Source organism: Brevundimonas sp. GW821-FHT02A10 (assembly GCF_059422025.1).
In genome coordinates this window covers 1-108,544 of the sequence record NZ_JBWKWC010000002.1, presented here as the reverse complement: position 1 = coordinate 108,544, position 108,544 = coordinate 1, and the positions used below count along the sequence as shown (strand labels likewise).

General features: G+C 67.7%; 113 protein-coding genes, 2 tRNA genes and 1 other RNA gene. 52 read left to right on the top strand and 64 right to left on the bottom strand.

From position 1 onward, the window contains the following. The first annotated feature begins 42 nt into the window (after window positions 1-42). Together AC07U0_RS06910 and AC07U0_RS06905 are read left to right on the top strand one after the other, a co-directional pair. The gene (locus AC07U0_RS06910) at window positions 43-1,380 is read left to right on the top strand and encodes a S41 family peptidase (RefSeq protein WP_494719299.1); all 1,338 of its coding nucleotides are present in this window, start codon (window positions 43-45) and stop codon (window positions 1,378-1,380) included. A 9-nt stretch (window positions 1,381-1,389) separates the two neighbouring features. Beyond that, window positions 1,390-2,676: a S41 family peptidase gene (locus AC07U0_RS06905; RefSeq protein ID WP_494719298.1), complete on the top strand. Its 1,287-nt coding sequence runs from the start codon at window positions 1,390-1,392 to the stop codon at window positions 2,674-2,676. Here the strand turns inward: AC07U0_RS06905 and purT are convergent. Genes purT through tkt form a run of 4 tightly spaced genes read right to left on the bottom strand, consistent with a single transcriptional unit; the run spans window position 2,657 to window position 7,103 of the window. Continuing rightward, window positions 2,657-3,853 carry a formate-dependent phosphoribosylglycinamide formyltransferase gene (gene purT, locus AC07U0_RS06900; protein WP_494719297.1) on the bottom strand — a complete coding sequence of 399 codons (1,197 nt, stop codon included), beginning with the start codon at window positions 3,851-3,853 and terminating at the stop codon, window positions 2,657-2,659. The two genes, AC07U0_RS06905 and purT, sit on opposite strands and share 20 nt — an antisense overlap. A 3-nt stretch (window positions 3,854-3,856) precedes the next feature. Beyond that, the gene (locus tag AC07U0_RS06895; RefSeq protein WP_494719296.1) at window positions 3,857-4,249 is read right to left on the bottom strand and encodes a VOC family protein; all 393 of its coding nucleotides are present in this window, start codon (window positions 4,247-4,249) and stop codon (window positions 3,857-3,859) included. After that, window positions 4,246-5,112, bottom strand: a complete 867-nt coding sequence (locus tag AC07U0_RS06890) for an alpha/beta hydrolase (RefSeq protein WP_494719295.1) — start codon at window positions 5,110-5,112, stop codon at window positions 4,246-4,248. Before AC07U0_RS06890 ends, AC07U0_RS06895 begins: the two co-directional genes overlap by 4 nt. Beyond that, the gene (gene tkt / locus AC07U0_RS06885; RefSeq protein WP_494719294.1) at window positions 5,109-7,103 is read right to left on the bottom strand and encodes a transketolase; all 1,995 of its coding nucleotides are present in this window, start codon (window positions 7,101-7,103) and stop codon (window positions 5,109-5,111) included. The genes AC07U0_RS06890 and tkt overlap by 4 nt, the downstream gene beginning before the upstream one ends. Before the next feature lie 110 nt (window positions 7,104-7,213). Between tkt and AC07U0_RS06880 the strand changes: the two genes are divergently transcribed. From AC07U0_RS06880 to AC07U0_RS06835, 10 genes are all read left to right on the top strand, one after another. Further along, a complete protein-coding gene (locus AC07U0_RS06880; RefSeq protein ID WP_494719293.1) occupies window positions 7,214-7,495 on the top strand; it encodes a hypothetical protein in 282 nt (93 codons plus the stop codon). Continuing rightward, window positions 7,495-7,815, top strand: coding sequence for a cell division protein ZapA (gene zapA / locus AC07U0_RS06875; protein WP_494719292.1), 321 nt, complete (start codon window positions 7,495-7,497; stop codon window positions 7,813-7,815). Before AC07U0_RS06880 ends, zapA begins: the two co-directional genes overlap by 1 nt. A 63-nt stretch (window positions 7,816-7,878) precedes the next feature. Then, window positions 7,879-8,041: non-coding RNA, 6S RNA (gene ssrS / locus AC07U0_RS06870), on the top strand. Between the two features lie 64 nt (window positions 8,042-8,105). Then, on the top strand, window positions 8,106-8,663 hold the full coding sequence (locus AC07U0_RS06865; protein ID WP_494719291.1) for a 5-formyltetrahydrofolate cyclo-ligase: 558 nt from the start codon (window positions 8,106-8,108) through the stop codon (window positions 8,661-8,663). Between the two features lie 3 nt (window positions 8,664-8,666). Further along, window positions 8,667-9,488 carry a TIGR00282 family metallophosphoesterase gene (locus tag AC07U0_RS06860; RefSeq protein WP_207870804.1) on the top strand — a complete coding sequence of 274 codons (822 nt, stop codon included), beginning with the start codon at window positions 8,667-8,669 and terminating at the stop codon, window positions 9,486-9,488. Between the two features lie 71 nt (window positions 9,489-9,559). Next, window positions 9,560-10,327 (top strand): SDR family NAD(P)-dependent oxidoreductase, encoded by a 768-nt coding sequence (locus tag AC07U0_RS06855; protein WP_494719290.1) that lies wholly within the window; start codon window positions 9,560-9,562, stop codon window positions 10,325-10,327. Window positions 10,328-10,409: 82 nt separating this feature from the next. Continuing rightward, complete coding sequence (locus AC07U0_RS06850) at window positions 10,410-10,871, top strand: hypothetical protein (protein WP_494719289.1); 462 nt, start codon at window positions 10,410-10,412, stop codon at window positions 10,869-10,871. A gap of 46 nt (window positions 10,872-10,917) precedes the next feature. Continuing rightward, window positions 10,918-11,313, top strand: a complete 396-nt coding sequence (locus AC07U0_RS06845) for a MotA/TolQ/ExbB proton channel family protein (protein ID WP_494719288.1) — start codon at window positions 10,918-10,920, stop codon at window positions 11,311-11,313. After that, complete coding sequence (locus AC07U0_RS06840; protein ID WP_494719287.1) at window positions 11,313-11,624, top strand: BlaI/MecI/CopY family transcriptional regulator; 312 nt, start codon at window positions 11,313-11,315, stop codon at window positions 11,622-11,624. Before AC07U0_RS06845 ends, AC07U0_RS06840 begins: the two co-directional genes overlap by 1 nt. A gap of 65 nt (window positions 11,625-11,689) precedes the next feature. Next, window positions 11,690-12,526, top strand: a complete 837-nt coding sequence (locus tag AC07U0_RS06835) for a DUF5694 domain-containing protein (protein WP_494719286.1) — start codon at window positions 11,690-11,692, stop codon at window positions 12,524-12,526. A 4-nt stretch (window positions 12,527-12,530) separates the two neighbouring features. Here AC07U0_RS06835 and AC07U0_RS06830 read toward each other — a convergent pair whose 3' ends face one another. From AC07U0_RS06830 to AC07U0_RS06795, 8 genes are all read right to left on the bottom strand, one after another. Beyond that, window positions 12,531-12,884 carry a DUF1428 domain-containing protein gene (locus AC07U0_RS06830; protein ID WP_494719285.1) on the bottom strand — a complete coding sequence of 118 codons (354 nt, stop codon included), beginning with the start codon at window positions 12,882-12,884 and terminating at the stop codon, window positions 12,531-12,533. A gap of 116 nt (window positions 12,885-13,000) precedes the next feature. After that, on the bottom strand, window positions 13,001-14,566 hold the full coding sequence (locus tag AC07U0_RS06825) for an alkaline phosphatase D family protein (RefSeq protein ID WP_494719284.1): 1,566 nt from the start codon (window positions 14,564-14,566) through the stop codon (window positions 13,001-13,003). Between the two features lie 70 nt (window positions 14,567-14,636). Continuing rightward, on the bottom strand, window positions 14,637-16,040 hold the full coding sequence (locus AC07U0_RS06820; protein ID WP_494719283.1) for a cytochrome P450: 1,404 nt from the start codon (window positions 16,038-16,040) through the stop codon (window positions 14,637-14,639). A gap of 42 nt (window positions 16,041-16,082) precedes the next feature. Next, window positions 16,083-17,177, bottom strand: coding sequence for a glycosyltransferase family 4 protein (locus AC07U0_RS06815; RefSeq protein ID WP_494719282.1), 1,095 nt, complete (start codon window positions 17,175-17,177; stop codon window positions 16,083-16,085). Window positions 17,178-17,214: 37 nt separating this feature from the next. Next, window positions 17,215-17,694, bottom strand: coding sequence for a hypothetical protein (locus AC07U0_RS06810; RefSeq protein ID WP_494719281.1), 480 nt, complete (start codon window positions 17,692-17,694; stop codon window positions 17,215-17,217). A gap of 8 nt (window positions 17,695-17,702) precedes the next feature. Beyond that, window positions 17,703-19,892 (bottom strand): phosphoribosylformylglycinamidine synthase subunit PurL, encoded by a 2,190-nt coding sequence (gene purL / locus AC07U0_RS06805; protein ID WP_494719280.1) that lies wholly within the window; start codon window positions 19,890-19,892, stop codon window positions 17,703-17,705. Between the two features lie 50 nt (window positions 19,893-19,942). Then, on the bottom strand, window positions 19,943-20,356 hold the full coding sequence (locus AC07U0_RS06800) for a DUF1801 domain-containing protein (protein ID WP_494719279.1): 414 nt from the start codon (window positions 20,354-20,356) through the stop codon (window positions 19,943-19,945). A gap of 36 nt (window positions 20,357-20,392) precedes the next feature. Then, window positions 20,393-21,187, bottom strand: coding sequence for a TspO-related membrane protein (locus tag AC07U0_RS06795; RefSeq protein WP_494719278.1), 795 nt, complete (start codon window positions 21,185-21,187; stop codon window positions 20,393-20,395). Between the two features lie 118 nt (window positions 21,188-21,305). Here AC07U0_RS06795 and AC07U0_RS06790 point away from each other — a divergent pair, with 118 nt between their 5' ends. Beyond that, window positions 21,306-21,497, top strand: coding sequence for a hypothetical protein (locus AC07U0_RS06790; RefSeq protein ID WP_494719277.1), 192 nt, complete (start codon window positions 21,306-21,308; stop codon window positions 21,495-21,497). Window positions 21,498-21,508: 11 nt separating this feature from the next. Here AC07U0_RS06790 and AC07U0_RS06785 read toward each other — a convergent pair whose 3' ends face one another. The 5 genes from AC07U0_RS06785 to AC07U0_RS06765 form a co-directional block, all read right to left on the bottom strand. Continuing rightward, window positions 21,509-22,192 carry a hypothetical protein gene (locus tag AC07U0_RS06785; protein WP_494719276.1) on the bottom strand — a complete coding sequence of 228 codons (684 nt, stop codon included), beginning with the start codon at window positions 22,190-22,192 and terminating at the stop codon, window positions 21,509-21,511. An 11-nt stretch (window positions 22,193-22,203) separates the two neighbouring features. Continuing rightward, complete coding sequence (locus AC07U0_RS06780; protein WP_494719275.1) at window positions 22,204-22,914, bottom strand: hypothetical protein; 711 nt, start codon at window positions 22,912-22,914, stop codon at window positions 22,204-22,206. 97 nt (window positions 22,915-23,011) lie between these two features. Then, the gene (gene purQ / locus AC07U0_RS06775; RefSeq protein WP_494719274.1) at window positions 23,012-23,674 is read right to left on the bottom strand and encodes a phosphoribosylformylglycinamidine synthase subunit PurQ; all 663 of its coding nucleotides are present in this window, start codon (window positions 23,672-23,674) and stop codon (window positions 23,012-23,014) included. 33 nt (window positions 23,675-23,707) lie between these two features. Beyond that, on the bottom strand, window positions 23,708-24,937 hold the full coding sequence (locus AC07U0_RS06770) for an MFS transporter (protein ID WP_494719273.1): 1,230 nt from the start codon (window positions 24,935-24,937) through the stop codon (window positions 23,708-23,710). A 95-nt stretch (window positions 24,938-25,032) separates the two neighbouring features. After that, window positions 25,033-26,838, bottom strand: a complete 1,806-nt coding sequence (locus AC07U0_RS06765) for a methyl-accepting chemotaxis protein (protein ID WP_494719272.1) — start codon at window positions 26,836-26,838, stop codon at window positions 25,033-25,035. A 345-nt stretch (window positions 26,839-27,183) separates the two neighbouring features. Between AC07U0_RS06765 and AC07U0_RS06760 the strand changes: the two genes are divergently transcribed. Then, window positions 27,184-28,227 carry a carbohydrate porin gene (locus tag AC07U0_RS06760; RefSeq protein ID WP_494719271.1) on the top strand — a complete coding sequence of 348 codons (1,044 nt, stop codon included), beginning with the start codon at window positions 27,184-27,186 and terminating at the stop codon, window positions 28,225-28,227. 3 nt (window positions 28,228-28,230) lie between these two features. Here the strand turns inward: AC07U0_RS06760 and AC07U0_RS06755 are convergent, their stop codons facing one another. The 4 genes from AC07U0_RS06755 to purC form a co-directional block, all read right to left on the bottom strand. Further along, window positions 28,231-28,695 carry a YbhB/YbcL family Raf kinase inhibitor-like protein gene (locus tag AC07U0_RS06755; RefSeq protein WP_494719270.1) on the bottom strand — a complete coding sequence of 155 codons (465 nt, stop codon included), beginning with the start codon at window positions 28,693-28,695 and terminating at the stop codon, window positions 28,231-28,233. Between the two features lie 73 nt (window positions 28,696-28,768). Beyond that, the gene (locus AC07U0_RS06750) at window positions 28,769-30,055 is read right to left on the bottom strand and encodes a hypothetical protein (RefSeq protein WP_494719269.1); all 1,287 of its coding nucleotides are present in this window, start codon (window positions 30,053-30,055) and stop codon (window positions 28,769-28,771) included. A 189-nt stretch (window positions 30,056-30,244) separates the two neighbouring features. Further along, complete coding sequence (gene purS, locus AC07U0_RS06745) at window positions 30,245-30,481, bottom strand: phosphoribosylformylglycinamidine synthase subunit PurS (RefSeq protein WP_207870822.1); 237 nt, start codon at window positions 30,479-30,481, stop codon at window positions 30,245-30,247. Beyond that, a complete protein-coding gene (gene purC / locus AC07U0_RS06740; protein WP_492033719.1) occupies window positions 30,481-31,239 on the bottom strand; it encodes a phosphoribosylaminoimidazolesuccinocarboxamide synthase in 759 nt (252 codons plus the stop codon). The genes purS and purC overlap by 1 nt, the downstream gene beginning before the upstream one ends. 297 nt (window positions 31,240-31,536) lie before the next feature. On the opposite strand from purC, the gene AC07U0_RS06735 reads away from it, so the two are divergent. Continuing rightward, the gene (locus AC07U0_RS06735) at window positions 31,537-31,860 is read left to right on the top strand and encodes a DUF1476 domain-containing protein (RefSeq protein WP_494719268.1); all 324 of its coding nucleotides are present in this window, start codon (window positions 31,537-31,539) and stop codon (window positions 31,858-31,860) included. 266 nt (window positions 31,861-32,126) lie between these two features. Here AC07U0_RS06735 and AC07U0_RS06730 read toward each other — a convergent pair whose 3' ends face one another. The 4 genes from AC07U0_RS06730 to purB form a co-directional block, all read right to left on the bottom strand. Then, window positions 32,127-32,747 (bottom strand): fasciclin domain-containing protein, encoded by a 621-nt coding sequence (locus tag AC07U0_RS06730; protein ID WP_494719267.1) that lies wholly within the window; start codon window positions 32,745-32,747, stop codon window positions 32,127-32,129. A gap of 100 nt (window positions 32,748-32,847) precedes the next feature. Next, on the bottom strand, window positions 32,848-33,360 hold the full coding sequence (locus AC07U0_RS06725; RefSeq protein WP_494719266.1) for a DNA-deoxyinosine glycosylase: 513 nt from the start codon (window positions 33,358-33,360) through the stop codon (window positions 32,848-32,850). Then, on the bottom strand, window positions 33,347-34,078 hold the full coding sequence (locus tag AC07U0_RS06720; protein ID WP_494719265.1) for a 2OG-Fe(II) oxygenase family protein: 732 nt from the start codon (window positions 34,076-34,078) through the stop codon (window positions 33,347-33,349). The genes AC07U0_RS06725 and AC07U0_RS06720 overlap by 14 nt, the downstream gene beginning before the upstream one ends. Beyond that, window positions 34,078-35,379 (bottom strand): adenylosuccinate lyase, encoded by a 1,302-nt coding sequence (gene purB, locus AC07U0_RS06715; protein WP_494719264.1) that lies wholly within the window; start codon window positions 35,377-35,379, stop codon window positions 34,078-34,080. The genes AC07U0_RS06720 and purB overlap by 1 nt, the downstream gene beginning before the upstream one ends. Window positions 35,380-35,515: 136 nt before the next feature. On the opposite strand from purB, the gene AC07U0_RS06710 reads away from it, so the two are divergent. Together AC07U0_RS06710 and AC07U0_RS06705 are read left to right on the top strand one after the other, a co-directional pair. After that, a complete protein-coding gene (locus AC07U0_RS06710) occupies window positions 35,516-36,157 on the top strand; it encodes a glutathione S-transferase (protein ID WP_494719263.1) in 642 nt (213 codons plus the stop codon). A 130-nt stretch (window positions 36,158-36,287) separates the two neighbouring features. Next, complete coding sequence (locus AC07U0_RS06705) at window positions 36,288-36,413, top strand: hypothetical protein (RefSeq protein WP_494719262.1); 126 nt, start codon at window positions 36,288-36,290, stop codon at window positions 36,411-36,413. 4 nt (window positions 36,414-36,417) lie between these two features. Here AC07U0_RS06705 and AC07U0_RS06700 read toward each other — a convergent pair whose 3' ends face one another. Together AC07U0_RS06700 and AC07U0_RS06695 are read right to left on the bottom strand one after the other, a co-directional pair. Next, entirely contained in the window at window positions 36,418-38,133 is a 1,716-nt protein-coding gene (locus tag AC07U0_RS06700; RefSeq protein WP_494719261.1) for a lytic transglycosylase domain-containing protein, read from the bottom strand. A gap of 184 nt (window positions 38,134-38,317) precedes the next feature. Next, a complete protein-coding gene (locus tag AC07U0_RS06695; protein WP_494719260.1) occupies window positions 38,318-39,118 on the bottom strand; it encodes a uracil-DNA glycosylase in 801 nt (266 codons plus the stop codon). A 194-nt stretch (window positions 39,119-39,312) separates the two neighbouring features. On the opposite strand from AC07U0_RS06695, the gene AC07U0_RS06690 reads away from it, so the two are divergent. From AC07U0_RS06690 to glyS, 6 genes are all read left to right on the top strand, one after another. Beyond that, complete coding sequence (locus AC07U0_RS06690; protein WP_494719776.1) at window positions 39,313-40,962, top strand: electron transfer flavoprotein-ubiquinone oxidoreductase; 1,650 nt, start codon at window positions 39,313-39,315, stop codon at window positions 40,960-40,962. A 57-nt stretch (window positions 40,963-41,019) separates the two neighbouring features. Further along, entirely contained in the window at window positions 41,020-42,990 is a 1,971-nt protein-coding gene (locus AC07U0_RS06685; RefSeq protein WP_494719259.1) for a tetratricopeptide repeat protein, read from the top strand. A gap of 1 nt (window position 42,991) precedes the next feature. Beyond that, complete coding sequence (locus tag AC07U0_RS06680; RefSeq protein WP_494719258.1) at window positions 42,992-43,858, top strand: 4-(cytidine 5'-diphospho)-2-C-methyl-D-erythritol kinase; 867 nt, start codon at window positions 42,992-42,994, stop codon at window positions 43,856-43,858. Between the two features lie 123 nt (window positions 43,859-43,981). Next, window positions 43,982-44,794, top strand: a complete 813-nt coding sequence (locus AC07U0_RS06675) for a fasciclin domain-containing protein (protein ID WP_494719257.1) — start codon at window positions 43,982-43,984, stop codon at window positions 44,792-44,794. Window positions 44,795-44,876: 82 nt separating this feature from the next. Continuing rightward, on the top strand, window positions 44,877-45,773 hold the full coding sequence (locus AC07U0_RS06670) for a glycine--tRNA ligase subunit alpha (protein WP_494719256.1): 897 nt from the start codon (window positions 44,877-44,879) through the stop codon (window positions 45,771-45,773). Beyond that, window positions 45,773-47,833: a glycine--tRNA ligase subunit beta gene (gene glyS / locus AC07U0_RS06665; RefSeq protein ID WP_494719255.1), complete on the top strand. Its 2,061-nt coding sequence runs from the start codon at window positions 45,773-45,775 to the stop codon at window positions 47,831-47,833. The genes AC07U0_RS06670 and glyS overlap by 1 nt, the downstream gene beginning before the upstream one ends. 190 nt (window positions 47,834-48,023) lie before the next feature. Here the strand turns inward: glyS and queA are convergent, their stop codons facing one another. Then, window positions 48,024-49,088, bottom strand: a complete 1,065-nt coding sequence (gene queA, locus AC07U0_RS06660) for a tRNA preQ1(34) S-adenosylmethionine ribosyltransferase-isomerase QueA (RefSeq protein ID WP_494719254.1) — start codon at window positions 49,086-49,088, stop codon at window positions 48,024-48,026. An 83-nt stretch (window positions 49,089-49,171) separates the two neighbouring features. Here queA and AC07U0_RS06655 point away from each other — a divergent pair, with 83 nt between their 5' ends. The 5 genes from AC07U0_RS06655 to AC07U0_RS06635 all read left to right on the top strand — a co-directional run bounded on the left by AC07U0_RS06655 (window position 49,172) and on the right by AC07U0_RS06635 (window position 53,892). Further along, the gene (locus AC07U0_RS06655; protein ID WP_494719253.1) at window positions 49,172-49,639 is read left to right on the top strand and encodes a hypothetical protein; all 468 of its coding nucleotides are present in this window, start codon (window positions 49,172-49,174) and stop codon (window positions 49,637-49,639) included. Window positions 49,640-49,696: 57 nt separating this feature from the next. Beyond that, window positions 49,697-51,136: a response regulator gene (locus AC07U0_RS06650; RefSeq protein WP_494719252.1), complete on the top strand. Its 1,440-nt coding sequence runs from the start codon at window positions 49,697-49,699 to the stop codon at window positions 51,134-51,136. A 74-nt stretch (window positions 51,137-51,210) separates the two neighbouring features. Further along, on the top strand, window positions 51,211-52,887 hold the full coding sequence (locus AC07U0_RS06645; RefSeq protein WP_494719251.1) for a lysine--tRNA ligase: 1,677 nt from the start codon (window positions 51,211-51,213) through the stop codon (window positions 52,885-52,887). Window positions 52,888-52,967: 80 nt separating this feature from the next. Beyond that, a complete protein-coding gene (locus AC07U0_RS06640; RefSeq protein WP_494719250.1) occupies window positions 52,968-53,348 on the top strand; it encodes a hypothetical protein in 381 nt (126 codons plus the stop codon). A 79-nt stretch (window positions 53,349-53,427) separates the two neighbouring features. Then, window positions 53,428-53,892 carry an SH3 domain-containing protein gene (locus tag AC07U0_RS06635; RefSeq protein WP_492949014.1) on the top strand — a complete coding sequence of 155 codons (465 nt, stop codon included), beginning with the start codon at window positions 53,428-53,430 and terminating at the stop codon, window positions 53,890-53,892. Window positions 53,893-54,047: 155 nt separating this feature from the next. Here the strand turns inward: AC07U0_RS06635 and AC07U0_RS06630 are convergent, their stop codons facing one another. The 6 genes from AC07U0_RS06630 to AC07U0_RS06605 form a co-directional block, all read right to left on the bottom strand. After that, window positions 54,048-54,692 carry a S24 family peptidase gene (locus AC07U0_RS06630; RefSeq protein ID WP_494719249.1) on the bottom strand — a complete coding sequence of 215 codons (645 nt, stop codon included), beginning with the start codon at window positions 54,690-54,692 and terminating at the stop codon, window positions 54,048-54,050. A 70-nt stretch (window positions 54,693-54,762) separates the two neighbouring features. Then, window positions 54,763-55,191, bottom strand: a complete 429-nt coding sequence (locus AC07U0_RS06625) for a hypothetical protein (RefSeq protein WP_494719248.1) — start codon at window positions 55,189-55,191, stop codon at window positions 54,763-54,765. Between the two features lie 89 nt (window positions 55,192-55,280). After that, window positions 55,281-55,652, bottom strand: a complete 372-nt coding sequence (locus tag AC07U0_RS06620; protein ID WP_494719247.1) for a hypothetical protein — start codon at window positions 55,650-55,652, stop codon at window positions 55,281-55,283. Between the two features lie 107 nt (window positions 55,653-55,759). Beyond that, window positions 55,760-56,086, bottom strand: coding sequence for a hypothetical protein (locus tag AC07U0_RS06615; protein WP_494719246.1), 327 nt, complete (start codon window positions 56,084-56,086; stop codon window positions 55,760-55,762). Between the two features lie 63 nt (window positions 56,087-56,149). Next, complete coding sequence (locus AC07U0_RS06610) at window positions 56,150-56,548, bottom strand: PaaI family thioesterase (protein WP_494719245.1); 399 nt, start codon at window positions 56,546-56,548, stop codon at window positions 56,150-56,152. Continuing rightward, window positions 56,545-57,036 (bottom strand): PaaI family thioesterase, encoded by a 492-nt coding sequence (locus AC07U0_RS06605; protein ID WP_494719244.1) that lies wholly within the window; start codon window positions 57,034-57,036, stop codon window positions 56,545-56,547. Before AC07U0_RS06605 ends, AC07U0_RS06610 begins: the two co-directional genes overlap by 4 nt. A gap of 60 nt (window positions 57,037-57,096) precedes the next feature. On the opposite strand from AC07U0_RS06605, the gene AC07U0_RS06600 reads away from it, so the two are divergent. Next, a complete protein-coding gene (locus AC07U0_RS06600; RefSeq protein ID WP_494719243.1) occupies window positions 57,097-58,137 on the top strand; it encodes a ligase-associated DNA damage response exonuclease in 1,041 nt (346 codons plus the stop codon). On the opposite strand, the gene AC07U0_RS06595 is transcribed toward AC07U0_RS06600, so the two are convergent. Then, a complete protein-coding gene (locus AC07U0_RS06595; RefSeq protein ID WP_494719242.1) occupies window positions 58,134-59,756 on the bottom strand; it encodes a response regulator in 1,623 nt (540 codons plus the stop codon). The two genes, AC07U0_RS06600 and AC07U0_RS06595, sit on opposite strands and share 4 nt — an antisense overlap. A gap of 234 nt (window positions 59,757-59,990) precedes the next feature. On the opposite strand from AC07U0_RS06595, the gene queC reads away from it, so the two are divergent. Genes queC through AC07U0_RS06580 form a run of 3 tightly spaced genes read left to right on the top strand, consistent with a single transcriptional unit; the run spans window position 59,991 to window position 61,727 of the window. Then, entirely contained in the window at window positions 59,991-60,722 is a 732-nt protein-coding gene (gene queC / locus AC07U0_RS06590) for a 7-cyano-7-deazaguanine synthase QueC (RefSeq protein WP_494719241.1), read from the top strand. Beyond that, window positions 60,719-61,354 carry a 7-carboxy-7-deazaguanine synthase gene (queE, locus tag AC07U0_RS06585; RefSeq protein ID WP_494719240.1) on the top strand — a complete coding sequence of 212 codons (636 nt, stop codon included), beginning with the start codon at window positions 60,719-60,721 and terminating at the stop codon, window positions 61,352-61,354. The genes queC and queE overlap by 4 nt, the downstream gene beginning before the upstream one ends. A 4-nt stretch (window positions 61,355-61,358) precedes the next feature. Further along, window positions 61,359-61,727 carry a 6-pyruvoyl trahydropterin synthase family protein gene (locus AC07U0_RS06580; RefSeq protein ID WP_494719239.1) on the top strand — a complete coding sequence of 123 codons (369 nt, stop codon included), beginning with the start codon at window positions 61,359-61,361 and terminating at the stop codon, window positions 61,725-61,727. A 46-nt stretch (window positions 61,728-61,773) separates the two neighbouring features. Here AC07U0_RS06580 and AC07U0_RS06575 read toward each other — a convergent pair whose 3' ends face one another. Both AC07U0_RS06575 and AC07U0_RS06570 read right to left on the bottom strand, forming a co-directional pair. Next, window positions 61,774-62,472, bottom strand: coding sequence for a hypothetical protein (locus AC07U0_RS06575; protein ID WP_494719238.1), 699 nt, complete (start codon window positions 62,470-62,472; stop codon window positions 61,774-61,776). A gap of 91 nt (window positions 62,473-62,563) precedes the next feature. After that, window positions 62,564-63,814, bottom strand: coding sequence for a S8 family serine peptidase (locus tag AC07U0_RS06570; RefSeq protein WP_494719237.1), 1,251 nt, complete (start codon window positions 63,812-63,814; stop codon window positions 62,564-62,566). 211 nt (window positions 63,815-64,025) lie between these two features. Here AC07U0_RS06570 and AC07U0_RS06565 point away from each other — a divergent pair, with 211 nt between their 5' ends. Next, window positions 64,026-64,505, top strand: coding sequence for an RNA polymerase sigma factor (locus tag AC07U0_RS06565; RefSeq protein ID WP_494719236.1), 480 nt, complete (start codon window positions 64,026-64,028; stop codon window positions 64,503-64,505). Then, window positions 64,502-65,227, top strand: coding sequence for an anti-sigma factor family protein (locus AC07U0_RS06560; protein WP_494719235.1), 726 nt, complete (start codon window positions 64,502-64,504; stop codon window positions 65,225-65,227). The genes AC07U0_RS06565 and AC07U0_RS06560 overlap by 4 nt, the downstream gene beginning before the upstream one ends. 9 nt (window positions 65,228-65,236) lie before the next feature. Here AC07U0_RS06560 and AC07U0_RS06555 read toward each other — a convergent pair whose 3' ends face one another. The 6 genes from AC07U0_RS06555 to AC07U0_RS06530 all read right to left on the bottom strand — a co-directional run bounded on the left by AC07U0_RS06555 (window position 65,237) and on the right by AC07U0_RS06530 (window position 72,803). Beyond that, the gene (locus tag AC07U0_RS06555; RefSeq protein WP_494719234.1) at window positions 65,237-65,929 is read right to left on the bottom strand and encodes an alpha/beta fold hydrolase; all 693 of its coding nucleotides are present in this window, start codon (window positions 65,927-65,929) and stop codon (window positions 65,237-65,239) included. A 58-nt stretch (window positions 65,930-65,987) separates the two neighbouring features. Next, window positions 65,988-68,294, bottom strand: a complete 2,307-nt coding sequence (locus tag AC07U0_RS06550; RefSeq protein ID WP_494719233.1) for an arylsulfatase — start codon at window positions 68,292-68,294, stop codon at window positions 65,988-65,990. 124 nt (window positions 68,295-68,418) lie between these two features. Further along, complete coding sequence (locus tag AC07U0_RS06545; RefSeq protein ID WP_494719232.1) at window positions 68,419-69,522, bottom strand: M48 family metallopeptidase; 1,104 nt, start codon at window positions 69,520-69,522, stop codon at window positions 68,419-68,421. A gap of 4 nt (window positions 69,523-69,526) precedes the next feature. Then, a complete protein-coding gene (locus AC07U0_RS06540; RefSeq protein ID WP_494719231.1) occupies window positions 69,527-70,711 on the bottom strand; it encodes a YjgN family protein in 1,185 nt (394 codons plus the stop codon). 107 nt (window positions 70,712-70,818) lie between these two features. Then, window positions 70,819-71,103 (bottom strand): hypothetical protein, encoded by a 285-nt coding sequence (locus AC07U0_RS06535; protein WP_494719230.1) that lies wholly within the window; start codon window positions 71,101-71,103, stop codon window positions 70,819-70,821. Window positions 71,104-71,165: 62 nt separating this feature from the next. After that, window positions 71,166-72,803, bottom strand: a complete 1,638-nt coding sequence (locus AC07U0_RS06530) for a long-chain-fatty-acid--CoA ligase (RefSeq protein WP_494719229.1) — start codon at window positions 72,801-72,803, stop codon at window positions 71,166-71,168. A 166-nt stretch (window positions 72,804-72,969) separates the two neighbouring features. Between AC07U0_RS06530 and AC07U0_RS06525 the strand changes: the two genes are divergently transcribed. Genes AC07U0_RS06525 through AC07U0_RS06515 form a run of 3 tightly spaced genes read left to right on the top strand, consistent with a single transcriptional unit; the run spans window position 72,970 to window position 74,736 of the window. Continuing rightward, the gene (locus AC07U0_RS06525; RefSeq protein WP_494719228.1) at window positions 72,970-73,350 is read left to right on the top strand and encodes a hypothetical protein; all 381 of its coding nucleotides are present in this window, start codon (window positions 72,970-72,972) and stop codon (window positions 73,348-73,350) included. Between the two features lie 33 nt (window positions 73,351-73,383). Further along, the gene (gene udk / locus AC07U0_RS06520; protein ID WP_494719227.1) at window positions 73,384-74,046 is read left to right on the top strand and encodes a uridine kinase; all 663 of its coding nucleotides are present in this window, start codon (window positions 73,384-73,386) and stop codon (window positions 74,044-74,046) included. A 57-nt stretch (window positions 74,047-74,103) separates the two neighbouring features. After that, on the top strand, window positions 74,104-74,736 hold the full coding sequence (locus tag AC07U0_RS06515; protein WP_494719226.1) for a TetR/AcrR family transcriptional regulator C-terminal domain-containing protein: 633 nt from the start codon (window positions 74,104-74,106) through the stop codon (window positions 74,734-74,736). 9 nt (window positions 74,737-74,745) lie between these two features. On the opposite strand, the gene pdxH is transcribed toward AC07U0_RS06515, so the two are convergent. Next, a complete protein-coding gene (gene pdxH, locus AC07U0_RS06510) occupies window positions 74,746-75,420 on the bottom strand; it encodes a pyridoxamine 5'-phosphate oxidase (protein WP_494719225.1) in 675 nt (224 codons plus the stop codon). Window positions 75,421-75,527: 107 nt separating this feature from the next. Between pdxH and AC07U0_RS06505 the strand changes: the two genes are divergently transcribed. The 3 genes from AC07U0_RS06505 to AC07U0_RS06495 all read left to right on the top strand — a co-directional run bounded on the left by AC07U0_RS06505 (window position 75,528) and on the right by AC07U0_RS06495 (window position 78,122). Beyond that, entirely contained in the window at window positions 75,528-76,247 is a 720-nt protein-coding gene (locus AC07U0_RS06505; protein ID WP_494719224.1) for a DnaJ C-terminal domain-containing protein, read from the top strand. A 9-nt stretch (window positions 76,248-76,256) separates the two neighbouring features. Beyond that, window positions 76,257-77,345 (top strand): chorismate synthase, encoded by a 1,089-nt coding sequence (gene aroC / locus AC07U0_RS06500; protein ID WP_494719223.1) that lies wholly within the window; start codon window positions 76,257-76,259, stop codon window positions 77,343-77,345. A gap of 63 nt (window positions 77,346-77,408) precedes the next feature. After that, window positions 77,409-78,122 (top strand): hypothetical protein, encoded by a 714-nt coding sequence (locus tag AC07U0_RS06495; protein WP_494719222.1) that lies wholly within the window; start codon window positions 77,409-77,411, stop codon window positions 78,120-78,122. Here AC07U0_RS06495 and AC07U0_RS06490 read toward each other — a convergent pair. Together AC07U0_RS06490 and AC07U0_RS06485 are read right to left on the bottom strand one after the other, a co-directional pair. Further along, window positions 78,119-79,024, bottom strand: a complete 906-nt coding sequence (locus tag AC07U0_RS06490; RefSeq protein ID WP_494719221.1) for an MBL fold metallo-hydrolase — start codon at window positions 79,022-79,024, stop codon at window positions 78,119-78,121. The genes AC07U0_RS06495 and AC07U0_RS06490 overlap by 4 nt on opposite strands. Window positions 79,025-79,096: 72 nt before the next feature. After that, entirely contained in the window at window positions 79,097-80,047 is a 951-nt protein-coding gene (locus tag AC07U0_RS06485; protein ID WP_494719220.1) for a hypothetical protein, read from the bottom strand. Window positions 80,048-80,208: 161 nt separating this feature from the next. Here AC07U0_RS06485 and AC07U0_RS06480 point away from each other — a divergent pair, with 161 nt between their 5' ends. Then, a complete protein-coding gene (locus AC07U0_RS06480) occupies window positions 80,209-80,355 on the top strand; it encodes a hypothetical protein (protein ID WP_494719219.1) in 147 nt (48 codons plus the stop codon). A gap of 9 nt (window positions 80,356-80,364) precedes the next feature. Here AC07U0_RS06480 and AC07U0_RS06475 read toward each other — a convergent pair whose 3' ends face one another. Together AC07U0_RS06475 and AC07U0_RS06470 are read right to left on the bottom strand one after the other, a co-directional pair. Then, a complete protein-coding gene (locus tag AC07U0_RS06475) occupies window positions 80,365-80,769 on the bottom strand; it encodes a protein tyrosine phosphatase family protein (protein WP_494719218.1) in 405 nt (134 codons plus the stop codon). Between the two features lie 9 nt (window positions 80,770-80,778). After that, complete coding sequence (locus tag AC07U0_RS06470) at window positions 80,779-81,330, bottom strand: hypothetical protein (RefSeq protein WP_494719217.1); 552 nt, start codon at window positions 81,328-81,330, stop codon at window positions 80,779-80,781. Window positions 81,331-81,614: 284 nt separating this feature from the next. On the opposite strand from AC07U0_RS06470, the gene AC07U0_RS06465 reads away from it, so the two are divergent. Both AC07U0_RS06465 and AC07U0_RS06460 read left to right on the top strand, forming a co-directional pair. Then, window positions 81,615-84,449, top strand: a complete 2,835-nt coding sequence (locus tag AC07U0_RS06465; RefSeq protein ID WP_494719216.1) for a TonB-dependent receptor plug domain-containing protein — start codon at window positions 81,615-81,617, stop codon at window positions 84,447-84,449. A gap of 153 nt (window positions 84,450-84,602) precedes the next feature. Continuing rightward, complete coding sequence (locus tag AC07U0_RS06460) at window positions 84,603-85,184, top strand: hypothetical protein (RefSeq protein WP_494719215.1); 582 nt, start codon at window positions 84,603-84,605, stop codon at window positions 85,182-85,184. A gap of 107 nt (window positions 85,185-85,291) precedes the next feature. Here the strand turns inward: AC07U0_RS06460 and AC07U0_RS06455 are convergent, their stop codons facing one another. From AC07U0_RS06455 to AC07U0_RS06435, 5 genes are all read right to left on the bottom strand, one after another. After that, window positions 85,292-85,546: a DUF6289 family protein gene (locus tag AC07U0_RS06455; protein ID WP_494719214.1), complete on the bottom strand. Its 255-nt coding sequence runs from the start codon at window positions 85,544-85,546 to the stop codon at window positions 85,292-85,294. A 126-nt stretch (window positions 85,547-85,672) separates the two neighbouring features. Continuing rightward, on the bottom strand, window positions 85,673-88,339 hold the full coding sequence (gene metH, locus AC07U0_RS06450; RefSeq protein ID WP_494719213.1) for a methionine synthase: 2,667 nt from the start codon (window positions 88,337-88,339) through the stop codon (window positions 85,673-85,675). Continuing rightward, window positions 88,339-89,433 (bottom strand): homocysteine S-methyltransferase family protein, encoded by a 1,095-nt coding sequence (locus AC07U0_RS06445; protein WP_494719212.1) that lies wholly within the window; start codon window positions 89,431-89,433, stop codon window positions 88,339-88,341. The genes metH and AC07U0_RS06445 overlap by 1 nt, the downstream gene beginning before the upstream one ends. Window position 89,434: 1 nt before the next feature. Next, entirely contained in the window at window positions 89,435-90,421 is a 987-nt protein-coding gene (gene metF, locus AC07U0_RS06440) for a methylenetetrahydrofolate reductase [NAD(P)H] (RefSeq protein WP_494719211.1), read from the bottom strand. Continuing rightward, window positions 90,421-91,386, bottom strand: coding sequence for an ArsR/SmtB family transcription factor (locus AC07U0_RS06435; protein ID WP_494719210.1), 966 nt, complete (start codon window positions 91,384-91,386; stop codon window positions 90,421-90,423). The genes metF and AC07U0_RS06435 overlap by 1 nt, the downstream gene beginning before the upstream one ends. A 140-nt stretch (window positions 91,387-91,526) precedes the next feature. Between AC07U0_RS06435 and AC07U0_RS06430 the strand changes: the two genes are divergently transcribed. Beyond that, complete coding sequence (locus AC07U0_RS06430; RefSeq protein ID WP_494719209.1) at window positions 91,527-92,015, top strand: EF-hand domain-containing protein; 489 nt, start codon at window positions 91,527-91,529, stop codon at window positions 92,013-92,015. 3 nt (window positions 92,016-92,018) lie between these two features. Here the strand turns inward: AC07U0_RS06430 and AC07U0_RS06425 are convergent, their stop codons facing one another. From AC07U0_RS06425 to AC07U0_RS06410, 4 genes are all read right to left on the bottom strand, one after another. Beyond that, on the bottom strand, window positions 92,019-92,948 hold the full coding sequence (locus AC07U0_RS06425; RefSeq protein ID WP_494719208.1) for a 2-hydroxyacid dehydrogenase: 930 nt from the start codon (window positions 92,946-92,948) through the stop codon (window positions 92,019-92,021). 91 nt (window positions 92,949-93,039) lie between these two features. Further along, a complete protein-coding gene (gene ettA / locus AC07U0_RS06420; RefSeq protein ID WP_207870882.1) occupies window positions 93,040-94,707 on the bottom strand; it encodes an energy-dependent translational throttle protein EttA in 1,668 nt (555 codons plus the stop codon). A 119-nt stretch (window positions 94,708-94,826) separates the two neighbouring features. After that, window positions 94,827-96,587, bottom strand: coding sequence for a cellulase family glycosylhydrolase (locus AC07U0_RS06415; RefSeq protein ID WP_494719207.1), 1,761 nt, complete (start codon window positions 96,585-96,587; stop codon window positions 94,827-94,829). 117 nt (window positions 96,588-96,704) lie between these two features. Continuing rightward, window positions 96,705-97,457 carry a 3-oxoacyl-ACP reductase family protein gene (locus tag AC07U0_RS06410; protein ID WP_494719206.1) on the bottom strand — a complete coding sequence of 251 codons (753 nt, stop codon included), beginning with the start codon at window positions 97,455-97,457 and terminating at the stop codon, window positions 96,705-96,707. A 199-nt stretch (window positions 97,458-97,656) separates the two neighbouring features. On the opposite strand from AC07U0_RS06410, the gene AC07U0_RS06405 reads away from it, so the two are divergent. Beyond that, on the top strand, window positions 97,657-98,199 hold the full coding sequence (locus AC07U0_RS06405) for a TetR/AcrR family transcriptional regulator (protein ID WP_494719205.1): 543 nt from the start codon (window positions 97,657-97,659) through the stop codon (window positions 98,197-98,199). Between the two features lie 19 nt (window positions 98,200-98,218). On the opposite strand, the gene AC07U0_RS06400 is transcribed toward AC07U0_RS06405, so the two are convergent. After that, the gene (locus AC07U0_RS06400) at window positions 98,219-98,854 is read right to left on the bottom strand and encodes an NrsF family protein (RefSeq protein ID WP_494719204.1); all 636 of its coding nucleotides are present in this window, start codon (window positions 98,852-98,854) and stop codon (window positions 98,219-98,221) included. Then, entirely contained in the window at window positions 98,844-99,371 is a 528-nt protein-coding gene (locus AC07U0_RS06395) for a sigma-70 family RNA polymerase sigma factor (protein WP_494719203.1), read from the bottom strand. Before AC07U0_RS06395 ends, AC07U0_RS06400 begins: the two co-directional genes overlap by 11 nt. 12 nt (window positions 99,372-99,383) lie before the next feature. Between AC07U0_RS06395 and AC07U0_RS06390 the strand changes: the two genes are divergently transcribed. Beyond that, a complete protein-coding gene (locus tag AC07U0_RS06390) occupies window positions 99,384-100,442 on the top strand; it encodes a hypothetical protein (RefSeq protein ID WP_494719202.1) in 1,059 nt (352 codons plus the stop codon). Between the two features lie 3 nt (window positions 100,443-100,445). Here the strand turns inward: AC07U0_RS06390 and AC07U0_RS06385 are convergent, their stop codons facing one another. Beyond that, on the bottom strand, window positions 100,446-101,057 hold the full coding sequence (locus AC07U0_RS06385; protein ID WP_494719201.1) for a TIGR02466 family protein: 612 nt from the start codon (window positions 101,055-101,057) through the stop codon (window positions 100,446-100,448). An 88-nt stretch (window positions 101,058-101,145) separates the two neighbouring features. Here AC07U0_RS06385 and AC07U0_RS06380 point away from each other — a divergent pair, with 88 nt between their 5' ends. Then, window positions 101,146-102,504 carry an MATE family efflux transporter gene (locus AC07U0_RS06380; protein WP_494719200.1) on the top strand — a complete coding sequence of 453 codons (1,359 nt, stop codon included), beginning with the start codon at window positions 101,146-101,148 and terminating at the stop codon, window positions 102,502-102,504. Here AC07U0_RS06380 and AC07U0_RS06375 read toward each other — a convergent pair. Further along, the gene (locus AC07U0_RS06375) at window positions 102,477-103,235 is read right to left on the bottom strand and encodes a hypothetical protein (protein ID WP_494719199.1); all 759 of its coding nucleotides are present in this window, start codon (window positions 103,233-103,235) and stop codon (window positions 102,477-102,479) included. The two genes, AC07U0_RS06380 and AC07U0_RS06375, sit on opposite strands and share 28 nt — an antisense overlap. A gap of 74 nt (window positions 103,236-103,309) precedes the next feature. Continuing rightward, on the bottom strand, window positions 103,310-103,645 hold the full coding sequence (locus AC07U0_RS06370) for a VOC family protein (RefSeq protein ID WP_494719198.1): 336 nt from the start codon (window positions 103,643-103,645) through the stop codon (window positions 103,310-103,312). A 115-nt stretch (window positions 103,646-103,760) separates the two neighbouring features. Between AC07U0_RS06370 and metG the strand changes: the two genes are divergently transcribed. Both metG and AC07U0_RS06360 read left to right on the top strand, forming a co-directional pair. Beyond that, window positions 103,761-105,461, top strand: a complete 1,701-nt coding sequence (gene metG, locus AC07U0_RS06365; RefSeq protein WP_494719197.1) for a methionine--tRNA ligase — start codon at window positions 103,761-103,763, stop codon at window positions 105,459-105,461. Further along, window positions 105,458-106,198 (top strand): 2OG-Fe(II) oxygenase, encoded by a 741-nt coding sequence (locus AC07U0_RS06360; RefSeq protein ID WP_494719196.1) that lies wholly within the window; start codon window positions 105,458-105,460, stop codon window positions 106,196-106,198. Before metG ends, AC07U0_RS06360 begins: the two co-directional genes overlap by 4 nt. Window positions 106,199-106,221: 23 nt before the next feature. On the opposite strand, the gene AC07U0_RS06355 is transcribed toward AC07U0_RS06360, so the two are convergent. After that, complete coding sequence (locus AC07U0_RS06355; protein ID WP_494719195.1) at window positions 106,222-107,016, bottom strand: TerC family protein; 795 nt, start codon at window positions 107,014-107,016, stop codon at window positions 106,222-106,224. Between the two features lie 48 nt (window positions 107,017-107,064). After that, the gene (gene rlmB, locus AC07U0_RS06350; RefSeq protein WP_494719194.1) at window positions 107,065-107,955 is read right to left on the bottom strand and encodes a 23S rRNA (guanosine(2251)-2'-O)-methyltransferase RlmB; all 891 of its coding nucleotides are present in this window, start codon (window positions 107,953-107,955) and stop codon (window positions 107,065-107,067) included. Window positions 107,956-108,102: 147 nt separating this feature from the next. On the opposite strand from rlmB, the gene AC07U0_RS06345 reads away from it, so the two are divergent. The 3 genes from AC07U0_RS06345 to AC07U0_RS06335 all read left to right on the top strand — a co-directional run. Next, window positions 108,103-108,186, top strand: a tRNA-Tyr gene (locus tag AC07U0_RS06345). 88 nt (window positions 108,187-108,274) lie between these two features. Beyond that, a tRNA-Gly gene (locus AC07U0_RS06340) sits at window positions 108,275-108,348 on the top strand. A 52-nt stretch (window positions 108,349-108,400) separates the two neighbouring features. Beyond that, on the top strand, window positions 108,401-108,544 hold a 144-nt coding region (locus tag AC07U0_RS06335), incomplete at its 3' end, for a GTP-binding protein (protein ID WP_227624837.1).

Here is a 108,544-nt window from a genome sequence, read left to right as displayed (position 1 = left end):
CACGCTTGAGAAGAGCCGCAATCGCGGCATAGGGTGGCGGGGATGATCTCCGCCACCCTTTCTCATGTCCGGGCGCTGTCCAGCAAAGCTTTGTATCGGCGGCTGATTCCGGCGGTGGCGGCGCTCAGCCTGCTGACGGTTGGTCCGGTGCGCGCGGGAGAGGTCGCGATCCCGGCCGCCTTTCCCGCCCCGGCCTCAGTTCCGGCGACGACGCCGGACCGCGACCGGGCACGGATGAACCGGCTCGTCTTTGATCAGGTCTGGGGCGAGGTCCAGCGCGACTACTACGACCCCTCGATCCACGGCCTGGACTGGCGCGCGGTGCGCGTGACCTATCGGCCTCAGGCCTTGGCCGCGACGAGCGACGGCGCCTTGTATCGCGTCCTCGACCGGATGCTGGATCTGCTCAACGATGACCACGCGGGCGTCGCCCCGCCTGCCGCCGTCCGCCGTCAGGACCTGCTGCGCGAACGCCATCCGGTCATGGGCGTGACCCTCTATCCCGAGAACGACGGCGTCTATCGGATCGAGCGCGTCCGGTCCGGCTCTCCGGCCGAGGAGGCGGGCGTTCGCGTCGGCTGGCGGCTGCGTCCGGACGACAACGTCTGGAGCCCCGACCTCGACGTCGTCGACGGTCAGGCCATCGCCCTGCGGTTCATCGACGACGTCGGCGCCCTCCACGACGTCACCGTCATGCCGCGCGAGATGGATGGTTTGCCGGCCTTCGTCGCCGACCGGTCGCGTCCCGGCGTGCTGGTGCTGCGGGTCGAGGGTTTCGAACCTGGCCTCGGTGACTGGATGGGCGATCAACTGGCCGACCTGCCCGCCGATACCGATGTGGTTCTCGACCTGCGAGCCAACCCGGGCGGTCTGCTGATGGAAGCCGATGCGGTCCTGTCCTGCTTCCTGCCCGATCGACAGGTCTGGGCCACGCGCACCTCGCGCAACGGCCGCGCTTTCACCTTACGGGTCCAGCCGGGCTGCGGAACCCTCGACGCCCCGGCGTCGAACGCCTTGGCCGTGCTGGTCGACCGCTCCAGCCGCAGCGCCGCCGAACTGACCCCCGCCGCTCTGCAGGAGGCCGGTCGGGCGGTCATCGTCGGCGAGAAGACCGCCGGAGCCGTCCTGATTTCACAGGACAGCCGCCTGCCGGACGGCGGACGTCTGACCCTCAGCCGCTCGGACTTCGTCACCCGGGGTGGGGTGCGGCTCGAGAAGCGTGGCGTCGCGCCTGACATTACCGTCGGTGACGCGGACGAACCGGTTTCCGCCACTGCCCCGGACCCGGCTCTGGACGCCGCTGTCACGACTCTCAGGCAGAGTAACGTCGCCGTGGGCGGGGGCGCTCAGGCCTTGTCGGTACAGGCGTCGCCGTTCTAGCCTGAGCCCATGCACGGGCGGCTTTCCTCCATTTCGAAGCGACTGGCCGCGCCCCTCGGCATAGCCCTGGTCCTGCTCGGGGCCTGCGCGACCTTGCCCGGCGCCAATGAGCGGCGCGTGCCCGAGGTCGCCGCCGTCGCCGACGCCTCGCCCGAGCGGCTGGCGCTCAATGCAAAAGTCTATGATCTTGTGGTCAAGGCGGTGTCAGAGCAGCACTATCAGCGTGAGACGCTCGGGGGCCACTGGCTTGAACAGGCGACGGAAAAGCGCGCCGAGGTCGTGGCCAGTCCCGACGAGGTCGGCTTCTACCGGGGCCTGAACGGGGTGCTGGCCGAGCTCGGCGACAAGCACACCAACGCCATCCGGCCCTACGCCAATCGCCTGACCCGTCAGCGTCGCTTGGGCGAGGGGCTGGAGTTCGGCTTCTCTCTGGCCCGAGCCGGTGAGGGCTTCGTCGTGGACCGGGTGCGGCCCGACGGTCCGGCGGCCGAGGCAGGTCTTCAGCCGGGCTGGCGCGTCGATACGGTCGATGGCGAGCCTTTCGTCCTCACTGGCTCCTATCTGGAGGGCGAGCATCGGTGGGGCTTCACGGACGCGCAGGATCAGCCGCACTTCGCGACCTTCGCCGCCTCGCCCCTGCCGCGCGAGGTGGGCTATGTCGAACGCACGCCCGAAGGCGTGCTGGTGATCACCTTCAACAGCTTCGACGGCCCCAGCCGCGAATGGGTGCAGACCCAGCTGGCCGCTGCCCAGGCCGATCCACCGCCCGGCATCATCATCGATCTTCGGGGCAATGGCGGCGGCGACGCCTGGGAGCTGCGGCGCATCCTGTCGCCCTTCTTCGCCGCGCCGACCGCCTACGGCATTATCGATTCCGGCCCGATCTTCGGTGGCGTGCGCAAGACCGGCCGCTGGCGCACGCCCTGGACCGGACCGCTGGCCGTCGTGATCTCGGGACGCACCGCCAGCGCGGCCGAACTCTTCGCCGCCGCCATTCAGGAGAGCCGGCGCGGTCCGGTGGTCGGTTCGAAGTCGGCCGGGGCGGTGGTCGCCTCACGCCATTTCGACCTGCCGGACGGCGGCATGCTCAGCATCGGCATTCGCAGCTTCCGCACCGCCGCCGGGGTCACGCTGGAGCATAGCGGCGTGACGCCGGACGTGGTCACGGCGCCGACGCTGGAAGAACTGAGGCAGGGCCGAGATCCCACGCTGGAAGCCGCCGTCGCCGTGCTCCTGGCGCCGAAGCCGGCTCCGGAGCCTGCCGCCGCAGAGACGCCTAGCCTCGAACCGGCCTGACCTTGCCGGCGGCTTCGCGAGCCCGGTCGCGCGCTTCGTCGGTGGTCGCGCCGCGCGCTGTGGCCACGCCCATCCGCCGCCGCTCGAAGGCTTCGGGCTTGCCGAACAGACGCAGGTCGGCGGTCGGCACTGACAGGGCTTCGGCGACGCCCTCGAAGGCGATCCCGACCGCTTCCATCCCGCCATATATCACGGCGCTGGCTCCGATCTCGCGCTGGCTGACATCAACCGGCAGGCCGAGGATGGCGCGGGCGTGCAGGGCGAACTCGGACTGGGTCTGGGTGGCCAGGGTCACCAGACCCGTATCGTGGGGCCGCGGCGACACCTCCGAGAACCAGACCTGATCCCCTTTCACGAACAGCTCCACCCCGAAGACGCCGAGCCCGCCCAGAGCCGCCGTCACCTTGCCGGCGATGTCCTGCGAGGCGGCGAGGGCCGCGTCGCTCATCGCCTGCGGCTGCCAGCTCTCGACGTAGTCGCCCTTGACCTGGCGATGGCCGATCGGGGCGCAGAAGTCGGTGCGGACCTGACCGTCGGTGCCCAGCGAGCGCACGGTCAGCAGGGTGATCTCGAAGTCGAAATCGATCCGGCCCTCGACGATGACCCGCGCCGTGTCCACGCGCCCGGCCGACTGGGCATAGGCCCAGGCGTCGGCGATCTCATCGGCGTTCTCGACGAAGGACTGGCCCTTGCCGGACGAGGACATCACAGGCTTGACGAAGCAGGGGTAGCCCACGGTCTCGGCGCCCGCCGCCAGCTCCTCGGCCGATCCGGCGAATGCGAAGGGGCTGGTCGCAAGACCCAGCTCCTCGGCCGCCAGCCTGCGGATACCCTCGCGGTTCATGGTCAGCTGCACCGCCCGGGCCGTCGGGATGACCACGGCCATGCCCGCCGCTTCGATATGGGCCAGGACGTCGGTGGCGATGGCCTCGATCTCGGGCACGATGATGTGCGGGGCCTCGGCCATGATAACACCGTTCAGCACCTGCGGGTCGGTCATCGGGATGACGTGGCTACGGTGCGCCACCTGCATGGCCGGGGCGTTGGGATAGCGGTCGACCGCGATCACCTCGGCGCCCAGTCGCTGCAGCTCGATGGCCACTTCCTTGCCAAGCTCGCCCGAGCCCAGCAGCATGACGCGGATCGCGCTATCCGACAGAGGGGTGCCGAGTTTCATGGATCAGGCTCCTTTGGCCGGTTCGATCAGGTCCCAGGCGTTGCCGTACAGGTCTTCGAAGACCGCCACCACGCCATAGGGTTCGTGCCGCGGCGTCTCGCGGAAGGTTACGCCCGCCGCCGTCCAGGCCGCATGGTCGCGCGCGAAGTCGTCGGTTTCCAGGAACAGCCAGACCCGGTCGCCGGCCTGTTTGCCGACGGCGGCGATCTGCGCTTCGCTGGTCGCCTTCGCCAGCAGCAGGGAGGCGCCCCCGCCCTTCGGTGTCACCCGCACCCAGCGCTTGCCGCCGCCCATGTCAGTGTCCTCGCTGAGGTCGAACCCGAGCGCGCCGACATAGAAGGCGATGGCCTCGTCATAGTCGCGGACCAGCAGGCTGACGGCGCCCAGACGGCTCATGGCGCGGGAACCGCATAGAGCTTCCGGAACGCGTCCAGCGCCGCGCCATGATAGATGGTGGCGTGGCTTTCGCTCGGGCGCGGCGTGAAGCTCCAGCTCACGCCGGGCAGGGCGTGGTCACGCAGGTTGGCGGTCAGGACATCCATCGGCGCCTGCATCTCCTCGCCCTCGTCGCCGAGGGTGAGGATGAGGGTGTGGGGGGCGTTGGACTGGTCGCGCAGACGTGCGCCCGACTGACGGGCCAACTCTCCGCCGTCCCACCACAGGCTCGGGCTGACGGCGACATAGGCGCCGAACATCTGCGGTTCCTTGAGGAAGGTCTCCACGACGAATAGCCCGGCCAAGGATTCGCCCATCAGGGCCGTCTCGCCGTTGGTGCGGAAACGCGTCGCGATGAAGGGCTGGACCTCCTCGCCGAGAAAGCGGCGGAAGCGCTCGGATTGTCCCTGCGTCGGATAGCGGGCGATCAACTCCGGATTGGTCGTCGGCAGGGCCAGCTCATTGCGGCGATCTACCGAGGCGACCCCGACCACGATCACGTCGCGCGTCGTACCGACGATGGTTCCCAGCTGGGCGATGCCCGAGATGTGGTGGAAGTCCTGATCCTGCCCGCCGTCCAGCACATAGAGGACGGGATAGGCCTTGCCGCTGTCGGCATAGCCGGGCGGCAGCCAGACGTTGATCTCGCGGGTCGCTCCCATCACTGCCGAGGGCAGGGCGAAGGAGCGGCCGATGATGATCGGCGTTTCGGCGACCTGAGGCGCGGACGCCGTTTGGTCCGCCGCCTGGGCGGGGACGGCCGGCGCGAGGATCAGCCCCGCGACCAGACCGAACGCCGCCGCCAGACGGCGACCGTGGATCACAGCCGGGCCTTGGCCGCGGCGACGATGGCTTCGGCCGTGATGCCGAACTTCTCGTACAGAATCTCGGCCGGGGCCGAGGCGCCGAAGGACGACATGCCGATAAAGGCGCCGTCCTCGCCGATGAACCGCTCCCAGCCCTGTTTGATCGCCGCCTCTACGGCGACGCGGACCGTGCCGCGGCCGATGACCGAGGCCTGATAGGCGGCGTCCTGCTGCTCGAACAGTTCGAAGCAGGGGACCGAGACGACGCGGGTCGCCACGCCTTCGGCTTCCAGCGTTTCCGCCGCCTTCAGGGCCAGGGCCAATTCCGTGCCGGTGCCGAACAGGGTGACCTTGGCCTCGCCGTTGGCGGCCTTGATCTCATAGGCGCCCTTGGCCGTCAGATTCCCGGCCGAGGCGACGGTGCGGACCGCGGGGGTCTTCTGACGCGACAGGCACATGGCCGAGGGCGTGGTCTTCGTTTCCAGCGCGATCTTCCAGGCTTCCATGGCCTCGACCGTATCGGCCGGGCGGAAGACGTACAGGTTCGGAATGGCGCGCAGGGCCGCCAGATGCTCGACCGGCTGGTGCGTCGGGCCGTCTTCGCCCAGACCGATCGAGTCGTGGGTCAGGACGTGGATGGCGCGCACGCCCATCAGGGCGCCCAGACGGATCGCCGGGCGGCTGTAGTCCGAGAACACCATGAAGGTGCCGCCGTAGGGGATGATTCCGCCGTGCAGGGCCAGGCCGTTCAGGGCCGCGGCCATGCCGAACTCGCGAATGCCCCAGTTCACATAGCGCCCCTCATAGGTCGGGGCGTCGAAGATCGGGGTGTCCTTTACGAAGGTGTTGTTCGACCCGGTCAGGTCGGCCGAGCCGCCGATCAGTTCGGGGATGGCCGCGAAGACTTCGTCGAGCGCGGCGCCCGACGACTGACGCGTGGCTTGGGCCGGCTTCGTCTCGATCAGTTCGGCGATCTTGGCGTCCAGCTTGGCGAAGGCGGTCTCCGGCAGGTCGCCCTTCATGGCGCGGGTGAAGTCCGCGGCCTGTTTCGAGGCGGCGAGGCGCGCTTCCCAGGCCTTGCGGTGCTTGGCGCCCTGACGGCCGACTTTCAGCCAGGCCTTCTGGATGCTTTCCGGCAGTTCGAACGGATCGTGGTCCCAGCCCAGACCCAGACGGGTGGCGGCGACCTCGGCGGCGCCCAGGGCCGCGCCGTGGGTCTTGTGGCTGCCTTCCATGGTGGCGGCACCCTTGCCGATCTTGGTCTTGCAGGCCAGCAGGGTCGGCTTGTCCTGCCTCGTCGCCCACTTCAGCGCGGCCTTGATGGCGTCGACATCATGACCGTCCACGGCCTTCACGGCCCAGCCGGCGGCCTTGAAACGGGCCTTCTGATCGGTGGCGTCCGACAGCGAAACCTTGCCGTCGATGGTGATCTCATTGTCGTCCCACAGGACGGTCAGCTTGTTCAGCTTGTAGCGGCCGGCCAGGGCGATGGCTTCCTGCGACACGCCTTCCATCAGGCAGCCGTCGCCGGCGACCACCCAGGTGCGGTGGTCGACCAGATCGTCGCCGTACTTGGCCGCCAGATGCCGCTCGGCCATGGCGAAGCCGACCGAGGTGGCCAGACCCTGACCCAGCGGACCGGTGGTGACCTCGACGCCAGCCATATGGCCATACTCGGGGTGACCCGCGGTCTTCGATCCCCACTGGCGGAAGTTGGACAATTCCTGCTTGGTCGCGGCCTTGTAGCCCGTCAGGTGCAGCAGGGCGTAGATCAGCATCGAGCCGTGGCCCGCCGACAGGATGAAGCGATCGCGGTCGGCCCAATCCGGGCGGCTCGCGTCGAACTTCAGGAATTTCGAGAACAGCACCGTCGCCACATCGGCCATACCCATCGGCATGCCCGGGTGACCGCTCTTCGCCTTTTCGACGCCGTCCATGGCCAGAACACGAATGGCGTTGGCCATCTGCTTCTGGGTCGGTTTCACGGAATCGGCTTTGGCGTCGGTCATTCGGACGACCTTTCGGCGAGAGGTTTGGGGCGGGGAGGCCCTAAAATTGGTTGCGCCGCTTTACCCCGAGCCGTCCGCAGGTTCTATAAGAAATCTGGAGGATGCGACTGATGGCCGACGCCACGACCGCCGCCAGGGAACGGGTCGACCGGGCTCTGGCCGCACTGGAACGCAAGGTGCTGGAACTGAAGGCGAGACCCGCCTCGGCGCCGGCGATCGCCGACGACGATCTGTTCGCGTCCGCGCCGTCCGATTCGGCGTCACCCGACCCGGTCGATCGCGCCAGGATCGCCGCGCTGGAAGCCGCTGGCCGCGACGCTTCCGCCGCCCTCGCGCGCGCCGCTGATCAGCTTCGCGGTCTGTTGTCGGTCGATCAGGAGCCGGAGGACTGATGGCCACGGTCACCGTCGATATCAATGGACGCCCCTACGCCGTCGGTTGCGCCGACGGTCAGGAGGAGCGGGTCCGCATCCTGGCCAAACAGTTCGACAGCCATGTGCGTTCGGTGGCGGGCGACGTGGGCCACGTCGGCGACCTGCGCCTGTTCCTGATGGCCGCCCTGCTGCTGGCGGATGAGCTGCATGAAGCCCGGCTGACCCTGCAGCACGGCGCTCCGGCCGCGACGCCGACGCCCGGCGTCGCCTCCGACGGCGTCGCCGAGGCCCTCAACGCCGTCGCCGCCCGTCTCGAGAAACTGGTCCAGACGATCTGATCACGGTCTTTCGGCGGCCGCCTTGTGACGGCCCCGTTCAGAGCCTATCTTGATCGACGGCGGGTCCTGCTGGGTCTCACGTCGAAGGCAACATATCCTCGCGGCCTTAATTCACTCGAAGGGAGCTGTCCCTGTCTGGGTCCGTGGACCCGGGTATATGGCGCCCACCTGGCTACCCAGGCTCGAGAGGATTCAAACCGTCCTTCACGGCTATTCCGGCGCCGCCAACCTCTTCCCTTCTGGGCGCTACCGCTCGCGACGCGGTCGCTCGCTGCTTGAGCGCGGTTGCGATGATCTCGGACAAGCCCGCTCTTCGCGCCTCGATGCGCGCGCTCCGCAAACGCCTGGCCGAAGCGGATCCGCTCGCCGCGCAACGCGCCGCCGATCATGCGGAGACCCTCCCTGCAGGCGAGGTTGTCGCCCTTTACCGCGCCATCGGCTCGGAACTCGACACCGACGCCCTGGCCCAGGCCCTGCGCTCTGCGGGGCGGACGCTTTGCCTCCCGGTGGTGCTCGAGCGCGACGCGGCCATGATCTTTCGCCTCTGGATTCCAGGCGAACCCCTGGAGCTGGACGCCGCCGGTTGTCCTGCGCCCCTGCCGCTGGCCGCGACCGTCGTTCCCGACCTGATCCTGACGCCGCTGCTGGCCTTCGACGACTTCGGCGGGCGGCTGGGCCAGGGGGGCGGCTTCTACGACCGCACCTTCGCGGTCCTGCCCGAGGCCGTGCGCATAGGCTTCGCCTATGCCGGCCAGCGCCTCGACGCCGTGCCGATGCAGGCCCACGATCAAGGTCTGCATGGCGTTCTGACCGAGGTGGGCTATACCCCGGCGCGAAAGGTCCCCTAACCCATGCGTCTTGCCTTCTTCGGCGACGTGATCGGCAAGTCCGGTCGCGACGGCATCAGCGATCATCTCCCCGGCCTCAAGCGCGACCTGAAGCTCGACTTCGTGGTCGTGAACGCCGAGAACGCGGCGGGCGGCTTCGGCATCACCGAGAACACCGCGCGCGAGCTGTTCATGGCCGGCGCCGACTGCCTGACGCTCGGCAACCACAGCTGGGACCAGCGCGAGGCCCTGACCTATATCGTGCGCGAGCCGCGCCTGATCCGTCCAGCCAACTACCCCCGGCTGATGGATGCGCCGGGCGCCGGCGCCAACCTGTTCGAGACGCACAGCGGCCGCACCGTCCTGGTCATGAACGTCCTCGGCCGCATCCATATGGACCCGATGGACGATCCGTTCAGCGCCGTGGACCGCGAGCTGAACGCCGCACCGCTAGGCGCCGTCGCCGATGCCGTCATCGTCGACATGCACGCCGAGGCCACTTCCGAGAAGATGGCCATGGGCCATTTCTGCGACGGCCGCGCCTCCCTCGTCGTCGGCACCCACACCCACGTCCCGACCGCCGATTGCCAGATATTGCCGGCCGGCACCGCCTATCAGACCGACGCTGGCGGCTGCTGCGACTACGACAGCGTCATCGGCAATGAGAAGGAAGAGCCGCTGCGGCGCTTCACCACCCGCATCTCGCAGGGCCGCTATTCCCCGGCCCACGGCCCGGCGACCATCTGCGGCGTCTTCGTCGAGACCGACGACCGCACGGGACTGGCCACGCGCGTCGAGCCCATCCGTGTCGGCGGCCGTCTCAGCCAGGCGATCCCGGTGGTCTGACGCACGGCGTTCCCGGTCTTGATCGGGAGCGACTTCTCTCCGAGGTTGGCGCGGCCTTTCAGGAGACCGCCATGCCTCTGATTCCCGCCCTTCCCAACTTCAGCCTGTCCGGCAAGCGCGCCCTCGTGACCGGGGGAGGGCGCGGCATCGGCGCGGCGGGCGCGGCGATCTTCGCCCAGGCCGGCGCCCACGTGACCCTGTGCGCCCGCACCGCCTCCGACGTGAATGATCGCGTCGCCGAAATCCGCGAGGCCGGGTTCCAGGCTGAGGGCTTCACCCTCGACGTCAACGACATCGCCGCCGTGGAGCGGGAGATCGCCGCGCGCGGTCCCTTCGACATCCTGCTGAACAACGCCGGCGCCAACCGCATCCGCTCGATCCTCGAGGTGACCGAAGAGGACTATGACGCCGTCCTCGACCTCAATCTCAAGGCCGCCCTGTTCGTCGGAAAGGCGGTGGCCAAGGGGCTGGTCGAGGCCGGACGATCCGGCTCGATCATCAATGTCTCGTCCCAGATGGGCCATGTCGGCGGCGCCGGCCGCTCCCTCTACAGCGCTTCGAAATGGGGCCTTGAAGGCCTGACCCGCTGCATGGCCATTGATCTGGCGCCGCATGGCGTGCGGGTGAACACGATCTGCCCCACCTTCATCGAGACCGCCCTGACCCGGCCGATCCTCGACACCCCGGGCACGCGCGACTTCGTGCTGAGTCGCATCAAGTTCGGCCGTCTGGGTCAGATGGAGGAGCTCACCGGTCCCCTTCTGCTTCTCGCCTCCGACGCCTCCAGCCTGATGACGGGCAGCTCTGTCATGGTCGATGGCGGCTGGACAGCGGGCTGACCGGCCGATCTGAGGAACAGCGCTTGACTCGACTACGGCTGTAATCCACAAAGATTACGAATGTAATCTACAAGAGGGTTCGATGTCTCGCTCCGCCGCCGTCCTCGCGACCGCTTCCGTCCTGCTCCTGTCCACAGCCGCCCAGGCCCAGAACGCCGTCCATCCCGGCGGAACCGGTCAGAAGGTGCCCTCGGTCATTCTGGACGCCGGCCCCATCGCCAGGGCGTGCCTGCTGCTCATGATCATCGCGGCGATCACGGCCCTGGTCCTTGGGGGTGTCTCGCGCCTTCGTCGGCAAGCGGCGCCGAGGGGCCAGTCCTTCGTGTCCAGCCTGCGCCTCGGCGGGCCCCTGTTCGCCGCGGCCGTGGCCATCTATCTCGGCGCCAATATTCTGGTGCGGATCAACTATGACGGCGGACTGCCGCCCTTCCACATCATCTCGCCGGGTCTGGCCGAGATCGCGGTGGTGATTCTGGCGGGACTTCTGGCCTCGGTCGCGGCGGTCTTCGCCCACGACTGGATGTCGCACCGGCAGCCCACCTGAATTTCACAGACGCCTCCAAACAGAACAGATATCCCGGAAACGCCCCATGTCCGCTCCAGACCCCATCACCCCGCTCACCGTCTTCCTCAACGCCGCCCCGCCGGCGAAGGTCATCGTGCTGGCCCTCGTCATCGCCCTCATCGCCGCCGTCGTGGTGACCGTGCGCAAGGTGATGTCCGGCCCGCATCTGAACGGCGGCTCGACCTTCCTGTCGGCGCTGCGTCTCGGCGCGCCGCTGCTGGGCTTGCTCGGCGCGGCCTACAACTTGCTGATGATCTTCATCGGAGTGTCGAACATGGGGCCCCAGCCCTTCAATGTTCTGGCTCCGGGCTTCGCCGAGGTGGCCTTCCTTCTGATGCTCGGCCTGATCGTCGGTGTCGTCGCGGTGATCTGCCACTGGATCATCGAAGCTCGCGTCGACCGTCTGGTGCTCAAGGCCTGATGGCTCGCATCCCCGTCACAGAGGCCGAGAGCGAGGTTCTGGCCGCCCTCTGGCGCAAGGGGCCGCTCTCCTTCGCCTCGCTCATTGATGAGGTGAAGGCAGTCCAGCCCTGGGGCGACGCCACCATCAAGACCCTGCTCAACCGGCTGATGCACAAGGGGGCCGTCCGTTCGGTGCGCGAGGACGGTCGCCAGCGCTATCACGCCGCCATCGACCGCTCGGCCTATGTGGAGGGCGAGATCCAGGCCCTGGCCGACCGCCTGTTCGCGGGTGATCGCGCCGCCCTGATCCGCGACCTGTCGGAAACTTAATGCCGTCCGGCGCATCCGTCGGGCTACAGCCGGGCCTCTGAACAGAAACCCTGTCGGAGACCTCCATGCTGAAGATCCTCGCCGCCGTCGCCACCCTGGCGCTGCCGTCCGCCGCTCTCGCCCAGACCGCGCCGAAGCCAGAGCCTGTCCAGGTGATGATCGTCGGGACCTTCCACTTCGACAATCCGGGTCAGGACATCAACAACGTCGTCGCCGACCCGGTGACCACCCCGACCAAACAGGCTGAACTGGCCGCGGTCGCAGAGGGTCTGCGCCGCTTCCACCCGACCGCCGTCGCCGTCGAGCGGATCGCGGCGGACAATGCGACCCTTCTGGACCAGCGCTACCCCGCCTTCACCCCGGCCGACCTTCTGACCGATGCGGATGAGCGGGTTCAGATCGGCTATCGGCTGGCCAACCTCGAGGGTCTGACACGGGTCTACGCCATCGACGAACAGCCCGACGACGGCGAGCGCGACTATTTCCCCTTCGACAAGCTGATGGCCTGGGTCACGGCCCATCACAAGGAGGCTGAGCTGGAGGCGCTCAACGCCCCGGTCGCCGCCTATGTCGCCGACCTGTCCGCGCGCCAGCGCACCGAGACCCTCGGCGCCTTGCTGGCCGATAACAACCGCCGCAACCATCCGGTCAACGGCAATCTGAACCTCTATTACGGCCTGCTTCAGTTCGGCGACGCCGTCGAACAGCCGGGCGCCGAACTGAACTCGGGCTGGTACGAACGCAACGCCAAGATCTTTTCGAAACTCATGCTGACGGCGAAGCCCGGCGACCGGATCGTGATCGTCTACGGCGCCGGCCATGCCTACTGGCTCAGGCATTTCGTCGAGAACACGCCCGGCTATGTGCTGATCGACAGCGTCCCCTACCTCGCTGGGACCTGAGCTCTCAGGCGGAGACGATCTGCTTGAAGCCGCCGAAGATCATGCGTTTGCCGTCGACCGGCATCTCGTTCATCGCGGCGGCCATCTTCTCGTTTTCCATCATCCGCTTGTTCGCCTCGTCGCGGACCTCGCGTGACGGATAGGTGATCCAGGAGAAGACGACGATCTCGTCCTCTTCCGCCATCACCGCGCGGGGGAAGGAGGTCAGCTTGCCGTACGGGACGTCGTCCGCCACGCACTCGACCACGCTCAGGGCGCCCAGCTCCTTGAAGATGGCGGCGCTCTCGGTCGCGATCCGCTTGTAGTCCTCGATCCTGTCCTTCTTCACCGCGATGATGAAGCCATCGACATAGTCCATGCGCGTCTCTCCCTTGGGGTCTTCGCCCCGAGCTTGCTGTTCGGACACTGGCTCAAGAGCCGGCGTTCGAACAGGTTCCCTTCAGGCGGCGAACGGTCGCGGGACCGGGGTCGAGGTCAGGCCTCCACCACCCCCGGCTTGCCGGCCTCGATCGCGTACTTCGCTCGCGTGGTCAGGACGCCATTGCGGTCGTGGATCTGGTCCAGCACCTTGAACTCGGTCTGCCAGCGCTCGGGAGTCACGTCGCAGACGGCATAGCCGCGTTGGCTGTTCAGGAACTTCAGCTGCGGATTGGCGGCCATGAAGGCGGCCCATTCCGGCTTCTGGTCCACCCCGTCGCCGCCCGAGCTGATCGAGGTGCCGACGAACTCGCTGGCGATCGGATCGCCTTCGGGGTGACGGCCGTCGAGGAACAGGTTGCCCGCGAAATTCTGGTGCTCGTCGCCGGTCAGGACCACGGCGTTCGACACCCGGCGGTCCTGCATATGCTTGAGCAACCGGCGACGCGGCGTCGAATAGCCGGCCCAGCTGTCCGGGTTGACGCTCCAGCCCTCGCCGGAGGTGCGGTTCAGGTCCATCATCATCACCTGCTGGGCCAGCACCTTCCAGGTCGCGGTCGAGCGGTCGAGAGTGTTGAACAGCCAGGCCTCCTGCGCCTGACCCAGGATCTGGGCCTCCGGCGCATCGATGGCCGCGCAGTTGGCGCCGAACCGGTCGCCGCACGGCTGGTCCGAACGGAACTGGCGGGTGTCGAGGAAGCTCAGGTCCATCAGGTTCCCGTACTGGGCCCGGCGATAGAGCTGCATCGACGAGCCGCGCGGGAAGGCCGACTTCCGCATCGGCATGAACTCATAGAAGGCCTGCATAGCCGCCGCCCGGCGCAGCAGGAAGACCTCGGACGGGGTGCCGTCCTGATCGATCTCGCCCACCCAGTTGTTATCGACCTCATGGTCGTCATAGACGGCGAACCAGGCCGCCGAAGCGCGCGAGGCCTGCAGGTCCAGGTCCATCGTGTATTGCGAATACCGGCGACGATAGTCGTCCAGGCTGTAGATCTCGCCGCCCTGATGGACGCGGGCGTTGTCCTGCGGGCCCGTGGCGGTCTGGGAGACCGGATTTCCGCGGCCTTCGTAGATGTAGTCGCCGTAGCAGAAGATGAAATCCAGATCCTCGGCCGCGATCTTGCGATGGGCGGTGTAGAAGCCGTTCTCATAATGCTGACAGCCGACGATGCCGAACTTCGCCCGGTCCATGGCGGCGCCGACGGCCGGCGTGGTCTTGGCCCGGCCCACGCCGCTGCGCTCGGTCCCCACTGTAAAGCGATAGAAATAGGCGCGGGCGGGCTCCAGCCCCTCGACCTCGACGTGGACCGAATGGCCCAGTTCGGGCCGGGCGATGGCCTCGCCCGAGCGGACGACGGTGCGGAAGCCGCGATCGGCCGCCACCTCCCACTGCACCGCCATCGGCTGGTTGGGCATGCCCGAGCCGTAGGCGAGGGGATCGGGGGCCAGACGCGTCCAGATCACGAAGCCGTCGGGCTGGGGGTCGCCGGCGGTGACGCCCAGCCGGAAGGGGTTCGTCTCGAACACTGCCTGGGCCAGGGCCGGGCCGGTCTGGGTCAGGGCCAGGCCGCCGCCGAACGCGGTCAGAAGCCCCCGGCGGGACAGGTCGAAACGGGTCATAGGGCGGCCTCTGAACAGCTGAGGTTTCCGCCCTACGCCGGGTTTGCGACAGTAGCGCTTCAGCTCTGCGTCAGGTCGCCGCAGCGTCAGGCGAGGCCCGGCGCGGCCTCAATCGCAGGTGTATCGGCAGGCGGCTGCGCAGGGTCACCTGATGCATCGGATGCGGCTCGACCGTGGTGATCGCCTCGATCTCGGCCGCCTTCAGCAGGGTCGTCAGGGCGATCATCGCCTCCTGCATGGCGAAGGCCGCGCCGATGCAAACGCGGGGCCCGGCGCTGAAGGGGATGTAGGCATAGCGGTCGATCGACTTGCGGTTCCCGGGCAGGAAGCGCTCGGGGCGGAAGGCGTCCGGTTCGTCCCACAGGAGCTCGTGCCGGTGCAGGATCCACGGCGAGATCAACACCGCACAGCCTTCGCCGATGGCCTCGCCGCCGACCACATCCGGTCCCATGGATCGCCGCGCCAGGGTCGGAGCGGGCGGAAACAGCCGCATCGCCTCCTCGATCACCGCCCGCGTCCACGGCAAGCTCTCGGCCCATTTGGGATCAACGATGTCGAAAGCATCGGCCTCTGCCTTCAGCGTCTCCGCCACCGCTGGGCTGCGCGAAATCAGATGCAGGGCCCAGCCCAGCGTCCGCGCCGTCGTCTCATGCCCGGCCAGGATGAAGGTCAGGATATTGGCCGCGACCTCACGGTCATCGAGCCCCTTTCCGTCCTCGGCCTCGTCGCGCGCGGTGAGGAGGGCGGTCAGCAGGTCGTCGGGCGCAGCCTCGCCGGCCTCGATCCGTGCGCGACGCCGCGTCACCAGCGCTCCGACCCTCTGCTCGAAATAGCGCGCCGAACGATAGCTGGCGGTCTTGCCCAGTCGCGGGATCCAGCTAGGGGCATTGAACACATCCAGCGGATCGATCCGCGCCCCGACGGCCAGATAGGTGTTCAGCGCGGTCTCGAACCCCCGGGCGTCTCCATCCAGCTCGTCCGAGAACAGGGTCGCCGACAGGATATCGAAGGTCAGGCCCGACATCTCGGAATCGATGTTCAGTACCCGCGCCCCGTGCTCCAGATGCAGGGCCTCGACCCGGGCGCGGCAGACCTCGTCCATCCGCGCCGCCATCTTCAGCGTCCGCGCCGGGGTGAACAAGGGCGCAAGGATGCGCCGCGCCCGGCGCCAGACGTCGCCCTCTGTCAGCAACAGGCCGTCGGCCAGCATCGGACCCAGCACCCGACGCTGCAGCGCTCCCTTCTCATAGTTGGCGGCATTCTCGGTCAGGACGTGCCGCACGCCCTCGGGATGGCTGACGACCAGAACCTCTCCCAGCGCCCCACGGCCATGCAACTGGGGTTCCTGGAAGTGACGGTCGGACCACATGAGCAGCGGGTTGCGCCAGCTGATCCACAGAAACGGGATCAGCCCCAGCGGCTTCGGCGGCCGGGGTGGCGTCCAGGGGCGGAAGGTCTGTGATCCATCGGCCATGACCCTGACGCTACGCCCGGATCATGACGGACGGAAGGCAGGTCAGCGACGGACGGGGCCCGCGTCCCGGAACCGGCGGCGCGTCTCGTCCAGATCGCGCGTGCGGTCGTGGGCGTCGTGTTCCCTGAGGGCATAGGCTTGCCCTGCGGCGGCCATGGCTTCCCGCTCGACGGGATCGTCGATCAGCGTCAACAGCGCCTGGCCCAGCCGCGCCGGGAAGTCCGCATCGGGCGTCACCACGAGGGCGTGATCGCCGCTGGCTTCCGCCAGTCCGCCCATGCCCGAACTGATCACCGCGCTTCCGGCGGCATGAGCCTCGATCGCCACAAGTCCGAAGGGCTCGCGCCAGAGCGAGGGAATAACGACAACGGCGGCCCGCTGGAAAAGAGCGCGAACGACGTCACGAGGGGCGTCGTGCTGCACGGTGACGCGGTCCCCAAACCTCGCCAGCGGGGCCAGTTGCGCCTCGCTCCAGGTCTGGTGCCGGTCCCAGTCGCCGAGCGCCAGATCGACGCGCCAGTCTGGCCGCGCATCCAGAACGGAGACCAGAGCCTCGCACAGGGGCGCCAGACCCTTCTCCGGCGCCGCCCGGCCCGCGAAGGCTATCAGGGGCGCACGACCGGCGACGGGCGCGGACCACAGGGCTGTATCGATGGCGTTGGGCATGGCGACGGCCCGGCCGGTCAGATGCGGATAGCGATCGATGAACTGTCGCCGACCGACTTCGCTGACAAACAGGTTGCCGTCGAACAGGCCGGCGCGCAGCCGGTGGCGCAGGCGCTTCAGCGGGTTTCCGGCGCGCGGCAGAAGGTTGTGGCGATACAGGATGACCGGCAGGGTCCGCAGTCGGTTGGCCAGCGCCGCCGCACTCGGCATATGCTGATGGACCTCGACGATGTCCGGCTGCAGCCGCGCGATATGGTCGGCGATCACCCTGGCCCGTTTGCCCGGCGACCGTTCCGGCGCGATGGCCAGGGTTGTCAGGGCGTCGCCCCGCTCCGCGCCCTCGTCGCAGATGACGGTGAGCGTGTCGCGATCACGGCTGTGCTCACCCAGCGACCGGACCACGGTCTCGATGGAGGTCGGCCGGTTGACGTCAAAACGCGATCCCGGAGGCAGGACGATTACGACCCGCATTGGAGCGTCGGGCGTGTTCAAGAGCGGTCGGGGGATGTCATTGGGCGGTCGGATAGACCGTGGCGCGGCTGCGTCCGTCGCGATGCCGGACCGTCGTCGGCGCCCGGGTGCTGGTCGAGGGCAGCTGGGCCGCGAGGGTCCCGTACAGACGATTGGCGGCGGCCTCGTCCTTCGCGACCAGGCACAGGGTGGTTTCGCCTTCACGACCCCAAGGCTTCATCTCCGAGGCAGTCACGCCGGGATCGGCCTTAATAAGGGCCACGATGCTATCCCGCAGCGCCACGTCCGGTCCCGCGCCGAAGCTGCCGAAGCTCACCTCGACGTCGCATTCGGCCGTAGCAGGGGCGGCCGCCGGAGCGGGCGTCGTGTCAGCCTTGGCGGCGGCCTCGGCTTCAGCCGCTGCAGCGGCGGCATGGTTCGCGGTCGAGACGTCACGGATGACGCTGTCCACCGGATCCTCGCCGTCGCAGGCGGCCAGGCTGATCAAAAGCAGGGCAGGGAGGATCAGCCGGTGCATGACGGGCGTCAGGCCGCTTCGATCCAGCCCGGCATCCAGCCTTCATGGATCTCACGCAGGTCGGCCATCGGGATCGAGAACAGGCCCTCGGCGGCGAAGGCCGCACCGCCCGCCTTGCCGACCAGCGAGACCGGCAGGCCGGCCTCGCGCGCGGCGGCGATGATGTCGTCCGGGTTCGGGGCGGCGATCAGATAGCGGGCCTGATCCTCACCGAACAGCTGGCCGTGGTCGGCCGCGTTCAGGGTCAGGCCGATATCCGAGGCCAGGGCCAGGTCGGCTGCGGCGCCGATCAGGCCGCCGTCCGACAGGTCGTGAACCACCGTCAACTGGCCGGTCTCGATCTGGCTGCGGATGAAGTCGCCCGTGCGGCGCTCCAGCTTCAGGTCGACCGGCGGCGGGGCGCCGTCCTCGCGGCCCAGAACTTCGCGCAGATAGATCGACGCGCCCAGTTCGCCTTCGGTCGCGCCGATCAGGATCAGGGCGTCGCCCTCAGCCATCGTCGAGAAGCCCGTGACCACGTCATAGTTTTTGAGCAGGCCGACGCCGCCCACGGTCGGGGTCGGCGGGATCGCCGCGCCGTTGGTCTCATTGTAGAGGCTGACGTTGCCGCTCACGACCGGGAAGTCCAGTTCGCGGCACGCCTCGGCCATGCCGTCGATTGCGCGGACGATCTGGCCCATAATCTCGGGTCGCTGCGGGTTGCCGAAGTTCAGGTTGTCGGTGATGGCGATGGGCAGGGAGCCCACGGCCGTCAGGTTGCGCCAGGCCTCGGCGACGCACTGTTTGCCGCCCTCATAGGGATCGTTCTGGACATAGCGGGGGGTGCAGTCCGAGGTGACGGCCAGACCCTTGTCGGTGCCATGCACCCGCACCACGCCGGCGTCGGCGCCGGTGGCCGAGTCCTGCAGGGTGTCGGCCATGACGTGACGATCGTACTGCTCCCAAATCCAGCGCTTGGACGCCATGTCGGGGCAGGCGATGACCTTGAGCACGGCGTCGTTCCAGCTCTCAGGCGCGGCGACGTCGGCGGCGGTCAGGCGGGCATGCAACTCGGGCTGGACCCACGGACGGTCGTACAGGGGCGCGTCGTCGAACAGCGGGGCCAGCGGCACGTCGCAGACGACCTCGCCGTGGTGGTTCAGGATCAGGCGGCCGGTGTCGGTGGTGCGGCCGATGACGGCGGCGTCCAGACCCCACTTTTTGAAGATGCGATAGCCGTCTTCCTCGCGGCCCGGCTTCAGCACGGCCAGCATCCGCTCCTGGCTTTCCGACAGCATCATCTCATAGGCCGACATGCCGGTTTCGCGCTGCGGGACATTGTCCATGTCCAGCTCGATGCCGACGCCGCCCTTGCCGGCCATCTCGACCGAGGAGGAGGTCAGGCCCGCCGCGCCCATGTCCTGGATGGCGGCCACGGCGCCGGAGGCCATCAGCTCCAGCGTCGCCTCGATCAGCAGCTTCTCGGCGAAGGGATCGCCGACCTGGACCGTGGGGCGCTTCTCGTCGGAATCCTCGTCGAACTCGGCCGACGCCATGGTCGCGCCGTGGATGCCGTCGCGGCCGGTCTTGGATCCGAAATAGACCACCGACATCCCCGCGCCCGGCGCGGCCGAATAGAAGATGGCGTCCGACTTCGCCAGCCCCACGCACATGGCGTTGACCAGGATGTTGCCGTTGTAGCCGGCGTGGAAATTGGTTTCGCCCGCCACCGTCGGCACGCCGACGCAGTTGCCGTAACCGCCGATGCCCGAGACCACGCCCTTCACGAGGCGTTTGGTCTTCTCATGGCCGACGTCGCCGAAGCGCAGGGCGTTGAGCAGGGCCACCGGGCGCGCGCCCATGGTGAAGACGTCGCGCATGATGCCGCCCACGCCCGTCGCCGCGCCCTGATAGGGCTCGATGAAGGACGGGTGGTTGTGGCTTTCCATCTTGAAGATGCAGGCGTCGCCGTCGTCGATGTCGATGACACCGGCGTTCTCGCCCGGACCGCAGATGACGCGCGGTCCCTTGGTCGGGAATTTGCCGAGATGGATCTTCGACGACTTGTACGAGCAGTGCTCGGACCACATCACTGAAAAGACGCCCAATTCCAGCTGGTTGGGCTCGCGGCCCAGACGGTCCAGGACGACCTGGTATTCAGCGGGGCTCAGGCCGTATTCGGCGGCGAGTTCGGCGATGGTCTTTTGGGGGGCGCTCATGGCGGGGCTTCTAGCGATGTTCGACGCCGGAGTCAGCCCGGGGAAGGCCCTTAAAGCCCGTCCTTCTCCGCCGCCAGCCGCGCCCGGATGTTGGCATGGGCCGCCGTAATCAGTCCGGCCAGCGCCGCCTCGTCCACCGGCCTGCCCCAGCGCAGCTTCACATGCCGCATCCGCTTGCCAGTCCCCTCAAGCAGTCCGGCCGGGTCGGGCAGGGCAGCGCCGCGGAAGAAGCCGACATTCACATGGGCCTTGAAGGCGTCGACATAGCCAAAGGCGGCGTCCTCGACACAGGCCATCGGATGGCCGTCGCCCAGGGTCTCGCGCACGTCCTTGCCGCAGTCGCGCATCCGCTGGAACCAAACCCCGGCCAGCTGCCGCAGCGGATCGTCCGAGGACAGCCATTGCTCCACGCCCGGATCGCGCCGGGCCGTGCCGTTCAGCCTGAAAAGCGCCCCGTCATCCATGGGGCCACGCTAGCAGCGCGTTGCAGCCTGTCTATCTCAGGCAACCCGCTCCACCCGCCGCCGCTGCGCCAGAACGATCACCACATCGGCGACCAGAACCGCAACGGCGGCGATCAGGGCGGCGAAGGCCAGCGGTTCATTGCGCGCCTGCTCGGCCGCGAACACGCCCGCCAGACCCCAGGACACCGGCAGGCCGAAGGCGATGGTCCGGATGCGCCAGGTCATGGCCACCGCGCCCAGCGCCACTACCGCCACGGCCAGCCCGGCCCACAGCGTCGGTGACAGAACAGCGGGCAGGTCGCCGTTGCCGGTCGCCACCGTGATCAGATTCACCGGCGCCGCGATGCTCAACCATCCGGCCAGCAGGCTCAGGGGCCAGACCGTCATCCAGCGATCCCGGTCGGACAGCTTCAGATTCCGGATTTGACGCGCGTGCGTCAGCAACGGGATCAGCAGCACCGTCAGCGATCCGAAGATCAGCACGATGGTCGCGACCTCCCAGTCGAAGGCCGCCGCCACGATCCACAGCCCGATCCCGGCGAAGGCCAGAACCGACGGCCAGCCGAACGCGTGGATCAGATCGCTCTCGCCTGTCTGCGGAAGGGCCTGACGCACCGCATAGACCAGCAGTCCCAGATAGATCAGGCCCCAGATGGCGAAGGCCCAGCCGGCGACCTTCAGGGTCGCATCGCTGTCGGCGGCGAAAGCGGCCGCGCTCTGGCCCCAGCCGAGCCCTATCTGCGCCTGGGCGATCACCACGGCGAAGACGGCGGCGCCCAGAACGATCCAGCGGCGGGTCTTCTGGGCGGCGGTCGGGCGGACGATGGACATGCGGGCTCCTGCAAGGTCTCAGCCCGCCCATACGCGTGTGCGCGGCGAAGGTTCACCGGAACCGCAACGGTCGCCCGGCGGTTCAGCCTGCATCATCTCTCATGCAAGGAGGCCCGCCATGGCCGATCCCGAGGATAAACCCCACTTCGAAACCGACGACGTCGAGGCCAATCTGGCCATCGAACAGGGTCTGGGCGTCGGCGCGCGCGAACTGGCCGCCCAGCGCGACCCGGGCGGTGTCGTCACCCCTGACGAGGACGAAGACGCCGTCGATGAAGACGAACAGCTGTCGCGCACCAGCGACGCCTGAACCCTCGAACCTCAGGTCGCGGGGGCGGCCGCCTCTTCCTTGGTGTCGCTGTCGTGGACGATCACCTGGGCCGCGCCTTCCCATGAGAAGGTCCGCGACAGGCCGACGTCGGTCCCGCTGACCATGTTGCCGCCGCCGATCAGACCGGCGGCGAGCGCCGAAGGCATGGGCGTGGCGGTGGTGGTGGTCGTGGTCCCGATCACGATCGAATCGTATTTCTGGCCCACGCGGGTTTCTTCGGTGGTGACCAGAACGTAGCGCTCGCCGGGTCGAGGCCGGAACAGAACCGAATAGTTCGGGCCACGATACATGAACTCGTCCGATCGGAAGCTGCGCGAGGTCTCGCCGTGGCCATCCAGAACCTCGACGCGCGGCGAGAAGATACGCAAAGGCTCCAGATAGCCGCCGACCGTCAGGGTCTTGTCCTCGGCGTCGGCCGGGATGGCGTAGACCACATAGGCGGTCTCACGGCCGTCGCGACGGATGCAGGGCGTCGCCGACCCCACTTGGGTGGTCACCGTATAGAGGGCGCGCTCCTTTTCCGGCGTCAGGCTCTGGGCCTGGGTCAGGTCGGGGGTGGCGTCGCAATGGCTGCCGGCGAAGGCGAGAATGGCCGACGGCGGCGGTGGAGGCGTGGCGCAGCTGGCCAGAACCGCCGCGACGGCGGCTCCGGCAAGGGCGATCTGGGCGCGCATCGGCTTGGCTCCTAGCGCAGCAGCTGGGCGGCGGTGTCGGCGATCTGGTTCAGGGCGTCCTCGATGCCCGCCGCCATCTTCGCCGGATCGGCCAGAAGCTCCTCGCGGTTCTTGAACTCGTATTCGGGGTTCGGCGTCAGGGTGATAACGCCCGCGTCGGCGGTGGTCATGCCGTTGTAGACGATGCGGTTGTCCATCAGGATCTTCGTCGGATCCGAGGCGCTGACCAGTCGAACCTGGGCCGCTGCCGAAGGGCGGAACGGCTGGAAGGCGCCGGCCGACAGATAGCCGTGGTGGGCCACCACGATATCCAGATAGGCGTCGGCCGTGCCGTCGGCGGCCGGATAGGCCACGACGAAGGCCCGCTTGCCGCGCGGGGCGTTCTCGCGCACCGCCACCTGATAGCCTTCGGCCGTCAGACGCGACGCCAGGCGGCGTTCGAACACGGTCTCGCCGTCGAAGCTCACGCTGCCAAGGGCCTTGTTCACCGCCGACTGGCGCTCGGCCTGGATTCCGGCGTCGACCAGAGCGCCGATCAGACCGAAGTTGCGGCCCATTGAGGCGACCTCATAGGCGATGGCGTTGTCTTCAGCCGAGTCGTCCAGGACTGTGATGGTGTGGACGTTGGTCGAGGCCCGCTCATAAGGCGTGGCCACATAAGGCGACGCGCAGGCGGCGACGGACATGGCCGCGACGGCGGCCACGAGAACTTTCTTGAACACTGGATACTCCCCCCAAGCTTAGCACTAGGCATGCCTTGCGGGTTGTGACGGTGTCAATCGCGCGGAGAGCGCGAATGGGGCGGAAATGTGTGCGGCGTTACGCCGCAGCCATCACGCTGCGGAACAGGATCGCGCCGTCGGCGGAGCCCAGCTCGGCTTCGAAGGCCCGGTCGGGGTGGGGCATCATGCCCAGCACATTGCCGCGCGCGTTCTGGATGCCCGCGATGTTGGCGACCGAGCCGTTCGGATTGTCGACATAGCGGAAGACCACCTGACCCTCGCCCTCGAGCCGGGCCAGGGTCTCGGCGTCGGCGAAATAGTTTCCGTCGCCGTTGCCCTGGGTCATGACCACCTCGCGCTGGCCCTGATAGCCGGCGGTGAAGCGGGTCTGGCCGTTGGTCACTTCCAGCGCGATCGGCTTGCAGACGTATTTCAGCCCGGCGTTGCGCAGCAGGGCGCCCGGCAGCATCCCGGCCTCGCACAGGATCTGGAAGCCGTTGCAGATGCCGACCACGGCGACGCCGTCATCGGCGGCCTTCTTGACCGCCTGCATGATCGGCGCCTGGGCCGCCATGGCGCCGCAGCGCAGATAGTCGCCGTAGGAGAAGCCGCCCGGCAGGACGATCAGGTCCAGGTCGTCAGGCAGGTCCGTGTCCTGATGCCAGACCATTTCCACCCGCTCTCCGGTGGAGCGTTCGATGGCGACTTTACAGTCCCGGTCGCAGTTGGATCCGGGGAAGACGATGACGGCTGCGCTCATGGGCGGGGCCTCTAGCAGGATTCCGTGGAGGTGTCAGGCGGTCGGCGTGCGTTTTGCGTCCCACATCGCCCAGGCCCAGATGATCAGCCCGCCGAAGGCCAGGGCGGACCCCACCAGACCGGTCGAGGCCCAGCCGAAACCGGCCGCGATGGCCAGGCCGCCGAGGAAGGGGCCGAGCGCATTGGCGGTGTTGAAAGCCGAGTGATTCAGGGCCGCGGCAAGGGTCTGGGCGTCGCCCGCCACATCCATCAGCCGGGTCTGCAGCAGCGATCCCAGCCCCATGCCGGCGCCGATCAGGACGATGACGATGAGCACAGCCCACAGGTGCGGCGCGGCAAAGAAATAGAGGATCAGGGAGAAGACGCTCCAGATCAGCATCCCGGCGCCCGCCTTCATCCCGAACCGGTCCGAGGTCCAGCCGCCAATCAGATTGCCGGCCAGCATGCCGCCGCCGAACACAGCGAACACCCACGGGATCATCCCGGGCCCGACGCCGGTCACCGCCGTCAGGGTCGAGGCCAGATAGGCATAGACGCAGAACATCCCGCCGAAGCCGATGGCCCCGATGCCTAGGGTCAGCCAGACCTGCCGCCGCTTCAGGGCGCCGAGCTCACGCAGGGGGCTGGCGTCGGGATGGGGCGGATCGCGCGGTGCGAACAGGGCGACGAGGGTCATGGTGATCGCGGCCAGCACCGAGACGGCGGCGAAGGTCCAGCGCCAGCCGAAGGCGTGGCTGACGCTTGTCGCCACCGGCACCCCGATCACGGTCGCGATGGTCAGGCCCAGCAGGATCGTCGAGACGGCTCGCGTCCGATAGGCCAGCGGCACCACCGAGGCCGCGACCAGGGCCGCGACGCCAAAATAGGCCCCGTGCGGCAGGCCGCTCAGGAAGCGGAAGGCCAGCAGCCAGCCGAAGGTCGGCGACATCGCGCTGAGCGCATTGCCGACGGCGAACAGGGCCATGAAGCCGATCAGCAGTTTCCAGCGCGCGATGCGCGCGCCCATCACGGCCAGCAGGGGCGCCCCGACGACGACGCCCAGGGCATAGGCGCTGATGGCGTGACCGGCGGTGGGGGCGTCGACGCCCAGATCGCTGGCGAAGTCGGGCAAGACGCTCATCGCCGAGAACTCGGTGGTCCCGATTGCGAACCCGCCCATGCCAAGCGCGGTCAGGACCAGCGCCACCGCCTTGGCATTGACGCCCTGCGGCTCAATGGCGGTCGAATGCGCGGCGTCAAGCTCCGGCGTGATGTCCGTGGCCATGGGTATCCTGCAGGCAGAGAGAATTGCTGCACTGCAAAATAGGGAGGCGGGCTGCGGGATCAACCGCAACTCGTTCCGATACCGATCACACCTTGTTAGGCGGCGTAGCGCATCCGCGATCCGCCGGAGGCTGCCGTCCCGCCCGAGATGCGGAAGCGGCCGACCGACTGGCTCAGCAGTTCCGTCTCCTGGGCCAGGGCGTGGCTGGCTGCGGTGGTCTCCTCGACCATGGCGGCGTTCTGCTGGGTCACCTGATCCATATGGCTGACGGCGGTGTTGATCTCGGTCAGGGCGGTGGCCTGCTCCTGGCTGGCGGCGGCCATTTCGGTGATCAGGGACCCGACGCGCTGCACGCGGTCGGCGATGCGGTCCAGGTTGGCGCCGGTCTGGCGCACCAGGTCCACGCCCAGCGAAACCTGACGGCCGGAGTTCGAAATCAGGGCGTTGATCTCCTTGGCCGCTTCCGCCGAACGCTGGGCCAGGGCCCGGACTTCGGACGCCACCACCGCGAAGCCGCGGCCCGCGTCGCCCGCCCGCGCCGCCTCGACGCCCGCGTTCAGGGCCAGAAGGTTGGTCTGGAAGGCGATCTCGTCGATGACGCTGATGATCTGGCCCATCTCGTTGGACGAGGCATGGATGGCGTCCATGGCGGCGACGGCCTCGCCAACCACCCGGCCGCTGGACTCGGCCTCGTCACGGGCCTCGCCGACGACGTTGGAGGCCTGACGGGCGCCGTCGGCCGAGCGGTTCACAGTGGCGGTGATCTGTTCGAGGGCGGCGGCAGTCTCTTCCAGGCTCGCGGCCTGCTGTTCGGTGCGGCGTGACAGGTCGTCGGTCGCCTGGGTCATTTCATGGGCGCCCCCGCGAATGGTCGCGGCATTGCCGTTGACCGAGACCAGGGTCTCTTCCAGCTGGACCATGGCGGCGTTGAAGTCGGCCTGCAGCTTCTCATAGCCTTCGGGGAATTCGCCGACGATGCGGTGGGTCAGGTCGCCCTGCATCAGATGATCCATGCCCTCGGCCATGGCGGACACGACCTGTGCCTGTTTCTCGGCGGCAGCCAGCTGGGCCTTTTCGGCCTGGCTGCGCTGAGCGGCCTGGGCGGCGGCCTCGGCTCGGGCGCGTTCGACGATCAGGGCCTGGAGGGCCACGACCGAACGCCCGACGGCGCCCAGCTCGTCCTTGCGGCCGGCGCTGGTCAGGTCGACGTCGGTGCGGCCTTCCGCCAGCGCCGCCATCTCGTCGTTCAGTACGCCGATCGGGGCCACCACCTCCCGCATCGATCGGCGGATCAGCAGCAGGCTCAGGCCCACGCTCAGCAGGATGGCGATGATCATCGTCACGATCCCGGCGACGGCCATGAACTCAGCACGCGCCTTGGTGGCGGCCAGGGTAGATTCGATCTGTTCGGAAATCGCCTCCATCCGGCTTTCCAGCTCGCTGAAGCTGGTTCTGAAGGCGGGCAGGGCAGCCTCCGCGGCGGCGGGGTTGCTGCCAGCCAGGTTCACCATCCGCTGGGCGGAGGCGATGTATTGCTGCAGCGGGGCGTCGGCTTGTTCCAGGGCGCCGATCGTCTCGGCATTGGTCGCCTTCTTGTGGTTCTCGTCGATCGCGGCGCGGAAATTGGCGGAGTGCTCTTCCAGATCGGCACGGATGCCGGTCATCGCCGCGGCGTCCCCCGTCCGGGCGGCCAACAGGGCGGCCAGGACGTCAGCGCGCAGGGCGTCGTGCATCATGTCAGCTTGCATGTGGTTGCGCAGGACATCAGCGATACGCGCCGAATCCGACATTGATCCGTTCAGCGACGCCGCGATCAGCAGGCCCGAACCGGACCCCAATGCACACAGGATGGCCATCGCCAGACCGGCGAACTTTACCTTGGATCGGATCGTGGAAAGCATCGGGTCCCCCGCTTTTGCGGCCAGCCTAAGCCAACAGGGTTAACGACGTTATTCCGTACGGTACGGAACACTACCTAGCCAAAACGCCGTTCGAATTGAGAAATTTTTGAAGGGTTTGTCCGATGATGCAGTCAACAGGGCGGCCCAAAAAGGGTGAGGCCTCATCTTCCAGAATGGATGAGAAACAATATGGCGTTGGTACGGGGCGTATTCGCGTCGGTTGCTTTGGGTGTTCTTCTGTCGGCGACTTCATCTTTCGCAAAGACAGCTGATACGGATTCGCAATCGCCTTCTGATCAGCCGATTTGGGAATGGCATTCGGCCTATACCGCTGACGTGATCGGCGTGGTCGACGGCGCCGATGTGCGCGCGGGCCGCTATCTCGATAACCTCGACGTCTCCCTCGACGGCGATCTTGAGCGTCAGTTCGGCTGGCGCGGCGCCCGCGCCCATATCAGCCTTCTGGCCAATGGCGGCGGTCAGCCCAACGCCATCGCCGAGACCCTGCAAGGTTATGACAATATCGAGGTCGGCTCCCACGGCGTCCGCCTGTTCGAGGCCTGGATCGAGCAGGATCTGGCTGACGGCCGCGCCTCGGTTCTGGCGGGCCTCTATGACGTCAACAGCGAATTCTATTCGACCGAGGCCTCGGACCTTCTGATCTCGCCGCCGTTCGGCATCGGCTCGGAGTTGGCGGCGACGGGGCCGAACGGTCCCTCCATCTTCCCCTCGACGTCTCCGGCGGTGCGGGTCCAGCTCGGATCCAGCGATAGCCTCCACGCCCGGTTCGCGGCGGTGAACGCCAAGGCCAGCGCTATCGGCGACGACGGCGGCATCGACACCACCCTCGACGACGGCGCCCTTTATCTGGCCGAGATCGGCTGGTCCGGCCCGGTGCGCGTCGCCGTCGGCGGCTGGCGCTACGGCGAGGCCCAAGACGATATCCGCGACCTCGACCCGTTCGGCGATCCGGCCCTGACTGACGCCCAGGGCGCCTATCTGGTCGCCGAGGGCACCCTGTTCGAGGCCGAGGAGAAACCCACGGTCCGCGCCTTCATGCGTCTCGGCGCCTCCGACGGCGACACCACCGACTTCAAGGGCGGCTGGCAGGCCGGCATCCGCGTCGACTCCGTCTTCCAGAGCCGCCCCGACAGCGCCTTCTCCATCGGCTTCGATCAGGGCCTCCTGTCGGACAAGGCCCGCGCCAACGCGCTCGACGCCGGGACCCGGTTCGGCGACGCGGAGAGCGGCGTCGAGATCACCTATGCCGACACCTTTGGGCCGTTCACGATCCAGCCGGACCTGCAGTGGATCCACAATCCCGGCGGGGACCGCGATCGCGATGCGATCGTCACTGCCGGGCTGCGGGTGATCCTGACCCTGAAGTAGCCGCTACGCCTTGTTCTCGTAGGTCGCGGTGATCGTGGCCCTGGCCAGGGTGTGGAAGTGCAGGTTGAAGCCGAAGACGGCGCCCGAGTTGTCGGGCGTCACGTCCAGCCTGTCCGTGTCCACGGCGAAGACGGTGAAGATATAGCGGTGTGGGCCGTGACCCGGGGGCGGGGCGGCCCCGCCGAAGCCGGGCGCGCCATAGTCGGTGCGGCCCTCGACCGCCTCTGACGGAACGGGCCCTCCGGCCGGCAGTTCGCTCACATCCGCCGGGATATTGGCCACCGTCCAATGCCAGAAGCCCGAGCCGGTCGGCGCATCCGGATCATAGACGGTGATCGCATAGCTCTTCGTACCCTCCGGCGCACCGGACCAGCTCAGTTGGGGCGAGCTGTTGCCCTTGGCCGCGACCTGGGCGTCGGGCAGGACGCCGCCGTCCGTGATGTCGGTGGAGGTCAGGGTGAAGGTCATGGGCGCTCCTGTGTTCCAGCCGTGAACGCCTCCCGGGGCGGGAGGGTTCGGACGGCTCGTCGTATCAGGGGCCTCAGCCGGGCAGAAGCGTCTTCACGATCGAAAGATTGCGGATCTGGTCGGGCAGGGCGCGCGCCTGTTCCGGCAGGGCCCTGGCCTGGGCCAGCAGGGTCGGCCCGTCCATGCGGCCCGTGGCCAGGCCCACGCCGATGATGATCGCTCCGGCCACGATGGCGAGGATCAGCAGGCGCAGCAGTGCGCCGAAGAAGCCCGTCTTTTTGCGTTTGCTCCGCGCTCCGGCGGCGGCGACCGCCGTGATCGGCCCCAGCGGATCAGGCTCCACGGCCTTCTCGGCCGCGACGGGCTCGGGAAGCAGAGGCTCCGCAACCTCGGCGGTGGCGGCGAGGGGTTCGACGGCGATCGGCTCGACAGTGACAGACTCCACAGCCGCAGCCGGCTCCACCGCGACCGGTTCGACTTCGGCGGGCTCAAGGACAGTCGGTTCCGCTGGCTCCGGGGCCTGCACCGTCTCTGTGGCGTCCGCCGTTTCGACGACATGAGGAGCGGCCGCCGGCGGCTCGTCCACGGTGGAAGGCGAGTGGGAGGCGACGAGGGCCAGGCTGCCGCCGGCGCCCGTGTCGCCGTCGTCCGGCCGGGTGTGAGGCGTAGGTTCCAGTTCGGCCAAGGCGAGGGCCAGCGCTCCCGATGACGCCGCCGCCGGACCCAGCTCGGCCAGAGCCAGGGCCATGGCGCCTGAAGCCGCGACGCGCGGGCGTTCCATCATGACGGCCTCGGCGCTCTGCGGCTCGGTCGGCGACTCCGGCCGGGCCGGGGCCTGGGCTACATCGGGGCGGATGGGCACCACATTGGAGGGACGTTCCTCGTCGTCATCGGCCGCCTCGGCCGCGTCGGTTCCGGCTTCCGCGGCAACGCTTTCGGGTGCGTCCGCCAGATCGGGTTCCGAGTGGGCGACGACCGGCCAGGGCTCCAGGCTTTCCAGCGGCTCGCCTTCCGCCGGCGCGGCGGCCAGAGGAGCGGCCACGGGCGCTTCCGTCTCCTCGCCCGGATGCAGGGCCGGTTGGCCGTGCAGGGTGGCGTCGTCCGGATACTGGGCCAGCTGGGCCTGCAGCTGGGCCAGGGTGAAGGGGGCGTCGGATTCGAAGCGCGAGGGGATGATGGGCCCCAGCTGGCGCAGCGCCCAGTACTGGGCCTTCGCCGCCGCCGGGCTGGGCGCATAGAAGATCTGCTTCAGCGTGCCGCCGCGAAGGGGCGCGCCGGTGTCATCGGTGTCGCTCCGGCTGGCCAGGCGATAGCCCAGGCCGTCGGTGTATTCCCACAGTTCATGGCGCAGCCAGATCATCGTCGAACCGCCGTATCAAGGAGGCGTGGACCCGGCTTTCGGGCTCACACGACCGGTAAGGAAAACGCAGGCGTTAACCTTATCCGACAGAACGGCATTAGGCCACAGGTCTCACGGCCAAGCTTTACTGTTGCGCCGCCCCTGTGGGCTCGGCGCATCGGTGGGCCGGGCGGCGCGAGTTTCAGGGCCTCAGGCGGCCTCGATGCGGTAGGATTCGATGACCGTATTGGCGAGCAGCGTCTCGCACATTTTCTTGGCTTCCGCGGCCGGATCCTCGGCGCCGTCGAGGTCGAACTCGATCAGCTTGCCGACGCGCGCATTGGCGACGCCGGCCCAGCCCAGACCCTGCAGGGCGCCTTCGACGGCCTTGCCCTGAACGTCCAGCACGCCGGGCTTCAGGAAGACGTGAACCTTGACCTTGGCCATCAGTGCAGTCCCCCCTGAATCACGGTCGGCATATCCTTCATGATGCCGAGGCGGCGGGCCACCTCCGCATAGCTCTCGATGACATTGCCCAGGTCGCGGCGGAACCGGTCCTTGTCCAGCTTCTCGCCGGTGGTTGCGTCCCACAGGCGGCAGCTGTCCGGGCTGATCTCGTCGGCCAGGATGACGCGGGCGAAGTCGTTCTCCCAGATCCGCCCGAACTCGATCTTGAAGTCCACCAGGGTGATGCCGACCGCGCCGAACATGCCCGACAGATAGTCGTTCACGCGCACGGTGGTGGCCAGGATGTCGTCGATCTCCTGCGTCGAAGCCCAGTTGAACGCCGTGATGTGCTCTTCGGTCACCATCGGGTCGTTCAGCTCGTCCTTCTTGTAGTAGAATTCGATGATCGAGCGGGGCAGGGGCGTGCCCTCTTCCTGGCCCAGACGCGTGGCCAGCGAGCCGGCGACGATGTTGCGGCACACGACTTCCAGCGGGATGATCTCGACTTCGCGGATCAACTGCTCACGCAGGTTCAGGCGCTTGATGAAGTGGTTGGTGACGCCGATCCCGTTCAGGCGGCTCATCACGAACTCGCTGATACGGTTGTTGATCACGCCCTTGCCCTCGAGCTGGGCCTTCTTCTCGCCGTTGAAGGCAGTGGCGTCGTCCTTGAAATACTGGATCAGGGTGCCGGGCTCGGGTCCTTCGTACAGGATCTTGGCCTTGCCCTCGTAGAGCTTCTTGCGCTTGGTGTTCATCGTCGGTCCCGGGCGGGAAAAGGTAAGGGCTTCGCCGGAAACGGAAAACGCGCGGCCAGAGACAAGGTCTGGGCTACGCGTTCAGGAATCAGGCTGGGCGGGAAATCTGTCTGGCCCTTCCTTTAGCGGAAGGGCGTCGGCGATACAAACCAGCGGCGCCCTTCCGGAACAAGACGGCGTTACATGAAGTCGCCGCCTGTCGGCTCGGACGTGATCCCGGTTGCGTTGGACGGCGGGGCGGCTATAGACGCGTCTGCGGCGCCCGGATTGGCCCGCGTGCGGAGCGAATGACGGCTGATGACGACCTTCGATGATCGGGAAAAGGGCTTCGAGTCCAAGTTCGCGCTCGATCAGGAGCAGGAATTCAAGGCCATGGCCCGCCGCAACAAGCTGCTGGGTCTGTGGGCTGCCGAGAAAATGGGCCTGTCGCCTGAGTCTGGCGAGGACTACGCCAAGGCCGTCGTGCGCGCTGATTTCGAACAGCCGGGCGATGAGGACGTGTTCCGCAAGGTCGCCGGCGACTTCAAGGGCTCGGGCCTGACCGTCTCCGACAGCGAAATCCGCTCAAAGATGGACGAACTGGCCTCCGTCGCCCGCGACCAGATCCGCGCCGGCGAGTAAGAAAAAGGCCGCTCATCCCCGCGAAAGCGGGGACCCAGACCTTTGGGCGACCGGTCTTTCCCGAGATTTCTGAAATCGATCCCGTTCGCAGCGCTTTCACGAGCGCTGGGTCCCCGCCTGCGCGGGGATGCGCGGCGCATACGAAAAGGGCCGCACTCGGGGGAAAGTGCGGCCCTTCGTTTCGGGGGCTGGGGGAAGCCTCACCCGAAATCTTGCGTCTTGCGCCCCTCTAGAATGCCTCGGCGCGAAAACGGTTCACGAGAAAATCACTTCGGCATGACGACCGTGTCGATGACGTGGACCACGCCGTTCGACTGCATCACATCGGCCTGGGTGACCTTCGAGGTCCCGCCCTTGGCGTCGGTCAGGGTGACAGAGCCATCGGGATTGACGTTGGCCGTCAGGGTCTCGCCCTCGACGGTGGTCAACTCGACCTTGCCCCCGTTGGCCTGGGCCTGGGCCGCCAGATCGGCTGCGGTCAGACGGCCGGGCACCACATGATAGGTCAGGACCTTGGTCAGGGCGGCCTTGCCGGCCGGCGCCATCAGTCCTTCACGCGTGGCTGCCGGAATCTTCTCGAAGGCGGCGTTGTCGGGGGCGAAGACGGTGAAGGGGCCGGTGGCGCTGAGGGTGTCGGCCAAGCCCGCGGCCTGAACCGCGCTGACCAGGGTGGTCAGATTGGCGGCCTTGGAGGCGTTGGCGACGATGGTGGCGTTGGGGCTCATCGGCGCGCCTCCGACCATCGGGTCGGTGGTCGCGGGCGCCGTCGCCGGAGCCATGGGCTCGGCCGGGGCCGGCGCGGCCTCTTCCTTCTTGTTGCAGGCGGCGACCGCCAGCAGGGCGGCGACGGAAACGGTGGCGAGAGCTGTGAAGCGGGGGGCGGACATGGGGTTTTCTCCTGAGGCCGCACTCGCGGCGGCTATTCAGCAGGTACTGTCCAGCGCTCGAAAGGATGCATACGGCCCAGCATGGGAATGGCTCGGGGACTCAGGCCGTCAGGAAATCCCCAAGGCGGCTCCACGCCTCCGCCTTCTCCGCCAAGGGTCGCGTATGGGCCGGGCTGGAGGAGGGCAGGTCGATCAGGGACAGGCCTTCCAGTCCCGCCAGAACCCGCCGTCCGCTCTTTGCCGCCGTCGCCCCGTTGAAGGCCACGGCCCTCAGCTGGGGCAGGCTCGCCACCAGATCACGCAGGTCGGCGGCTTCCGGCGAGCGGATCGCGGCGTCCAGACTGCCCGGGCGCTCGGCCGATGCGATCACATCCCAAAGTCCGACGCCCGCGGTCTTGAGGGCTTCCAGCCGCTCGCCATAGGGCAGGGTCGCCAGATCGCGCCCGATCACGCCCCCGATCAGCCGCCAGAAGCCGTTCTGCGGATGCGCGTAATATTGGGCGGCTTTCAGGGAAGCGTCGCCGGGCAGGCTGCCGAGGATCAGAAGCCGGGTCGCGCCGTCCGTCACCGGGTCGAAGGCGCGTTTGCGCGGGCCCGGCTCAGATCCCGGCATTTCTCAACCAGCCCACTACGGACAGTCGCGGCGCCCGGGCGTAAGCCGAGACCGGCGCCACGGAATGATCCTGCGGCACGGTGAACAGTGTCAGCGTGTTCCAGCGTGGCGCATGGCCGTGAATCACGTCGCCGGCCTGGTCGTGGAAGAGCAGCTGTCCGCCCCAGTCGGGGCGCCAGCGCCGCGTCAGCCCGAATGTATAGGCGACCAGCCGGTCGCTCTTTTCAGAGCCGATATCGTTGTGGAGGCCGATGAAGTCGCCGGGCCGATAGAAGGTGAGCTGGCCGTCCGCCTTGGCGATGTCCGTCCGCCCGGTCACGCGCCGGCCCAGTTCGGTGAAGTCGGCGTTCAGGAATTCGGTAAGGGCATGGATCGGATGCCCCGGATCGCGCCCCGCCAGATAGGCTGAGATCAGCGGGTAGGCGAGGTAGACGAAGCCGTAGCCCTCGCCCGCCTTCTGCATCATGGCGCCCAGCCGTCGGCGCAGTTCGTCCTCGCCCAGCGCCTCGACTTCCCGACGGTTCAGAACCGCCGGTCGGCCGTCCTCGCCCTGGAAGGCCATGTCCCAGTCGATCGAGGTTTCCGCCAGCCGCAACAGGTGTTCCGCGCTCTCCGGCGCCAGAACATCGGCAATCTGCACCATGCCGTCCCGCCGGAAGATCCGGGCGGCGGCGTCGAGATCGATGGCGGGATTGAACCGGAGCGGCGGTGGATTCATCAGTTCGCGCCGAACACCCGCTGGAACACCGTGTCCACGTGCTTGGTGTGATAGCCCAGATCGAACAGCGCCTCGAGCTCGGCGTCGGGGACGATGACCTCCGGGTCCTCCTTCAGGAAGTCGAGGAAATTGCCCTCGCCGCGCCACACCTTCATGGCGTTGCGCTGGACGGCGGCATAGCTGTCCTCACGCGACTGGCCGAGTTGCGTCAGGGCCAGCAGGACGCGCTGCGAGTGGACAAGGCCACCCAGCTTGTCGAGGTTCTTCTGCATGTTCTCCGGATAGACCAGCAGACGCTCCATCACTCCGGCCAGACGGTTCAGGGCGAAGTCCAGATGGATGGTGGCGTCCGGGCCGATGCCGCGCTCGACCGATGAGTGGCTGATGTCCCGCTCGTGCCACAGGGCGACGTTTTCCATCGCGGGCGTCACGGCCGAACGGACCAGACGGGCCAGACCGGTCAGGTTTTCGGTCAGGATGGGGTTGCGCTTGTGCGGCATGGCCGACGAGCCTTTCTGCCCCTTGTCGAAGAACTCCTCGGCCTCGAGGACTTCCGTGCGCTGCAGGTGGCGGATCTCGATGGCCAGACGCTCGATCGAGGAGGCGACGACGCCCAGGGCCGCGAAGAAGGCGGCGTGGCGGTCGCGCGGGATCACCTGGGTCGAGACCGGCTCGACCTGCAGGCCCATCTGGTCGGCGACATATTGTTCGACCTGCGGGTCGACGTTGGCGAAGGTGCCCACGGCGCCCGAGATGGCGCAGGTGGCGATCTCTTCCTTGGCGACGACCAGACGGCGCTTCGCCCGCTGGAACTCGGCGTGATAGCCCGCCAGCTTCAGGCCGAAGGTCACCGGCTCGGCGTGGATGCCGTGCGAGCGGCCCACGGTCGGGGTGTATTTGTGCTCCTTCGCCCGGGCCTCCAGCGCCGCCAGCACCCGGTCGACGCCGGTGATCAGCAGGTCAGACGACCGCGCCAACTGCACGGCGAAACAGGTGTCCAGCACGTCCGAGGAGGTCATGCCCTGGTGCAGGAAACGGGCTTCCTCGCCGACCGTCTCCGACACGTGGGTCAGGAAGGCGATGACGTCGTGCTTGGTCGTGCGCTCGATCTCGTCGATGCGGTCGCTGTCCCAGGCCGCATCCTTGCCCTTGGCCCAGATGGCCTCGGCGGCTTCGGTCGGGATGACGCCCAACTCGGCCATCTTGGTGGCGGCATGGGCCTCGATCTCGAACCAGATCTTGTACTTGGTCTCGGAGGACCAGATGGCGACGGCTTCGGGGCGGGAATAGCGCGTGATCATGGGCGCGGGGTGTCGTTGCAACCCCCTCCTGAGTCAAGCGGCGCTTGTGTCTGACCCGCTTAAACTTGCGTGAGCGGCTGTGGTGAAAAGGCCCGAGTCGGCGCATGAGACCGCCACATCACAGGGAGAGGGCCAAATGGAACTGATCATCGGACCGCGCCGGTTCTCGACCTGGTCGCTGCGCCCTTGGCTGGTGCTCAAGCGCTGCACCGACGACTTCGCGGTGCGCGAGCTCGACTTCAATACCCCCGAAGGCCACGCCGAGATGTTGTCGGTCTCCCCGACCGGCCTCGTGCCCGTGCTCAAGGTCGACGGCGAGACCATCTGGGACTCCATGGCCATCTCGGTCTTCTGCGCCGAGCGCTTCCCCGAGGCGAAGCTCTGGCCCGCCGACGCCCACGCTCGCTGGCTGGCCCGTTCGGCGGCCTGCGAGATGCATGGCGGCTTCTCGGCCCTGCGCACCCACTGCACCATGAACCCGGACCATCCGATGGTCGGGCCCGAGCGCTCGCCGGCGCCGCAGAATGACGCGGTCGCCGCCGACATCCGCCGTCTGGTGACTCTGTTCCGCGGTCTGCGCGAGCGCTTCGGCGCCGGCGGTGACTTCCTGTTTGGCGCGTGGTCGGTGCCCGACGCCTTCTTCACACCGGTCGCCACCCGCATCCGCCACTACCAGATCGATCTGGCCCGCTATGGGGACGAGGATGGCGTCGCGAGCACATATGTCGCGGCCTTATTGCAACAGCCCGATTTTCTCGAATGGGAAGCCCTGGCCTGACCGGAACCTCGCCTCATTTGGGGCCTTTGAGGGACAGTGTTCCATTAAGCACGCCTGCTGACCGGCGCTTAAGGCAACGCTGTTATCTTTCTCACATCCGGGGGCTGCCCCGACACAGGATTTTCAGACCATGACCGCTCCGGTCGAACCGCGCCCCGCCGTCGTCACCTCGCGTCAGCCGACGCTGGGCAGTGTCGCGCTCGCGCTTCTGGTCGGCTGTTGCCTGTGCGCCTCGCTGGTCGCCAGCATCTTCTAGGGCGTCAGAGGCCGCCGTTCGAGCCCGGCGCCGCGGCCATTTCCACCGGCCCGGCCGGCGCGGGCGGAACATAGTCCAGACCGATCGATACGAGCCCTGCGCCCGAGGCCACCGCGTCCAGGGTGTTCAGCGGCTTGCCGAACATGCGCTGGTAGACCCAGTAGGCCGCCACGACTTTTTCGACATAGTCGCGGGCCTGGGGCACGTCGATCGTCTCGATCAGCAGCAGCGGGTCGGGGTTCGGCCCCAGCTTGCGCAGCGCCGCCAGCATCGGACCCGGCCCGGCGTTGTAGGAGGCCACGGCGCGCAGGATGTCGCCCTGGAACTCTGGCCGCGACAGCATCTGGTTCACATAGACCTGCCCCAGCCGCATGTTGACCGCCGGGTCGAACAGCTGCTGCGGCTTCGACACGAAGGTGCGGTCGCCCGTCATTTCGGCGGCGGTGCCGGGCATGACCTGCATCATGCCATAGGCGCCGGCGGCCGAGCGGGCGTCCGGGTTGAAGTCGGTTTCCTTGCGCGCCAGGGCATAGACCAGGGCCGGCTCGACCGTGAAGCCGCCCTCGGGCGTCAGCACCGGGGTCGCATAGCGGGTCGCATCGACCCGGGTCACATCGGGGCCCGAACCGCCCATGCGCGGGCCCAGGGCGTCGGCCAGACCCGTCCACATGCGCCGGGCGGTGTCGCTGACGGCGGTGCGCAGGCCGGCGCGCAGTTCGTCCTGGGCGTCGGAGCGGCGACCGACCTCGAGATAGGCCACGGTGCGGCGGGCGCGGTCGTCGGACTGGATGAAGGCGTTCAGGTCGCGCGCATCGACGGCGTCGGCGGAGCGGGCGGGCCGATAGGCGACGCGCTGAACCCCGGCAGGCTGATAGGGACGCGGCCCCAGACCCTCGATGGCGATGTCGCGGCCCAGCTGGCGCAGCGCCACCTGGCCATAGAAGGTCGCGGGCCACTGGGCGGCCAGGTTCAGGAAGCCGGTGATCCGGTCCTGACGGCCCGATTGGGCGGCGGCCTTGGCGGCCCAGACCCCGGCCCCTGCGCGAACCCAGGGGTCCTCGGTCGGATCCGAGGCGACCCGTTCGAAGGCCTGCATGGAATCGTTGAACTGACCCAGCCGCCAGGCGGCCAGGCCGGTGGTCCACCAGTCGCCGATCTGCATCCCCAGCGCATAGGCGGTCGACAGGTCGTCATGGTTGTAGGCGACCCGCGCGGCCTTGGCGGGGTCGTCCTCGGTCGAGCCGCCGCCGGCCTCGACCACGCTGGACCAGGTGCGGCCGCTGACCCCGGCGGGGCGTTTCGGCTCGGCCGCGCCGTCAGGGCGGCGTTTCAGGGCCAGGGCATAGGCGCGCGGGGCGCATGGCAGGTCGGAATAGTCGTCCAGCCAGGCCGACAGTTCCTCATAGGTGGCGACATAGTCGGGGTGGAACAGCCGCTCGAACTCGACCTGACCCAGCAGGACGTGATCGCGGGCCTCGCGCGCAGCGGCGCGGGCGAGGTCGAGGTCCCCGCGGCGCAGCGCGTCGAAGGCGGTGGTGTAGCTCAGGCGGTCGGCGGAGCTGAGTGCGGTCGGCCCGCCTTCATTGGCGGCCGCGTAGGCAACGCCCTCGGCGGAGTCGGTCGCAGCCGTGGCGGCAGACTCGGCCGAGGGCGCTTCCCTGGCCATCGCGACACCGGCGTTCAGGCCGGTCAGCGTCAAGGCGAGTGCGGAGGCGAGCATCGGCGCGAGGAGCGCCCGGCGGTAAGCATACATAGGCGGCGGCCCCCTCGTGCAACGCGTCTCCCGTCTCGATCAGGATCGGCGCGTGTGTCTGCGATCGGTCGTCAATCCGTAACCATGCCCGAAAAACGGGCTTTCCTCAATCACATGACTGTCAGACGAGGTATCGCCCTCGTTCGAGGCCTTAGTGGGGCGCGCCCGATTCGAGCGCTTCCAGCCGCGCCGCCAGCGCCAGAATGTCGGCCCAGGCCTGCTTTTTCGCCTGCGGCTGACGCAGCAGGAAGGCCGGGTGCAGGGTCGGCAGGGCGGGGGCCGAGACGTCGCCTTCGGCCAGCCGCCATTCGCGCCACTGGCCGCGCATCTTCAGGATGCCCTCGTCGGTCGACAGCACCGACTTGGCCGAGGCCGCGCCGAGCAGCAGCACGGCCTTGGGCTTCAGGATGGCGAAGGCCCGCTCGACAAACGGGGCGCAGACGGCCTGTTCCTGCGGCGTCGGCGTGCGGTTGCCGGGCGGCCGCCAGAAGACGGTGTTGGTGATGAAGACCTTGCCGGTCAGGCCCGCCGCATCGAGCATCTTGTCCAGCAACTGGCCCGCCTTGCCGACGAACGGAAGGCCCTGCGCATCCTCGTCCGCGCCCGGACCTTCGCCGATGATCAGGATCGGGGCGTCGGTCGCGCCGCGTCCGAACACCGATTGGCGCGCGCCCATGCCGCGCAGGTCGCAGGCCTCGCAGATCGACACGGCCGCGGCCAGCGCCTCCAGCGTATCCGCCCCCGCCGCCAGCCGCCGCGCCTCGGAAATCGCATCGTGGGCGTCGTTCTGGACCACGACCGAAGCCGTCGCCTTGGCCACCGCCTTCAGGGCCGGCGCCGGGACATAGGTACGGTCTACCGCCGCGTCCTCGTAGCAGGCGTCGACCCCCGCATCGCGCCAGAAGGCGAGCAGGCTTTCGGTTGCGGCGATATCCGAAGGAGAAGCGTTCATGTCAGTCGGTACAGGGATAAGCCTTGACCGCCGCAACGTCACGTTCTGATAAGCACATAACCACACCGACAACCGGGATTCACGACACCATGGCCGAGGAAGCGATCGAGGGCGGCGCCACGAACAAGGCGCAGGAGGCCATTCTCGACAACCTGCCGCCCATCGAGGCGCTGCAAGGCGTCGAGCGCGAGGTCATGGAATATGACGTCGTCATCGTCGGCGGCGGCCCCGCCGGCCTGTCCGCCGCCATCCGTCTGAAGCAACGCGCGGAAGCCGAAGGCAAGGAAATCAACGTCGCGGTTCTGGAGAAGGCGGCCGAGGTTGGCGGTCACATCCTGTCCGGCGCCGTGATCGACCCCAAGGCCCTGAACGAGCTCTTCCCCGACTGGAAGGAACGCGGCGCCCCGCTGGAGACCCCGGTGGTCAAGGACAAGTTCCTGGTCCTCGGCCCGATGGGCGAGGTCTCCATCCCCATGCCGCTGCTGCCGCCGATGATGCACAACGACGGCTGCTACATCGCCTCTCTGGGCAACCTCACCCGCTGGCTGGGCGAACAGGCCGAGGCGCTGGGCGTCGAGGTTTATCCCGGCATGGCCGCCAGCCATGTCGTCTGGGATGAGCCCACCGGCCGGGTGAAGGGCGTCGTCGCCGGCGTCTTCGGCATCGACAAGCACGGCCAGCCGACCGGCGACTTCCAGCCGGGCATCGAGCTGCACGGCAAATACGTCTTCATCGCCGAGGGCGTGCGCGGCTCGCTGGCCAAGACCATCATCGCCCGCCACCAGCTGGCCAGGGATTCCAGCCCGCAGAAGTTCGGCATCGGCCTCAAGGAGCTGTGGCAGGTCCCGGCAGACAAGCACCAGCCGGGTCTGGTCCAGCACTCGACCGGCTGGCCGCTGGACGAGTTCACCGGCGGCGGCAGCTTCCTCTACCACTTCGGCGACAACTACATCGCGCTCGGCTACGTGGTTCACCTGAACTACAAGGACCCCTTCCTGTCCCCGTTCGACGAGTTCCAGCGGTTCAAGCACCACCCCTCGGTCGCCCAGCACCTCGAAGGCGGCACGCGCATTTCCTACGGCGCGCGCGCGATCACCGAGGGCGGCTTCCAGTCGGTGCCGAAGCTGTCGTTCCCCGGCGGTGTCCTGATCGGCTGTTCGGCGGGCTTCGTGAACGTGCCCCGCATCAAGGGCAGCCATAACGCCATGAAGACCGGCATGCTGGCCGCCGACGCCGCCTATGACGCCGTCATGGCCGGGCGCGAGGGCGATGAACTGGTCGAATACCAGGCCGCCTACGAAAAGAGCTGGGTCTACAGGGAGCTCAAGGGCGTCCGGAACGCCAAGCCCTATCTGACGAAGTTCGGCACGACGCTCGGCGGCGCGCTCGGCGTCGCCGAGATGTGGCTCTTCGCCCTGACCGGCCTGACCACGCCCTGGACGATGAAGCACAAGAAGACCGACGCGGCCTCGACCGAGCCGGCCTCCAAGCACAAGCCGCGCGTCTATCCCAAGCCGGACGGCAAGCTGTCGTTCGACAAGCTCTCGTCGGTGTTCATCTCCAACACCAACCACGCCGAGGAACAGCCGGCTCACCTGAAGCTGATCGATCCGTCGATCCCGATCCGGGTGAACCTGCCGAAGTACGGCGAGCCGGCGCGCCTCTACTGCCCGGCGGGGGTCTACGAGGTCCTCTACGCCGAAGACGGCAAGTCGGACCCGCGCTTCCAGATCAACGCCCAGAACTGCGTCCACTGCAAAACCTGCGACATCAAGGATCCGTCGCAGAACATCGTCTGGACCACGCCCGAAGGCGGCGGCGGCCCCAACTATCCGAATATGTAGGGCTTGAGGGAAAACCCCCTCTTGCGGGGGAGGGACAAAGTGGCGAGGTTCCTTGTCATGACGTCCCTCCGCCTCACGCTGCTTTCCTTCACGGCTCTCGGTCTTGCCCTGACCGCGCCCGGCCTCGCCATGGCCCAGGAGGCGCCGCCGGTCTCGGATCCGGCCGCCGGACAGCGTCCGCCAATCCTCGTGCCGGCTCAGCCGAGCCAGTCGGACCCGGCCGTTCAGCCGCCCGCCGTGGTCACCCCCTCCGAGGCCACGCCGGAGAGCGAACCCGAAGACGGCGAGCCCGCTTCCGACGAAGCCCCGCTGCCGCCCGCCGCTCCTGTTGTCATTCCGATTCCGACCGTCTGGGTGCCGGCCCCGGTCAATCGCGAGGGGCACACCGCCTACGGCCTGTATCTCGGCGGCCGAAATCTGGTCGGACGTTCGGCTGTCGGCGACGGCGAGGCCGCGCTCGGCGCCCGCTATCTGGCCGAGGTCCAGTCCCTGACCCCGGAGCAGCCGGCCGTTCAGCAGCAGGCCTTCACCGCCGCCCTCCTGGCCGGCGATCTCTCGGATGCGGCCCGGATGGCGCCGTCTGGCGAGGACGTTCCGGCGGTGCTCTCGGAGGCCGGGCGACTGGTTCAGGCCATCGACCTCTACGCCCACGGCAAGGCGCGGGACGCCACGGCGGTGTTCAAGGCCGGACCGATCCAGATGCCGCACGCCGCCGCCGGCTTCCTGACCCAGCGCTGGATCGCCGCCGCTGCGGGGGACTGGGACTTCGCCCTGATCGGACCGCCGTCGACCTCCAACGACACCTTCAGCCAGGTCCTGCGCTTCCAGCGCGCCCAGCTGCTTGAGCTGCATCGCCGCTATGACGAGGCCGAGGCCGAGTTCAAACTTCTGGACGCCAGCCCGAACGCGCAGCCGCCGTTCCGCGCGGGCTACGGCGCCTTCCTCGAACGGCGCGGACGCAAGGCGGAGGCGATCGCCGTCTATGACAAGGCGCTGGCCGCCAATCCCGACAGCGCCCTGCTGGCGGCCGCCAAGGCGCGCGTGTCCCAGCCTCGCAGCCGCGCCCCGGCCGCCCCGTCCCCTCGCGACGGCGTGGCCCAGGGTCTGGCCCTGGCCGCCTCGCTCGCCGCCGACAGCCGCGCCAATGAGTTCGCGGCCGTCTATCTGCGCATGGCCCTCGAGGTCGCGCCCAGCGACGACATCCGCCTGTTGCTCGGCGGCGCCCTGGTCAGCGCCAAGCTGGAGGCCGCCGCCCGGGACGCCCTGTCCGTGATCGGGCCGCGCGACGCCGCCCTCTACGCCGCCGCCCGCCTGCAGATCGGCGCCAGCCTCGGCCGCGACGACCGCAAGGACGAGGCCCTGGTCGAGTTCCGCAAGGCCTTCGCCGCCGCGCCCGGGTCCCAGGACATCGCCTATGCCCTGGCCACCCAGTTGCTGGAGCTGAAGCGCAACGACGAGGCGCTGGAGATTCTCAACGGGCCGCTGCTCAACACCCCGGACCAGCCCGCCGCCGTCCACTTCGTGCGCGGGGCCGCCTATGAGGCTTCGGGCAAGATCCCCGAGGCCGAGGCGGAGCTGTCCGCGGCCGTCGCCGACCAGCCCAATGAGCCGGCCTTCCTCAACTACTTGGGCTACCTCTGGGTCGATAGCGGCACCAAGGTCGCCGAGGGCGCCGCCCTGATCGCCCGCGCCCACGCGGCCCAGCCCAACAACGGCAATATCCAGGACTCCCTCGGCTGGGCCCAGTTCCGGCAGGGCCAGTACGAGACCGCCGTCACGACCCTGGAAGAGGCCGTCGACAAAGAGCCCGCCAACGCCGAGATCAACGACCACCTCGGCGACGCCTACTGGCAGGTGGGCCGCAAGCGCGAGGCGGGCTTCCAGTGGAACCGCGTCCTGACCCTGAACCCCGACGCCGAACGCCGCGCCGGGGTCGAACAGAAGCTGGTCGACGGCCTGCCGCCGCAAACGCCGGTCGTAGCGCCGGTGACGGTGACTGTCCCCGCTCCGGTCGGCGCCGAGCCCTGAGGTGTCGCTGACCGGGCTTGCGCCCGCCAAGATCAATCTGTTTCTGCACGTCGGCCCGGTTCAGGACGACGCCTACCATCCGCTCGCCAGCCTGGTCGCCTTCGCCGACGTCGGCGACCGGGTCACGGTCGAGCGCGCTGATCGCCTGTCCCTGAGCGTCGAAGGGCCTTTCGGCGCGAGTCTGGCCGCCGACCCCGACAATCTGATCCTCAAGGCCTTGCGGGCGCTGGGTCAGGCGGCGGGCATCGGCGAGCCGGCCCTGCACGTCGCGCTGGATAAGCAGCTGCCCATCGCCGCTGGTCTGGGCGGGGGTTCGTCCGACGCGGGGATCGCCCTGAAGCTGGCGCGCGATCTGCTCGCCCTCGATCTCGACGACGTCCCCCTTGAGGCTGTCGCGGGCGTGGTCGGCGCCGACGGCCCCATGTGTCTGCGCGCCCGTTCCGCCTGGGCCGAGGGCAGGGGAGACGTCCTGTCTGACGCCGCCGACCTGCCGGCGCTCCATGCCGTCCTGGTCAATCCGGGCGTCCCGTCCTCGACCGGCGCCGTCTATCGCGCCTTCGACGCCGGCCCCGCCGGCGCCACTAACCGCCCCGCCGCGCCCGACGACTGGAGCCCCGCCGCCGTCATCGACTGGCTGGCGAACCAGCGCAACGATCTGGAACCCCCGGCGCTTGCCCTGACCCCGGCGATCCGGCCCGCGCTCGACGCCGTGGCGGCCTGTGCGGGTGTCGGCCTGACCCGGATGTCCGGCTCCGGCGCCACCGTCTTCGGCCTGTTCGCCTCGGGCGCGGACGCAGACGCCGCCGCCGCCGGCCTCTCGCAGGCCCATCCCGGCTGGTGGATCAGGCGGACCGTCCTGGGGGCCTAGGGCCCTCAAAGATCGGGCTTCAATGGAACCCGCGCCGTGTTCGCCGTCTTATCCCGGGACAGTCACATTCCGTCGTCCGTCGCGATCCCTCGCGCGCCGGCCCCGAGATCCGAAGGAATCGTCATGCTTCGTACCCGTCTTCTGACCGCCACAGCCGCCGTCGCCCTGTTCGCCGCCCCTGCGGCCTTCGCCCAGTCTATGACGGCGCCGCAGACCGCCCCGGCTCCGGTCGAGGCCCCGGCCCCGGATGTCGCTCCGGCGCCGGCCACTGCGACCCCCGCCGCCTCCGACACCATCATCGATGAGCTGAAGGCCAACGGCCAGTTCACGACCCTGCTGGCCGCCCTCGACCGGGCCCAGCTGACCGAGACGCTGAAGTCCCAGCCGGCGATCTCGATCTTCGCCCCGACCGACGCGGCCTTCGCCCGACTGCCCGAGGCAGAACGCACGCGCCTGATGGATCCGGCCAACGTCAACGAGTTGCGCCAGCTGCTGCTCTATCACCTGATCGTCGCCGACGTGAATTCGAGCCAGATCAAAGGCACGCGCGGCGGCGTCGAGACCGCGGCCCGCACCCAGGTCCAGCTGGACGGCACCGGCGACGCCATCAAGGTCGATGACGCCACCGTCACCACCGCCGACATTGAGGCCTCGAACGGCGCCGTCTTCGCCATCGACAAGGTGCTGAACCCGGCGACGTCCGAGGTCGCCTCGGGCGACGCGGACGAGGCCGCCGCTGCTCCCATCGCCACCGAAGCCCCCGCCGCGGAGGCTCCCGCCACGGCGCCTTCTGCGACGGCCGCGCCGGTCATGACCCCGCCGGTCGCCACCTCGGCCCCCGCTCCCACGCCGCCGGTCGCCCCGACCGCGGACGAGGACAAGGACCCGATGATGACCGAACCGGCCCCGGCTCCCACGCCCGTGCCGCAGGGCTAATCCCTCGCGTCAGGTTGAGTTTGAAGGCGGCGGGCTCTAGGGTCCGCCGCCTTTACTTTTGCCTGCACAAAGCCTCCCAGCCTTGCCCCACGCACCGACAGAACCTCTTTCGTTTCAGGACCTCATCCTGACGCTCCAGCGTTACTGGGGCGAACAGGGCTGCGCCCTGCTGCAGCCCTACGACATCGAGGTGGGGGCGGGGACGCTGCACCCGGCGACCGTCCTGCGCGCGCTGGGGACCAAGCCTTGGAAGGCCGCCTACGTCCAGCCCAGCCGCCGCCCCGGCGACGGCCGCTATGGCGAGAACCCCAACCGGCTCCAGCACTATTACCAATTCCAGGTCATCCTGAAGCCGAACCCGGACAATCTTCAGGAGCTCTACCTCGGCTCCCTAGCCGCCATCGGCATCGATCCGAAACTGCACGACATCCGCTTCGTCGAGGACGACTGGGAGAACCCCACCGTCGGCGCCTGGGGTCTGGGCTGGGAGGTCTGGTGCGACGGCATGGAGGTGACCCAGTTCACCTACTTCCAGGGCGTCGGCGGCATCGAGGTCGACGTCGTCTCGGGCGAGCTGACCTACGGGCTTGAGCGTCTGGCCATGTACGTCCAGGGCGTCGACAACGTCTATGACCTGAAGTTCAACAACGACGGCCTGACCTATGGCGAGGTCTTCCTCGAGAACGAGCGCCAGCAGTCGGAAGCCAATTTCCATGGCTATGACGTCGAGGGCCTGAAGCGCCGCTTCGAGGACATGGAGCGCGAGTCGACCCGCCTCCTCGCCATGACCGGCCCGCAAGGCCAGCCTCTGGTCTTGCCCGCCTATGACCAGGTCCTGAAGGCCTCGCACCTCTTCAACCTGATGGACGCCCGCGGCGCCATCGCCGTCGCCGAACGCCAGAGCTACATCGGCCGCATCCGCGACCTCTGCAAAGCCTGCGCCCTCGCCTACGTCGAACAAGAGCGGAAAACCGCCTGATGCCCCAACTCCTCCTCGAACTCTTCTCCGAAGAAATCCCCGCGCGCATGCAGCAGGGCGCCGCGCGCGACCTCGAGCGCATGGTCTCCGAAAAGCTCAAGGCCGCCGGCCTGAGCTGGGACGCGCTCAACGTCTTCGCCGGCCCGCGCCGCCTCACGCTCGTCATCGATGGCCTGCCGTCGGCGACGCCTGATCGCTCGGAAGAGCTGAAAGGCCCGCGCGCCAATGCGCCGGAACAGGCGCTGGAAGGCTTCCTGCGCAAGACCGGCCTGACGAAGGACCAGCTGACCGAGCGCGACGGCGTCTTCTTCGCCGTCATCGAGCAGAAGGGCCGCGCCACCGCCGACATCATCCCGGAAACCGTCGACGCCATCGTCCGCGCCTTCCCCTGGCCCAAGTCGATGCGCTGGGGCTCCGGAACACTGCGCTGGATCCGCCCGCTGAAGCGCATCCTCTGCCTGTTCGACGGCAAGGTCGTGCCCTTCGACATCGACGGGATTCAATCCGACGCCATCACCGAGGGCCACCGCTTCCTCGGCAAGTGTCAGCCCATCGCCGTCAACGACTTCGCCGACTACCGGCGCAAGCTGGAAGCCGATTTTGTCCTGCTTGACGTCGCCGACCGCAAGCTGAAGATCCTCGACGCCGCGAAGGCGGTCACCGCCGCGAAGGGCCTCGCCCTCGTCGATGACGACGGCCTGCTGGACGAGGTCGCGGGTCTGGCCGAATGGCCGACCCCCATCCTCGGCGACATGGACCCCCAGTTCCTGAGCCTGCCGCCCGAGGTGGTCCGGCTGTCGATGAAGGTGCACCAGAAGTATTTCGCCGTGCGCGATCCGTCGAAGCACGGTCTCGCCCCGAACTTCGTCGTCGTGGCGAATGTCGAGGCCTCCGACGGCGGCGCGGCGCTCGCCGCCGGCAACAGCCGGGTCCTGTCCGCCCGCCTGAACGACGCCCGCTTCTTCTGGGACGAGGACCTGAAGACCGGCTTCGACGCCTGGTCGTCGAAACTGTCCGGGGTCACCTTCCACGCCAAGCTCGGCACCCTTGCCGAGCGCGTCGATCGCATCGCCGCGCTGGCGCGCGAGATCGCGCCTCTGGTCGGCGCCGACGCCGATCAGGCCGAACGCGCCGCCCGCCTCGCCAAGGCCGATCTGGCCTCGGGCATGGTCGGCGAGTTCCCGGAACTGCAGGGCGTCATGGGCGGCTATTACGCTCGCGCCGCCGGCGAGGCCGACGCCGTCGCCGACGCCGTCCGCGACCACTACAAGCCGCAAGGCCCCGCCGACACCGTCCCCACCGCCCCGGTCACCGTCGCCGTCGCCCTCGCCGACAAGCTCGACACTCTCGTCGGCTTCTTCGCCATCGACGAAAAGCCCACGGGATCGAAGGACCCCTATGCGCTCCGCCGCGCGGCGCTTGGGGTGATCCGGCTCGTGCTGGAGAATGAGGTCAAAGGCTCGCTGGCCGCGATGATCAAGCCTGCCGAAGTCATGATCATCACCGGTCGTAAGTTGAGCGCGGAAACTCGGGTCACGAGTGACCTCGTCGCCTTCTTCGCCGACCGCCTGAAGGTCCTCCTGCGCGATCAGGGTCAGCGTCACGACCTCGTCGACGCCGTCTTCGCTCTCGGCGACGACGACCTCGTGCGCATCGTCCGCCGCGTCGAGGCTCTCGCCGCCTTCCTCGCCACCGACGACGGCGCCAATCTGCTGGCCGGGTTCAAGCGCGCCTCCAATATCCTCAAGGCCGAGGAGAAGAAGGGACCGGTGCCGACGGGCATGGTCGAGACCGGTCTGCCCAACCAGCCCGAGGCCGAAACCAGGCTGGCCTTCGCAACCGCCGCCGCCGCGACCGCCGTCGACACGGCCCTGGACGCCGAAGATTTCGCCGCCGCCATGACGGCCCTCGCCGCCCTGCGCGCCCCGGTCGACGCCTTCTTCACCGACGTCCTGGTGAACTCCGACGTCCCCGCCGAACGCGACAACCGCCTGAAACTCCTCGGCCAGGTCCGCGACGTCATGGGCCGGGTGGCGGACTTCGGATTGATCGCGGGTTAGGTCTCTACCCTCTCCCGGCGGGAGAGGGCTTGAGGCTCGCAGAGCGTAGCGATGCGCCAGCCGAAAGGGTGAGGGGCTGGCGCTCACCGGTTGGCAGGAAACCCCTCACCCTTTCGCGCAAGTCTGATCGCTGACGCTCTCAGGCGCTCAAGCCCTCTCCCACCGGGAGAGGGACGATCGGGGAGCGAGCTCAGCCTGCCCGAAACAGCAACGACCCGTCGCCGTAGGAATAGAACCGGTACCCGTCCCGGATCGCGTGCTCATAGGCCGCGCGCATGGTCTCCAGCCCGGCGAAGGCCGAGACCAGCATGAACAGGGTCGACTTGGGCAGGTGGAAATTGGTCATCAGCACATCCACCGCCCGGAAGCGGTAGCCCGGGGTGATGAAGATGGCCGTGTCGCCGTGGAAGGGCTGGATCACACCCTCCGCCGTCGTCGCCGACTCCAGCAGCCGCAGAGACGTCGTGCCCACGCAGACGATCCGTCCGCCCTCCGCATGGACGGCGTTCAGGGCGGCGGCGGTCTCGGCGGACACCTCGCCCCACTCGGAATGCATCCTGTGGTCGGCCGTGTCGTCGGCCTTGACCGGCAGGAAGGTGCCGGCGCCCACATGCAGGGTCACCGCATGGGTGGTGACGCCCTTCGCCCGGATCGCTTCCAGCAGGGCAGGCGTGAAATGCAGCCCCGCCGTCGGCGCCGCGACCGAGCCGTCATGCTCGGCGAAGACAGTCTGATAGTCGGTCAGGTCACGGTCGTCCTCGGGCCGCCTGGCCGCGATATAGGGGGGCAGGGGCATGACCCCCACGGCCCGGATGGCGTCGTCCAGAGCCGGCCCCGCCAGGTCGAACCGAAGCGTGATCAGCCCGTCCTCGCCCTTGACGGCGACCGTGGCTTCCAGCGTCTGGAACCGGATCCGGTCCCCCGCCTTGATCCGTTTGCCCGGCTTCATGAAGGCCGACCAGACGTCGGGCGCATCCCGGTGATGCAGGGTCGCCTCGACCTCGACGGTCAGAACCTCACCCTCAACAACCGGATCGGGCCGTTCGCGCACCCCCGACAGCCGCGCCGGGATCACTCGCGTGTCGTTGAACACCAGGGCGTCGCCGGGCTGCAGAAAGCCGGGCAGGTCGCGGATGATCCGGTCCTCCAGCACGCCATCCTGCACCACCAGCAGGCGCGCGGAATCCCGCGGCTCCGCGGGCCTCAGGGCGATGCGGTCCTCGGGCAGGTCGAAATCAAAATCGGCGGTCTTCATCAGGCGGCGCAAAGGCCACGGGGGAGGGAGCGGGTCAAGTCCGGCGCTGCTGAACCTCGGTCGCGCAGAGGCGTTCGTCCCGAATGAAAACCTCCTCCCTCCTGCCTTCCATCCTTATCGGCGCCGTCGCCAGCGCCCGCTCCATGACCCCGATGGCGGCCATCGCCACCGCCCGCCTCGCGGGTGAGCGCACCCCCGGCAAGCTGGTCCTGCTCGACCATCCCCTGTTCAAATTCGGGGCTCTGGCCATGGGCGTGGGCGAGCTGTTCGGCGACAAGATGAAGACCGCGCCCGACCGCACCGTCTTCCTCGGCCTGCTCGCCCGGGTGATGAGCGCGGGCATCGCCGGCGCCGCCCTGGCCCCCAAAGGCCGCGAGAAGACCGGCGCCGCCCTCGCCGTCGGGACTGCGGTTCCTTTGGCCTACCTCGGCCTCGCAGGCCGCAAGAAGGCAATGGCCCGCATCGGCCAGACGAAGAGCGGCCTGATCGAGGACGCCCTCATCGTCGCCGCCGGCGCCGCCGTGGTGGGCCTGACCGCGCGGCGGCGCTGACCCCGGATCGTCTCCGGGTTTAAGTGTTGCTTCAGCCGTTTAGAGCAAACTGGAGGGATGAGTTTTGACCTTCCACATCTTGCCGATGGCGGGCGTCTCGACGCCTGGGATCGCCTGCGGCGGCCGGTGTGGCTGTTCGACCCGGTCAGCTGCCGGGGCGTCTACGCCAACGTCGCCGCCCTGGCCCTGTGGGGCGCGGTCGATCTGGACGAGCTTCTGGCCCGGGACTTCTCCAAGCTTTCTCCGGCGGTCCGGACCCGCACCGAGCGTCTGCGGGCGGCCACCACCGAGGGACGGGAGGTCGAGGAGCACTGGACCTTCTACCCCAACGGCAGCCCGGTGACGGTGCAGGCCGTGATCTCGACCGTCGCCCTCGCCGACGGCAGGGACGTGCTGTTGTTCGAAGCCGCCGCCGTCGAGGTCGAGGCCGAGGAACGTCGCGCGGTCGAGGCCCTGCGCCACTCCTCCGGCCCGGTCGGCCTGTTCGACGGCGAGGGAAAGTCGCTGTTCGCCAATCCGGCCGCCTTCGCCGCCTATGGCCTCGATGCAGGCTTCGTCGCCCGGTTCGCCAGTCCCGAAGACGGCGAGGGGATTCTGGCCCGCGCCATGGAGGGTCAGGCCACCGGCGCCTTGTTCCAGATGTCCACCGGCCCCGGCCCACGCTGGCACCACATCGATTGCCGCCCGCTTCAGGATCCCGTCACCGGCGCGATCAGCGTCCTGCTCAATGAGCGCGACGTGACCGATCGGGTCGAGGCCGAAGCCGCCCGTGCCGCCGCCGAACAGAAGGCCGCCATGGCCGAGGCGCGCCAACGCTTCCTGACCGAGATGTCGCATGAGTTGCGCACGCCGCTGAATGCGGTGCTCGGCTTCTCGGCCCTGCTGTCCGAAGCCGGGCTGGCGCCCGCGCAACAGGACCATGCCGGGCGTATCCATGCGGCGGGCGAGCGTCTGGCCACCGTCGTGGAACAGATGATCGGCCTGTCCCAACATGACGACTGGACCGGAGGCGTAGAACCGACGGCCGAACGGGAGCCGGGCCTTTCCGACCACAGCGCGCCTGCGGTCGACGAAGACGAAGGGCGGGCCATGCGCGTCCTCTATGTCGACGACAACGACAGCAACCGGGCCCTGATCTCGGCGCTTCTGGCCCTGCAGGGGATCGTCTGCGAGACGGCCGACGACGGCGCCCAGGGGCTTGCCGCGGCCTCGCGCGGCGACTGGGACGTGATCCTGATGGACATCCAGATGCCGGTCATGGACGGCGTCGAGGCCGCCCGGCGCATCCGCTTGCTGGACGACGAGGCCTCGGCCGTGCCGATCATCGCCGTAACCGCCAATACGCTGGACGAGCAACTGGCTGCCTATGCGGACGTCGGAATGAACGACTGCGTCGGCAAGCCGGTGAAGGCGCCCGAACTGCTGACCAAGCTGTTCGAATGGGCTTCCACGCCTTGGCGCGAGCAGTGGCGCGAGACAGAGCGGGCGGCCGCCTGACGACGGGGCGGTGAGGAGCGCCGGTATGCACGCGGGCGTTGACCCACGGCGCTCAAGGCGTCAAAGCCCCACCCATGCTTCAGAACCTCGAAACCCTCGCCCGTGAGGCCAAGTCCTGGCCCTTCGAACAAGCCCGCAATCTTCTCGCCCATGTGCTGAAGAAGCGGCTGTCCGACGCCGAGCGCGATGCGGCGAAGCTGCTGATCGACGCGGGCAAGGCGGATGAGGCTCTGGCGACCTTCGAGGCCCTGCAACGGCCGGTGATCCTGGAGACGGGCTATGGCCCCTCCGGCCTGCCCCACATGGGCACCTTCGGCGAGGTGGCGCGCACCACCATGGTCCGCAACGCCTTCCGCGCCCTGACGGGCGACCACTGGCCGACGCGGCTGATCGCCTTCTCCGACGACATGGACGGTCTGCGCAAGGTGCCCGAGGGCGTGCCCAACCCGGAGATGCTGCGCGAGGACCTGCACCTGTCGCTGACCCGCGTCCGCGACCCGTTCGGCACCCACGACAGCTTCGGCGCGCACAACAACGCCCGCCTGCGCGCCTTCCTCGACGGCTTCGGCTTCGACTATGAGTTCATGTCCTCGACCGAGACCTACAGGTCCGGCCGGTTCGATGCGACGCTCCTGACGATGCTGGAGCGCTACGACGCGGTGATGGCGATCATGCTGCCGACGCTCGGCGAAGAGCGCCGCGCGACCTATTCGCCCTTCCTGCCCGTCAGCCCGATCACTGGCCATGTGCTGCAGGTCCCGACCCTGGCGCGCGACGTTGAGAAGGGCACGATCACCTTCGAGGATCCGGCCGGAGAGCCCGGCAACCGTACCGAGGTTCCGGTCACCGGCGGCCATGTGAAGCTGCAGTGGAAGCCCGACTGGGCCATGCGCTGGACGGCGCTGGACGTCGATTACGAGATGTCGGGCAAGGACCTGATCGAGAGCGTGCGCGAGAGCTCCAAGGTCTGCCGCGCCCTGGGCGGCGTTCCGCCGGAGGGCTTCAACTACGAGCTCTTCCTCGACATCGAAGGCAAGAAGATCTCCAAGTCCAAGGGCAATGGCCTGACGATGGACGAGTGGCTGCGCTACGGCACGCCGGAGAGCCTGAGCTGGTACATGTTCCAGTCGCCGAAGTCGGCCAAGAGCCTGCACTTCAACGTCATTCCGCGCGCCATCGACGACTATCTGGCCTTCATCGAGGCCTACAAGACGCAGGAGCCGGCCAGGCAGATCGACAACGCCGTCTGGTCGATCCACGCCGGATCGCCGCCGTCGGCCGTCTCGCCGGTGTCGTTCGCGCTGCTGCTCAACCTCGTGGGCGTGGCCAACGCCTCCACCAAGGATCAGCTCTGGGCCTATTTCGCGAAGTATCTGCCCGAAGCGACGCCCGAGAACGAGCCGGTGCTGGACCAGCTGATGGACCGCGCGCTGAACTACTACGTCGACTTCGTGAAGCCCTCCAAGTCGTACCGCCTGCCGGACGACAAGGAGAAGGCGGCCCTGCTGGATCTCGCCGCGCGCCTCGAGGCCCTGCCAGCCGACACGACCGACGGGGAGCTGATCCAGAACGAGGTCTATGCCGTGGGCAAGGATCACGCCTTCGAGCCCCTGCGCGCCTGGTTCGGCGCCCTGTATGAGGTTTTGCTCGGCGCCTCGCAGGGGCCGCGCTTCGGCTCGTTCGCGGCGATCTACGGCCTGCCGCAGACAATCCGTCTGATCACGGACGGGGCGAACGGGAAGCTCGTCTGATCGCCCCGGGGGTGTATTCCCGATCCGTATGACGGTTTTCGACATATCGCCGCGCAAGCTTGGCGGTATGGAGACCCGGGTTGAACTACGTCATCGACCGGGACGACCGGATCGTCACGGTGAACATCGGTCCGTCGGATTCCGGCGAGGCGACGACAGAGAGCCTGCTCGCCCTAGGCGACGCCGAGCCCGAGCTCTGGACCTGGGATTGCATCATCCATGTCCCCGTCGTGGCCCAGGATGCGTCCGTCGAGCAGGTCGCGCGCGCGGCCCGGCGGTACGCCACCCAGAAGGGCGTCCGCGCGACCACTGTCTTCGTCAGTGACGACGTCTATCTGCGTCTCTGGGCCAAGGTGATGGATGTCCAGTTTCCCGGGCGCAAACATCTGGTGGTCCGTGACCTCGGCCTGGCCCGCGAATTGATCCTCTCGCGACGGCTCACGAAGATGAACCGAAAATAACGGCGACGCTCGGGGAGCCTTCAGACGCTCTGGCGCATTCTCACACCCATCGACCAACCTCGATGAAATGGAGAGAGCCATGTCGAAGTCCTTCAAGATCACCCTCGCGACCGCCGCCGCCCTGGCGTCTCTGGTCACTGCCGCCCCGATGGCGGCGTCCGCCCAGTCGAACGGCATCACCAGCTGCGACGCCCCCGGCGGCCGTCAGACGGCCGGCGCCCTGATCGGCGGCGTGCTCGGCGGCGTGGTGGGGTCCAACCTTGCCCGTAACGAGCGCACCGCCGGCACCATCGTCGGCGCCGGCGCCGGGGCCGCGGCCGGTTCCTACATCGGCTGTAACCAGCAGCGCGCCCGCGCGGCCTCGGCGCAGGGCCAGTACCGCGCCACCTCGAACCTGCGCATCCGCTCGGGTCCGGGCACCAACTACGGCACCCGCGGCACCCTGGCCGCTGGTCAGCGCTTCAGCGCCATCGGCTCTTCGGGCGAGTGGGTCCAGATCGCCGGCGGCGGCTGGGTCAACGCCCACTACGTCACGACCAACTGAGTTCGGCCTTCGGGCTGATTAAGGAAGGGCCGTCTCTCCGGAGGCGGCCCTTTTCTTTTTGGGCGCTATCGCTCGGCTCGCGGAGCCTCGCTGCTTGAGCGCGGCTCCTCGGACTCCCAAGCCGCGGTTCGCTGCTTGAGCGCACAAGGACAGCCTTACTGGCTGACCCACAGGATGCGCGCCATCCAGACGACCTCGCGTCGGGGCAGGACGCGGGGCGGATAGGCGGGGTTGATCGAGCCCAGGGTGACGGTACGCGACGTCAGGGCCAGCACCTCCTTGGCCACGGTCTCGCCGCCCGAGGTGCGGACCACGACACGGTCGCCCTTGCGCACGTCCGTCGCAGTCTGGTCGACGATGACCCGGTCGCCCTCGCGGTAGAGGGGGGTCATGGAATCGCCGTTGATCCTGAGGCTGAACAGGCCGTCGCTCAGGCGCGGCAGCTCGGTCTGGTCCCAGCCCTCGCCGGTCGGCAGGCCGGCATCGTCGAAGAAGCCGTCAGCGCCGGCCTGGGCCAGGCCCAGCAAGGGAATGGTCGCCGGCGGGGCGTCGTCCTCGGCCAGGGCGGCGAACTCGCCCAGCGAAAGACGCGTCGCCTCCAGAATCCGGGTCAAACTTTCGGTCGAGGGCCAGCGCGGTCGTGGCGGCTCGCCCGATCCGGACGAGGGGCCAAACCGTTTGGACGGATTGAAACTGGTCGCATCCAGGCCGGCGCGCTTCGCCAGCCCTGAGGGCGACAGGCCTTCGCGGCGCGCCAGATTGTCGACGGCCTTCCACAGCTTGGCATGAGACAGGGGCATGGAGCGGGCTTCCAGCGGAGTGAGTCGCCAGAATACGCAGGAATAAATGCCTACGCCAGTCCGGTCGGACCTATTCGAGCCCGGCGGCGCGGCGTTCCTGCCAGGCCCAGAAGGTGCCGACGGCCAGGGCGACCAGCACGCCGTAGCCGGCCAGGTTGACGACCGTCAGGAAGGCCGAAACCGAGGGGCGGACGTCGAAGATCGAGAGGACATGGCTGGTGACGACCAGCAGCTGGCAGGCGGCGGCCCAGACTGGCCAGACACGACGCGATTTCCAGACCAGGGCGGCCAGAACGACCAGCATCACCACATCAATGGCGAAGACGCCCCACTGGACCTGAAACACCTTGCCGTCGCCCTGGGCGAGCAGGGATGCGAACCAGCCGAGCACATAGGCGCCGGCGGCAAGGCGTTCGGGCTCATCGCCCTTCCAGAATGCGAACAGACAGGTCCCGACCACAAAGATCGCGCCGATCTGTGACCACAGGGTATCAAACATCAAAACGCCCCCGTGCCGGATAGCACGAGGGCGATAATGTAACGAGTCTGGCTAATCCGGAATGACCGGAAGCCTACATTACGTCGAATTCAGACGGCGCGCAGACGGGTGGTCACGCCACCCACGCCGGTGGGCTTCTCGCCGCCGCCGATCGGGGTTTCCCAGTCGTCGGGCTTGTTCAGCGGGCCGACGGCGTAGATGCCCCAGCCGAGCTTGCGGTGATCTTTTTGCATTTCGGCGTGGCAGGCCACGATGGCCTCACGCGCGGTGCTCAGGGCGGCGATGGTTTCCATGGCCTTGGCCTGCGAAACGGTGCCGGTCACGGCCGACAGCGACAGGGCGGCGCGGGCGCCGATCATCGACTGAACCAGGGTCGTGGCTTGGGTGATCGCGGTATCGATAGCGTTTTCAGTGGCATGCAGTTCGCCGGCGACGCTGGCGACAACTTCAGAACGATCCATGGTACCCCTCCTAAACAACAGGTAAATATACCCTTAACACGTTTCAGGAGAGTCCGGTAGGGATTTGTTTACCCTTAGCGGGAGCGTTGCTGTTGGTTTGAGCGGCTTCAGGCGGGTCTTCGACGCCTCGGCCCGCCGCCGATCGGGGGCGTATCTTCGGGCTTGTCGAGGGGGCCGACGGTCGTCTCATCCAGCCCGATCCGGCGCGCGACATCGGCGAGGGTTCGGTGCGCCCGGGCGAGGTGGATGCGCGCCCGGCTAACCGCCCTGACGGGCGCCGGGTGGTCGGAGGCGGCGGGTGACAGCGCGGTCAGCGTCTCCGCTTCAACGAGGGCGAGATCCACGGCGGCCTCGGCGACCCGAAGGCTCTCGGTCACCCTGGCGCCGGCCGCGTCGCGGGCCGCCGTGTCGCGGTTTGAAGTCTCTGAAGTCATCCTGTCCCCCGATGACCAAGCATCATGCGCGGGAAACAATCATGGGTCGGTATTCGCCCGCAACTATTCGTTGCTGTCGTCCAGCAGGAAGTTGGCGACCAGAGTGGCGATCGGCTGGGCCGCATCCTCCTGCCAGGCCTCGGCCAGGACGTGGGCGACGCGGCGACCGGCGCGCGAGATATGCGCTCGCGCCAGCACGTCCACCGGCCGTCCCGAGCGCAGGTAGGAGACGGTGACGTTGATCGGACGCGGAAGGCGCAGCCGCGGATAGGCCAGCGCCACCTGGGCGATGGCGGTCATCTCCAGCAGGGCGGCGGTCGAACCGCCGTGGAGGGCGGGCAGCAGGGGGTTGCCGATCAGCTTGTCGGCGAAGGGCATGACCACGGTCAGGGTCTCATCTTCCAGCCGCCCTTCGAGGCCGAGGAAGCGGGCATAGGGCAGGCGTTGCAGCAGATCGCTCATCGGGCCGCTCCCTCGGTGCGCGGCTTCAGATTGGCACCGGTGCGGTGCGAGGCGTTTTCGGTGATCACATAGGCCGACTGGGCAGCGGCGACAGGATCGCCGGAGCCGTCCTCGGCGTCGGCCTCGAAGGCCCAGGCGCGGACGAAGGCGATGTTGCGGGTCACCTTGAAGCAATGGGCCTCGGCGATCAGGTCGGTCTTCGGCCGCGCCGCCCGCATATAGTCGACGCGCAGATCGAGCGTCGCGATGTTCTGGAACCCGCCCAGCGCCACCCAGGTCGCCAGGCCGCCGACATGGTCCAGCATGGTCGTCACCAGTCCGCCCGCAAGCACGCCTGTGTCAGGATCCCCGACCAGATCCTCACGCCAGGGCGTGCGCAGCCGAACGATCTGACCCTCCACGCTCTCCAGCCTGAAGCCGAGCGCCTGGGTGTGGGCGGCGCCGCCCGCCAGCTGCGGAAGGATTTCTGTCAGGAACGTATCGCTCATCCATCCGTCCTTATCGGGCGCGGCCTTGCGCGCAAGCCCCGGATGCCGACCTGTAGCCCCATGATCCGTTTCGAGGACCTGCTGAAGCCGACGCCCGCGGGCCTGTATTGCCCGCCCGGCGACTTCTACATCGACCCCGTCCGGCCGGTGGACCGGGCGGTGATCACCCACGGCCATTCCGACCATGCGCGGGCGGGCCACGGCGCGGTTCTGGCCACGCCCCAGACGCTGGCCATCATGGCCGAACGCTACGGCGAGGACTTCGCCGTAACGCGCCAGTCGGCTCCCTACGGCGAGACGACCTCGGTCAACGGCGTCGACATCCGGCTGGTCCCGGCCGGTCATGTGCTGGGGTCGGCCCAGGCGGTCATCGGCTGGAAGGGGATCACGATGGTCGCCTCGGGTGACTACAAGCGCCGGCGCGACCCGACCTGTGCCGGCTTCGAGCCTGTGCCCTGTCACGTCTTCATTTCGGAGGCGACCTTCGGCCTGCCGGTCTTCACCCATCCGCCGGACTCAGAGGAAGTCGGCCGTCTGGTCCAGTCGCTCGGCCAGTTCCCCGACCGCGCCCATCTGGTCGGCGCCTATGCGCTGGGGAAGGCGCAGCGGGTGATCCGATTGCTTCGCGAGCAGGGTTGGGAACGGCCGATCTATGTCCATGGGGCGCTGGAGCGGTTGAACGCCCTCTACGAGCGCGAGGGCGTCGATCTGGGGCCCATCCTGCCGGCGACGGGACTTCCCAAGGATTCGCTCGGCGGGGAGGTGGCCATCGCTCCGCCGTCAGCCATTCAGGACCGCTGGGCCCGCCGCTTCGCCGATCCCGTGACCGCCTTCGCATCGGGTTGGATGGGGGTGAAGGCGCGCGCGCGGCAGAGGGGCGTGGAGCTGCCTCTGGTGATCTCGGACCATGCCGACTGGACCGAGTTGACCACGACCTTCTCCGAACTGAAGCCGGAGGAAATCTGGATCACCCACGGCCGCGAGGAGGGGCTGCTGCGCTGGTGCGAGCTGAATGGCCAGACGGCGCGCGCGCTCAGACTGGTCGGCTATGACGATGAAGACGAGGAGGCTCCGGCGCCGGAGCCCGAACCCGTGGCCTAGGCGGCGCGGACGCGGGTGGGACGGGCCTCGGCCGGGGCCAGCGTCTCGCCGCTCAGGGCCGCGTTCATGGCCATGCGCAGGCGTTCGGGCTTGATCGGCTTCTCGACGACAGCGGCCATGCCGATGGCGATATAGCCCTTGGCGTCGTCCGGGTCGGCGTTGGCGGTCAGGGCCACGATCGGAATCTGGCTCTCGGGACCGGCCAGGGCGCGGATGGCCTGGGTCGCCTGGACCCCGTCCATGCGCGGCATCTTGATGTCCATCAGGATCAGGTCGAACGGGCGGGCCTGAACGGCTTCCAGCGCTTCGACGCCGTCCTCGGCGGTCTCGGAACTGCAGCCGAACATCTCGCACAGGGCCTGGGCGACGACGCGGTTGGTGGCGTTGTCGTCGACGATCAGGATGTGGGGATTGGCCTGGAGCTCCAGGTCGGCGAGGGCCTGGATGTTGGACTGGACGTCCGCTTCCACCACGGTGCGCGGAGCGGCGAAGTCGAAGGCGAAGGTGGCGCCGCGCCCGGCGTTGTTCTCGGCCCAGATGCGGCCGTCCATACGCTCGACCACCTGGCGGCAGATCGACAGGCCGAGGCCCGCGCCGTCGGGGCCGGAGCCATGCACGAAGGGTTCGAAGATGGCGTCCACACGTTCGGCGTCGATGCCGGGGCCGTCGTCTCGGACGCGGGCCTCCATGCGGATGTTCGAGCTGTCGACCCAGGCCTTGAGACGGGCCTCGACCATGCCGTTGCGGGCGAATTTCAGGGCGTTGCCGATCAGGTTGTTGAACACCTGCTTGAGCCGCATCGGATCGATTTCGGCGGCCAGTTCGGTGTCGCCCTCATAGCCGACCATCAGGGTCACGCCGTCCTGTGAGGCGCGCGGCGCCCACAGCTGTTCGACGTCGTCCATCAGGGCGCGCAGCGGGGTGGCGACGGGCGAAAGCTCCAGCTCGCCGGCCTCGGCGCGCGACAGGTCGAGCGCGTCCTGCAGGATGCGGATCAGGGTCTCGGATGAGTCGACGATGGTCTGGACGTGCGACTGGGCCTGTTCGTTGAGCGGCTGGCGACGCAGCAGTTCGGCCACGGCGAGGACGCCGTTCATCGGGGTGCGCAGCTCGTGGCTCATGATGGCCAGGAACTGGCTCTTGGCGCGGGCGGAGGCCAGGGCCTGGGCCTTGGAATCCATCAGGGCGCGTTGCTGGTCGGCCAGTTCGGCGTTCTGGCGGCGCTGCTGGTCGTTGATGGCCTGGAGCAGGGAAACCGCGGTGCCGACCCCGCGATAGCGGCCGTCGCGGGTGACGATAAAGCCGCGCATCAGGGCGCCGGGGCCGCCCTTGAGCATGATGTCGCAGAAGGCGTCGATGGCGACTCCGGCCTCGACCACAGCCGGCTCGGAGTCCATGACATAGGTCACGGCGCGGCCGGAGTAGAGGGCATGGCCGAACGGGCCGGCGATCTTGATCAGAAAGGCGTTGCGTTCGACCAGGCCGACCGGGCGGCCGTCGTCGACGACGGGAATGACGAGGGTGTCCGGCTCACGGTGAAAGCGCGCGAAAACCTCGCTCGCCAGCACATCGGGCGCGATGGGTTCGGCTCGTTCCGTGAGGACTTCGATAGTCGGCATACTGGCCGGGACTCCGTTCTACGCTGTGGACAATGGCCGAAAACCATTTTCAGAAGGGTTAAGCGGCCGGGGATTTTCTCACTTTGAGAAAATTGCCTGTTCGCCCAATGGGTCAGGCGGGGCGGGGCCTGTCGATTTTGCTCCGGCGCCGGGTTTGGTGTATGGAGACCGCCGAAGTTTCATCCTGAAGGCGACCCGAATGCGCGCGGCCAAACGGCCGACCGCAGATTTGTCATGAGCGATTTCCAGAATTCCCCCTCTTCGTCGGCCCTGGTCCTGTTTTCGGGCGGGCAGGACAGCGCCACCTGCCTGGCCTGGGCGCTGGAGCGGTACGAACGCGTCGAGACCGTCGGCTTCGACTATGGCCAGCGCCATGCGGTAGAGATGCAGGCGCGTCAGCACGTCCGTGACGGCATGACCAGGGTCCTCCCCGAGCTGGCCGAGCGGCTGGGCCCGGACCATATCGTCGACCTGACCGGCTTTGGCGCCATCGGCGAGACCGCCATGACGACCGATCGCGCCATCGAGGTCGATGCGCGCGGCCTGCCGACGACCTTCGTGCCGGGCCGTAATCTGGTTTTCCTGACCTGTGCCGCAGCTCTGGCTGACCGGCGGGGGCTGGAGGTGCTGGTCGGGGGCATGTGCGAGACCGACTTCTCGGGCTATCCCGACTGCCGCCGCGCGACCATCGACGCCATGTCGAGCGCCCTGACGCTCGGCCTCGACAAGCCCGTGCCGATCGACACCCCCTTGATGGCCCTGACCAAGGCCCAGACCTGGGCCCTGGCGCAGCGTCTGGGCGGCCAGCGTCTGGTCGAGCTGATCGTCGAGGAAAGCCACACCTGCTACCTCGGCGACCGGTCACACCGGCACGTCTGGGGCTTCGGCTGCGGAACCTGCCCGGCCTGCGAACTGCGCGCCGCCGGATACGCCGAATGGGCCGGCGAAACGGACGCCGCCGAATGACCTATGCGGTCAAGGAGGCCTTCCTGACAGTGCAGGGCGAGGGCGGACAGGCGGGACGGCCCGCCGTCTTCCTGCGCTTCGCCGGCTGCAACCTTTGGAACGGGCTGGAGCGCGACCGGGCCTCGGCCGTCTGTTCGTTCTGCGACACGGACTTCGTCGGCGTGGACGGTGACGGCGGCGGCAAGTTCGCCGATGCCGAGGCCTTGGCCGACCACGTCGCTTCCTTCTGGCGCGGTCGCGAGGGCGATCCCCGTCTGGTGGTCTGCACAGGCGGCGAGCCCCTGCTGCAACTCGACGCCGCCCTGATCGCGGCGCTCAAGGCGCGCGGCTTCGACATCGCGGTCGAGACCAACGGCACCGTCGCCGCGCCCGATGGCATCGACTGGATCTGCGTCAGCCCCAAGGCGGACGCGGATGTGATCCAGATCAAGGGCCAGGAGTTGAAGCTGGTCTATCCGCAGGCCCTCGCCCAACCGGACCGGTTCGAAGGGCTCGATTTCGAGCGCTTCTGGCTGCAGCCGATGGACGGACCGGATCAGATCGCCAACACAGAGGCGGCCATCGAATACTGCCTGACGCACCCGCAGTGGCGGCTCAGCGTCCAGACCCACAAATATATTGGCGTGCGTTAGTCAGATGACCGAGTTTGAAATCACCAAGGCCGCGACGTTTGACGCGGCGCACCACTTCCCCAACGAGCCCGAGGGCAGCATCTATCGCCGGATGCACGGCCATTCGTTCCAGGTCGAGGCGACCGTTAAGGGGACCACGCTGGACGGCCACGGCTGGGTCGCGGATCTGGGGGCCTTGGATCGCGCGCTGAAGGCGGCGGCGGAGGAACTGGACCACGGCCTGCTCAACGAAAAGCCGGGGCTGGAGCTGCCCACACTGGAACATCTGTGCCTGTGGTTCGCCAATCGGCTGAAGCCCGACTGGCCGGGCCTGTCACGGATCACCGTGGCGCGGCCGACGATCCACGAACGCTGCACCCTGACCCTTTCATGAGCAAAGGCCGCCGGCGAACCCGGCGGCCTTTTCATTCTGACGGGACCTAGTTCGACGCCGCGTCGGGCGTCGAGCCGGACGACGAGGCCGGGGCGGGGGCGGCCGCCGGCTGCGGGCGACGGCTGGAGCCGTTAGCGGCGGCATTGCCGCCCAGACTGATGGCCGCGCCGTCGCGGCTGGCCGAGGCGGAGCCGCTGGTCGAGCCCGAGCCGCCGAGGTCGATTTGGCGGCCGCGCGGCGTGGTCACCGAACCGGCGCCATTGCCCGAACCGGAACCCGAGGCGGAAACGTCCGAGCCGGAGGCGGCATTGGCTGCGCCGTTCAGGGCGCCGGAGGCCGAACCGCTGGCCGAGGAACCGAGGCCCTGGGCGGTCGAGACTGCCGAACCGGCGGCGCCTTGGGCGGTCGTGACGCCGCTGGCGGCCGTCGAGGCGGCGCGATCGCGGGCCGCATTGGCAGTGCGTTCGGCCCGGGCGCGGGCCTGGGCCGCGCGGGCTTCAGTGCGAGCCGCTGCGCGTTCGGCGCGGGTCATGGTCTGGTCCACGGCGCCGGTGACGCCCGAGCCGTTGACCGTGCCGTTCAGCATGCCCGAACCGGTCAGATTGCCACCGATCTGGCCGCCGCCCAGCGTGCCGCCGAGGCCACCTCCCAGACCGCCGCCACCGCCCAGGATCTGGGCCTGTGCGCCGCCCGCCAGGGTCAGGGTGAAGGCGGCGGCGGTGATGAACATCATGGACTTGCGCATTGGTGTCTCCTGCGATTTTGCGGGCGGTTGATCCGTCCTCACAGGGTCCAACGACGGGCCATTCGGCTTTCATCCCGAAGCCCGAACTTTTTTACTGAGACAGCCTCTCCCGGGCGCCTACGGCGGCGGGGGCGGTGCGCAGGGTCTCGCCGACGAGGCCCCGGCCATAGACCGGATCGGCGCCGGGCTGGCCCAGATCGCGGGCCGAGCGTTCGAGCGACGACAGGCTCTCGCCGGCCAGCAGACCGGCGACGAGGGGAGAGGCGAAGGAGGCGCCCCGCACCGTGACCCAGCTTCCGGCGACGCCTGCCGCCGCCATGTCCGCGCCGGGCGCCGACAGGTCGACCTGTGGCCCGCGCCCGGCCTCGGGCAGGATGCGGTCGCGGCGATCCACCGGGGCGACCCCGACGACGCCGTCATACGACGCCGGATAGAGGGGCGCGGCGGCCGGGCCGTCGTTGCCGACAGCGGCGACCAGGGTCAGGCCCCGCGCCTCGGCCTGCCGGACCGCCGCCTGGACGAGGGCGTTGCGCGGGCCGACGAGGCTGATGTTGACCACCTGAACGCGGCTTTCGACCATCCACGACAGGGCCTCGGCCAGGGCCGTGGAGGAGCCGCCGGTCGGGCTGCCGCCATAGACGTCGGCGACCCAGAGGGCTGCGCCCGGAGCCGCGCCGGTGAAGTTCGCGGTGCGCCCGACCATCAGGGAGGCGACGGCGAGGCCATGGCCGCCCATGCGCGGCGGACCCGCGAAGCCGCGCTGGGTCACCCGCGATCCGACCAGAGCCGGATGGGTGGCCTCGATCCCGGTGTCGAGCAGGCCGAGGCGGGCGGAGCTTGCGGTCTGAGCCGAAGGCGTCACGACGGCGGTTGGCGCCGATGCAGGTTCGAGCGCGCCCGCCGGCTGGTGCACATGGTTGAAGGCGTAGTCGCCGGTCGGGTCGAGCCGCTGCAGCCGCTGCAACGCCTGCCTCAGTGACCGGCCGCGTGGCGGGGCGAGGACGACGGTGGTCAGGTCCAGCGCCTCCAGCCGTTCCTCCCGGACTACGGTGAAGCCCTCGGCCAGCGCCACGCGGCGGGCCTCGGCGCTCATGCCGATGGCGACCAGTTCTCCGCTGACGACGGGCCAGCCCTGCGGGTCCGCCTCCAGCGCCCCGCGCGACCGGCGGATGATGGCGGTAAGGCGGGAAGGGGCGTTGAGCACGCCGGCCGCGTCTGTCTGAACCCGGCCGGTCAGGGCGTCGACACGATCGGTCGCACTACCGACGGTGTCCCTCACGGTGGACTGCAACTGGCCAAGTCCGCCCGAAACACCGCCGCCGGGCAAACCGACTTGGGCCATGGCGGGGGCCGCCACAGCGAAGGTCGCAAGCAGAATCGTCAGGGTTTTCAGCGTGCGGGAAATGGTCGTGGCTCCGTGCCCGATGAGTGAAAGCCATTGGCGCGGCGGCGGCAATGACGGAATAAGCGTCTCGCGGGATGAAACGCCGGAGCCCGGTCGTTTCATCCCACATGACCGAGGAACGCCTTTGGACGCCTTTCAGACCGGGCTCGTGGAGCTTTTGCCGCGACTGCGACGCTTCGCGCGCGCCCTCGTGGGCTCGGACGCCGACGCCCAGGACCTGGTGCAGGAGACGATCGAGCGGGCGCTGTCGAAGCGATCCGGCTTTCGCGAAGGCACGCGGCTGGACAGCTGGACCTTCACGATCATGAGACGGATTTTCATCGATCAGGGCCGCTCCCGCACCCGATGGGGCAAGGTGGTCTCGCCCGAGGACGACTTCACCGCGACCGTGCCCGACACGGCCATGGCCGGGGAGGGGCTGAAGCTCGACGCCCTCGCGGCGCGGGGAGCCATCCTGGACCTGCCCGAGGACCAGAGGCTGGCGGTGGCTCTGGTGCTCATCGACGGGCTTTCCTATGCCGAGGCCGCGAAGGTGCTGGACGTGCCCGAGGGCACATTGACCAGCCGTCTGGTGCGCGGCCGCCAGAGCCTGATCCAGACTCTGACCGAACAGGGAGTGAGCGCATGACCACATTCGACGACGAGACCTTGATGCGCCGCGCCGACGGCGAGCTGTCGCCCGAACGGGCCGCCGAGGTCGATGCGGCGGCGGTGGGCGATCCGGTGCTGGCTGCGCGGCTGGCGGCGTTCCAGACGGACCGGACGGCGGCGCGCGAGGCCTTTCCGATCACGCCCGATCCGCGTGACGCCGACCTGATGCGGCTGATCGCGGGTGGGTCGAAAGCGACCGCGGCGCCCGGCTGGGTCGAGCGGTTGAAGGCGGCTTTCGCGCCTCGGTCAGCCCCGATCTGGGGCGGGCTGGCGACAGCCTGTTTCGTCGGGGGAGTGGCGATCGGCTGGCTGGGGATGAGGCCGACGCCCCAAGGCTTCGCGGTCCAGCCGGGCGGAGTGATCGCCGACGCCGGTCTGGTCCGGGTGCTGGACCAGAGGCTGGCGACGGATGGCGCGGACGGCGAGGGCCGGGCCATCGGCCTGACCTTCCGCGATGCAGAAGGTCGCTGGTGCCGCACCTTCCAGGCCGGAGAGGCCGGCGTCGCGGGTCTGGCCTGCCGCCGCGACGGCCATTGGGCGGTGCAGGCCTTGGCGCCGTTCGAGGCGGCCTCGACCGAGGTGCGTATGGCGTCGTCGGACACCCCCGCCGTGGTCCTCGCCGCCGTCGACGCGACCCTGGCCGGGGAGACGGTCGCGGGCGAGGACGAGGCGAAGGCGCGGGCGGCGGGCTGGAAGTAGTTCGGCTGGCTAGCCCGCCACCCACTCCAGCAGCGCCGCATTGACTGCCGCGGGCTGTTCCAGCGACGAGGCGTGGCCGCAGTTCGGGACCACCACCAGTTTTGCGCCCGGGATCTCGGCGGCCATCTCCTGCGACCGGTCGGGCGGGGTCAGGGCGTCGCGGTCGCCGACGAGGACCAGCGTCGGGACGGCGATGGCCGACAGGTAGGGGCGGCTGTCGATGCGGTTGATGATGGCCGTCTGCTGCCGTTTGAAGGCCTCGGGCCCGACGGCGAGACCCATGCGGACCTGGGTCTCGATCAGGGTCTGGTCGTCTCGGTGGTCGGGATGCAGAAGGTTGGGCGCGATCTGGCGGATGACGCCCTCCAGATAGCCGTCGTCGGAGCGCTGGATCAGGCCGCGCCGGACCGCCGACTGCTCCTTTGTGTCCGGACGGGCGGCGGTGTCCATCAGGGCGAGCTTCAGGACCCGCTGCGGCGCCTGTCTCATGATCTCCAGCGCCAGATAGCCGCCCATCGACAGACCGCCGAGCGCGAACCGTGGCGGGGCGTCGCGCAGGATGCCGGCGGCGATGGCGGCCATGCTGTCGCCCTCGGTCGAGGTCGCCACCGTCACCGGCCCCACCGGCCACAGGGCCGGGATCTGGGGGCCGAACAGTTCAGCCGTGCAGGCGAGGCCGGGGATCAGGAGGGTCGGGGTCATGCCGGCAGCCTAAACCGCCCGATGTGACAGGGTCTATCTCCCGGTCAGGCCCAACCGATCAGGCCCCCGGTTTGATCTCCACCGTCACCTTGTCGATCTTGCCGGTGAATTTGAACGGCAGTTGGTAGGTCCAGTCGACGGGGGAGCCGCTGTCGAGGCCGATGTCGAGGCCTTCGAAGATGGCGAACTGGATCGGCACCGAATGTTCGATGCGGCCGCCCGCGACCTTCTTCCCGCCGGCCCTGAGGGTGATCTCGGCGCCCTTGCCCATGCCGCCGCCGTCGTATTTGAAGTCGACCTCGATCGTGGTCTTGCCAGCCGGAAGGGCGTCCTCGCCGGTGAAGGTAGGGCGTTTGAAGCTCAGGAAATTGTAAACGAAAACCGGTTTGCCGTCGCGCAGATAGAGGCCATAGCCGCCCTCGGACCCGCCCTGGGTGATGATCATGCCGTTGGTCTTGTCGTCGGGTAGATCGACCTGGGCGGTGATGGTCCAGGACTTGTTGAGCATCGGCAGGCAGGCCGCGCCGGGAAGCGCCGTCATGCCCTCGTAATAGTCGACCTTGGTGCGGTGTCCCGCCGGGGTGGGCCGGCCCATGGCCTCGCCGTTCATGCGGACCGTGCCGCGCCAGTCGATCGGCAGGACACTGTATTTCGAAGCCTCGGCCCACCACAGATCCTGAAGTTCGCGCAGCTTTTCGGGATTGGCCATGGCGAGGTCCTTCGCCTGGGAGAAGTCGTCGTCGATTTTGTAGAGCTCCCAGACGGCGTGGTCGGGGTTCCAGTTCTCGTCCCGGTTCGCGTCCCAGGGCACGAAGGACGGAGCCGAGGCCATCCAGCCGTCGTGATAGAGGCCGCGGTTGCAGGCCAGTTCGAAATACTGGGTCCGGCGTTTGCCGGGAGCCCTGGCGTCATTGAGGGTGAAGGCGAAGCTGATGCCTTCGACCGGCTTCTGCGGCACGCCGTTCAGCTCGCGTGGCTCGGTGACGCCTGCCCATTCGTAGAGCGTGGGCACGATGTCGATCACATGCAGGAACTGGTCGCGCAGCCCGCCCTTGTCCTTCACCCCGTCCGGCCAGCTGATGATCAGCGGATTGCGGGTGCCGCCGAAATGGCTGGCCACCTGTTTGGTCCATTGGAACGGGGTGTTCATTGCGTGGGCCCAGGACGAGGGGAAGTGGTTGAAGTGTTTGGGTCCGCCCAGTTCGTCGATGGCCTTCAGATTGTCCTGCCAGGTCTCGGGGAAGCCGTTGAAGAACAGGTTCTCGTTCAGCGAACCCTCGAGCCCGCCCTCGGCCGAGGAGCCGTTGTCGCCGGCGATGTAGAGGATGATGGTGTTGTCGGCGTCGGGCAGTTCCTTCACCGCGTCGATGACCCGCCCCATGGCCGCGTCGACCTGGGCGCCGTAGCCCGCGAAACATTCCATCATCCGGGCATAGAGCCGCTTCTGGTCAGGCTCCAGGCCTTCCCAGGCGGGCAGGCCTTTCGAGCGCTCGGTCAGCTGGGTGTCCTTCGGCACGACGCCCAGCGCCTTCTGCCGTTCCAGGGTCTTTTCGCGATAGGCGTCCCAGCCGTCGTCGAACTGGCCCTTGAACTGGTCGATCCAGTCTTTCGGCGCCTGGTGCGGGGCGTGGGTGGCGCCGGGGGCGACATAGAGGAAGAAGGGCTTGTCTGGTGCGATGCTCTTGGCGCGGCGCACCCATTCGACGGCCTTGTCGGCCAGGTCCTCGGTCAGGTGGTAGTCAGGATCGTCTGAGGCCGGAACGAGGTTGTGGTTCTCGTAGAGCACCGGGTGCCAATGGCTCATGTCGCCCGCATTGAAGCCGTAGAAATAGTCGAAGCCCAGGCCGTTGGCCCAGCGGTCGAACGGGCCGATCGGGCTGGTCTCCCAGGTGGGGGTGTTGTGGTTCTTGCCGATCCAGGCGGTCATATAGCCGTTCTGGCGCAGCACCTCGGCGACCGTCCCGCAGTTCTTCGGCAGGATGCAGCAATAGCCGTCATAGCCCGTGGCCAGTTCGGTGATGCCCGCGAAGCTGGTCGAATGGTGATTGCGGCCGGTGATCAGGGCCGCCCGCGTCGGGCTGCACAGGGCGGTGGTATGGAAATGGTTGTAGCGCACCCCCTCCTTCGCCAGCCGGTCCATGGTGGGCGAGGGGACGCCGCCGCCGAAGGTCGAGAACTGGCCGAAGCCGACGTCGTCCAGCAGGATCAGCACGATATTGGGCGCCCCCTTGGGCGCCTCGGTCGGCTGGGGAAACACGGCCGGATCGGAATCCTTGTAGGTGCGTCCCACCTGGCCGGTGAAATGGAAGTCCGGACGCGGCAGATGATCCGGCGTGCCGGCGGCGGCTTCGGGCGACCTGGTCATGGCGAGGGCTCCAGAGCCCCGACGGCTTCGGGGCGGTCCCGCAAGTCTGGTCTCCCCCGCCTGAGCCGCCCATCGGGGGGAATCCCGAGACGGGCTTCGGGACGACCTGAGTCGCGTCGGGAGCCTAGCGACCGAGGCGGAACTTCCGGCGGATGACCGGGATCAGCCTGTCCTCGTCCGCGCCGCAGGTCGCCTTGACCGCGGTCCATTCGGCGGGGGTCAGGGCGACGGCGCCGGGACGTTCGGCGGCGCGTGCGGCCCTGGCGCGGCGGGCGGCGTTGGGGTGGGTGGCCGCGAACTCCGACACGGTGGCCAGCTCGCCTTCCCCGTCGCCCTTGCCGAGGCGGGCGAAGAAGCTGGCCATGCCCTTGGACGACAGCCCCTGCTTCTGGAGCAACTGCTGCCCCCGCGCATCGGCCTCGCTCTCGGCCTCGCGGCCATAGCGCAGGTCGGTGGCCTGACCGGCGAGCAGGACCGCCTGCTGACCCGCACCCGAGCCGCCGCCCACTACGGCGTCGAGCAACAGACCGATGCCGAGGCTGCGCCACACGGCCTGCATGACGTGGCGCTTCTCGACGTGGGAGACCTCGTGGGCGATGACGGCAGACAGTTCATCGGGATTTTTGGCGTCGCGGATCAGGTCGTCTGTGACCAGGATCGGCCCGCCGGGCAGGGCGAAGGCGTTCAGCATCGGGGCGTGGACGGCGCGCACCCGGATGTCGAACGGGGTGTCGGCCCCGGCGGCGATCCTCTGGCCCAGGTCATGAAGCGCCTGCTGGCCCTCGCGGCCGTCGCAGCGTTTGAAGGCGGTCCCGAGCTGGGCGTCGAAATTGCGACCCATGCCGATCTCGAACGACGGCGGTGTGGCCCGGGCCAGAGGTCCCGACAGGGCCGGCACGCCGAAGAAGACGAAGCCGACCGTCGCCGCCGCGAAGACTGTGAGGCCGACCACCAGACCGGTCTCGACCCTGCGCCGCTGCCGGGCGATGGCCTCGATATGGTCGCCCCCGATCCGGACCCATTCGGCCTCGGGCAGGATCAGGCGGGCGTCGCGGTTCGACTTGTGCGACAGCCGCGCCTCGTCGCCCTCGATGACGAGCTCCAGCCCCTTGACCGGCCAGGCGTAGGTCCGGCCGTCGGTGGCGGTGATGCGGACGGTCGACCCGTCAACCTCGACCTCCGCCGACAGCGGTCGGGCGCTCTTTCCATCCAGAAACCGGGTCTGCATCGGGTCAGATCAGCGAGAAGCCGAAGGCGTCCGCCAGACCTTCGCCCGAGCCGGGGCCGCGGCCGGTCTGCAACGCCTCGTCGACCCGCGCCTCGCCCGTCGAGGTCAGCCGCTCGACGAGGAACCGGGCGGTGCGCGCCTGGACCCAGGGCATCAGGAAGCCGAGCGAGACCAGCAGGCAGAATAGGTTGCTGACAATCAGCCACCACAGGGCGATGGCCTTGACGTTCAGCTTGAAGCTGGCGCCGTCGACGCCGACGCCGGCGGTGATCGAGCGCAGGATGGCGGCCTGGTACGGCGCCCAGATCAGCAGGATCAGCGGCGCCAGGCACAGCATCACAAGATAGATGATGCCCATCATGGCCATCTGCGACGGGGCATGGGCGCCCAAGGCCGAGGGGGCGGGGGGCAGTGAAGCGCTCGGGCCTGTCGCCACGGCGATCGCAAAGGCGATGAAGAGGAAGAGCACATAGGGGATAAAGGTCAGGAACCACCCTAGGGCGAAGGCGCCGTAGACACCCTCACGTTCCGACTTGGCGGCGTAGAAGCGGAAGCGGCGGTTGCCGAAGCTCAGCTCGCTCCACAGGGCCTCGGCCAGCTGGCGCTCCCCGGCGGGCGCGTACCAGCCCAGGGTGATGCCGTTCAGGAACATAATCCCGAGGTATTTGAAGCCGAAGCCGGTCGCCGAGCCGCCGAGCTGGAACCGGATGCCGCGCCAGGTCGTGCGGCTGGCCATGTAGCGATAGGCGGTGAAGACGCCGAAGCCCGAGAGCCAGAAAATGAACAGATAGAGCGGCAGGATGATCAGGGCCGAGTACATCGGACCCGCGAACTGGACGGCGAAGATGAACAGCAGGAAGGGAAGACCCAGCACGAGCAGGGCCAGCAGGAAGCCGATGAACAGCTCCACGCCTCTGCCGGTGTATTCGAAGGCGTCGCCGTTCAGACGGATTCCCTGCCAGACGCGGCGCCGCACCTCCGTCTTGCCCCAGAAACGCCAGAGGGTGAGGGTGATCAGATTGAGCAGGCCGTTCTTCAGGCTGAGCCCGAAGAAGGATGAGGGACGCAGCGTCGTGCCAAACGTCAGGGGCTGACCCTCCGACGGCGGGCTCCCGATCGTGTCCTCGGTCCTGATCGGCGGCAGGCCAGCGGAATCGTCGGGCGAGAGCCCGGGCGGCGTATCGGTCATTTTATAGTTCCCCCTCGTTGGCCGAACGCTAGACCATCGCGGGCAGCAGGCGCAACCGCAGGTCCGTTCACCCGTTCGGGGAAAGATGTTCGCTCAGGCGGGCTTCCCTAGCAGCGCTTGCCCCGGGCCTGACGCTGTTCGCATCGGCGTTGCTCGCGTTCATAGTCGCGCTGTTCGCGTTCACGGCGGGCGCGGGTTTCCTCGTCGGAGGTGGTGACGGCGTCGAAGCCGGCGCCCACGGCGGAACCCGCGATCTTGGCCGTCCCGCCGACGACGGCGACGCCCGCCCCCGCGACCGCGCCGACCAGGCAGCCCTGAAGCAGGGCGGCGGTCCCCAGAACCACAGCAAGGCTCAGGGCGAGTTTGGGCGCGCGCGTGGAGGCGATGATCATGATGGAGTCTCCCGAAGCCCCGACGTTAACCCTGAAAGGGTGAACGGAAGCTGAGCGAGATCCTAGGCCGGCTCGGTCGCCGTGGGCAGACGGTAGTCCTTCATGCGTTCGCGGATCAGCTTCTTGTCGACCTTGCCGGTGGCGCCCAGCGGGATGTCGTCGACGAAGACGACGTCGTCGGGCATCCACCATTTGGCGATCTTGCCGACCAGGAAGTCGAGGTGCTCCTGCTTGTCCTGGGTTTGGCCGGGCTTGAGCTTGACGAGCAGTACGGGGCGTTCGTCCCACTTCGGGTGGGCCGCGCCGATGACGGCGGCCAGTTCGACCTTGGGGTGGCCGACGGCGATGTTCTCGATGTCGATCGAGGAGATCCACTCACCCCCCGACTTGATCACGTCCTTGGCGCGGTCGGTGATCTGCATGAAGCCCATCTCGTCGATGGTCGAGACGTCGCCGGTGTCGAAGAAGCCCTCGGCGTCGAGGATGCTTTCATCCGAGCGGAAATAGCCGCCGGCGATGGTCGGGCCCTTGATCATCAGGCGGCCGTAGGTGTGGCCGTCGTGGGGCATGTCCTGACCGGCGTAGTTCTTGAGCTTGAGCTCGACGCCCAGCGGCGGGGTGCCTTGTTTGACCCGGTACTTCATCTGCTCGTCATAGGGCAGGGCCAGGGTCTCGGGCGTCATGTTGGACAGGGTGCCGATGGGCGAGGTCTCGGTCATGCCCCAGCCCTGCAGCACCTCGATACCGAACTCGTCGTGGAAGGCGCGGATCAGGCTTTCGGGCACGGCCGAGCCGCCGATCAGGACGCGTTTGACGGTCGGGATCTGCAGCTTGTTCTCGCGCAGGTGAGCCAGCAGACCCTGCCAGACAGTGGGAACGGCGGCCGAGAAGGTCACGCCTTCCGACACGATCAGCTCATAGATGGAGGCGCCGTCCATCTTGGCGCCCGGCATGACCAGCTTGGAGCCCGCGGCCGGACCGGCGAAGGCGATGCCCCAGGCGTTGGCGTGGAACATCGGCACGACCGGCAGGATGACCTCCGCGGGCGTCGCGCCCAGCACCGAGGTCTGCAGGCCCAGCAGCGTATGGATGAAGTTCGACCGGTGCGAATAAAGGACGCCCTTGGGGTTTCCGGTCGTGCCCGAGGTGTAGCAGAGGCCGCAGGCGGTCTGTTCCGGGAAGTCGCCCCAGGTCACCTCTTCCGAGGCCTCGGACAGGATGGCCTCATAGCATTCGGCGCGCGGCAGTTGGGTCGCCGGCATGGTCCATTCGTCGGTCATGACGATGACCCGCTCGACCTTCGGGCAATGCGGGAGGATGGCCTCGAGCAGGGGCACGAAGGTCAGGTCGACGAAGATCATCCGGTCTTCGGCGTGGTTAATGATGTAGATCAGCTGTTCCGGGAACAGGCGCGGGTTCAGGGTGTGGCAGACCGCGCCGATGCCCATGATGCCGTACCAGGCCTCGATGTGCTTGCCGGTGTTCCAGGCCAGGGTGGCGATGCGGTCGCCGGGCTTGACGCCCCAGCCGAGCAGGGCGTTCGAGACCCGCTTCGCCCGGGCGTGGATCTCGGCATAGCTGGTGCGGACGATAGGGCCCTCGACCGACCGGGTGACCACCTCGCGATGGCCATGCCAGTTCTTCGCATGGTCCAGAATCTTGTCGACCGTCAGGGGCCAGTCCTGCATCAAACCCAGCATCGCACTTCCTCGAATTGCACCGGCTGATCGCGGCGCTTGCGGGCAAGCTACTCAGGTGAACGCTGATAAGCAAACGTGACGCAAGGTCACGTTCACCCTGAAAGCGAACCGTTTTGCAATCGCTTGCGCGCAGGTTGAGCGGATGACCGGTCCCGTTGATCCGAGAATGCTGACGGGGCTGTGGTGGCGGATATTGAGCTGGATTCCCGTACCGGCTTTGCTGCTGGTTGGCGCCGGCATCTACTGGGTGGGCGTGCAGCCGCAGGGCATGGCTCAGGTGGCCATCGTTTTCATGATTTCGATCGTGGCGGCGCCTTTCATGATGCTCGGGTCAGCGATTGGCGGGCCGATCGGCGGCTACGTCTGTTTCGGGCTGTTCGCCGTCTTGTTTGCCTTCGTCCCGCTGATCACAACGGTCGCAGCCGGCGTCCGGACGCGCGATCGCCTCTCGCGCTGGCTGACACTGAACCTCGGCGTAGGTTGGTTGATCGTCCCCGGCGGGCTTCTCGCCACCTTCATCGGGTTCTCGAACGCCTGGCCGTACTAGCGGTTGTCGGCGCAGGGCCCTAGAAGGCCGCCCATGACCATTCTCATCGCGATCACCGGCGGCTCGGGCTCGGGCAAGAGCACGCTTGCGGAGACCATCGTTTCGTCCCTGCCGGCGGGCGCGGCGGCCCTGGTGCGCGAGGACTCCTACTATCGCGACGCGGCCAGCCTGCCGGACTTCGACGCCGCGACCTTCGACTTCGACGATGTGGCGGCGCGCGATCATGAGCTGATGGCCGAGGACCTGACGCGGCTGAAGGCAGGCAAGCCGATCACCGCGCCGGTCTATTCTTTCATCCACCACGGGCGCGAGCCGGACGGGGAGCCGATCCCTGCTGCCGAGGTGATCGTGGTCGAGGGCACCCATGTGCTCTGCACCCCCGAGATGACGGCGCTGTTCGACATCCGTGTCTTCGTCGACACCCCGTCCGACATCCGCTTCATCCGCCGCTTGCTGCGCGACCAGGCCGAGCGCGGACGCACCGCGGAGTCGGTCATCCACCAGTATCTGCTGACCGTCCGGCCGGGTCACGAACGGCTGACCGAGCCGTCGAAAACCCATGCCGACTTCATTGTCGCCGACGCCACAGCGGCGGTCCGGCTGGAGGACGCGCAGGCCGTGGTGCGGCTGGCCGCCCCGGTTCTGGCCCACCCGCTTCTGGCTCCGCTGGTCGAAAGGGCTGAACGCGCTCGTTAAATTTGCTTGCGAGCGTAGCGGTTTCGCGACAGGCTGGGGATAACAGCAGTTGGTCAGATGCCCCCGGAAAGCCCAACGACACCGCCCGCCTCTCCTGAAGACCCCCGTAAGGCGGCCATTCTGCGCAGCGCGCGCAAGCCGTTCATGAGCGCCGGATACGCCGCAACCCGGGTCGAGCCGATCGCACGCGAGGCCGGGGTCTCCACCGCGACCCTCTATGCCTACTTCCCCTCCAAGGAGGACCTGTTCGCGGCGGTGATCGTGGACGCCGCCGACGATTTCGAGCGGCAGATGTCCAGGGTCGGCTCCATCGGCGGCCCGGCCCGTGAGAGGCTGACCGGCTTCATGCTGGCCTACGCCGGCTTCATGGGTGACCCCTTCGTGCGCTCGGTGTTCCGGCTGGTCATGGCCGAGCGGCCGCGCTTCCGCGATACCGCCATGAAATTCTTCGATCGCGGCCGCAGCGACTTCGGCCGCCCCCTCATGACGGCCCTGATGGAGCTGAGGGCCTCGGGCGAACTGGTCATCGACAAGCCCTCCTGGGCCGCAGGCCAGCTGATGGGGATGATCGAACACCCCATCTTCTTCATGCCCCTGGTCACCGGCGACGAGGTCCAGGCCGTGCGCTCGGTTGACCAGATTGTCTTGGACGCGGTGGAGACCTTCCTGGCGCGGTACGGGGCGAAGTAGGGCCGGCCCCTAAGGATACAGCCGCTCGCGCCGCCACGCCTCGTCCACCCGGTCGAACCTCAAGCGGTCGTGCAGCCTGAACGGCCGGTCGCGCCAGAACTCGACGGCCTCGGGGATGATGCGCCAGCCGGTCCAGCGCGCGGGGCGAGGCACGTCCTGACCGTCGAAACGTTCGGTCTCGCGGGCGACGGCGGCTTCGAGGGTTTCGCGGTCCGCGAGAGGCCGCGACTGGTCCGAGGCCCAGGCGCCGATGCGGCTCTCACGGGCGCGGGTGGCGAAATAGGCGTCGGCGTCCTCGATGGTCACCGGCTCGACCCGGCCGCGTACCCGGACCTGACGGCGCAGGGACTTCCAGTGGAACAGCAGGGCCGCGACGGGGCGGGCGGCCAGCTCCACGCCCTTGTCGCTCTCGGCGTTGGAGAAGAAGGTGAAGCCCCGGTCGTCGATGTCCTTGAGCAGGACCATACGGCTGTCCGGCGCGCCCGAGGCGTCGACCGTCGACAGGGCCATGGCGTTGGGGTCGTTGGGCTCGGTCGCCTTCGCATCCGCCAGCCATTCCAGGAACAGGCCGATGGGCTCGGTCCGGTCGAAGATCGTCTCGTCCCCGTTGGCTGCGAGGGCGGCGGCATAGTCCCGCGCATAGGTCTCGCGGTCGGGGCTGGCGGGGATGGCGCTGTTGGTCATGGGCGGGGATATAGCGGCTCGCGCGGGAAAGCGCATTGCTCTGGATCAAGGTCGGACCACGAACGCGGTTAACCCGCTCTTGACCATGTTGGCGACAAGGCTTGCGGATGCGCGCGCCCAGCCAGACCCTGACCCAGGCCTATGCCATTCTCGGCCTGCACGGCCCGACCGACGGAGACGCCGTGACGCGGGCGTTCCGCACGGCGGTCAAGGCGGCGCGGCCCGACCTGCCCGGCGGTGACGACGACCGCTTCCGCCGTGTGATCGCCGCCTGGCGGCTGATCCAGGAGGAGGGCGGCGCCCTGACGCCGTTGGAACCCCCGAAAGCCTCGCCCGAGGCTCTGCCGGTGGTGGGGATCACAGCGCTGCAAGCCATTCAGGGCGGCGTGACCCGGGTCCGGCTGCACGGCAAATCGCTGAAGATCACGGTCGCGCCCGGGATGCGGACCGGCGATCATCTCAGGCTGCGCGGTGCGGCGGCGGACGGGGGCCACCTCTATCTGCCGATCCTGATCCGTTCGGCCGACGGGCTGACGGTGCTGGGCGATGACGTCCACATGAGCTGGCCGGTGGCGCCGCGTCTGATCGAGGACGGCGGCCGGGTTGAGATCGACACCTGGGCCGGCCTGCGCGGCGCTTGGGTCACGCCGGGGCTGACGGTCCCGGTGCGTATCCGGCTGCGCGAGATGGGCCTGCCGGCGCGCGGAAGCCGGCCGGCGGGGCATCTGTTCGTGACCCTGACCCCCTCCGAGGACGCCCCCTCGGCCGCAGAACATCTGCTGGCCCGGTTCACGCGGGTCTGGACGCCGGAGCGTCTGGCGGCTTAAGCGGGGGCCATGTCCCACAACACCTTCGGCCATCTGTTTCGCGTGACGACCTGGGGCGAGAGCCACGGGCCGGCGATCGGCTGCGTGGTGGACGGCTGTCCGCCCCTGATCGCCCTGACCGAGGCGGACCTGCAGCCCTGGCTGGACCTGCGAAAGCCCGGCGGCAGCCGCTTCGTGACCCAGAGGAACGAGAGCGACACCGCGCGCATCCTCTCGGGCGTGTTCGACGACGGTGACGGGCCGGTCACGACGGGTACGCCGATCGCCATCGAGATCCAGAACGAGGACCAACGGTCCAAGGACTATGGTGAGATCGCCCGCGCCTATCGCCCCGGCCATGCCGATGTCACCTATCAGGCCAAATACGGGGTGCGCGACTATCGCGGCGGAGGCCGGTCCTCGGCGCGCGAGACCGCCAGCCGGGTTGCGGCGGGCGCCGTGGCGCGAAAGGTTCTGGGCGGGGGGATCAGGATCCGCGCCGGCGTGGTCCAGCTGGGGCCGCATCGCATCGCTGACGCAGCCGTCGATTTCGACGCCGTCTATCAGAACCCCCTGTTCGCGGCCTCGGCGGCCGTCGTGCCCGAGTGGGAGGCCTATCTGGACGGGGTCCGCAAGGCCGGGTCCTCGATCGGCGCCGTGGTCGCTCTGGAGGTCACGGGCGTGCCCGCCGGCTGGGGCGCGCCGCTCTACGCCAAGCTGGACGCCGAACTGGCGGCGGCCATGATGTCGATCAATGCGGTCAAGGGCGTCGAGATCGGCGCGGGCTTCGGCGCCGCCGAACTGACCGGCGAGGCCAATGCGGATGAGATGCGGATGGGCGAGGGCGGCGAACCCGTCTTCCTGTCCAACCATGCGGGCGGGATCCTGGGCGGCATCTCCACCGGCCAGCCCCTGACGCTGAAGGTGGCGTTCAAGCCGACGTCGTCGATCCTGACCCTGCGCCAGACCGTCAACCGCGACGGGGCCGAGGTCGATCTCAGGACCAAGGGCCGTCACGACCCCTGCGTCGCCCTGCGCGGCGTGCCGGTGGTCGAGGCCATGGCCGCCTGCGTCCTGGCCGACGCCATGCTCAGGCACCGGGCCCAGACCGGTCGGTGACGGCCACTCAACCCCGACGGGTCAGGGGTGGCCGGAATGGCCTGCCTTGGCTAGGCTGACCCCATGACCGCTTCGCCCCAGCATGATCGTCGCGACCGCATGTTCCGCCGGGCCCGGCTTGGCGTCCTGATCGCGGCCCTGGCCCCGGCGACCGCCTTCGCGGCCCTGCTGGGCTACAAGTTCAATGTCTGGTCGGTGGATTTCGGCCTCGATGTCCTGACACTCAGGGTCGTGCCCGTGCTGGCGGTGATCGGGGTGTTCGGCGCGATTTATGCGGCGACGGCGGCCCTGGCGGAGCGGCGCTACGCCGGGACGCTCGGGGCGGCGGCGGTCGTCCTCTCCGCCCTGACGATCGGCGCCTTCGGCTGGCACTACGCCCTGGTCCGCGACGCCCGGGGCGGGGGCGACGTTTCGACGAACGCCGCCGATTCTCCCTACTATCCCGCAAAGACCATCGCCGAGCGGACTGAAGGACGCGCTTCGCCGGTTGCGGCCCAGGTCGGCGAGGGGGGCTGCGAGATCCGCGCCCTGCCGACCCAGGTGGCGCCGGGGGTGGTGGCCTATGCGCTGGACAAGGCGGGCTTCGACGTCCCGAGCGCGGGCGTCGGCGGCGCCTCGGGCCGCCTCTATTCCTTCTGGTACACGCGCACCTATGACGCCGTGGTGCGCGTGCGGCCGGGTCGGACTGATGTGCGTGTCACGGCCAGGGACTTCCGACACGATCGCGGCGAGGCCTGCCGTCTGGCCAAACGCATCCTCGCCGGAATGCAGGCCTAGGCCTCCAGGCTCCAGATCGCCGCCAGACCGGGCCCAGGCTCGGCCGAAGCTCGGCCCTCGCGCACCAGCTTTGTCAGATGGGCCAGGACGGACAGGCTGGCCGCGGGCCAAAGCCGTTTGTCGACGGCCGCATAGAGGATCGGGATCATGTCGGCGATCGTCCGGTCCCCGGCGGCCAGACGCGCCAGCACCTGGTCCTCACGCGCCTGGCGGTGGGCGCGATAGGCGATCAGGAAGGGGCCCGGATCCGTGATCGGCGCGCCGTGGGTGGGCCAAAGAGTGGTGAAGTCGCGAGCGATGACGGCGTCGAGGCTGGCCATATAGTCGGCCATGTCTCCGTCAGGCGGGGCGACGACGGTGGTCGACCAGCCCATGACATGGTCGCCACTGAACAGGGCATTCTCCTCCCTCAGCACGAAGGCCATGTGGTTTGAGGCATGACCCGGCGTGGCCATGGCCTCGATGGTCCAGCCGTCGCCCCGGATCACCTCGCCGCCGGTCAGGATATCATCGGGCGCGAAGTCGTCATCCTCGTCCTCCTCCAGCGGGGCGGAGGCGTGGATCGTATGGGTCGGCGGGCGGGCGGCCAGGATCACGGCGCCGGTTGCCTCGGCGAAGGGGCGGGCCAGAGGGGAATGGTCGCGGTGGGTGTGGGTCACCAGAACATGGCTGACGCGCCGACCCTCGACGGCAGCCAGCAAGGCCTTGAGATGGGACTCGTCGGGGGGGCCGGGATCGATCACCGCGATCTCTGCCCCGGGCTCCCGGCGGCCGACGATGTAGGTCCCGGTGCCGGTGAAGGTGAACGGGCCGGGGTTGTCGGCGATAACCCTCTGTATCAGCGGCGAGACCTGATCACGCCGGCCACAGGCGACATCGATTTCACGAACGAAGGGAATCATCGGGCGATCTTCCGTCAGCGCGGGGTTCGGCGGCTGATTACGCCGGAACGGGCCTCTCCGCCGCGTGGAAAATCAGTGGGCGGCGCCCAGATGGAGTGCCTCGTCGGCGAACCGCGCCACCTTGATAACCGACCCGGCCTTGGGGTGGATGCTGTCCATATAGTCTTCGGGGGTCCAGCGCGGATCCCGGCTGAGATCGTGGAAGACGACGTTCGGAGCCGCCAGCAAGGCCAGCCGTTCGCGATAGGCGTTCAGCTTCGCCGGATCGCTCAGCATGACCTTGTTCGGATAGAGGATGACATCGATCCGGCGGCCGTAGCGGGCGGTGAAGTCCCGCCACTGCGCCAGCACCGGGCCTTCCTCGCCGAAGCGCGGGTCGTCGCTGGGCGGCTGGAAGAGCTTTTTTGCAGCCAGATAGGCCACGGCCGAGAGCGGGTGGTGGCGCGGGTGGGTCAGGTCGCTCTTCCAGACCGAGCCGGACTGGACGTCGGCGTAGTTGACGATGAAGACCAGCCTGTCGGCGGATGCGACGACCTCAGGGTTGGCGTTCAGATAGGCGACCTCGTTGGCCACGCTCCAGCTGCCCGCGCCGATCGGCCAGACGGTGACGCCGGAAAGAGCCTCAAGGCTGGGGCCGAGCCGCTGGCTCTGGCGATAGGCGGAGGTTCCATAGACCAGGCTGTCGCCGATCAGGACGACGTCCGTCGCCGGGGTCGGCGCGAACCGGGCCGCCACCCCCATATGGTGCTCGTTGAATACCCAGTCCCGGCCGAGCAAGCGGCCTGACGTATTGGCAGTCGGGATATAGCCGGTGACCGGATTGGCGTCATAGGTCGCGAAGTCGACGGCGCCGACGGCACGGGCTCCGATCTCCGCCGCTGCCAGGCCTCCCACAAGGAGCCCGCCCGCGATCGCGGTGCTGACCAACAGCTTTCGACGACGCCAGGTCTCGACAAAGCGCCCCCATGGCCTGACGGGCCCCTTGTCGCGGCCAGCCCCGCCGTCCGTCTTCAAATCGCTCATGTGACGCCGTTCCCCCAGGAAGGCTTTCAGGTCGCACAGGAGGCGCGAACCAGCAATCCAAACCTGCGGACTACGCCCGGGTTTCGACCGCCGGAGACCCGTGCCGGGACTGGCCCGGCCCTTGCCTTAACAAGAGGTAAATCCCCTCCCGGAGCGCCGTCGTGGCCAAGACCATAGCCCTTAATGTCTCAAATCGGCTCCAGCCCATCGCGGCCGCCATTCTGTGTCTCATGGCGGCGCAACTGATCACGGCCTCCTGCACGCCGGAACCGGCGCCCTATGCCGCGCGGGCCAGCCTCACCCGCTGATCTTCTAGCTCACAGAGGCAGGCCGCCGAGCGAATAGCCGGCGCCGGCCGCGGCGGTCAGAATCTCGTCGCGCGACAAGGCGCCCGAGCGGCTTGAGGCCAGGGCCCAGGCGGCGGCGGACCGCATGCCCGACTTGCAGAACAGCAACACCGGCGCGCCGTCCGCGAGGGCCGCTTGGACCGCGGCGACGACGGTGGCGTCGGGCAGGCCGCGTGCGGGGGCATGGATATAGTCCAGACCGGCGGCGCGGGCCGCCGCCTCGATTTCGATCGAGGCGGGCTGGCCCGGCTCTTCATCGTCGGGGCGGTTGTTGATGACGCGGCGCACGCCCTGCGACGCCGCTCCGGCCAGGTCGTCCGGCTGGATCTGTCCCGAGACCAGAACGCCGGGAACCAGTTGGCGAAAAGCCGTCATATCCTGCTCCTATTGTCGGCGAACGCGCACGGCCTGGCCGCGGCCGACGGTCAGCAGATAGCTGCCGAGGGCGGCGCGACGCACCCGAACCGCCTGTCCGGCTTCGTTGCGGAAGGTGACCCGATCGGTGTCGATCTGGCGCCAGGTGCTGCCGTCAGAGAGTACAAATACCCATTTCCCCTCTCCGCCCTGGGCTGCGCGGGTCAAAGTTGTCTCGACTGATTCGACGCGTTCGGGGGGCGCTGCGGCGTCGAGCGATGCGCTGTTGGGCGTTTCGAGCCCGAACTGCTGGCGACGGGCGGCGCTGACCTGGGCGCGATCCACGATCACGACCTCGCCCTGTTGGTGTGCGGCATCCAGGGCTCCGGCGGCGGCGTCATAGCAGGCCAGGCGGGCTTCGGGCGCGGTTACAGACCGACAGGCGACCAGCCGGGACAGGGCTTCGGGACGCTCGGCGGGCACGGCCTGTTGCGCGGACGCTACTCCGGCAAGTGCGGTGACCCATGTAACACCAAAGAAGAGAGTGGGCAGGGTGCGGCGGGATCGCGGGCGCAAACGCATGGTATAGATGACCGGTTCCGATTGGATTCAGGAAATTTTTCGTCTCTGGCGAGCTTAGCCCGGACGTCCGCCGGGTCATAGTCGCCTCGATACGGAACGTGTCTCGAATACGACAGTCCCGGGGCGAGTTTGTTACGGGTGTGTAATTGCTGTGGCGCAACACGGAACAAGGCGCCTAACCTTTGGCAGCGATCCGGAAATCCGGTCCGGGATCAGCGAAAACCAAAACAGAGGTCGGGCCCAGCTTTCTGGAAGGAGCGGGGCCACATTCAGGAGAACGATCCTTGAGAACCCAACAAACGCGTCAACGCCTTCTGGCGACGACCATCATCACCGGTGCGGCCCTTATGGCCCTCGCCGCTCCGGCCTTCGCGCAGACTGCGCCGGACGCGAACCAGGTCGAGGATATCGTCGTCACCGGCTCGCGCATCGTTCGTAAGGACTATGTGGCCAACAGCCCGATCGCCACTGTTTCGACCGAGCAGATCGAAGCGCGCGGCGACGTCAACGTCGAACAGATCCTCAACCAGCTCCCGCAGGTGGTTCCGGGCTTCTCGGCCAACTCGAACAACCCCGCCAACGGTTCGGCCACGGTCGACCTGCGCGGCATTGGCCCGAGCCGCACGCTCGTGCTGGTCAACGGCCACCGTTTCGTGCCGTTCGACTCCAGCAACGCCGTCGACCTGAACGCCATTCCGGCGGCCCTGATCGAGCGCGTTGAAGTGGTGACCGGCGGCGCCTCGGCGACCTACGGTTCGGACGCCCTGGCCGGCGTCGTCAACTTCATCTTCAAGCAAAACTTCGAAGGCATCGCCTTCAACACCCAGTACGGCATCTCGGGCTACGGCGACGGCGAACAGTTCAACGCCTCGCTGCTGATGGGCGCCAACATCCAGGACGGCCGCGGTAACGTGACCGGCTTCGTGGGCTATTCGGACCGCGACGGCTTCTTCCCGAACGAAGATCGTTCGTGGGCCCTGGTCAGCAACGCCGGCGGTTCCGGCACCGGCGTCTACGGCGGTCTGAACAACATCGCCCTGAACCCCTACACGGCTGCCGGCTGCCCCACGGCCTCGCCCTGCCGTCGTTCGTTCCGCACGCCCGGCGTTCCCGGCGTGTTCAACAACGACTTCAGCCTGTCGGCCGCCAGCGACCGCTACAACTTCTCGCCGGTCAACCTGCTGCAGTCGCCGTCGGAGCGCTTCAACACCGCGGTGCTGGCGCACTACGACATCACGGACAAGATCGAGATCTTCGCTGAAGTCTACGGCAGCGATGTCCGTAACAACATCCAGCTGGCCCCGACCCCGGCGACCAGCATCTCGATCCCGTACGGCAACTATTTCGTGCAAAACAGCCCGGCGCTGCTGGCCTATGCCAACACCCGTGCGAACCCGACCGCTCCGCTGAACTTCGACCGTCGTATGGCTGAAGTCGGCGCCCGGATCGAAAGCCACGACTCGGACGTCTATCAGGTCAACGGCGGCCTCCGCTTCGACCTGGGCGGCGACTGGAAGGCTGAACTGTTCGGCAGCTTCGGCCGCACCGAACTGCGCACCTCGATCAAGAACGATGTGTCGCGTTCGCGCGTCGCTGCGGCCATCGCCGCCGGCGGCACCGCCACCGCCTGCTCGGCCGCTTCGCTGGCCATCTTCCCGAGCTGCGTGCCGCTGAACATGTTCGGCGCCAACACCATCACCCCGGCGGCGGCGAACTTCATCCGCCTGAACTTCACGGACCAAAGCGTCTTTGAACGTCAGGACGTGCAGTTCAACGTCACGGGTACGGCTCTGGAACTCCCGGCCGGTCCGCTGGGCGTGGCCTTCGGTCTGGAATACCGCGAAGACTCGCTGAACTCCCTGCCGGACTCCTCCAAGATCACGGGCGACATCTACGGCTTCAACGCGGCGCAACCCGTCTCCGGCAGCTCTTCCTCCAAGGAAATCTACGCCGAAGCCGCCGTGCCGCTGGTCCGCGACGTGCCGTTCGCCAAGTCTCTGGACCTGGAACTGGGCGTGCGGATGTCGGACTACGACACCGTCGGTCAACTGTGGGCCTACAAGGCCGGCGGTTCCTGGGAGCCCGTTGACAGCCTGCGCTTCCGCGCTCTGTACCAACGCGCTGTCCGCGCCCCGAACGTCTTCGAACTGTTCCAGGCCGGCGACCAGGGCTTCCCCGCGGTTCTCGACCCCTGCACCACCGTCAACCCGGGCACGGGCGCGGCTCGCACCCTGTCGACCGCCGTTCGCGCCTTCTGTGCGGCCCAACTCGGTGTCGATCCGGTCACGGCCGGCTTCGTCGCCCAGAACACGCAGACGGAATCCTTCTTCTACGGTAACCCCGATCTGCAGGAAGAAGAGTCCGACACGATCACCGTGGGCGCCGTCTGGTCGCCGACGTTCGTTCCGGGCCTGACCCTGACGCTCGACTACTACGACATCTCGATCGACGGCTATGTCGGCACGATCAAGGGTGGCGTCTCGGGCATCGTCAATGACTGCTTCGCCTCGCTGGACCTGTCGTCGGCGGCCTGTAACAGCTCGGTTGGTCCGCTGATCTTCCGCGATGCGGCCGGCAACCTGAAGGCGCGCGCGCCTCTGGGCAACGTCTCGCAGCTGGAAACCAAGGGCATCGACTTCGCCGGCCGCTACGGCTGGAACGTGCCGTGGGCCGGCGGCGTGTGGGGCGACAAGCTCGACCTGTCGTTCAGCCTGAACTACCTGAAGAGCTACGAGCTCGACGGTATCGAGTACAAGGGCACCGCGGGCGCCTACAACATCTCGGCCTCGCTGCCGGAGTTCAAGGCCAACATCTCGCTGGGCTACGACATCGGTCCGGTGCGCTTCGCCTACTCGGGCACGTACATCGACGCCATGGACAACCAGGGCAACATCCCTGACTTCGCGGACGGCGGTTACACCGGCACCGACGCCTACTTCTATCACGACATCAGCGCGACCTATTCCGCGACTGACAACATCGAACTGTTCGCTGGCATTCGTAACCTGACGGACAAGGATCCGCCGGTGTTCGACAACGCCAACGACGGCAACACCGACCCCAACACCTTCGATGTGGTCGGTCGTTACTTCTTCGCCGGCGCCCGTCTGAAGTACTAAAGACAGGCTGGATTACAGATGGAGGCGGCGGGCTCAGGCCCGCCGCCTTTTTCTTTGCCTCGGAAAAACCATTGGGCCCCGCCAAGCGTTACGGTGTGCCTTTTCGGAAAGCCCGAACCACAGGCGCCGTATTTCAACGATTCCGGATTCTTCATGCTGAGCCTCATCGCTGCCGCCCTGCTGTTCCAGACGACGGCCTCCCCGATCCCGCAGGCCAATGTCCAGGACGGGCCCATCGCCACAGCCGCGGACGCCGCCGTTGTCGAGACTCCGGCTCAGGTGCGGATGCGTGAGGCCCTGGCCTATTCCAACCCGATGCCGCGCGGCGCGCCGGATCAGGACTATCCGCTGGTCGCCTGGTGCGACGCTCTGGTCAGTGGCCATGTGAAGCTGGGCGAGACCCTGACCGACCGGAACCCGGAAGATCTGGAGATCATCCGCCTGGGCAAGCTCGAGGCTTCGGACTTCCGCGGCGCCCTGGCCGCCGCCCGCTCGCGCCAGTCGGCCGCGACCCGCGCCGCCGCAGACACCGCCGCCGCCGAGGCCACCGGCCGCTGGGCCGCCGTTCTGGCCCAGCCCGACGAGGCCGCCCGCAGCCAGGCTTTCGGCCTCTTCTTCGGCCTGCCCGGCCGCTGCGAGCATGCCGCCCGCCGCATCCGCGAGAACATCACCACGCCTCCGGCGACGCTGGAGGAGGTCGGGCTGAAGAGCGAAGGCGTAGAGCAGGCGCAGTAGAGGCTCGACGATATTTCGTCCGCTAAACGCAAAACGGGGACGACCTCGATGAGATCGTCCCCGGTCGTGCTCACGGTTTGACGAGCACTAATTCAGGCAGGCCGTCTTCAGGGGTAAGGCGGCGTCGGCGCACCGGGCGTGGCGCATGGCTCGGCGCCCAGCTCAATGTAGAACTGGGTCGGATACCCCCAACCCCGAATCTGGTTCTGGCAGGTGTTGATCGAATAACCCACCTGCACAGTGTAGGTGGCGTCGGAATAGTACTCGCGCTCGACCATGTGAGTGGCCGCGTTGGCCGGCGCGCTTGCGAATGCCGATAGCGCGGCGATCGCAAGGACCGCCAGCTTTGCCGCTTTGATCATGAAGCCCTCCAAGCACCATCGTTGATGCAACTTGAGGCTAGATTCAGGCCTAGACTGCCGCAACTCCTAATTGCTTCAGGGGCTCCCGAAAGGCACGGCAAGGCTTGTCGAAGATGACTTGTCCGACTACGCGGCCGCCCCTCTGGCCACCTGGCCGGGCTCGTAGTTGAGGATCGGAGCCAGCCAGCGTTCGGCGGTTTCGACGTCCCAGCCCTTGCGGCGGGCGTAGTCCTCGATCTGGTCGAGGTCGATCTTGCCGACGCCGAAATAGTGGCTGCCGGGATGGCCGAAATAGAGGCCCGAGACCGAGGCCGGGGGCGTCATGGCGAAACTCTCGGTCAGGGCCATGCCAGCGTTGTCGCCGGCGTTCAGCAGGCGAAACAGGGTGGCCTTTTCAGTGTGGTCAGGCTGGGCCGGATAGCCGGGGGCCGGGCGGATGCCCTGATATTTCTCCTCGATCAGCTCCTCGACAGAGGTCGCCTCGTCGGCCGCATAGCCCCAGAGCTGCGTCCGCACCTCCTTGTGCAGCCGCTCGGCGAAGGCTTCGGCCAGGCGGTCGGCGAGGGCGGCGGCCATGATCGAGGAATAGTCGTCGCCGGCGTCCTTGAACTTCTTCGCGATTTCCAGCTCGCCATGGCCGGCGGTGACGGCGAAGGCGCCGATATAGTCCTCCCCCTCGTCCGCGACGAAGTCCGACAGGGCCAGGTTCGGCTTGCCGTTCGACTTCTTGATCTGCTGGCGCAGGGTATGGAAGCGGGCGATTTCCTCCGAGCGGCTCTCGTCGGCGAAGACGGCGACGTCATCGCCGACAGCGCGGGCCGGCCAGAAGCCGACGACGCCCCTGGCGGTGAACCACTTCTCGTCGACGATCTTCTTCAGCATGACCTGGGCGTCGGCGAACAGGTCCTTGGCCGCCTGACCGACGACCTCGTCCTCAAGGATCAGCGGATAGCGGCCGATCAGTTCCCAGCTGGCGAAGAAGGGGGTCCAGTCGATGTGGTCGGCGAGATCCTGCAGGTCCCAGCTGTCGAAGGCGCGCACGCCGATGAAGGACGGCTTGCCGGGCATGCGATTGGTCGGGTCCGGGACGAAGCGGTTCTCGCGGGCCTGAACCAGCGAAGCCCGCGCCTTGACCTCCTGGCCCCGGGCGTACTGTTCGCGGATGCGGACGTATTCGTCGCGAGTGATGGCCTCGTTCTTTGCGCGCTCGGTCTTGGACAGCAGGCCCGAGACCACGCCCACGGCGCGCGAGGCGTCGATGACATAGGTCGTCGAGCCGCGATGATAGCCGGGCTCGATCTTGACCGCCGTATGGGTGCGGCTGGTGGTGGCGCCGCCGATCAGCAGAGGGATGTCGAAGCCGCGCCGCTCCATCTCGCGCGCCACGAAGACCATTTCGTCAAGCGACGGGGTGATGAGGCCCGACAGGCCGACGATGTCGACGTTGTGCTCTTTCGCGGCGTCGAGGATGCGGTCGGCCGGAACCATGACGCCCAGGTCGATGACCTCGTAGTTGTTGCACTGGAGGACGACGCCGACGATGTTCTTGCCGATGTCGTGGACGTCGCCCTTGACGGTGGCCATCAGGATGCGGCCCGCCTGTTCGCGCGGCTTGCCGGCCTTTTCGGCCTCCATGAAGGGTTCGAGCCAGGCGACGGCCTGTTTCATCACCCGGGCGGACTTCACCACCTGCGGCAGGAACATCTTGCCCGAACCGAACAGGTCGCCGACCACGTTCATCCCGTCCATCAACGGACCTTCGATGACGTGCAGCGGACGTTCGACCGACAAGCGCGCCTCTTCTGTGTCGGCGTCGATGAACTCGGTGATGCCGTTGACCAGGGCGTGCTCGATGCGCTTGCCGACGGGGGCGTTGCGCCACTCCAGATTGACGACCCTGGGCGCCGACTTGTCGCCCTTGAAGCCCGGAGCGATGTCGACCAGCCGTTCGGTGTTGGAGACGTTGGTTCGCTGGGGCCGGTTCAGGATCACATCCTCGACCGCCTCGCGCAGGACGGGGTCGATGTCGGAATAGACCGGCAGGTCGCCGGCGTTGACGATGCCCATGTCCATGCCGGCGGCGATGGCGTGGTACAGGAAGACCGAGTGGATCGCCCGGCGCACCGGCTCATTGCCGCGGAAGCTGAACGAGACGTTCGACACCCCGCCCGAGACGCGGGCGTAGGGCAGGGTGTCCTTGATGACCTTGGTCGCCTCGATGAAGTCGACGGCGTAGTTGTCGTGCTCCTCGATCCCCGTCGCCACGGCGAAGATATTGGGGTCGAAGATGATGTCCTCGGGCGGGAAGCCGACCTCGTCCACCAGGATGCGATAGGCGCGGGTGCAGATCTCGATCTTGCGCGCGGCAGTGTCCGCCTGGCCAACCTCGTCGAAGGCCATCACCACGACAGCGGCGCCGTACCGCAGGCAGGCGATCGCCTGTTCGCGGAACTTGTCCTCGCCCTCTTTCATGGAGATGGAGTTGACGATGGGCTTGCCCTGGACGCACTTCAGCCCGGCCTCGATCACCTCCCATTTGGAGGAGTCGATCATCACCGGCACGCGGGCGATGTCCGGCTCGGCCGCGATCAGGTTGAGGAAGGTGATCATCGCCTGCTTCGAGTCGAGCAGGCCCTCGTCCATGTTGATGTCGATGACGGCGGCGCCGGCTTCGACCTGCTGGCGTGCGACGGCGAGGGCGGCGGTGTAGTCGCCCTCGATGATCAGCTTCTTGAACTTGGCCGATCCGGTGACGTTCGTACGTTCACCGATGTTGAGATAGACGGGGCGCATCAGCCTTGCATTTCAAAAGGTTCGAGGCCGGACAGTCGCATGGCGACCGGGCGTTCGGGAATGGGGCGTGGCGGCAGTTTCGAGACGCCCTCGGCGACGTGGGCGATGTGGTCTGGCGTCGTGCCGCAACAGCCGCCGACGATGTTGACGAGACCGGCCTCGGCCCATTCCTCGATAAAGTGGGCGGTCTGGTGCGGCTCCTCGTCGTACTGGCCCATGGCGTTGGGCAGGCCGGCGTTGGGGTAGGCGGCGACCAGGGTGTCGGCGACGCGGCTCAGTTCGGCGATGAACGGGCGCATCAGGTCGGCGCCCAGGGCGCAGTTGAAGCCGATGGCGAAGGGCTTGGCGTGACGCACGGAGTTCCAGAAAGCCTCGGCCGTCTGGCCCGACAGGGTGCGGCCCGAGCGGTCGGTGATGGTGCCCGAAATCCAGATCGGCAGGGCGTCCATGCCCTCGTCTTCCAGGTCCTTGATGGCCTTGATCGCGGCCTTGCAGTTCAACGTGTCGGTGATGGTCTCGATCAGATAGAGGTCGACGCCGCCCTCGTTCAGCGCCTTTACCTGATGGCGATAGGCGTCATAGACCTGGTCGAAGGTGACCAGACGCGCGCCGGGGTCGTTCACGTCCGACGACATCGACAGCATCTTGTTCAGCGGGCCGATGGAGCCGGCGGCGAAGCGCGGCTTGTGCGGCTCCTTCTCGGTCCAGCGGTCGGCGGCGGCGCGGGCCAGTTTGGCGCCTTCCAGATTGATGTCCCAGACCGCCTGTTCGTCCAGCTTGTAGTCGTCCTGGGCGATGACGGTGCCGGAGAAGGTGTTGGTCTCGGAGATGTCGGCGCCGGCGCCGAAATACTGGTCGTGCAGGTCACTGATGACGTCCGGGCGAGTGATGCACAGGATGTCGTTGTTGCCCTTCATCTGCTCCTTCTCGTCATAGCCGTTGGCCGTGACAAAGCGATCGCCGCGGAAGTCGTGCTCTTCCAGGCCGCGGCGCTGGATCATCACGCCCCAGGAGCCGTCGAGCACCAGAATGCGTTCCTTCGCCGCCTTGTGCAGGGCGGCGATGCGTTCGGCGCGGGAAAGGGGAGAGGTCATCTTACGCAACTGCCTTCTGTTCGCGGACGCCCAGAACGCGGCAGATCGCATAGACCAGGTCGGCGCGGTTCAGGGTGTAGAAGTGGAAGTCCTGGAAGCCTTCTTCCTGCAGCCGGGCGCAGGTCTCGGCGGCGACCGAGGCGGCCAGCAGCTTGCGGGTCTCGGGATCGTCGTCCAGGCCGTCGAAATGGTTGGCCAGCCACTGGGGCACCGAGGCGCCGCACGAGGCGCTCATCCGCTGCAGGCCCGCGAAATTGGACACCGGCATGATGCCCGGCAGCAGGGGCGTGGTGATCCCGGCCGAGCGGATCCGGTCGCGGAAGCGCAGGAAGGCGTCGATGTCGAAGAAGAACTGGCTGATCAGCCGGGTCGCGCCGGCGTCGATCTTGGCCTTGATCACGTCGATGTCGTGGTCGATCGACGGGCTCTCCGGATGCTTCTCCGGATAGGCGCCGACCGAGATGTCGAAGCCGCCGACACGTCCGATGGCCTGGGCCAGTTCGGTGGCGTTGGCATAGCCGTCGGCGCGGGGCTGATAGACGCCGCCGATACCGGACGCGCCCGGCGGGTCGCCGCGCAGGGCGACGATATGGTCGACCCCGATGGCCTTGTAGCTCTCGATGACTTCATCGACCTCGTCGCGAGAGGCCTCCACGCAGGTCAGGTGGGCGGCGGGACGCAGGGTGGTCTCGGTCAGCATCCGCTGGACGGTCCGGTGGGTGCGTTCGCGGGTCGAACCGCCGGCGCCGTAGGTCACCGAGACGAAGGCCGGGTTCAGTGGCTCCAGCCGGCGCACGGCCTCCCACAGGGTCTCTTCGGCCTTGTCGGTCTTGGGCGGGAAGAATTCGAACGAGACCCGGACCGGATTGGCGTTGTCGCCGGCGCGGGCGACGGGGCCCAGCGGCGACAGCAGCAGGGCGCGGGCGGCGGCCAGACTGCCGGGGGAGCCTGCGGTCTGGCCCTGGGTTTGAGCGGTGGCGGAAGCCATCAGGCGGCCTTTCGGGAATCGGAGGAAACGGCGCGCACGCCGGTCCAGATGGTGACGGTCAGGCCGTCCGCGTCGGGTGGCAGGGCCACGGTCGGCTGGGCGGTCAGGCCGCAGTCGGTGAGCCAGCCGGCGATCTCGTCGTCCGCGAAGCCCAGGCGGCGGTGCTGATGCTCCTCGCGCAGCGCTTCCATCTCATGCGGAGCAAAGTCGACGATCAGGATGCGGCCGCCCGGGGCGACCAGACGGGCGGCCTCGACAACGGCGGCATGAGGGTCGGCGAGATAGTGGAGCACCTGATGCACGATCACCAGATCGGCGCTGGCCGAGGGCAGGCGGGTGGCGAAGATGTCGCCGTGCCTCAGTTCGACCTTTTCGACGCCCGCGCGGGCGACGTTCGACCGGGCGATGTTGAGCATGTTGTGGCTGAGGTCCAGCCCGACCGACATCTTCGCCTTCTTGCCCAGCAGGGTCAGCATCCGGCCTGAGCCGGTGCCCAGATCGACGACCCGCTCGAACGGGCCGGGGCCGGCGGCGGCCTCGACCGCGCTCTCGACGGCGGTCTCGGCGACATAGAGGGAGCGGATGCGGTCCCATTGGGGCGCGACCTGTTCGAAATAGGCGGCGGCGGCGGCGGCGCGTTCGTCGCGAACCTCATCGAGGCGGCGATGGTCGTCCTCGCCCTCGGAATCGTCCAGCAAATCCAGCACCGTCTCGACCAGACGGCGCGCCAGCGGATCCGAGGAGATGCGATAGAAGACCCGGGCTCCGTCCGGGAAGCGCTCGATCAGGCCGGCGTCAGCCATCAGCTTGAGGTGACGCGAGACCCGCGGCTGGCTTTGCTGCAGCACGCGCGATAGCTCCATGACCGACAGCTCCTCGCCGGTCAGCAGGGAGAGGACGCGCAGACGGGTCGGTTCGCCGGCGGCGCGCAGGGCGTCGATCGTCTGGTCGGCGGAAAGGCTCATGAGGTCATATAAAGATATCCTTATATGATTTTGCAAGGAGAAACGCGAGGCGCCGCGGCGGGATGGGGGATATTGATGGAATTCCCGCGACGGAAGGCCGCAGGGCCGTCGTTCAAGGGGAGTCTTCAGGAGATTTTTCCATGATCCGCCTCGCTCTCGCTGCCGCCGCCCTTCTGGCCGCTGTCCCCTTCGCCGCTTCCGCCCAGCAGGGTCCGGGCGGCGGGATGATGGGCGGCATGGCCCAGATGGGCCCCTTCACCCTGGCCCAGATGCAGGAGCGGTCCGACGCCCGCTTCCACAATCTGGACACCAATCACGACGGCTCCCTGACCGGGGCTGAACTGACCCCGCCCCCGACCCCCGGCAGCATGATGAGCGCCGGCCGCGGCATGGAGCGCGCCGACGCCAATCACGACGGCACGGTGACCCTGGATGAATATCACGCCATGACGGCGGCCCTGTTCGCCCGTCTGGACGCCAACCACGACGGCACGGTCACCCCGGAAGAGCTGCAGGCCATGCGCGGCATGATGCGTCCCGGCGGTGGTCAGGGCGGCCCCGGCGGCCCCGGCGGCGGGATGATGCCGCCTTCGGACGGCGGCGGCATGCAGATGCCTTCCGGCGAGTAAAATCTAGCCCTGGATGGGGGTCTTCAGCGGTTCGCCGGCGAAGACCGCCGCCAGGTTCTGGACCATCAACATCAACATGCCCTGCACCGCCTCGGTCGTGGCCCCGGCGGTGTGGGGCGTGAGCACGGTGTTGGGTACGCCCGCCCAGTCAGCCGGATCCACCGGTTCGTGGGTGAAGACATCCAGCGCCGCCTGACCGAGCGCGCCGGACCTGAGCGCCGCGATCACCGCGGTCTCGTCCAGCACCTGACCGCGCGAGACGTTGACCAGCAGCCCTGACGAACCAAGCGCCTCAACCACCTCTTTCGAGATCAGGCCGACATTGCTGTCGTCCACCCGGCAGGCGACGACCAGAATGTCGCTGTCCTTCGCCAGTTCCAGCAAGGAGGCGGCGCGCGGCCAGTCGGCGGCCTTGTCGCGCGGCGACCACCAGCGCACTGCCATCCGCATCGCCTCGGCGCGGCGCGCGACCGCCTGACCGATCAGGCCCAGACCGACGATCCCGACCTTCTGCCCCTTCAGGGACGGCGTCAGGATGCGCGTCTCCGGCGTCCATTCCCCGGCCCGCAGATGGCGGTCGCCCTCGACGATCTTGCGTCGCGCCGCCAGGATCAGGCCGATGGCGTGGTCGGCGACATCCTCGTGATTGACGCCCGGTGCATGGGTCACCGGCAGGCCGCGCGCCCGGCACCACGGAACATCAATTCGGTCGTAGCCCGAGGTGAAACAGGCGACGAGTTTCAGGTTCGGCAGCCGTTCGATCAGCGCCTTTTCGAGCTCGAATTCCCCCGCCACAACGATCGCCCCGATCCGCGCCTCGACCTCGGCCGGCGGGCCTTCCCAGAAGCGGTAGACGTCGTAAGCGCCCTCCAGAAACGGCGTCAGCTGGCCCAGATGGCGCTGCATGATCAGGACGGCGGGACGAGTGGTCATGGGACCAGATTACGCCGGCCATCGGCAGACGCCACCCGAAACGAAAACGGCCTCCCGCGAGGGAGGCCGTTCGCGTCGGAGCCGATTGAGATCAGCGCCCGAACTTCTGGAACTTGATCCGGTGCGGGATCAGGCTGTCGGCGCCGAGGCGGCGCTTCTTGTCTTCTTCATAGGCTTCGAAATTGCCCTCGAACCATTCGACGTGGCTGTCGCCCTCGAAAGCCAGGATGTGGGTCGCCAGACGGTCCAGGAACCAGCGGTCGTGGGAGATGACCACGGCGCAGCCGGCGAACTCTTCCAGAGCCTCTTCGAGGTTCTGCAGGGTCTCGATGTCCAGGTCGTTGGTCGGTTCGTCGAGCAGGATCAGGTTGCCGCCGGTGGCCAGGGTCTTTGCCAGGTGGACGCGGTTACGCTCACCGCCGGACAGCTGACCGACCTTCTTCTGCTGGTCGCCGCCCTTGAAGTTGAAGCTGCCGACATAGGCGCGGGTGTTGATCTCGCGCTTGCCGACCAGCATCACGTCGGTGCCGCCGGAGACTTCTTCCCAGATAGTCTTGTTGGGATCGAGCGCGTCACGCGACTGGTCGACATAGGCCAGCTTGACTGTCTCGCCGACCTTGACCGTGCCGCCATCGGGCGTTTCCTGGCCGGTGATCAGCTTGAACATGGTCGACTTGCCGGCGCCGTTGGGGCCGATGACACCGACGATGCCGTTGGGCGGCAGCTTGAAGGTCAGGTTGTCGAACAGGACCTTGTCGCCGTAAGACTTCTGCAGTCCCTCGACCTCCAGCACGACGTTGCCGAGGCGCGGGCCGGGCGGGATCTGGATGACGGCGTGGGTCTGGGCCTGACGCGAGTTCTCCTGTTCGGAGACCATCTTCTCATAGGCGGCCAGACGGGCCTTTGACTTGGCCTGACGGGCCTTGGCGCCCGAACGGACCCATTCCAGTTCGCGGGTGAGGGCGCGCTGGCGAGCTTCGGATTCCGACTGTTCCTGCACGACGCGCTTCTGCTTCTGCTCCAGCCAGCCGGAGTAGTTGCCTTCGTAGGGGATGCCCTTGCCGCGATCGAGCTCGAGCGTCCACTTGGTGACGAGGTCGAGGAAGTAACGGTCGTGGGTCACCAGGATGACGCAACCGGGGAAGGCTTCCAGATGGTGCTGCAGCCAGGCGACGGATTCGGCGTCGAGGTGGTTGGTCGGTTCGTCGAGCAGCAGCATGTCGGGCTTGGACAGCAGCAGACGGGCCAGGGCCACGCGGCGCTTTTCACCGCCCGACAGGTTGGTGGTCATCCAGTCGTCGGGCGGGCAGCGCAGGGCGTCCATGGCCATTTCGATGCGGCTGTCGATGTCCCAGACGTCGCCGGCGTCGATCTTCTCCTGAAGGGCGGTCATCTCCTCCATGAGTTCGTCCGAGTATTCCTCGGCCATTTCCATGGCGATGGCGTTGAAGCGGTTCACCCACTGCTTCTCTTCGCACCAGGCCTCGACGTTCTCGCGAACGGTCAGGGCGTCGTCGAGGTGGGGCTCCTGCTCCAGATAGCCGCGCTTGACGCCGTCGGCGGCCTTGGCCTCGCCGGTGAACTCGCTGTCCAGGCCGGCCATGATCTTCAGAAGGGTGGACTTACCTGAGCCGTTGACGCCGACGACGCCGATCTTGGCGTCGTTGTAGAAGCTCAACCAGATGTTTTCGAAGATCTTTTTGCCGCCAGGGAAGGTCTTGGTCAGACCCTGCATCTGGAAAATATATTGCTGCGCCATGGGGAGCGGTGCGCCCTTCGGGTTCGTCGGAAATGGGAATAGGGGCGGGATGTAGCGATCCACGCGCCGGGTGGCAAATGACGTAGCCGACGCAGGGGGCGTTTTGAGGGCGGAGAGCCTCAGTCGGGTGCGACTGTCAGAACGCGCACCGCGCAGGCTTCGCAGGCCTCGACCTTCAGGATCAGGGTATTGTTCCCGGCTACGAACGGCAGGGCAGGCGTGACGACCGCGCGCCAGTCTGACGCGGCCGGAACTGCGACCTCGACCGGCGCCGCGCCGTTCAGGCTGACCGACAGCCGGGCGGCCGCGCCGCTCCGGGCCGAGACCGTCACCGTCCTTGTCCCGGCGGCCTCCGCCGTCACGGAGTAGCGCAGCCATTCGCCGGTGACGAAGTCGGTGACGTAGGGCGCTGCGTCCGCATCCCGCGCGATGTCGACGCCGTCGTTGCGGTAGGTCCGGCCCGTATTCCACCAGATCCTCTGGCCCGGTGACTCATAGCTGGCGTCGCGCGTGTCGGCCCAGGCGTGGCCGGCGCGGCCCATGTCGTAGTCGACGGCGGGGATGATAGCAGGACCGCTTCCGATGCGGTGGCCGGCGAACGGAAGCGTGGCGTCGGAATGCGGCTGGCGCAGCATGGCGTCGATGACGTCGGGGTGGACGGTATTGTTCTCGAAGCGGATATCGTGCTGGGCCATCCGCATCAAGGTCGCCTCGGCCTCGGCTGCCGTGGGGGCCGGACCCTTGCCGGTCAGCCAGGCGACCAGCGCCGCCCAGCCGGGGTTGGGAACCACCTCCAGCGGCTGGTTGAAGCCGATCTTCTTCAGCGGCCAGAAGGCCCAGCCGATGTTCTGGTCCTCGACCAGACGGATGGCGTCGCGGAACCAGGTGTTGGAGTTCTCGCCGGACTCCCCCAGCCAGATCGGGACCTGATTGTCGTCGCGAAGCTTGACGGTGTCGGCGATGGAGGCCGCGTCGTTGGCGTTCCAGTATTTGTGGAAGCTCAGGGCCATGTTGTCGTCCCAGACGGGCAGGACGCCGCGATAGTTGTTGCCCCAGCAATTGCCCTCGATGACGATGAGGTGGCGTCTGTCGACCTCTCGGATCGCGGCGGTGATCTCCATCATCAGGGAGCGCAACGGGGCGTTGGTCGTCTCCTCGCAGCCATGGCCGCCTGCCGATTTCTCAAAGTCCCAATTGGGCTCATTGATGATGTCATAGGCGCCGACGGCGGGCTCGTCGGCATAGCGTTCGGCCAGCTTGCGCCACAGGGCGACGGTCTTCCTGCGGTTCTCCGGACTGTCCCAGAGCGAGGGCTTTGACGGATCGCGGTCGGAGATGGCGAGGTCCGTCCCCTGACCGCCCGGCGCGGCGTGCAGGTCGAGGATCAGGACCATGTTGTTCGCCTTCACCCAGCCGATCAGGTCGTCGATCTGTTTGAACCCCGCCTCGTTCCAGGTGTCGGCGCCGGGGGCCGGTTCGCGGTCGGCGGCCAGGGTCAGCTGGTCGTAGTGCAGCGGCACGCGCACCGAGTTGAAGCCCCAGCGGCCCATGGCGTCGATGTCGGCCCTGGTGACGTAGTTGGCGCGCCAGGCGGCGTAGAAGGCCTCGGTCTTCTCCTCGCCGATCAGGGCGGCGATGCGGGCGCGGATGACGTGCTGCTGCCCCAGTTCGGGCAGTTGCAGCATATAGCCCTCCTGCAGCACCCAGCCGCCCAGACCCATGCCGCGCAGGATGACGGGCCGGCCCTGACCATCGACGATTTCGGTCCCTCGCGCATGGAGGAAGCCGGGGTCGGGAGGGGCGATCTGCGCCGACGCTGCTGTGGCGCCGAGAGCAAGCGAAAGAGCCCCGCAGAGGGCGATCAGGCGTGTGGCGACCATTGATGTTCTTCCACGGGACGTTTCCGTTGAGAACGATCACATTTCAGGCGTCGCTTGACCAGAGGCAGTTGGGGACCGGCGACGAATGGCCGCCGGTCCCCTGTCTTCAGGCGTCGATCAGGCGCCGATGCCGCCGTCGACCAGGATGCTGGTGCCGGTGATGTAGCTCGCGCCCGGACCGGCCAGGAAGGCCACGGCCGAGGCGATCTCGGACGGTTCGCCGTAACGGCCCAGCGAGATGCCCGACAGCATGGTCGGGGCGTTCGGGCCGTCCGCCGGGTTCATGTCGGTGTCGGTGGCGCCGGGCTTGACCATGTTGACGGTGATGCCTCGCGCGCCGACCTCGCGCGACAGGCCCAGGGTGAAGGCTTCCAGCGCCGACTTGGTGGCGGAGTAGACGGTCACGCCGGGGAAGGGCACGCGGTGGGCCAGGACGCTGGAGATCGAGATGATCCGGCCGCCTTCGCCGAGGTGCGGCAGGGCCGCCTGGCTGGTCAGGAAGACGCCCCGGACGTTGACGTTGAGCAGGGCTTCGATCTCCTCGACCGACTGGTCGGCGAACAGGGCCCCGCCGGCGATCCCGGCGTTGTTGACGAGGATGTCGAGGCCGCCGAGGCCGGCGACGGTTGCGGCCACGGCCTTTTTCGGGCCATCAACGGAGCCGGCGTCGGCCTGGATGGCGACGGCCTTGCGGCCCAGGGCGCGGATTTCGGCGGCGAGGGCCTCGGCCTTTTCGGCGGACTTCTCATAGGTGATGGCGACGTCGGCGCCGTCGGCGGCCAGATGGCGGGCGATGGCCGCGCCGATGCCGCGCGCGCCGCCGGTGACGAGGGCGCGTTTGCCGGAAAGTGGAAGAGAGGGAGTGCTCATGGCGATGATCCTGTTGCGTTCGGCCAATTCTGTATCGATCGGCACAGAACTAGCTGGGGAGCTTGCCTCAGGAGCGCAAGGGATTATTTATCGGTCAGCACAAAATGAGGTCCGAATGTCGCTATCCGTTGATGGCGTCCCCGTAGCAACCCGGGGCCGCCCCCGCAGTTTCGATCGCACCCAGGCCCTGGAACAGGCGATGCGCGTGTTCTGGGAGAAGGGTTACGCTGGCGCCTCCATGAGCGATCTGACGGCGGCCATGGGCATCGCCTCGCCCAGCCTCTATGCCGCCTTCGGTTCCAAGGAAGGCCTCTATCGCGAGGCCATCGACCACTATGTGTCGAGTTTCAGCGGCGGCTTCTGGGGCGTGATGGAGGCGGCGACGGCGCGCGAGAGCGTCGAGGGTCTGCTCAGGAACGCCGCCCGCGTCTTCACAGACGGCGACTTCCCCAGCGGGTGCATGGTCATACAGACCGCCGCCGAGGCCGGGGAGATGTCGCCCGAACTCGCCGCCACCCTTTGCGAGATCAGGGCGAGCACGACCGAGACCCTCGCCGCGCGGGTTCGCAAGGGCATCGCCGAGGGCGAACTGGCCCCGACGACCGACGCCCAGGCCGTCGCGCAGTTCTACGCCGCCGTCCACAAGGGGCTGAGCCTCAGCGCCAGGGGCGGTGCGGGGCGGGAAGAACTGGATTCGGTGGTGACCTCGGCGATGAAGGCCTGGCCCGCGCTGACGTCCTGAAGACCACCAGCGGCCCGTTCTACCAGCGGAAGGCGAACTTCCCGATCACGGCTCCGGCGGCCACCGCCATGGCCATCCCCAGCGTGTACCAGAGCCCAACGAAGGCCGCCGCGTGCTCGGGGCAGTGCAGGCCGTAGAGGGTCGTGGCCAGACCGCCGGTCAGCAGCCCCGCCGCGGCGCCCGCCAGCATCGGCCGGGTCGGGGCGAAGGCGCGGGCGGCCCAGAAGACGAAGGGGGCGGCCACGAGGCTGAGCAGGGCGATATTGGGCGCGCAGACATGGGCGCTGTCGCCCATCATGGCCGGCATCCGCTCGGGCATGGGCAGGGTGAACAGCTCATAGAGGCCCAGACCGACCGCCAGCGTCAGGACGGCGGCCAGCAGGATCAGCGGCCCCTTCGGACTGGCGCCCGGCCGGCCCAGCCGGTCCAGCAGCCAGAAGCCGACCCCGGCCATGACGGTGGTGTAGGCGGCCTTGGCCCAGAAGACCGGGCCGCGCATCGCCGCCATCAGGTCGTCGCGATAGCCGAGCCACAGGCCGATGGTGACCAGCACCACGATGACGGCGGGGATCAGGGACAGCAGCAGGCGCCGGTCGAGACGGCGCGCGGGTGGCAGGTCGGCGGCCAAGGCCTGGATCAGGTCGTCAGTCTTCATCGACGGCCTCCTGCATGACCGGGGCGAATTTCGCGTTCAGCGATTTCAGGCTGCGGTGGATCGAGACCTTGGCGGCGGTCAGGGAATAGCCGTGGCGCTCTGCGGCTTCGGCGACCGATAGCCCCTTCAGCCGAACATCCTCGATCAGTTTGCGCTGGCGGGCGGGCAGCAGGGACAGGCAGCGGCTCAGATCGGCCTGCGTCGCCCCGTCCTCGACGGTGTGGTCGGCGAACAGGGCCGAGGCCTCCTCCAGCGGGTGGGTCGGACGGCGGCCGCGACGGCGCAGATGGTCGACCAGCTTGTGGTGGGCGATCGCCCAGGCCCAGCCGCTGAACGACTGGGACGGGTCCCAGGTCGCGCGCTTGGCGTGGATGGCGATCAGGGTTTCCTGCACAAGGTCCTCGGCGTCGGCGCCGCCGTCGAACAGGCGGGTCCGGAAATAGGGGCGCAGGTGCGCGCCCAGGTCGGTGAGCAGCACGCGCCAGGCCGCCGCGTCGCCGTCGAGACCGCGGAGCATCAGGCTTTTCAGATGGGCTTCACGGTCCGTCACGGTCAAAGGCGTCTTCGTCCGGTGCGCGGCGAAGGTTACACAGACTGCGTCATTGAGCCATCAGGCGAGGCTGATATCGATCGGGTCTCTTCCAAATCTGAGAAACGGAGCGAACATCTAACGCGGCAGCTGGCTGTTCAAAACGCAAAGGTTGTGAGACTGAATAGAAAAATTATGGGGGTTGGCATGGAAGAGGCTCATAGAGCGTTCGAGTATGGTTTTCAACTCGACTCGACAAGTATAGTCGGTCTTTCAGAAAGAATAGAATCTCATTTTGACAAAATAGGCAGCAACAATTCCAAGATAGTTTTTAAGGTTCGCCTTAGAGACGAGTCTGCCCAATCTATAGGAAATATTGAATCCCTATTTTCTCTTCCAAATGCGGGGAGAAAGGAAATCGTTGCTCTCACTATACAAAAAGATGTTGGAGTTGGGGATGATCGTTCCGCGATTTCTATTTATTTTGCAGAGCCAGACGATAGTCGGGAAATCGACAAAACTATTATGTTTAGTGTGTCTGGGCCGGATATCGACTGGGTCAGAAGTATAAAGGTTGACCTAGAAGAATTTATATCTGCGATATCTAGGCCAAACTACGCTAATATTTTGTCAAAAGTTAGGCCGGTTTTCATGGGCGTGGTTACGATAAGTCTAGCCTGTGCCATCGTTTCAACTGCCATGTTTGCAAGCAAGCCTGCCGTATCTGATATTGATATATCTAAACTAAAATCCGCCTTATCAATTGCGGGAGATAGTATAGATGAGTCGTTGTTGGCGTACGCAAAATGGGATGCCGAAAGAATTCGAGAGCCGTTTCCTTTTTGGTTTATAGTTCCCGCGTTTTTGGGAATGTTTGCTATGGGGATATCCAAGGACTCTGTAAATAAAGTGTTCAAGTCTCAAATATTCTATTTTGGTGGCATGATTAGTGTTATTTCGCAAAGGCGGACTATGCACAGTATATTTTGGGTCGGTATTGTTCTCGCTGCCGCGGTTGGTGTTGGTGTAAACTACATAAGTAGATATATTATGCCTTGAATATCAGGCATAGTTGAAGCTGATCGAGATCCGCTCGGACTTGGCCTGATTGGTCGGCACCTCGTGCCGCAGCCAGCTTTCCCACATCAGCACCGTGCCGGCCGAGGGCGCCAGATAGACGAAGGGCTTCTCGGCCTCGGGCGCGTCCTCGACCACCCCGGGGCGGGCCATCATGAACGGCAGGCGCGGATCTTCCAGCTTGAGCGCCGAGGCGCCGTCCGGGACCTCGACATAGACCGTGCCCGAGAGGAAGGCGTGGGGGTGGATATGGCCCGTATGGCCGCCGCCGGGCTTGAGGATATTGACCCAGAGATTTTCGAGACGGGGCTTCTTCGCCAGATCGAAGTTGAGCGCCTTCGCATAGGCCAGGGCGTGGCGGTCCAGATGCTTCTTCAGCTCGGCGAACTCGGGCATCCGGTTGGGCAGGTCGTTGAGCGAGCCGTAGGAGGTATAGCCGCGGTAGGCGTGCGCCTTGCTCCAGGCGCGTCCGGCGCCGTCCTCGTCGGCCAGCATGCGGCAGGCGTCCGACAGGTCGGCGTTGAATTCCTCGAACCCCGCGGTGGTGGCGAGGGTGGCCTCATAGACCTGGGTGACGAAGAGGGGGCGAAGGGTCATTCCGGCTCCTTAGCCCGCCCCGGCTTATCCATCCATAAGCATCCCTCGTGTTGACCCGGGCGCCCGTCCGTGGTCCGTGCCGCGTCCCATGTTGAGCCTGACCTCCAGAACCGCGACCAAAGACCTGCTGCGCCTCGCCTGGCCGGTGATCCTGGCGCGTCTGGGCATCATGACCATGGGCCTGACCGATGTGATCGTGGTCGGCAACTACTCCGCGCGGGAGCTGGCGTTCAGCTCTCTGGCCCTCGCCCCCATGAGCATTGTGGTGACCACGGCGGTCGGCCTGATGATGGGGGTACAGGTCATGACCGCCCGCTTCCTCGGCGAGGGGCGACGGGCCGAGGTCGGCGCTGTCCTGCGCCGCGGCGTCTCCTATTCGCTGCAGCTCGGGATCGCGGCCATGCTGGTCCTGTTGCTGCTCGGCCCGCTGGGTCTGAAGCACGCGGGTCTGGCCGACGGTCTGGGCGAGGGCGCGAGCCCGGCCCTGCGCATCTTCGCCCTGTCCATGCCCGGCTATCTGGTCAGCGTCGCGGCCCAATTCTTCCTTGAGGCCCTGCACAAGCCCAAGGCCGGGATGTGGGCCATGTGGGTGGCCAACGGCATCAACCTCGCGCTCAACCTGCTGCTGGTGCCCGATGTTCTGGGTCTCGGCATCCATGGCGCGGCGGCCTCGGCCTGGGCGACCTTCGCGGCGCGGACCTCGCTGGCCGTCTTCCTGATCGTCTATATCGTGCGCTTGCCCGAGGCGCGGGAGCTGGGCGTCTTCCTCAAGCCGTCGCGCGACCCGCTGGCCGAGCGCGAGCAGCGCAAGGTCGGCTACGGCGCCGGCTCCAGCTATTTCATCGAGGTCGGGGCCTTCGCGGCCATGACCTTCATCGCCGGCCAGCTGGGGGCGATCGAGACCTCGGCCTGGGCCATCGTGCTCAACGTCTCGGCCATCGTCTTCATGGTGCCTATGGGGCTGTCGGCGGCGACGGCGGTCCTGGTCGGCCGGGCCTATGGCGCGCGCGACGGTCGTGGCGTGCTGCGGGCGGGTCTGGTCGGGATCGGGGTGGTGACCGTACTGACGGTGGTGGTGGCCATCGCCCTGTGGCTCTTCGCCCCCGTGGTGGCCAGCGCCTACAACCGCGATCCCCTGCTGTTGGCGGTGGTGACCCCGGCGCTTGTGCTGGCGACCCTGTTCTTCGTCGCGGACGGCATTCAGGTGGTCTCGGCCTCAGCCAACCGCGCGGCGGGCGACGTCTGGTGGCCCACCATCATGCATTTCGGCGCCTATACCCTGGTGATGATGCCGGTCGGCTGGGTTCTGGCCCACCAACTGGGCGTCAACGGTCTGGTCTGGGCGGTGATCATCGCCAGTCTGGTGTCTTCGGCCCTGTTGACGGGCCGGTTCGTCCGGGTGGCGCGCAGTCTTGAGGTTCAGGCTTCCAGCGTCACCGGCGCCTGACCGGCGGCAGTCAGACCGCGCCGGTAGATGGCGTCATAGACCCCCCAGACCGCCGTCGCGATATAGCCGACCAGCAGGGCGTCCACGACGAACAGGACCCAAAGCACGGGACCCAGCCCGATCAGGGCCATGGCCACGTTCAGCCCCGTGTGCAGCACCAGCAGCGGCAGGAAGACCACAAAATAGATCAGCAGTCCGGCGGGCAGCACCCTCAGCCCCTTCCAGATCGAGCCGAAGAAGCCCATCCGCCGATCGCGCAGCGGCACACCCACACGCCAGCCCGCGGTCAGCACCTGAAACACCGCGCCGAGGATGAACAGGCCGATCCCGGCGGCGATGGACGCGACCTGACCGATCGCCACCGCGCTGAGCCATGGCCCGGCCGCCATCTGGGCGCCCTCCCAGGCCAGGGCCACGACAATCACGGGGATGAAGGCCGCGAACAGCCCGCCGGTGACCTTTCCCGCAAGTCTGCGGTCACCGCCGCTGTGCCGATACCGGCCGATCCAGAGACCTACGACCAGCAGGGACGCCAGCTTGACGAAGCCGAACCCCAGCCGGACCGGATGGTTCGACAGGGCCTCCGCCTTCTGCACGCTGTCGAAGACGCCGAGCCGCCACTCGATCACATGCTGGATGAACTCGACGATGGGCGGCAGCAGGAAGATCAGCGGGAAGGCGAGGGCGAAGCCCCATCCGAGCCCGTAGCTCGACTTGATGTCAGACCCCATCATAACCTCCTCTTCTGATTGAGAGAACGCCGCTCCGGGATCGCGCGCAAGTTAAGTCGCGGTAAGGCGGCGCCTCAGCGCTGCACGAAGCAGATGGTGTTCTCGTCCGGGTCGTCGACGGCGAACTCGCGCGTGCCCCAGGTCTGGTCGATCGGTCCCTGATGCAGGGGCGACTCCTCCCGCTCAGGTGGGACGAAGCCGCGCTCCATCATCCCCGCGAAGTCGGCGTCCACGTCCTTCGTCAGGATCAGCACCGTCTGGCCGGCGATCCCGTCGTCGGCCTGGCTGGACAGATGCAGCTCATCGCCGTCGCGCGTCAGGATGGCGTAGGCGGGATCCGTCGGGCCGGGAAAGATGTGCGCGAGCTTGAAGTCGAGAATCCAGGTGTAGAAGAGCACCGAACGGGACATCCGCTCGCATTTGACGACGGGAATGACGGGCAGGGCGGATCTCCGGGGCGCTTGCAGGTGACGGACGCGCCCGCCCACTCTATATCCCACGCCTTCCCCATACGACCGGATTCCCATGGCCCGCATCCTGATCACCTCGGCCCTGCCGTACATCAACGGCATCAAGCATTTGGGGAATCTGGCGGGCTCCATGTTGCCGGCCGACGTCTGGGCTCGTTTCAAGCGCGGCCAGGGGCATGACGTCCTCTATATCTGCGCCACCGACGAGCACGGCACCCCGGCCGAGCTGGCCGCCGCCGCGGCCGGTCAGGACGTGCGCACCTATTGCGATGAACAGCACCAGATCCAGAAGGCGGCGGGCGAGGCCTTCGGTCTGAGCTACGATCACTTCGGCCGCTCCTCCAATCCGCCGAACCATCGCCTGACCCAGCATTTCGCCGAGGCGCTGGAGAAGAACGGCCTGATCGAGGAACGCGTCGACCGGATGATCTATTCGATCGACGACGCCCGCTTCCTGCCCGACCGCTATGTCGAGGGGACCTGCCCTCACTGCGCCTATCCCAAGGCGCGCGGCGACCAGTGCGACAACTGCGGCCGCCTGCTGGACCCGACCGACCTGATCGACCCGTATTCCTCGGTCTCGGGCTCGAAGAACCTCGAGGTGCGCGACACCCGGCACCTCTATCTGCTGCAGACGAAGCTGGAGCAGCCGATCCGTGACTGGATCGCGTCGAAGGACGACTGGCAGACCCTGGCCAAATCCATTGCCTACAAGCACCTCGACGAGGGCCTGATCGACCGGGGCATCACCCGCGATCTGGCCTGGGGCATTCCGGTGGTCAAGGACGGCTTCCCGCGCCCGGGCATGGAGGACAAGGTCTTCTACGTCTGGTTCGACGCCCCGATCGAATACATCGGCGCGACCCAGGAATGGGCCGAGAAGCACGGCACGACCTGGCGCGACTGGTGGCGTCTGGACGCCGGGGCGGAAGACGTTCGCTACGTCCAGTTCATGGGCAAGGACAACGTCGCCTTCCACACCGTCAGCTTCCCCGCGACCATCATCGGCTCTGGCGAGCCGTGGAAGACGGTCGATACGCTCAAGGCCTTCAACTGGCTGAACTGGTACGGCGGCAAGTTCTCGACGTCCCAGAAGCGCGGGGTCTTCATGGACCAGGCGCTGGAGCTGCTGCCCGCCGATTACTGGCGCTGGCACCTGACCGCCTATGGCCCCGAAGGCTCTGACGCGGCCTTCACCTGGGAGCAGTTCCAGTCGACGACGAACAAGGACCTGGCCGATGTGCTGGGCAACTTCGTCAACCGCATCGTCAAATTCACCGAGTCCAAGTTCGGCGGGGTCGTCCCCGAGGGCGGCGAGGCCGGCCCGGTCGAGGCGAAGCTGATCGAGGACGTCGAGGCCGGTATCGCCGAAGCCACCGCCGCCTTCGAAGCAATGGAGTTCCGCAAGGCCGCACAGGCGCTGCGCGCCGTCTGGGTGCTGGGCAATGAGTATCTACAGGTCGCCGCGCCCTGGACCGTGTTCAAGACCGATCCGGTTCAGGCGGCTGTCAGCGTGCGGACCGGCCTGAACCTCGTCGCCCTGTTCGCCCGTCTTGCCGCGCCGGTCATGCCCTTCTCGGCGATAAACATCGCTGGCTCGGTCGGCGCCACTGACCTGACCTGGCCCGCGCCCGGCGAGGACTGGACCACGGCCCTGCCGCTCGGCCAGACCGTTCAGGCCGCCGAGGTTCTGTTCAAAAAGATCGAGGACGCCCAGGTGCTGGAGTGGTCCGAGCGGTTCGGCGGGGCGGAGTGACCACCGGCTCCGCGCCAGCCGTGGCCCCCGTTCTCGGGGCGCTGTCGTCGCAGGCGATCGCGGCGGCGCAGGAGCGTCTGGCGCGGACCGGCCGGGCGCAGTTGCACGGCTTGCTCGACGAGGCCTCAGCCCGCCGGCTGAAGGCTGAGGCGGACGCGGTCGACTATAATGTCGTGACCCAGCGGGCGAGCGGCCATGTCGATCTGCCGGCCGCCTGGCTGGCGTCGCTGGAGCCGGCGGGACGGCAGGCGCTGGGGCAGGCGGTGCAGGCCGACGCGACTCACCGCTTCCAGTATCTGTACGACAACCACCCGATCTATGATCTGACACAGGCCGGTCACGCGGCGCCCGTCTGGGCCGGGGTGATGGCCTTCCTGAACAGCGCGCCGTTTCTCGACCTGATGCGCCGGATCACAGACGAGCCGCGCATCGCCATGGCGGACGCCCAGTTGACGCGGTTCCGGCAGGGCCATTTCCTGACGGCCCACAACGACCACGCCGAGGGGAAGAACCGCTATTTCGCCTATGTGCTGGGCCTGACCGAGGACTGGCGGATCGACTGGGGCGGCCTGCTGGCCTTCCACGATGATGAGGGCAATGTGGCTGAGGCGTTCACGCCCCGCTTCAACACCCTGAACCTGCTCAAGGTGCCGCAACCGCATTCGGTGACGCAGGTGGCCCTGTCCGCCGGCGCCGACCGGGTCTCGATTACGGGATGGCTTCGCGGCGTGGGCTGAGGTCGGCCGATCGCCCGTGCTGATCAGTGCGCGGAAGGAGCGGGACCCGTTGCCTTCGCGTCCTTCGTGCCGCGCAGATATTCCGCCGCCTCTTCATGCCCGATATCGAGGAAGGCCGGGGCCGAGGCGTTGAACTCGTCCATATGGCCGGTGCGGACGATGACCGAGCGGCCGCCGTCCCAGATCATCCGTCCCGCGACGAACAGGACGATGAACAGGCCGACATAGCCGATCCAGCGGAAGCGGTTCAGCAGCTTGGCGATATAGGTCGCCGCCAGACCCATCAGGGCGATGGAGATCAGCAGGCCGCCGGCCAGGATCCACGGATGCTCGTGCGCGGCGCCGGCGACGGCCAGGACGTTGTCCAGCGACATGGTCACGTCGGCGATCAGGATCTGCAGCAGGGCCGCGCCGAAGGTCTTGCGCTTGATGCCCAGCTCTTCCGGCGAGGGGCCTGTGCCGTGCTCGATCGAGGCGGCGAGCTCCAGTTCCTTCTGGGCCTGGGCCTGATCGTGGGTCGCCTGTTCGCGCAGCTCGCGCCACATCTTCCAGCACACCCAGAGCAGCAGGAAGCCGCCCGCCAGCAGCAGGCCGACGACGGCCATCAGCTGCACGGTGATCAGGGCGAACAGGATGCGCAGCACGACCGCGAAGCCGAGGCCGACCAGAATGGCCTTGCGGCGCTGCTCCTGCGGCAGGGAAGCTGCGGCGAGGCCCACGGCCACGGCGTTGTCGCCGGCCAGGACGAGGTCGATCATCAGCACCTGGCCGAGGGCGGCGAGCTGGCTGATCAGAAGGGGCGTGAAGAGGGATTCCATGGTTCGCTCTCTAGCGGCGGGACAGCGCCACGGAAACCCCTCTCACAGTCAGGCTTTCGCCTGCTTTTGCGTCGCCACATAAAGCGCCACGGCCGCGGCGTTGGACACGTTCAGGCTCTCGAAGCCGCCGGGCATGGGGATCTTCGCCAGCACGTCGCAATGTTCAGCGACCAGGCGGCGGATGCCGTCGCCTTCGGAGCCCATGACCAGAACGGTCGGGCGGCCGTCGAGCGCGGTCTCCAGCGTCTCGTCCGAATTCCCGTCCAGACCGACGGCGCGCCAGCCGAGATCGGCCAGACGCTCCAGTGCGCGGCTCAGGTTGGTGACGCGGGCGCAGGGCAGTTTCTCGGTCGCGCCGACCGACGCCTTGGCCAGGGCGCCGGCGAGGGCAGGGGAGTGACGGTCCTGCACGATGATGCCGCGCGCGCCGAAGGCGAGGGCCGAGCGGAAGATGGCGCCGACGTTCTGGGGATCGGTCAGCTGGTCCAGCATGACGATGATCCCTTCGGCCGGGTCGGCGATGTCGTCGAGCGCGACGCCTTCCAGCGGCGAGACCTTGAACACCAGGCCCTGATGCACGGCGCCGACCGGCAGCATCCGGTCCAACGCCTGGACATCCATGACCTCGATCTTGTGGCCGTGATTCAGATTACCGCGTTCGAGTTCGGCCGCGCGGTCCTCGGTGGCCAGCAGCCGACCCATGCCTTTTCGCGCCGGATTCGCCAAAGCGGCGAGCACAGGGTGGCGTCCCCAGACGAAGGCGTCCGGATCCGACTTGGCCTGCTTCGGCGCACGAGGCGTTGAATCTGCAAAGCTTTTCGTCGGCGGATTGGGGTTCCAGCCGCCTTTCTTGGAGCCGTCAGACGCCGTCTGAGGCCTGTTTCCAAAAACAGGTTTTTTGCCTGCTTTCCGGTCGTTGCGTTCTGGATTTCTCGACACTATAAGACGCCCTCCGATTTGGAGCCCTAGGGCTTTCGGGTCTGGCGCTCCCTCTATCTCAGGCGTGCCGGAACATCGAAGGCTTTTGTTGAGCCGCCCCTCGAAAGAGGAACGGCGAGACGGTTTGGTCGGTTCGAAAGGCGCGTTGGGGGAATGTCCCGAGCGGCAAAGGGGGGGGACTGTAAATCCCCTGCGTAAGCTTCGAAGGTTCGAGTCCTTCTTCCCCCACCACGCGCTTTCGAAACGAGCGATCAGGACGACGGAACGGACCGGTCGTCGAGGCTCCAACCCGTGAGGGAAGGTCCGAGGCGGTCTTCGCGCGGGTATAGCACAATGGTAGTGCAGCAGCCTTCCAAGCTGAGGATGTCGGTTCGATCCCGTCTACCCGCTCCAGGTTTTTGAATGCACACAGCGCCCCTCAACCCGGGCCATCAGGAGTTTGGCCATGGCCAAGGAAAAGTTCGAACGCACGAAGCCGCACTGCAACATCGGCACGATCGGTCACGTTGACCACGGCAAGACGACGCTGACGGCGGCGATCACGATGACGCTGGCGAAGGCCGGCGGCGCCAAGGCGATGAACTACGCC

What these genes read in the sequence shown, in the direction of transcription:
- AC07U0_RS06720 (WP_494719265.1), bottom strand. Translation starts at nt 34,078, where the DNA reads ATGAATCCACCGCCGCTCCGGTTCAATCCCGCCATCGATCTCGACGCC.
- AC07U0_RS06710 (WP_494719263.1), top strand. Translation starts at nt 35,516, where the DNA reads ATGGAACTGATCATCGGACCGCGCCGGTTCTCGACCTGGTCGCTGCGC.
- AC07U0_RS06620 (WP_494719247.1), bottom strand. Translation starts at nt 55,652, where the DNA reads ATGGATCGTTCTGAAGTTGTCGCCAGCGTCGCCGGCGAACTGCATGCC.
- AC07U0_RS06835 (WP_494719286.1), top strand. Translation starts at nt 11,690, where the DNA reads ATGCTGAAGATCCTCGCCGCCGTCGCCACCCTGGCGCTGCCGTCCGCC.
- AC07U0_RS06570 (WP_494719237.1), bottom strand. Translation starts at nt 63,814, where the DNA reads ATGGCCCAAGTCGGTTTGCCCGGCGGCGGTGTTTCGGGCGGACTTGGC.
- AC07U0_RS06810 (WP_494719281.1), bottom strand. Translation starts at nt 17,694, where the DNA reads ATGCACCGGCTGATCCTCCCTGCCCTGCTTTTGATCAGCCTGGCCGCC.
- ettA (WP_207870882.1), bottom strand. Translation starts at nt 94,707, where the DNA reads ATGGCGCAGCAATATATTTTCCAGATGCAGGGTCTGACCAAGACCTTC.
- AC07U0_RS06405 (WP_494719205.1), top strand. Translation starts at nt 97,657, where the DNA reads ATGCGCGTGTTCTGGGAGAAGGGTTACGCTGGCGCCTCCATGAGCGAT.
- AC07U0_RS06490 (WP_494719221.1), bottom strand. Translation starts at nt 79,024, where the DNA reads ATGATTCCCTTCGTTCGTGAAATCGATGTCGCCTGTGGCCGGCGTGAT.
- purQ (WP_494719274.1), bottom strand. Translation starts at nt 23,674, where the DNA reads ATGAGCGCAGCCGTCATCGTCTTCCCCGGATCCAACTGCGACCGGGAC.
- AC07U0_RS06700 (WP_494719261.1), bottom strand. Translation starts at nt 38,133, where the DNA reads ATGCTCGCCTCCGCACTCGCCTTGACGCTGACCGGCCTGAACGCCGGT.
- metG (WP_494719197.1), top strand. Translation starts at nt 103,761, where the DNA reads ATGGCCCGCATCCTGATCACCTCGGCCCTGCCGTACATCAACGGCATC.
- AC07U0_RS06575 (WP_494719238.1), bottom strand. Translation starts at nt 62,472, where the DNA reads ATGCGCAAGTCCATGATGTTCATCACCGCCGCCGCCTTCACCCTGACC.
- AC07U0_RS06435 (WP_494719210.1), bottom strand. Translation starts at nt 91,386, where the DNA reads ATGAGCCTTTCCGCCGACCAGACGATCGACGCCCTGCGCGCCGCCGGC.
- AC07U0_RS06560 (WP_494719235.1), top strand. Translation starts at nt 64,502, where the DNA reads ATGACCACATTCGACGACGAGACCTTGATGCGCCGCGCCGACGGCGAG.
- AC07U0_RS06795 (WP_494719278.1), bottom strand. Translation starts at nt 21,187, where the DNA reads ATGTCCATCGTCCGCCCGACCGCCGCCCAGAAGACCCGCCGCTGGATC.
- AC07U0_RS06385 (WP_494719201.1), bottom strand. Translation starts at nt 101,057, where the DNA reads ATGACCCTTCGCCCCCTCTTCGTCACCCAGGTCTATGAGGCCACCCTC.
- aroC (WP_494719223.1), top strand. Translation starts at nt 76,257, where the DNA reads ATGTCCCACAACACCTTCGGCCATCTGTTTCGCGTGACGACCTGGGGC.
- AC07U0_RS06615 (WP_494719246.1), bottom strand. Translation starts at nt 56,086, where the DNA reads ATGACTTCAGAGACTTCAAACCGCGACACGGCGGCCCGCGACGCGGCC.
- AC07U0_RS06445 (WP_494719212.1), bottom strand. Translation starts at nt 89,433, where the DNA reads ATGACCTCTCCCCTTTCCCGCGCCGAACGCATCGCCGCCCTGCACAAG.
- AC07U0_RS06645 (WP_494719251.1), top strand. Translation starts at nt 51,211, where the DNA reads ATGCTTCAGAACCTCGAAACCCTCGCCCGTGAGGCCAAGTCCTGGCCC.
- AC07U0_RS06485 (WP_494719220.1), bottom strand. Translation starts at nt 80,047, where the DNA reads ATGAGCGATTTGAAGACGGACGGCGGGGCTGGCCGCGACAAGGGGCCC.
- AC07U0_RS06415 (WP_494719207.1), bottom strand. Translation starts at nt 96,587, where the DNA reads ATGGTCGCCACACGCCTGATCGCCCTCTGCGGGGCTCTTTCGCTTGCT.
- purS (WP_207870822.1), bottom strand. Translation starts at nt 30,481, where the DNA reads ATGGCCAAGGTCAAGGTTCACGTCTTCCTGAAGCCCGGCGTGCTGGAC.
- AC07U0_RS06765 (WP_494719272.1), bottom strand. Translation starts at nt 26,838, where the DNA reads ATGCTTTCCACGATCCGATCCAAGGTAAAGTTCGCCGGTCTGGCGATG.
- AC07U0_RS06735 (WP_494719268.1), top strand. Translation starts at nt 31,537, where the DNA reads ATGACGACCTTCGATGATCGGGAAAAGGGCTTCGAGTCCAAGTTCGCG.
- AC07U0_RS06860 (WP_207870804.1), top strand. Translation starts at nt 8,667, where the DNA reads ATGCGTCTTGCCTTCTTCGGCGACGTGATCGGCAAGTCCGGTCGCGAC.
- AC07U0_RS06545 (WP_494719232.1), bottom strand. Translation starts at nt 69,522, where the DNA reads ATGCAGACCCGGTTTCTGGATGGAAAGAGCGCCCGACCGCTGTCGGCG.
- AC07U0_RS06825 (WP_494719284.1), bottom strand. Translation starts at nt 14,566, where the DNA reads ATGACCCGTTTCGACCTGTCCCGCCGGGGGCTTCTGACCGCGTTCGGC.
- AC07U0_RS06895 (WP_494719296.1), bottom strand. Translation starts at nt 4,249, where the DNA reads ATGAGCCGTCTGGGCGCCGTCAGCCTGCTGGTCCGCGACTATGACGAG.
- AC07U0_RS06705 (WP_494719262.1), top strand. Translation starts at nt 36,288, where the DNA reads ATGACCGCTCCGGTCGAACCGCGCCCCGCCGTCGTCACCTCGCGTCAG.
- AC07U0_RS06820 (WP_494719283.1), bottom strand. Translation starts at nt 16,040, where the DNA reads ATGGCCGATGGATCACAGACCTTCCGCCCCTGGACGCCACCCCGGCCG.
- AC07U0_RS06600 (WP_494719243.1), top strand. Translation starts at nt 57,097, where the DNA reads ATGATCCGTTTCGAGGACCTGCTGAAGCCGACGCCCGCGGGCCTGTAT.
- AC07U0_RS06460 (WP_494719215.1), top strand. Translation starts at nt 84,603, where the DNA reads ATGCTGAGCCTCATCGCTGCCGCCCTGCTGTTCCAGACGACGGCCTCC.
- AC07U0_RS06380 (WP_494719200.1), top strand. Translation starts at nt 101,146, where the DNA reads ATGTTGAGCCTGACCTCCAGAACCGCGACCAAAGACCTGCTGCGCCTC.
- AC07U0_RS06395 (WP_494719203.1), bottom strand. Translation starts at nt 99,371, where the DNA reads ATGCTCCGCGGTCTCGACGGCGACGCGGCGGCCTGGCGCGTGCTGCTC.
- AC07U0_RS06815 (WP_494719282.1), bottom strand. Translation starts at nt 17,177, where the DNA reads ATGCGGGTCGTAATCGTCCTGCCTCCGGGATCGCGTTTTGACGTCAAC.
- AC07U0_RS06370 (WP_494719198.1), bottom strand. Translation starts at nt 103,645, where the DNA reads ATGTCCCGTTCGGTGCTCTTCTACACCTGGATTCTCGACTTCAAGCTC.
- AC07U0_RS06695 (WP_494719260.1), bottom strand. Translation starts at nt 39,118, where the DNA reads ATGAACGCTTCTCCTTCGGATATCGCCGCAACCGAAAGCCTGCTCGCC.
- AC07U0_RS06850 (WP_494719289.1), top strand. Translation starts at nt 10,410, where the DNA reads ATGTCTCGCTCCGCCGCCGTCCTCGCGACCGCTTCCGTCCTGCTCCTG.
- AC07U0_RS06455 (WP_494719214.1), bottom strand. Translation starts at nt 85,546, where the DNA reads ATGATCAAAGCGGCAAAGCTGGCGGTCCTTGCGATCGCCGCGCTATCG.
- AC07U0_RS06515 (WP_494719226.1), top strand. Translation starts at nt 74,104, where the DNA reads ATGCCCCCGGAAAGCCCAACGACACCGCCCGCCTCTCCTGAAGACCCC.
- queE (WP_494719240.1), top strand. Translation starts at nt 60,719, where the DNA reads ATGACCTATGCGGTCAAGGAGGCCTTCCTGACAGTGCAGGGCGAGGGC.
- AC07U0_RS06550 (WP_494719233.1), bottom strand. Translation starts at nt 68,294, where the DNA reads ATGACCAGGTCGCCCGAAGCCGCCGCCGGCACGCCGGATCATCTGCCG.
- AC07U0_RS06495 (WP_494719222.1), top strand. Translation starts at nt 77,409, where the DNA reads ATGACCGCTTCGCCCCAGCATGATCGTCGCGACCGCATGTTCCGCCGG.
- AC07U0_RS06845 (WP_494719288.1), top strand. Translation starts at nt 10,918, where the DNA reads ATGTCCGCTCCAGACCCCATCACCCCGCTCACCGTCTTCCTCAACGCC.
- AC07U0_RS06690 (WP_494719776.1), top strand. Translation starts at nt 39,313, where the DNA reads ATGGAATATGACGTCGTCATCGTCGGCGGCGGCCCCGCCGGCCTGTCC.
- AC07U0_RS06675 (WP_494719257.1), top strand. Translation starts at nt 43,982, where the DNA reads ATGCTTCGTACCCGTCTTCTGACCGCCACAGCCGCCGTCGCCCTGTTC.
- AC07U0_RS06610 (WP_494719245.1), bottom strand. Translation starts at nt 56,548, where the DNA reads ATGAGCGATCTGCTGCAACGCCTGCCCTATGCCCGCTTCCTCGGCCTC.
- AC07U0_RS06625 (WP_494719248.1), bottom strand. Translation starts at nt 55,191, where the DNA reads ATGTTTGATACCCTGTGGTCACAGATCGGCGCGATCTTTGTGGTCGGG.
- AC07U0_RS06840 (WP_494719287.1), top strand. Translation starts at nt 11,313, where the DNA reads ATGGCTCGCATCCCCGTCACAGAGGCCGAGAGCGAGGTTCTGGCCGCC.
- zapA (WP_494719292.1), top strand. Translation starts at nt 7,495, where the DNA reads ATGGCCACGGTCACCGTCGATATCAATGGACGCCCCTACGCCGTCGGT.
- pdxH (WP_494719225.1), bottom strand. Translation starts at nt 75,420, where the DNA reads ATGACCAACAGCGCCATCCCCGCCAGCCCCGACCGCGAGACCTATGCG.
- AC07U0_RS06650 (WP_494719252.1), top strand. Translation starts at nt 49,697, where the DNA reads ATGAGTTTTGACCTTCCACATCTTGCCGATGGCGGGCGTCTCGACGCC.
- AC07U0_RS06595 (WP_494719242.1), bottom strand. Translation starts at nt 59,756, where the DNA reads ATGCCGACTATCGAAGTCCTCACGGAACGAGCCGAACCCATCGCGCCC.
- AC07U0_RS06855 (WP_494719290.1), top strand. Translation starts at nt 9,560, where the DNA reads ATGCCTCTGATTCCCGCCCTTCCCAACTTCAGCCTGTCCGGCAAGCGC.
- AC07U0_RS06605 (WP_494719244.1), bottom strand. Translation starts at nt 57,036, where the DNA reads ATGAGCGATACGTTCCTGACAGAAATCCTTCCGCAGCTGGCGGGCGGC.
- AC07U0_RS06790 (WP_494719277.1), top strand. Translation starts at nt 21,306, where the DNA reads ATGGCCGATCCCGAGGATAAACCCCACTTCGAAACCGACGACGTCGAG.
- AC07U0_RS06475 (WP_494719218.1), bottom strand. Translation starts at nt 80,769, where the DNA reads ATGACGGCTTTTCGCCAACTGGTTCCCGGCGTTCTGGTCTCGGGACAG.
- AC07U0_RS06800 (WP_494719279.1), bottom strand. Translation starts at nt 20,356, where the DNA reads ATGGATGACGGGGCGCTTTTCAGGCTGAACGGCACGGCCCGGCGCGAT.
- AC07U0_RS06580 (WP_494719239.1), top strand. Translation starts at nt 61,359, where the DNA reads ATGACCGAGTTTGAAATCACCAAGGCCGCGACGTTTGACGCGGCGCAC.
- AC07U0_RS06725 (WP_494719266.1), bottom strand. Translation starts at nt 33,360, where the DNA reads ATGCCGGGATCTGAGCCGGGCCCGCGCAAACGCGCCTTCGACCCGGTG.
- metF (WP_494719211.1), bottom strand. Translation starts at nt 90,421, where the DNA reads ATGGCTTCCGCCACCGCTCAAACCCAGGGCCAGACCGCAGGCTCCCCC.
- AC07U0_RS06905 (WP_494719298.1), top strand. Translation starts at nt 1,390, where the DNA reads ATGCACGGGCGGCTTTCCTCCATTTCGAAGCGACTGGCCGCGCCCCTC.
- queC (WP_494719241.1), top strand. Translation starts at nt 59,991, where the DNA reads ATGAGCGATTTCCAGAATTCCCCCTCTTCGTCGGCCCTGGTCCTGTTT.
- AC07U0_RS06390 (WP_494719202.1), top strand. Translation starts at nt 99,384, where the DNA reads ATGGGCTTCACGGTCCGTCACGGTCAAAGGCGTCTTCGTCCGGTGCGC.
- AC07U0_RS06685 (WP_494719259.1), top strand. Translation starts at nt 41,020, where the DNA reads ATGACGTCCCTCCGCCTCACGCTGCTTTCCTTCACGGCTCTCGGTCTT.
- AC07U0_RS06400 (WP_494719204.1), bottom strand. Translation starts at nt 98,854, where the DNA reads ATGAAGACTGACGACCTGATCCAGGCCTTGGCCGCCGACCTGCCACCC.
- tkt (WP_494719294.1), bottom strand. Translation starts at nt 7,103, where the DNA reads ATGACCGACGCCAAAGCCGATTCCGTGAAACCGACCCAGAAGCAGATG.
- AC07U0_RS06750 (WP_494719269.1), bottom strand. Translation starts at nt 30,055, where the DNA reads ATGATCTGGCTGCGCCATGAACTGTGGGAATACACCGACGGCCTGGGC.
- AC07U0_RS06880 (WP_494719293.1), top strand. Translation starts at nt 7,214, where the DNA reads ATGGCCGACGCCACGACCGCCGCCAGGGAACGGGTCGACCGGGCTCTG.
- AC07U0_RS06655 (WP_494719253.1), top strand. Translation starts at nt 49,172, where the DNA reads ATGAAAACCTCCTCCCTCCTGCCTTCCATCCTTATCGGCGCCGTCGCC.
- queA (WP_494719254.1), bottom strand. Translation starts at nt 49,088, where the DNA reads ATGAAGACCGCCGATTTTGATTTCGACCTGCCCGAGGACCGCATCGCC.
- AC07U0_RS06530 (WP_494719229.1), bottom strand. Translation starts at nt 72,803, where the DNA reads ATGCTGGGTTTGATGCAGGACTGGCCCCTGACGGTCGACAAGATTCTG.
- AC07U0_RS06355 (WP_494719195.1), bottom strand. Translation starts at nt 107,016, where the DNA reads ATGGAATCCCTCTTCACGCCCCTTCTGATCAGCCAGCTCGCCGCCCTC.
- AC07U0_RS06555 (WP_494719234.1), bottom strand. Translation starts at nt 65,929, where the DNA reads ATGACCCCGACCCTCCTGATCCCCGGCCTCGCCTGCACGGCTGAACTG.
- udk (WP_494719227.1), top strand. Translation starts at nt 73,384, where the DNA reads ATGACCATTCTCATCGCGATCACCGGCGGCTCGGGCTCGGGCAAGAGC.
- purB (WP_494719264.1), bottom strand. Translation starts at nt 35,379, where the DNA reads ATGATCACGCGCTATTCCCGCCCCGAAGCCGTCGCCATCTGGTCCTCC.
- AC07U0_RS06410 (WP_494719206.1), bottom strand. Translation starts at nt 97,457, where the DNA reads ATGAGCACTCCCTCTCTTCCACTTTCCGGCAAACGCGCCCTCGTCACC.
- purT (WP_494719297.1), bottom strand. Translation starts at nt 3,853, where the DNA reads ATGAAACTCGGCACCCCTCTGTCGGATAGCGCGATCCGCGTCATGCTG.
- AC07U0_RS06425 (WP_494719208.1), bottom strand. Translation starts at nt 92,948, where the DNA reads ATGACCACTCGTCCCGCCGTCCTGATCATGCAGCGCCATCTGGGCCAG.
- purL (WP_494719280.1), bottom strand. Translation starts at nt 19,892, where the DNA reads ATGAGCGCCCCCCAAAAGACCATCGCCGAACTCGCCGCCGAATACGGC.
- AC07U0_RS06770 (WP_494719273.1), bottom strand. Translation starts at nt 24,937, where the DNA reads ATGGCCACGGACATCACGCCGGAGCTTGACGCCGCGCATTCGACCGCC.
- metH (WP_494719213.1), bottom strand. Translation starts at nt 88,339, where the DNA reads ATGCGCCCCGTCTATCTCAACATCGGTGAACGTACGAACGTCACCGGA.
- AC07U0_RS06505 (WP_494719224.1), top strand. Translation starts at nt 75,528, where the DNA reads ATGCGCGCGCCCAGCCAGACCCTGACCCAGGCCTATGCCATTCTCGGC.
- AC07U0_RS06430 (WP_494719209.1), top strand. Translation starts at nt 91,527, where the DNA reads ATGATCCGCCTCGCTCTCGCTGCCGCCGCCCTTCTGGCCGCTGTCCCC.
- AC07U0_RS06865 (WP_494719291.1), top strand. Translation starts at nt 8,106, where the DNA reads ATGATCTCGGACAAGCCCGCTCTTCGCGCCTCGATGCGCGCGCTCCGC.
- AC07U0_RS06375 (WP_494719199.1), bottom strand. Translation starts at nt 103,235, where the DNA reads ATGGGGTCTGACATCAAGTCGAGCTACGGGCTCGGATGGGGCTTCGCC.
- AC07U0_RS06635 (WP_492949014.1), top strand. Translation starts at nt 53,428, where the DNA reads ATGTCGAAGTCCTTCAAGATCACCCTCGCGACCGCCGCCGCCCTGGCG.
- AC07U0_RS06910 (WP_494719299.1), top strand. Translation starts at nt 43, where the DNA reads ATGATCTCCGCCACCCTTTCTCATGTCCGGGCGCTGTCCAGCAAAGCT.
- AC07U0_RS06830 (WP_494719285.1), bottom strand. Translation starts at nt 12,884, where the DNA reads ATGGACTATGTCGATGGCTTCATCATCGCGGTGAAGAAGGACAGGATC.
- AC07U0_RS06755 (WP_494719270.1), bottom strand. Translation starts at nt 28,695, where the DNA reads ATGACCTTCACCCTGACCTCCACCGACATCACGGACGGCGGCGTCCTG.
- AC07U0_RS06785 (WP_494719276.1), bottom strand. Translation starts at nt 22,192, where the DNA reads ATGCGCGCCCAGATCGCCCTTGCCGGAGCCGCCGTCGCGGCGGTTCTG.
- glyS (WP_494719255.1), top strand. Translation starts at nt 45,773, where the DNA reads ATGCCCCAACTCCTCCTCGAACTCTTCTCCGAAGAAATCCCCGCGCGC.
- AC07U0_RS06470 (WP_494719217.1), bottom strand. Translation starts at nt 81,330, where the DNA reads ATGCGTTTGCGCCCGCGATCCCGCCGCACCCTGCCCACTCTCTTCTTT.
- AC07U0_RS06535 (WP_494719230.1), bottom strand. Translation starts at nt 71,103, where the DNA reads ATGATCATCGCCTCCACGCGCGCGCCCAAACTCGCCCTGAGCCTTGCT.
- AC07U0_RS06540 (WP_494719231.1), bottom strand. Translation starts at nt 70,711, where the DNA reads ATGACCGATACGCCGCCCGGGCTCTCGCCCGACGATTCCGCTGGCCTG.
- AC07U0_RS06730 (WP_494719267.1), bottom strand. Translation starts at nt 32,747, where the DNA reads ATGTCCGCCCCCCGCTTCACAGCTCTCGCCACCGTTTCCGTCGCCGCC.
- AC07U0_RS06630 (WP_494719249.1), bottom strand. Translation starts at nt 54,692, where the DNA reads ATGCCCCTGTCTCATGCCAAGCTGTGGAAGGCCGTCGACAATCTGGCG.
- purC (WP_492033719.1), bottom strand. Translation starts at nt 31,239, where the DNA reads ATGAACACCAAGCGCAAGAAGCTCTACGAGGGCAAGGCCAAGATCCTG.
- AC07U0_RS06525 (WP_494719228.1), top strand. Translation starts at nt 72,970, where the DNA reads ATGCTGACGGGGCTGTGGTGGCGGATATTGAGCTGGATTCCCGTACCG.